This is a genomic window from Pseudomonas sp. CC11G (genome assembly GCF_056174845.1).
The window spans coordinates 1-111,941 of sequence record NZ_JBWBZC010000016.1 but is presented as its reverse complement, the minus strand read 5'-3'; the positions used below and the strand labels follow the sequence as shown (position 1 = coordinate 111,941).

The 111,941-nt window shown below is 60.2% G+C and carries 101 protein-coding genes, 4 tRNA genes and 9 pseudogenes (1 of these 114 running past the window's edge); 57 read left to right on the top strand and 57 right to left on the bottom strand.

Annotated elements, in window-relative coordinates; translation table 11 throughout:
* Positions 1-663, top strand: partial view of a DMT family transporter gene (locus AC0V2S_RS18685; RefSeq protein WP_475511038.1) — the 3' portion only. 180 nt of this gene lie to the left of the window's left edge; only the last 663 of its 843 coding nucleotides appear in the window; its start codon lies off the left edge, out of view; its stop codon occupies positions 661-663.
* On the opposite strand, the gene AC0V2S_RS18680 is transcribed toward AC0V2S_RS18685, so the two are convergent.
* The 5 genes from AC0V2S_RS18680 to AC0V2S_RS18660 all read right to left on the bottom strand — a co-directional run bounded on the left by AC0V2S_RS18680 (position 660) and on the right by AC0V2S_RS18660 (position 6,977).
* Complete coding sequence (locus AC0V2S_RS18680) at positions 660-1,415, bottom strand: SDR family NAD(P)-dependent oxidoreductase (RefSeq protein ID WP_475511033.1); 756 nt, start codon at positions 1,413-1,415, stop codon at positions 660-662. The genes AC0V2S_RS18685 and AC0V2S_RS18680 overlap by 4 nt on opposite strands.
* A 102-nt stretch (positions 1,416-1,517) precedes the next feature.
* On the bottom strand, positions 1,518-2,570 hold the full coding sequence (locus AC0V2S_RS18675; RefSeq protein ID WP_475511032.1) for a phosphotransferase family protein: 1,053 nt from the start codon (positions 2,568-2,570) through the stop codon (positions 1,518-1,520).
* Positions 2,567-3,862: an acyl-CoA dehydrogenase family protein gene (locus tag AC0V2S_RS18670; protein ID WP_475511031.1), complete on the bottom strand. Its 1,296-nt coding sequence runs from the start codon at positions 3,860-3,862 to the stop codon at positions 2,567-2,569. The genes AC0V2S_RS18675 and AC0V2S_RS18670 overlap by 4 nt, the downstream gene beginning before the upstream one ends.
* A 23-nt stretch (positions 3,863-3,885) precedes the next feature.
* On the bottom strand, positions 3,886-4,623 hold the full coding sequence (locus tag AC0V2S_RS18665) for an SDR family NAD(P)-dependent oxidoreductase (RefSeq protein WP_475511030.1): 738 nt from the start codon (positions 4,621-4,623) through the stop codon (positions 3,886-3,888).
* 122 nt (positions 4,624-4,745) lie between these two features.
* On the bottom strand, positions 4,746-6,977 hold the full coding sequence (locus tag AC0V2S_RS18660; RefSeq protein WP_475511029.1) for a CoA transferase: 2,232 nt from the start codon (positions 6,975-6,977) through the stop codon (positions 4,746-4,748).
* Positions 6,978-7,169: 192 nt separating this feature from the next.
* Here AC0V2S_RS18660 and AC0V2S_RS18655 point away from each other — a divergent pair, with 192 nt between their 5' ends.
* A complete protein-coding gene (locus tag AC0V2S_RS18655; protein WP_475511028.1) occupies positions 7,170-7,577 on the top strand; it encodes a VOC family protein in 408 nt (135 codons plus the stop codon).
* Here AC0V2S_RS18655 and AC0V2S_RS18650 read toward each other — a convergent pair.
* Genes AC0V2S_RS18650 through AC0V2S_RS18640 form a run of 3 tightly spaced genes read right to left on the bottom strand, consistent with a single transcriptional unit; the run spans position 7,574 to position 10,356 of the window.
* Complete coding sequence (locus AC0V2S_RS18650; RefSeq protein ID WP_475511027.1) at positions 7,574-8,353, bottom strand: SDR family oxidoreductase; 780 nt, start codon at positions 8,351-8,353, stop codon at positions 7,574-7,576. The two genes, AC0V2S_RS18655 and AC0V2S_RS18650, sit on opposite strands and share 4 nt — an antisense overlap.
* A 14-nt stretch (positions 8,354-8,367) precedes the next feature.
* Positions 8,368-9,399, bottom strand: coding sequence for an aromatic ring-hydroxylating oxygenase subunit alpha (locus AC0V2S_RS18645; RefSeq protein WP_475511026.1), 1,032 nt, complete (start codon positions 9,397-9,399; stop codon positions 8,368-8,370).
* Between the two features lie 15 nt (positions 9,400-9,414).
* Positions 9,415-10,356, bottom strand: coding sequence for a Rieske 2Fe-2S domain-containing protein (locus tag AC0V2S_RS18640; protein ID WP_475511025.1), 942 nt, complete (start codon positions 10,354-10,356; stop codon positions 9,415-9,417).
* Positions 10,357-10,534: 178 nt separating this feature from the next.
* On the opposite strand from AC0V2S_RS18640, the gene AC0V2S_RS18635 reads away from it, so the two are divergent.
* Genes AC0V2S_RS18635 through AC0V2S_RS18625 form a run of 3 tightly spaced genes read left to right on the top strand, consistent with a single transcriptional unit; the run spans position 10,535 to position 13,611 of the window.
* Positions 10,535-11,005 (top strand): MarR family winged helix-turn-helix transcriptional regulator, encoded by a 471-nt coding sequence (locus AC0V2S_RS18635; protein ID WP_475511024.1) that lies wholly within the window; start codon positions 10,535-10,537, stop codon positions 11,003-11,005.
* Positions 10,998-12,149: an HlyD family secretion protein gene (locus tag AC0V2S_RS18630; protein ID WP_475511023.1), complete on the top strand. Its 1,152-nt coding sequence runs from the start codon at positions 10,998-11,000 to the stop codon at positions 12,147-12,149. The genes AC0V2S_RS18635 and AC0V2S_RS18630 overlap by 8 nt, the downstream gene beginning before the upstream one ends.
* A complete protein-coding gene (locus AC0V2S_RS18625) occupies positions 12,142-13,611 on the top strand; it encodes a DHA2 family efflux MFS transporter permease subunit (RefSeq protein WP_475511022.1) in 1,470 nt (489 codons plus the stop codon). Before AC0V2S_RS18630 ends, AC0V2S_RS18625 begins: the two co-directional genes overlap by 8 nt.
* Before the next feature lie 99 nt (positions 13,612-13,710).
* Here the strand turns inward: AC0V2S_RS18625 and AC0V2S_RS18620 are convergent, their stop codons facing one another.
* The gene (locus tag AC0V2S_RS18620) at positions 13,711-13,980 is read right to left on the bottom strand and encodes a hypothetical protein (protein WP_475511021.1); all 270 of its coding nucleotides are present in this window, start codon (positions 13,978-13,980) and stop codon (positions 13,711-13,713) included.
* A gap of 257 nt (positions 13,981-14,237) precedes the next feature.
* Between AC0V2S_RS18620 and AC0V2S_RS18615 the strand changes: the two genes are divergently transcribed.
* The 5 genes from AC0V2S_RS18615 to AC0V2S_RS18595 all read left to right on the top strand — a co-directional run bounded on the left by AC0V2S_RS18615 (position 14,238) and on the right by AC0V2S_RS18595 (position 19,421).
* Entirely contained in the window at positions 14,238-14,876 is a 639-nt protein-coding gene (locus AC0V2S_RS18615) for an AAA family ATPase (RefSeq protein WP_475511020.1), read from the top strand.
* Positions 14,877-15,558: 682 nt separating this feature from the next.
* Positions 15,559-15,792 (top strand): hypothetical protein, encoded by a 234-nt coding sequence (locus AC0V2S_RS18610; protein WP_475511019.1) that lies wholly within the window; start codon positions 15,559-15,561, stop codon positions 15,790-15,792.
* Positions 15,793-16,273: 481 nt separating this feature from the next.
* Positions 16,274-17,053 carry a hypothetical protein gene (locus tag AC0V2S_RS18605; RefSeq protein WP_475511018.1) on the top strand — a complete coding sequence of 260 codons (780 nt, stop codon included), beginning with the start codon at positions 16,274-16,276 and terminating at the stop codon, positions 17,051-17,053.
* A gap of 1,034 nt (positions 17,054-18,087) precedes the next feature.
* Positions 18,088-19,083, top strand: a complete 996-nt coding sequence (locus AC0V2S_RS18600) for an integrase domain-containing protein (RefSeq protein WP_475511017.1) — start codon at positions 18,088-18,090, stop codon at positions 19,081-19,083.
* Complete coding sequence (locus AC0V2S_RS18595; protein ID WP_475511016.1) at positions 19,080-19,421, top strand: hypothetical protein; 342 nt, start codon at positions 19,080-19,082, stop codon at positions 19,419-19,421. The genes AC0V2S_RS18600 and AC0V2S_RS18595 overlap by 4 nt, the downstream gene beginning before the upstream one ends.
* Positions 19,422-20,647: 1,226 nt before the next feature.
* Here the strand turns inward: AC0V2S_RS18595 and AC0V2S_RS18590 are convergent.
* Positions 20,648-21,088 (bottom strand): hypothetical protein, encoded by a 441-nt coding sequence (locus AC0V2S_RS18590; RefSeq protein ID WP_475511015.1) that lies wholly within the window; start codon positions 21,086-21,088, stop codon positions 20,648-20,650.
* Positions 21,089-21,453: 365 nt separating this feature from the next.
* Here AC0V2S_RS18590 and AC0V2S_RS18585 point away from each other — a divergent pair, with 365 nt between their 5' ends.
* Positions 21,454-21,822: a hypothetical protein gene (locus AC0V2S_RS18585; RefSeq protein WP_475511014.1), complete on the top strand. Its 369-nt coding sequence runs from the start codon at positions 21,454-21,456 to the stop codon at positions 21,820-21,822.
* A 387-nt stretch (positions 21,823-22,209) separates the two neighbouring features.
* Here the strand turns inward: AC0V2S_RS18585 and AC0V2S_RS18580 are convergent, their stop codons facing one another.
* Both AC0V2S_RS18580 and AC0V2S_RS18575 read right to left on the bottom strand, forming a co-directional pair.
* Positions 22,210-22,476: a hypothetical protein gene (locus tag AC0V2S_RS18580; RefSeq protein WP_475511013.1), complete on the bottom strand. Its 267-nt coding sequence runs from the start codon at positions 22,474-22,476 to the stop codon at positions 22,210-22,212.
* Between the two features lie 96 nt (positions 22,477-22,572).
* Complete coding sequence (locus AC0V2S_RS18575) at positions 22,573-22,863, bottom strand: hypothetical protein (RefSeq protein ID WP_475511012.1); 291 nt, start codon at positions 22,861-22,863, stop codon at positions 22,573-22,575.
* A gap of 505 nt (positions 22,864-23,368) precedes the next feature.
* Between AC0V2S_RS18575 and AC0V2S_RS18570 the strand changes: the two genes are divergently transcribed.
* Positions 23,369-23,650 carry a pyocin activator PrtN family protein gene (locus AC0V2S_RS18570; protein WP_475511011.1) on the top strand — a complete coding sequence of 94 codons (282 nt, stop codon included), beginning with the start codon at positions 23,369-23,371 and terminating at the stop codon, positions 23,648-23,650.
* Here the strand turns inward: AC0V2S_RS18570 and AC0V2S_RS18565 are convergent.
* Positions 23,633-24,760 carry a site-specific integrase gene (locus tag AC0V2S_RS18565; protein WP_475511010.1) on the bottom strand — a complete coding sequence of 376 codons (1,128 nt, stop codon included), beginning with the start codon at positions 24,758-24,760 and terminating at the stop codon, positions 23,633-23,635. The genes AC0V2S_RS18570 and AC0V2S_RS18565 overlap by 18 nt on opposite strands.
* 101 nt (positions 24,761-24,861) lie before the next feature.
* Between AC0V2S_RS18565 and dusA the strand changes: the two genes are divergently transcribed.
* The gene (gene dusA / locus AC0V2S_RS18560) at positions 24,862-25,875 is read left to right on the top strand and encodes a tRNA dihydrouridine(20/20a) synthase DusA (RefSeq protein ID WP_475511009.1); all 1,014 of its coding nucleotides are present in this window, start codon (positions 24,862-24,864) and stop codon (positions 25,873-25,875) included.
* Between the two features lie 50 nt (positions 25,876-25,925).
* Here dusA and AC0V2S_RS18555 read toward each other — a convergent pair whose 3' ends face one another.
* Positions 25,926-26,948: a zinc-dependent alcohol dehydrogenase family protein gene (locus tag AC0V2S_RS18555; protein WP_475511008.1), complete on the bottom strand. Its 1,023-nt coding sequence runs from the start codon at positions 26,946-26,948 to the stop codon at positions 25,926-25,928.
* Between the two features lie 186 nt (positions 26,949-27,134).
* Here AC0V2S_RS18555 and AC0V2S_RS18550 point away from each other — a divergent pair, with 186 nt between their 5' ends.
* From AC0V2S_RS18550 to tal, 5 genes and pseudogenes are all read left to right on the top strand, one after another.
* Positions 27,135-28,058, top strand: a complete 924-nt coding sequence (locus AC0V2S_RS18550) for a LysR family transcriptional regulator (protein WP_271197382.1) — start codon at positions 27,135-27,137, stop codon at positions 28,056-28,058.
* 279 nt (positions 28,059-28,337) lie between these two features.
* Positions 28,338-29,585 (top strand): multidrug efflux RND transporter periplasmic adaptor subunit MexE, encoded by a 1,248-nt coding sequence (mexE, locus tag AC0V2S_RS18545; protein ID WP_475511007.1) that lies wholly within the window; start codon positions 28,338-28,340, stop codon positions 29,583-29,585.
* 27 nt (positions 29,586-29,612) lie between these two features.
* Positions 29,613-32,792 carry an efflux RND transporter permease subunit gene (locus AC0V2S_RS18540; RefSeq protein ID WP_475511006.1) on the top strand — a complete coding sequence of 1,060 codons (3,180 nt, stop codon included), beginning with the start codon at positions 29,613-29,615 and terminating at the stop codon, positions 32,790-32,792.
* Complete coding sequence (locus AC0V2S_RS18535; RefSeq protein ID WP_475511005.1) at positions 32,789-34,201, top strand: efflux transporter outer membrane subunit; 1,413 nt, start codon at positions 32,789-32,791, stop codon at positions 34,199-34,201. The genes AC0V2S_RS18540 and AC0V2S_RS18535 overlap by 4 nt, the downstream gene beginning before the upstream one ends.
* Before the next feature lie 204 nt (positions 34,202-34,405).
* Positions 34,406-35,331: pseudogene (tal, locus tag AC0V2S_RS18530) on the top strand (transaldolase).
* A gap of 69 nt (positions 35,332-35,400) precedes the next feature.
* On the opposite strand, the gene rssC reads toward tal, so the two are convergent.
* Positions 35,401-35,883 carry an anti-sigma factor antagonist RssC gene (gene rssC, locus AC0V2S_RS18525; RefSeq protein ID WP_271197387.1) on the bottom strand — a complete coding sequence of 161 codons (483 nt, stop codon included), beginning with the start codon at positions 35,881-35,883 and terminating at the stop codon, positions 35,401-35,403.
* Positions 35,884-35,926: 43 nt separating this feature from the next.
* A complete protein-coding gene (gene rssB, locus AC0V2S_RS18520; RefSeq protein ID WP_475511004.1) occupies positions 35,927-37,111 on the bottom strand; it encodes a two-component system response regulator RssB in 1,185 nt (394 codons plus the stop codon).
* A gap of 217 nt (positions 37,112-37,328) precedes the next feature.
* Between rssB and AC0V2S_RS18515 the strand changes: the two genes are divergently transcribed.
* The gene (locus AC0V2S_RS18515) at positions 37,329-37,628 is read left to right on the top strand and encodes a PilZ domain-containing protein (protein ID WP_108094466.1); all 300 of its coding nucleotides are present in this window, start codon (positions 37,329-37,331) and stop codon (positions 37,626-37,628) included.
* 151 nt (positions 37,629-37,779) lie between these two features.
* Here the strand turns inward: AC0V2S_RS18515 and AC0V2S_RS18510 are convergent, their stop codons facing one another.
* On the bottom strand, positions 37,780-38,481 hold the full coding sequence (locus tag AC0V2S_RS18510) for an MlaA family lipoprotein (protein WP_475511003.1): 702 nt from the start codon (positions 38,479-38,481) through the stop codon (positions 37,780-37,782).
* Between the two features lie 218 nt (positions 38,482-38,699).
* On the opposite strand from AC0V2S_RS18510, the gene AC0V2S_RS18505 reads away from it, so the two are divergent.
* Positions 38,700-39,437: an HAD family phosphatase gene (locus AC0V2S_RS18505; protein ID WP_475511002.1), complete on the top strand. Its 738-nt coding sequence runs from the start codon at positions 38,700-38,702 to the stop codon at positions 39,435-39,437.
* A 130-nt stretch (positions 39,438-39,567) separates the two neighbouring features.
* Entirely contained in the window at positions 39,568-39,831 is a 264-nt protein-coding gene (locus AC0V2S_RS18500; RefSeq protein WP_475511001.1) for a DUF4404 family protein, read from the top strand.
* Positions 39,832-39,901: 70 nt separating this feature from the next.
* Here the strand turns inward: AC0V2S_RS18500 and queF are convergent, their stop codons facing one another.
* The 5 genes from queF to AC0V2S_RS18475 form a co-directional block, all read right to left on the bottom strand.
* Positions 39,902-40,732 carry an NADPH-dependent 7-cyano-7-deazaguanine reductase QueF gene (gene queF / locus AC0V2S_RS18495; protein ID WP_475511000.1) on the bottom strand — a complete coding sequence of 277 codons (831 nt, stop codon included), beginning with the start codon at positions 40,730-40,732 and terminating at the stop codon, positions 39,902-39,904.
* A 71-nt stretch (positions 40,733-40,803) separates the two neighbouring features.
* On the bottom strand, positions 40,804-41,583 hold the full coding sequence (locus AC0V2S_RS18490; RefSeq protein ID WP_475511037.1) for an ABC transporter permease: 780 nt from the start codon (positions 41,581-41,583) through the stop codon (positions 40,804-40,806).
* Between the two features lie 11 nt (positions 41,584-41,594).
* On the bottom strand, positions 41,595-42,527 hold the full coding sequence (locus AC0V2S_RS18485; protein ID WP_475510999.1) for an ATP-binding cassette domain-containing protein: 933 nt from the start codon (positions 42,525-42,527) through the stop codon (positions 41,595-41,597).
* A gap of 123 nt (positions 42,528-42,650) precedes the next feature.
* A complete protein-coding gene (locus AC0V2S_RS18480) occupies positions 42,651-43,271 on the bottom strand; it encodes a glutathione S-transferase family protein (RefSeq protein WP_475510998.1) in 621 nt (206 codons plus the stop codon).
* A gap of 116 nt (positions 43,272-43,387) precedes the next feature.
* On the bottom strand, positions 43,388-44,044 hold the full coding sequence (locus AC0V2S_RS18475) for a transglutaminase-like domain-containing protein (RefSeq protein ID WP_475510997.1): 657 nt from the start codon (positions 44,042-44,044) through the stop codon (positions 43,388-43,390).
* Positions 44,045-44,203: 159 nt separating this feature from the next.
* Between AC0V2S_RS18475 and AC0V2S_RS18470 the strand changes: the two genes are divergently transcribed.
* Together AC0V2S_RS18470 and AC0V2S_RS18465 are read left to right on the top strand one after the other, a co-directional pair.
* Positions 44,204-46,651 carry an acyl-CoA dehydrogenase gene (locus AC0V2S_RS18470; RefSeq protein ID WP_475510996.1) on the top strand — a complete coding sequence of 816 codons (2,448 nt, stop codon included), beginning with the start codon at positions 44,204-44,206 and terminating at the stop codon, positions 46,649-46,651.
* 73 nt (positions 46,652-46,724) lie between these two features.
* Complete coding sequence (locus tag AC0V2S_RS18465) at positions 46,725-47,135, top strand: PA2817 family protein (protein WP_475510995.1); 411 nt, start codon at positions 46,725-46,727, stop codon at positions 47,133-47,135.
* Positions 47,136-47,260: 125 nt separating this feature from the next.
* Here the strand turns inward: AC0V2S_RS18465 and AC0V2S_RS18460 are convergent.
* From AC0V2S_RS18460 to AC0V2S_RS18445, 4 genes are all read right to left on the bottom strand, one after another.
* Positions 47,261-47,336: transfer RNA gene (locus AC0V2S_RS18460), tRNA-Gly, on the bottom strand.
* 19 nt (positions 47,337-47,355) lie between these two features.
* Positions 47,356-47,431: transfer RNA gene (locus AC0V2S_RS18455), tRNA-Glu, on the bottom strand.
* Between the two features lie 46 nt (positions 47,432-47,477).
* A tRNA-Gly gene (locus AC0V2S_RS18450) sits at positions 47,478-47,553 on the bottom strand.
* A 39-nt stretch (positions 47,554-47,592) separates the two neighbouring features.
* Positions 47,593-47,668 (bottom strand) — tRNA-Glu (locus AC0V2S_RS18445).
* Between the two features lie 223 nt (positions 47,669-47,891).
* Here AC0V2S_RS18445 and AC0V2S_RS18440 point away from each other — a divergent pair.
* Positions 47,892-48,647: pseudogene (locus AC0V2S_RS18440) on the top strand (hypothetical protein); the annotation flags it as partial.
* Between the two features lie 161 nt (positions 48,648-48,808).
* On the opposite strand, the gene AC0V2S_RS18435 reads toward AC0V2S_RS18440, so the two are convergent.
* The gene (locus tag AC0V2S_RS18435; RefSeq protein ID WP_475510994.1) at positions 48,809-49,291 is read right to left on the bottom strand and encodes a GAF domain-containing protein; all 483 of its coding nucleotides are present in this window, start codon (positions 49,289-49,291) and stop codon (positions 48,809-48,811) included.
* Entirely contained in the window at positions 49,288-50,178 is an 891-nt protein-coding gene (locus tag AC0V2S_RS18430; protein ID WP_475510993.1) for an ATP-binding protein, read from the bottom strand. Before AC0V2S_RS18430 ends, AC0V2S_RS18435 begins: the two co-directional genes overlap by 4 nt.
* Positions 50,179-50,283: 105 nt before the next feature.
* On the opposite strand from AC0V2S_RS18430, the gene AC0V2S_RS18425 reads away from it, so the two are divergent.
* A complete protein-coding gene (locus AC0V2S_RS18425) occupies positions 50,284-52,608 on the top strand; it encodes a hybrid sensor histidine kinase/response regulator (RefSeq protein ID WP_475510992.1) in 2,325 nt (774 codons plus the stop codon).
* Here AC0V2S_RS18425 and AC0V2S_RS18420 read toward each other — a convergent pair.
* From AC0V2S_RS18420 to AC0V2S_RS18410, 3 genes are all read right to left on the bottom strand, one after another.
* Positions 52,592-53,083 (bottom strand): MarR family winged helix-turn-helix transcriptional regulator, encoded by a 492-nt coding sequence (locus AC0V2S_RS18420; protein ID WP_475510991.1) that lies wholly within the window; start codon positions 53,081-53,083, stop codon positions 52,592-52,594. The two genes, AC0V2S_RS18425 and AC0V2S_RS18420, sit on opposite strands and share 17 nt — an antisense overlap.
* Positions 53,084-53,094: 11 nt before the next feature.
* Positions 53,095-53,580: a glutathione peroxidase gene (locus tag AC0V2S_RS18415; RefSeq protein WP_475510990.1), complete on the bottom strand. Its 486-nt coding sequence runs from the start codon at positions 53,578-53,580 to the stop codon at positions 53,095-53,097.
* A gap of 65 nt (positions 53,581-53,645) precedes the next feature.
* On the bottom strand, positions 53,646-54,857 hold the full coding sequence (locus AC0V2S_RS18410; RefSeq protein ID WP_475510989.1) for a YbfB/YjiJ family MFS transporter: 1,212 nt from the start codon (positions 54,855-54,857) through the stop codon (positions 53,646-53,648).
* A gap of 140 nt (positions 54,858-54,997) precedes the next feature.
* Between AC0V2S_RS18410 and AC0V2S_RS18405 the strand changes: the two genes are divergently transcribed.
* The gene (locus tag AC0V2S_RS18405) at positions 54,998-55,582 is read left to right on the top strand and encodes a TetR/AcrR family transcriptional regulator (protein WP_475510988.1); all 585 of its coding nucleotides are present in this window, start codon (positions 54,998-55,000) and stop codon (positions 55,580-55,582) included.
* A 17-nt stretch (positions 55,583-55,599) separates the two neighbouring features.
* Here the strand turns inward: AC0V2S_RS18405 and AC0V2S_RS18400 are convergent, their stop codons facing one another.
* A complete protein-coding gene (locus tag AC0V2S_RS18400) occupies positions 55,600-55,857 on the bottom strand; it encodes a transmembrane sensor/regulator PpyR (protein ID WP_475510987.1) in 258 nt (85 codons plus the stop codon).
* Positions 55,858-56,084: 227 nt separating this feature from the next.
* Here AC0V2S_RS18400 and AC0V2S_RS18395 point away from each other — a divergent pair, with 227 nt between their 5' ends.
* A complete protein-coding gene (locus AC0V2S_RS18395) occupies positions 56,085-56,831 on the top strand; it encodes a substrate-binding periplasmic protein (protein WP_475510986.1) in 747 nt (248 codons plus the stop codon).
* A gap of 10 nt (positions 56,832-56,841) precedes the next feature.
* Here AC0V2S_RS18395 and AC0V2S_RS18390 read toward each other — a convergent pair whose 3' ends face one another.
* Positions 56,842-58,053, bottom strand: a complete 1,212-nt coding sequence (locus tag AC0V2S_RS18390) for a PilT/PilU family type 4a pilus ATPase (RefSeq protein ID WP_475510985.1) — start codon at positions 58,051-58,053, stop codon at positions 56,842-56,844.
* A gap of 285 nt (positions 58,054-58,338) precedes the next feature.
* Between AC0V2S_RS18390 and AC0V2S_RS18385 the strand changes: the two genes are divergently transcribed.
* Complete coding sequence (locus AC0V2S_RS18385; protein ID WP_475510984.1) at positions 58,339-58,746, top strand: hypothetical protein; 408 nt, start codon at positions 58,339-58,341, stop codon at positions 58,744-58,746.
* Between the two features lie 52 nt (positions 58,747-58,798).
* Positions 58,799-59,077, top strand: a complete 279-nt coding sequence (locus AC0V2S_RS18380; RefSeq protein ID WP_475510983.1) for a peptidylprolyl isomerase — start codon at positions 58,799-58,801, stop codon at positions 59,075-59,077.
* Between the two features lie 85 nt (positions 59,078-59,162).
* Here the strand turns inward: AC0V2S_RS18380 and AC0V2S_RS18375 are convergent.
* Positions 59,163-60,388 (bottom strand): annotated as a pseudogene (locus AC0V2S_RS18375) (acyl-CoA dehydrogenase).
* 160 nt (positions 60,389-60,548) lie between these two features.
* Between AC0V2S_RS18375 and AC0V2S_RS18370 the strand changes: the two are divergent.
* The 10 genes and pseudogenes from AC0V2S_RS18370 (at position 60,549) to AC0V2S_RS18325 (ending at position 70,558) form a co-directional block, all read left to right on the top strand.
* Complete coding sequence (locus AC0V2S_RS18370; protein WP_271197012.1) at positions 60,549-61,457, top strand: LysR family transcriptional regulator; 909 nt, start codon at positions 60,549-60,551, stop codon at positions 61,455-61,457.
* Between the two features lie 73 nt (positions 61,458-61,530).
* Positions 61,531-61,935: an MbcA/ParS/Xre antitoxin family protein gene (locus tag AC0V2S_RS18365; protein ID WP_475510982.1), complete on the top strand. Its 405-nt coding sequence runs from the start codon at positions 61,531-61,533 to the stop codon at positions 61,933-61,935.
* Positions 61,919-62,612, top strand: a pseudogene (locus AC0V2S_RS18360) (RES family NAD+ phosphorylase). Before AC0V2S_RS18365 ends, AC0V2S_RS18360 begins: the two are co-directional and overlap by 17 nt.
* Positions 62,613-62,634: 22 nt before the next feature.
* Positions 62,635-63,285 (top strand): DUF502 domain-containing protein, encoded by a 651-nt coding sequence (locus tag AC0V2S_RS18355; protein WP_475510981.1) that lies wholly within the window; start codon positions 62,635-62,637, stop codon positions 63,283-63,285.
* 91 nt (positions 63,286-63,376) lie between these two features.
* The gene (locus AC0V2S_RS18350) at positions 63,377-63,751 is read left to right on the top strand and encodes a MerR family transcriptional regulator (protein ID WP_475510980.1); all 375 of its coding nucleotides are present in this window, start codon (positions 63,377-63,379) and stop codon (positions 63,749-63,751) included.
* A 48-nt stretch (positions 63,752-63,799) separates the two neighbouring features.
* Complete coding sequence (locus AC0V2S_RS18345) at positions 63,800-64,963, top strand: isovaleryl-CoA dehydrogenase (protein WP_475510979.1); 1,164 nt, start codon at positions 63,800-63,802, stop codon at positions 64,961-64,963.
* A gap of 126 nt (positions 64,964-65,089) precedes the next feature.
* Positions 65,090-66,697 carry a carboxyl transferase domain-containing protein gene (locus AC0V2S_RS18340; RefSeq protein ID WP_475510978.1) on the top strand — a complete coding sequence of 536 codons (1,608 nt, stop codon included), beginning with the start codon at positions 65,090-65,092 and terminating at the stop codon, positions 66,695-66,697.
* 119 nt (positions 66,698-66,816) lie between these two features.
* On the top strand, positions 66,817-67,617 hold the full coding sequence (locus tag AC0V2S_RS18335) for a gamma-carboxygeranoyl-CoA hydratase (RefSeq protein ID WP_475510977.1): 801 nt from the start codon (positions 66,817-66,819) through the stop codon (positions 67,615-67,617).
* Entirely contained in the window at positions 67,614-69,548 is a 1,935-nt protein-coding gene (locus tag AC0V2S_RS18330) for an acetyl/propionyl/methylcrotonyl-CoA carboxylase subunit alpha (protein WP_475510976.1), read from the top strand. Before AC0V2S_RS18335 ends, AC0V2S_RS18330 begins: the two co-directional genes overlap by 4 nt.
* Positions 69,549-69,655: 107 nt before the next feature.
* Positions 69,656-70,558, top strand: a complete 903-nt coding sequence (locus AC0V2S_RS18325; RefSeq protein WP_475510975.1) for a hydroxymethylglutaryl-CoA lyase — start codon at positions 69,656-69,658, stop codon at positions 70,556-70,558.
* Between the two features lie 116 nt (positions 70,559-70,674).
* Here AC0V2S_RS18325 and sixA read toward each other — a convergent pair whose 3' ends face one another.
* The 3 genes from sixA to AC0V2S_RS18310 are packed head-to-tail and all read right to left on the bottom strand — an operon-like array spanning position 70,675 to position 72,534.
* Complete coding sequence (gene sixA, locus AC0V2S_RS18320) at positions 70,675-71,133, bottom strand: phosphohistidine phosphatase SixA (RefSeq protein WP_475510974.1); 459 nt, start codon at positions 71,131-71,133, stop codon at positions 70,675-70,677.
* Positions 71,133-71,483: a DUF4389 domain-containing protein gene (locus tag AC0V2S_RS18315; protein ID WP_475510973.1), complete on the bottom strand. Its 351-nt coding sequence runs from the start codon at positions 71,481-71,483 to the stop codon at positions 71,133-71,135. The genes sixA and AC0V2S_RS18315 overlap by 1 nt, the downstream gene beginning before the upstream one ends.
* Before the next feature lie 28 nt (positions 71,484-71,511).
* A complete protein-coding gene (locus AC0V2S_RS18310; protein WP_475510972.1) occupies positions 71,512-72,534 on the bottom strand; it encodes an NAD(P)H-dependent glycerol-3-phosphate dehydrogenase in 1,023 nt (340 codons plus the stop codon).
* Positions 72,535-72,767: 233 nt separating this feature from the next.
* Here AC0V2S_RS18310 and AC0V2S_RS18305 point away from each other — a divergent pair.
* The 3 genes and pseudogenes from AC0V2S_RS18305 (at position 72,768) to fabB (ending at position 76,751) form a co-directional block, all read left to right on the top strand.
* A pseudogene (locus AC0V2S_RS18305) lies at positions 72,768-74,696 on the top strand (ATP-binding protein).
* A 307-nt stretch (positions 74,697-75,003) separates the two neighbouring features.
* Positions 75,004-75,519, top strand: a complete 516-nt coding sequence (gene fabA / locus AC0V2S_RS18300) for a 3-hydroxyacyl-[acyl-carrier-protein] dehydratase FabA (RefSeq protein WP_108098153.1) — start codon at positions 75,004-75,006, stop codon at positions 75,517-75,519.
* 11 nt (positions 75,520-75,530) lie between these two features.
* Entirely contained in the window at positions 75,531-76,751 is a 1,221-nt protein-coding gene (fabB, locus tag AC0V2S_RS18295; RefSeq protein WP_475510971.1) for a beta-ketoacyl-ACP synthase I, read from the top strand.
* A gap of 150 nt (positions 76,752-76,901) precedes the next feature.
* Here the strand turns inward: fabB and rluB are convergent.
* Both rluB and AC0V2S_RS18285 read right to left on the bottom strand, forming a co-directional pair.
* Positions 76,902-78,234 (bottom strand): annotated as a pseudogene (gene rluB, locus AC0V2S_RS18290) (23S rRNA pseudouridine(2605) synthase RluB).
* Between the two features lie 235 nt (positions 78,235-78,469).
* Positions 78,470-79,017 (bottom strand): annotated as a pseudogene (locus AC0V2S_RS18285) (nitroreductase family protein).
* A gap of 160 nt (positions 79,018-79,177) precedes the next feature.
* Between AC0V2S_RS18285 and AC0V2S_RS18280 the strand changes: the two are divergent.
* Entirely contained in the window at positions 79,178-80,632 is a 1,455-nt protein-coding gene (locus AC0V2S_RS18280) for a TrkH family potassium uptake protein (protein WP_475510970.1), read from the top strand.
* A gap of 101 nt (positions 80,633-80,733) precedes the next feature.
* Here AC0V2S_RS18280 and AC0V2S_RS18275 read toward each other — a convergent pair whose 3' ends face one another.
* On the bottom strand, positions 80,734-81,735 hold the full coding sequence (locus AC0V2S_RS18275) for an AraC family transcriptional regulator (protein WP_475510969.1): 1,002 nt from the start codon (positions 81,733-81,735) through the stop codon (positions 80,734-80,736).
* 157 nt (positions 81,736-81,892) lie between these two features.
* On the opposite strand from AC0V2S_RS18275, the gene AC0V2S_RS18270 reads away from it, so the two are divergent.
* From AC0V2S_RS18270 to AC0V2S_RS18260, 3 genes are all read left to right on the top strand, one after another.
* A complete protein-coding gene (locus AC0V2S_RS18270) occupies positions 81,893-82,210 on the top strand; it encodes an Mpo1-like protein (RefSeq protein WP_475510968.1) in 318 nt (105 codons plus the stop codon).
* Between the two features lie 57 nt (positions 82,211-82,267).
* Positions 82,268-82,852 carry an HD domain-containing protein gene (locus AC0V2S_RS18265; RefSeq protein ID WP_475510967.1) on the top strand — a complete coding sequence of 195 codons (585 nt, stop codon included), beginning with the start codon at positions 82,268-82,270 and terminating at the stop codon, positions 82,850-82,852.
* A gap of 181 nt (positions 82,853-83,033) precedes the next feature.
* A complete protein-coding gene (locus AC0V2S_RS18260) occupies positions 83,034-84,422 on the top strand; it encodes an adenylate/guanylate cyclase domain-containing protein (RefSeq protein WP_475510966.1) in 1,389 nt (462 codons plus the stop codon).
* A 135-nt stretch (positions 84,423-84,557) separates the two neighbouring features.
* On the opposite strand, the gene AC0V2S_RS18255 is transcribed toward AC0V2S_RS18260, so the two are convergent.
* Entirely contained in the window at positions 84,558-85,583 is a 1,026-nt protein-coding gene (locus AC0V2S_RS18255) for a glycosyltransferase family 4 protein (RefSeq protein ID WP_475510965.1), read from the bottom strand.
* Between the two features lie 77 nt (positions 85,584-85,660).
* Positions 85,661-86,467 (bottom strand): annotated as a pseudogene (locus AC0V2S_RS18250) (UDP-2,3-diacylglucosamine diphosphatase); the annotation flags it as partial.
* Between the two features lie 139 nt (positions 86,468-86,606).
* Here AC0V2S_RS18250 and AC0V2S_RS18245 point away from each other — a divergent pair.
* The 4 genes from AC0V2S_RS18245 to AC0V2S_RS18230 all read left to right on the top strand — a co-directional run bounded on the left by AC0V2S_RS18245 (position 86,607) and on the right by AC0V2S_RS18230 (position 89,373).
* Positions 86,607-87,356, top strand: a complete 750-nt coding sequence (locus tag AC0V2S_RS18245) for a helix-turn-helix transcriptional regulator (RefSeq protein WP_475510964.1) — start codon at positions 86,607-86,609, stop codon at positions 87,354-87,356.
* An 89-nt stretch (positions 87,357-87,445) separates the two neighbouring features.
* Positions 87,446-87,781 carry a tRNA-binding protein gene (locus AC0V2S_RS18240; RefSeq protein ID WP_475510963.1) on the top strand — a complete coding sequence of 112 codons (336 nt, stop codon included), beginning with the start codon at positions 87,446-87,448 and terminating at the stop codon, positions 87,779-87,781.
* A 78-nt stretch (positions 87,782-87,859) separates the two neighbouring features.
* Positions 87,860-88,753 (top strand): DMT family transporter, encoded by an 894-nt coding sequence (locus tag AC0V2S_RS18235; RefSeq protein ID WP_475510962.1) that lies wholly within the window; start codon positions 87,860-87,862, stop codon positions 88,751-88,753.
* 125 nt (positions 88,754-88,878) lie between these two features.
* Complete coding sequence (locus tag AC0V2S_RS18230) at positions 88,879-89,373, top strand: hypothetical protein (RefSeq protein ID WP_475510961.1); 495 nt, start codon at positions 88,879-88,881, stop codon at positions 89,371-89,373.
* Here the strand turns inward: AC0V2S_RS18230 and AC0V2S_RS18225 are convergent, their stop codons facing one another.
* The 6 genes from AC0V2S_RS18225 to AC0V2S_RS18200 all read right to left on the bottom strand — a co-directional run bounded on the left by AC0V2S_RS18225 (position 89,374) and on the right by AC0V2S_RS18200 (position 94,109).
* Positions 89,374-89,670 carry an Rdx family protein gene (locus AC0V2S_RS18225; protein ID WP_475510960.1) on the bottom strand — a complete coding sequence of 99 codons (297 nt, stop codon included), beginning with the start codon at positions 89,668-89,670 and terminating at the stop codon, positions 89,374-89,376.
* 145 nt (positions 89,671-89,815) lie between these two features.
* On the bottom strand, positions 89,816-91,411 hold the full coding sequence (locus AC0V2S_RS18220) for a FimV/HubP family polar landmark protein (RefSeq protein ID WP_475510959.1): 1,596 nt from the start codon (positions 91,409-91,411) through the stop codon (positions 89,816-89,818).
* Positions 91,330-91,941, bottom strand: a complete 612-nt coding sequence (locus AC0V2S_RS18215; RefSeq protein ID WP_475510958.1) for a type IV pilus assembly protein FimV — start codon at positions 91,939-91,941, stop codon at positions 91,330-91,332. Before AC0V2S_RS18215 ends, AC0V2S_RS18220 begins: the two co-directional genes overlap by 82 nt.
* A gap of 333 nt (positions 91,942-92,274) precedes the next feature.
* Entirely contained in the window at positions 92,275-92,712 is a 438-nt protein-coding gene (gene slyA, locus AC0V2S_RS18210) for a transcriptional regulator SlyA (protein WP_475510957.1), read from the bottom strand.
* A 117-nt stretch (positions 92,713-92,829) separates the two neighbouring features.
* Positions 92,830-93,840 carry a DUF2804 domain-containing protein gene (locus AC0V2S_RS18205; protein WP_475510956.1) on the bottom strand — a complete coding sequence of 337 codons (1,011 nt, stop codon included), beginning with the start codon at positions 93,838-93,840 and terminating at the stop codon, positions 92,830-92,832.
* A gap of 140 nt (positions 93,841-93,980) precedes the next feature.
* Complete coding sequence (locus tag AC0V2S_RS18200; protein WP_271196971.1) at positions 93,981-94,109, bottom strand: PA1414 family protein; 129 nt, start codon at positions 94,107-94,109, stop codon at positions 93,981-93,983.
* 348 nt (positions 94,110-94,457) lie between these two features.
* Between AC0V2S_RS18200 and AC0V2S_RS18195 the strand changes: the two genes are divergently transcribed.
* Complete coding sequence (locus AC0V2S_RS18195; RefSeq protein ID WP_475510955.1) at positions 94,458-95,561, top strand: DNA alkylation repair protein; 1,104 nt, start codon at positions 94,458-94,460, stop codon at positions 95,559-95,561.
* A gap of 35 nt (positions 95,562-95,596) precedes the next feature.
* Here AC0V2S_RS18195 and AC0V2S_RS18190 read toward each other — a convergent pair whose 3' ends face one another.
* The 8 genes from AC0V2S_RS18190 to aceK form a co-directional block, all read right to left on the bottom strand.
* Positions 95,597-96,586, bottom strand: a complete 990-nt coding sequence (locus tag AC0V2S_RS18190) for a 5-oxoprolinase subunit C family protein (protein WP_475510954.1) — start codon at positions 96,584-96,586, stop codon at positions 95,597-95,599.
* Positions 96,583-97,287 (bottom strand): 5-oxoprolinase subunit PxpB, encoded by a 705-nt coding sequence (pxpB, locus tag AC0V2S_RS18185; RefSeq protein WP_475510953.1) that lies wholly within the window; start codon positions 97,285-97,287, stop codon positions 96,583-96,585. The genes AC0V2S_RS18190 and pxpB overlap by 4 nt, the downstream gene beginning before the upstream one ends.
* Positions 97,284-98,036, bottom strand: a complete 753-nt coding sequence (locus AC0V2S_RS18180; RefSeq protein WP_475510952.1) for a 5-oxoprolinase subunit PxpA — start codon at positions 98,034-98,036, stop codon at positions 97,284-97,286. Before AC0V2S_RS18180 ends, pxpB begins: the two co-directional genes overlap by 4 nt.
* Positions 98,033-98,899: an urea carboxylase-associated family protein gene (locus AC0V2S_RS18175; protein WP_475510951.1), complete on the bottom strand. Its 867-nt coding sequence runs from the start codon at positions 98,897-98,899 to the stop codon at positions 98,033-98,035. Before AC0V2S_RS18175 ends, AC0V2S_RS18180 begins: the two co-directional genes overlap by 4 nt.
* A gap of 207 nt (positions 98,900-99,106) precedes the next feature.
* A complete protein-coding gene (locus AC0V2S_RS18170) occupies positions 99,107-100,219 on the bottom strand; it encodes an extracellular solute-binding protein (protein WP_475510950.1) in 1,113 nt (370 codons plus the stop codon).
* Positions 100,191-101,240, bottom strand: a complete 1,050-nt coding sequence (locus tag AC0V2S_RS18165; RefSeq protein ID WP_475510949.1) for a histone deacetylase family protein — start codon at positions 101,238-101,240, stop codon at positions 100,191-100,193. The genes AC0V2S_RS18170 and AC0V2S_RS18165 overlap by 29 nt, the downstream gene beginning before the upstream one ends.
* A gap of 181 nt (positions 101,241-101,421) precedes the next feature.
* Positions 101,422-102,429: an AraC family transcriptional regulator gene (locus AC0V2S_RS18160; RefSeq protein ID WP_475510948.1), complete on the bottom strand. Its 1,008-nt coding sequence runs from the start codon at positions 102,427-102,429 to the stop codon at positions 101,422-101,424.
* Positions 102,430-102,435: 6 nt separating this feature from the next.
* Positions 102,436-104,157 (bottom strand): bifunctional isocitrate dehydrogenase kinase/phosphatase, encoded by a 1,722-nt coding sequence (aceK, locus tag AC0V2S_RS18155; RefSeq protein WP_475510947.1) that lies wholly within the window; start codon positions 104,155-104,157, stop codon positions 102,436-102,438.
* Positions 104,158-104,333: 176 nt separating this feature from the next.
* On the opposite strand from aceK, the gene AC0V2S_RS18150 reads away from it, so the two are divergent.
* The 3 genes from AC0V2S_RS18150 to AC0V2S_RS18140 all read left to right on the top strand — a co-directional run bounded on the left by AC0V2S_RS18150 (position 104,334) and on the right by AC0V2S_RS18140 (position 108,484).
* Complete coding sequence (locus AC0V2S_RS18150; RefSeq protein WP_475510946.1) at positions 104,334-104,885, top strand: RNA polymerase sigma factor; 552 nt, start codon at positions 104,334-104,336, stop codon at positions 104,883-104,885.
* Complete coding sequence (locus AC0V2S_RS18145) at positions 104,882-105,841, top strand: FecR family protein (RefSeq protein ID WP_475510945.1); 960 nt, start codon at positions 104,882-104,884, stop codon at positions 105,839-105,841. Before AC0V2S_RS18150 ends, AC0V2S_RS18145 begins: the two co-directional genes overlap by 4 nt.
* 114 nt (positions 105,842-105,955) lie before the next feature.
* Entirely contained in the window at positions 105,956-108,484 is a 2,529-nt protein-coding gene (locus AC0V2S_RS18140) for a TonB-dependent receptor (RefSeq protein WP_475510944.1), read from the top strand.
* Here the strand turns inward: AC0V2S_RS18140 and AC0V2S_RS18135 are convergent.
* Positions 108,481-109,407, bottom strand: a complete 927-nt coding sequence (locus AC0V2S_RS18135; protein ID WP_475510943.1) for a LysR family transcriptional regulator — start codon at positions 109,405-109,407, stop codon at positions 108,481-108,483. The genes AC0V2S_RS18140 and AC0V2S_RS18135 overlap by 4 nt on opposite strands.
* A 105-nt stretch (positions 109,408-109,512) precedes the next feature.
* Between AC0V2S_RS18135 and AC0V2S_RS18130 the strand changes: the two genes are divergently transcribed.
* The 3 genes and pseudogenes from AC0V2S_RS18130 to AC0V2S_RS18120 form a co-directional block, all read left to right on the top strand.
* Positions 109,513-110,076: an amidohydrolase family protein gene (locus tag AC0V2S_RS18130; RefSeq protein WP_475510942.1), complete on the top strand. Its 564-nt coding sequence runs from the start codon at positions 109,513-109,515 to the stop codon at positions 110,074-110,076.
* A gap of 101 nt (positions 110,077-110,177) precedes the next feature.
* Positions 110,178-111,005: an amidohydrolase family protein gene (locus tag AC0V2S_RS18125; protein ID WP_475510941.1), complete on the top strand. Its 828-nt coding sequence runs from the start codon at positions 110,178-110,180 to the stop codon at positions 111,003-111,005.
* Between the two features lie 471 nt (positions 111,006-111,476).
* Positions 111,477-111,941, top strand: a pseudogene (locus tag AC0V2S_RS18120) (TorF family putative porin); the annotation flags it as partial.

Sequence of the window (111,941 nt, the reverse complement as noted above, 5' to 3'; positions counted from 1 at the left end):
CCCATGGCCGGCAACCTGGCCTCGGCGGCGGCGTTGTTTGTGTACGCCGCCGCCTTCTCCTACGCCTACCTGCACCTGGATGCCGGCGCGGGGGCGTTGCTGCTGTTTGGCGCAGTGCAGATCAGCATGTTGGTGGTGGGGTTTGCTCGTGGTGAGCGGGCCAACCTAAAACAGGGCATTGGCTTTGTGCTGGCGTTGGCCGGGGTGATTGCCTTGATGCTGCCGGGCGCCAGCGCTCCGCCGTTGGTAGGCGGTGGCTTGATGCTGCTGGCCGGGGTGGCCTGGGGCGCGTATTCGTTGTTGGGGCGCGGGGTGAAGGATCCGCTGGCGGCGAGTGCTGGCAACTTTCTGCGGGCGATACCCTTTGCCATCCTGCTGACCCTGGTGTTTATCCAGCGCCTGAGTTGGGATACCTCGGGGTTGATCTACGCCCTGCTGTCCGGCGCGCTGACTTCGGGTGTGGGTTATTTCATCTGGTACAGCGCGTTGCCGGGGCTCAGCGCCCTCCAGGCCGCGTCGGTGCAACTGAGCGTGCCCATTCTCGCGTCGTTGGTGGGCGCCATGCTGCTCGGCGAAACCATCACGCTGCGTCTGGTCATTGCCTCAGTGGCAGTGCTGGGCGGTATCGCGCTGGTATTGCGCGCAACTCGCCGACGCGCCTAGCTCAACATCAGCATGCCGCCGTCGACCATCAGGGTTTGCCCGGTGACAAACCGCGAGCCCTCGCCCGCCAGAAACACCAATACCGGCGCCAGGTCGCGCGCCGGTTCGCCCAAGCGGCCACCAATCGGTACCTGCCCGGCCATATAGGCGTCGTGCTGCTGCAACTGCTCGGCACTCATGCTGGCGCGGGTGGCGTCGTACATCGGCGTCCACATGGCGGGCGCAATGGCGTTTACGGTAATGCCCAGCGGCCCCCATTCGCGCGCCACGGTGCGTGTCCAGGCTAGCACCGCGCCTTTGCTGGCGGCGTAGTGGGCTTTGCCGGGCTGGCCCATCACGCCGGCCGCCGAGGCGAAGTTGATGATGCGCCCGCCGTGGTCCTTGAACCGTTCATAGGCAGCGCGGTTGGTGAGGAAGGTGCCGCGCGTATTCACGGCAAATACCTTTTCCCATTCATCCAGGGTGATGGCGTCGGCGGTTGCGTTGGGCGCGATGGCGGCGGCGTGCACCAGCACATCCAGGCCGTTGAGTTGTTCGCAGGCAAAGGCGAAGGCGGCGGTAACCGACTCGCTGTCCGAGATATCGCAGACCCGCGATCGGGCCCAGCCGCCGTTGTTGTTTTCAATGGAGGCGGAGTCGCCCACGTCCAGGCTAACCACGTGGGCGCCCTCCTCGACGAACGCGTTGACCACCGCCGCGCCGATACCCCGCGCGCCGCCGGTGACGATGATGCGTTTACCTGCCAGTTGCATGGTGTATGTCCTCTGACGTTGATTTCCGTAGGAGCCAGCTTGCTGGCGAAGCTCTTCGATGGCGCGCAAACGCTGAAAGCGCTTTCGCCAGCAAGCTGGCTCCTACGAGGGGTGGTGGATTCGGTTAAGTGCCGTGGCGAACAGGCGCGCGGCCGAAGCGTGGTGTTTTTCGCCGGTGGCCATGGGCGCCTTGCCTGCGCAGGCGCGGGCGTAGCTGACTTCGAGAAAGATGCCGAGCTTGAAGCCAGCCAACACCAGGTACCAGGTGAAGTCCGCCAGCGAACGCGAGCTGCCGGCGCGGTAATGGGCGACCAGTTCGTCGCTGCTGCAGAAGCCATCCCAGGGATGAACTTCAATGGTGCCCGCGCCAAACCCATCGGCGTCGGGCCAGGTGACTACCAGCCAGGCCAGGTCCAACAGCGGGTCGCCAATCGTGGCCAGCTCCCAATCGACCACCGCCGCCAGCTCTGCGCTGTCGGGACGGAACATCACGTTGGAGAGGTGGAAGTCGCCATGGGCAATGCCGGGCTGGAATTGCTGCGGGCAGTTGCCATTTAGCCACTCGGCCAAGCGTGCTAGCCCTGAAAGGCCATCGGCGCCCGGCCAGTCGGGGTAATCCTTGACGCTATCCAGATGCTGCAGCCAGCGCGTTACCTGCCGTTGATGAAACCCTTCGGGGCGGCCAAAGTCGGCCAGACCCACGGCCTGGTAATCGATTTCCCCCAAGTGCAGTAACGCATCGACCATGGCCAGGCCCATACGCCGGCGCAACGCTGGCTGCTGGCTATGGGGTGCAGGCAAACCGTGCGCGGAGTTGGGGTTAAAGCCTTGCACCGGTTCCATCAGGTAGAAGATGGCACCCAGCACGCTCGGGTCTTCACAGGCCGCGATCAATGTCGCATGCGGCACCGCCGAACTGGCCAGGGCCTTGAGCAAGCGCGCTTCACGGGCGATGGTTTTGCCGCCGACTTCGCTCAGCGCTTTGGAAGGCCGACGCAGCACAAATTCACGCGCACCACGGCGAAAGCGCAACAAAAGATTCTGCGTGCCCCCGGTCAGGCGTACCGGCGAATCAATGGGGCCGCTCTCCAGCCCCTGCCCGTCCATCCAGACGGCCAGGCGTTGCAGGTCGACCAACTCCTGCCAGTCGCTCATGCGTCCTGCTCGCCGAGGCTGGCCAACGCATCGGCGTATTTTTCCCGGGCGCGCGCCGCTGCAGTCGGGCGGTGATAATCGGGAAACAGATCTTCACAGGGCTCGTAGTCCCGCAGCAGCTGTTTGGCGACGGTGACCTTGTGCACCTCGGTCGGTCCATCGGCCAGGCCCATTTGGTAAGCGCGGACGATATAGCCGGTAAACGGCATTTCTTCCGACACCCCCAACGAGCCATGGACATGCAGCGCCCGCGCGGCGATGTCGTGCAGCACGGTGGGCATCGCCGCTTTTACCGCGGCGATATCTTTGCGCACCCGTTTGTAGTCTTGGTACTGGTCGATGCGCCAGGCCGTGCGCATCACCAGCAAACGGAACTGTTCGAGTTGAATCCAGGAGTCGGCGATCTTCTCCTGCACCATCTGTTTATCGGCCAAACGGCTGCCCTGGGTGCTACGCGACAACGCCCTTTCGCACAGGGCATCCAGCGCTTTTTGCGCCTGGCCAATCACGCGCATGGCGTGGTGCACACGGCCGCCGCCGAGGCGTACCTGGGCGACCACAAAGGCCTGACCGGGCTCGCCCAACATATCGCTGGCCGGCACACGCACCCGGTCGAAGGACAGATACGCATGGGTGGCCGCCGGGTCATCGGCGATGCCGACGTTGCGGATAATGCTCACCCCGGGCGTGTCGGCCGCGACGATAAACATCGACATGCCGGTGTGGGCCGACACGCTCTTGTCGGTCACGGCCATCACGATATAGAACGCGGCGTAACGGGCATTGGAAGCGAACCATTTTTCGCCGCTGATCACCCAGTCATCACCATCACGCACCGCCTCGGTGGTGAACACCGCCGGATCAGCGCCGCCTTGGGGCTCGGTCATGGCAAAGCAGGACACGATGTCGCCGTCGAGCAGCGGTTGCAGGTAGCGCTGCTTCTGCTGCGGTGTGCCGTAGTGAGCGAGGATTTCGCTGTTGCCTGAGTCCGGTGCCTGGCAACCGAACACGATGGGGCCGAACAGCGAGCGGCCGAGAATTTCATTAATCAGCGCCAGGCGCACCTGGCCATAGCCGGCGCCGCCCAGTTCCGGGCCGAGGTGGCAGGCCCACAATTTTCGCGCCTTGACCTGCGCTTGCAGCGGTTTGACCAACTGGCGGAACAGCGGGTCGTGAATATTCCAAGGGCTGCCCAGTACATGGTCCAGCGGCTCGACTTCTTCGCGCACGAACTGGTCGATCCAGTCCAGCTCCAGCTGAAATTCGGGGTCGGTCTGAAAATCCCAGGCCATGGTACGTCTCCGAGCAAAAGGGCTTAGGCCAGCAGCATGCCGCCGTCGACCAACAGGGTTTGGCCGAGCACGTAGCTGGCCAGGGGCGAGGCGAGAAACAGGGCGACATTGGCCATGTCTTGCGGGGTGCCGAGGCGCCCCTGCGGAATGCCGCGCAAGGCGCCTCCCAGGCGTTTCGGGTTGCTGGTGGTCACGCGCGTGAGCTTGGTTTCCACCAGGCCAGGGGCGATGCCGTTTACCCGAATACCATCGCGCGCCCAGGCTTCGGCCAAGGTGCGCGTCAGGCCAAAGGCGCCGGTTTTCGAGGCGTTGTAAGCCGGGTTGCCACGGGTGGAATGAAAGGCGGCGGCCGAGCTGACGGTGATCATCGAGCCCTGCGCCTCCTTTAACTGCGGGTAAAACTTCTGCGCGCAGACCATCAGGCTGGTGAGGTTTATATCCAGCACCCGTTTGAAGCCTTCGGTGAGGAATTCCTGGCGGTCGTAGAGCACGGTGCCCTGGGCTTGTACCAGTACATCCAGGCGGGAAAACGGGATGGCGGCGGCTTCGATCAACGCGGCATCCGCGACGTCGACCTGGGCGTAGTGCAGGCCTTCCAGGTTGGAGTCTGGCGAGTCGGCATAGGCCTGCGCGTTGGCGCGGGTGCCCCACACATACACCTCGGCACCGCGCTGCCGGAAGCTTTGGGCAATGCCATTGCCGATGCCGCTGGAGCCGCCGACGACCAGCACGGTTTTGCCGCTGAAATCCAATTCGTTCATGGGTACTCCGTTGGGTTTTTGCGGGTGGGCCATGCCCTCGCGCTTTTGATCTCGTAGGGTGTGCTCCGCGCACCAAGCGATTTCAGGGGAGATCGCAATGGTGCGCGGAGCACACCCTACGGTTACAGCGTTAGCAGCCCGGCTGCGGCCAAGCGTTCCAATTCATCACCAGCAAAACCCAGCCCTTCCAACACCTGCCGGGTGTGTTGGCCCAGGGCCGGTGGCGGACGTTGCAGGCTTAGCGGTAAATCACCGAAATCCCAGAACGCGCCGATCTGTTGCAGGTCGCCGTAAACGGCGTGGGGATAGCGGGTGTGCAGGCCGGCAGCGGCGTGTTCGGGGCTGTCGAGAAAGGCGTCGAGCTGGGCTTCCAACACCGCTTCGGCAGGCACCTTGGCGTCGGCCAGGCGCTCCAGCGCAGTGATTTGGGTAAGGCCCGCGAAGTAGTCGGCAGGATGTTCACCAGCGACTGAATGGAATCGTTCGACCTCATCGGGTAACAAGGCCGCCACCGCAATCCAGGCATCCCGGCAGGCGTACAAACGGTGGCTATCGCTAAGACCCGTCTGCTCGCCATCCATATGCGCAATGGCACTGACGCTGCCATCCGCGCGGCCGACCGCTTCGCTCATGGTCAGCAGGGTGGCGCCGAGTAACGACGAGTTGACCATCTGCCCGGCACCGCTGCGGTTGCGCTGGTACAGGCCGAGCAACAACGCATACACCGACGACAACCCGGCAAAAAAATCACCCACGCCAAAGCGCAGCCACATGGGTGGTTGCCCGGCGCCGCCCTGCTCCACTTCCCAGCCGCACGAGGCTTGCATCAGTTGGTCGAACCCCGGCCAATCGGCACGCGGGCCGCTGGGGCCATAGGCGCTGACATGGCAGTAGAGCAGCTGCGGATTCAGGGCCTTGAGACTGTCGTAATCGACCTTGAGTTTGCGCGCCGCCGGCAGGCGCATATTGTGGTGCACCACATCCGCCCAGCGCGCCAGTGCTTGCACGGCGGCCTCGGTTTGGCTGTCACCCAGTTGCAGCGCCACGCCAAGTTTGCCGCGTTGGGTGCCGCTGAAAATTCGTTCGAGGCGGCGCATGGCATCACCTTTCGGGGCCTCGACTTTGATCACCTCGGCACCCAGGTCTGCCAACAGCAAACAAGCAAAGGGGCCGGCGAGATAGGCGCCCAGGTCGAGCACCTTAAGGCCGTGCAGCGGCGGCAATGAACCGGCAACAACTGCAGCAGCTGGTGTTTTCGGCAAGGCGTTCAGTAGCTGCCGATTGCCCTCCCCGGCAACCGGCGCACTGCCGCCGACCTGCGCTGGCGGCTGTACTTGCCAGGCTGGACCCGGCTGCAAGGTTTTACCCAGCTCGGCATCGTCCACTTCAACCACGTAGCCGTTAAGCCGTGCTTGCTCGTCGAAGTAGATCTGGCCAAACGGCGCGGCGATCTGCGCGGCCACGTCGTGCTGCCAGAAGTGCTCGACCCAGTCTTGCGCCGGCCGCGTGGCGATCACCGCCTTGTTGGCGCCGAAGTTGGGCGCCACGTGGCTCGGCGGCCATAGCGCATTCAGACGCGCCACCTCGGCTTCACCCAGTTGAACGAATGCCTCGGCCATCCACGGCGCTTTGTCCGGCGAGTAATGCACGTGCAGCCAACGGCCATCGGCGCATTGGTGCAGAGGAATGGGGATGTGTTTATCCAGGCCCTTGGCGAAAGTTGGCGTCGGGGTTTGCGCGCGGTTCCAGTGCATGGTCATGGGCACCAGCGCGGCTTGGGCCAGGCTGGTATGGGCGATGCCGCCACGGCCGTCACGGTCGCGGGCGATCAACCGCGCCATCACGCCGACCACACAAAGCCAGCAGGCCAGCCAGTTGGCGAATGGCATGCGCACAAATACCGGGCCCTCGCGGTGGCCGGGCTGCTCGTCGAGTAAACCTAAGCGAGCGAGGATCAGGGTTTCCCGTGGCAGCGCATTGGCCAGCACGTGGCGTTGCGGCCAACCACTGATGGCGGAGATAACCAGGTTGGGGAACGCTTCGCTGAGCTGCGCATCTTGCAGCCCGTGGGCGGCGGCGACTTGCGGGGTGAAGTCGTGGAGCAACACATCGGCGCTGGGCAGTAGAAGCTGCAACTGCTGGCGGTCGCCTGGGTTGTGCAGGTCAAGGGTAACGCTGCGCTTACCGCGATTGAGCGTGGCAAACAGCGCCGCGTTTAGCCGGGCCGGATTGCCGGGCGGCTCAACCATCACCACCTCGGCGCCGGCTTCACACAATTGCAGGCCGGCGGCAGAGCCAGCGATACCGGAACACAGGCTGATAACGCGAATACCGTGGAGGATGGCTTGGCTCATACAGCACCTTTTGGTGTCTTGTTTTGCTCATAGCGCCCTGCGGCAAAAGCTGCAGCACGATCCCATGGCTGCACTCTACTGCGCCGCACAATAATTCCATATTTAGATTAGGATTCCGAATATAGAACCATAAGTCACAATATGCACACTTACCTATACTTTGTTCCACTTACTGGAAAACGGGCATTGCCGATGATTACGCGTATGGACCACTTCACCATCGTCAGCGACGATCTGGAGGCCACCCGACAGTTCTATGTCGGGGTGCTTGGTCTTGCCGAAGGGCCGCGACCGCCCTTCCCGGTGCCGGGGTTCTGGCTGTACGCGGGAGAGCGGCCGGTGCTGCATGTGGTGGGCGTGACGAAGATGCCGGAACCGCGCCGTGGCGTGCTCGACCATATGGCGTTTCGTGCCGAAGGGTTGGAGCGCACATGGCTAACGCTGGAAGGCCACGGCATAGGGTTTTCCGTAGTCCGTGCACCGGGAGCCGAACGAACCTGGCAGCTGTTTATGCAAGACCCCAACGGGGTGGAAGTGGAGCTGGATTTCGACGCCGCTGAATTGCCACCTGCCGACTGGAAAACGCGCCTCGGCCGCTAGAGCAGCCCGGCATAACTGCCGCCATCCACCTGCAGGTTTTGCCCGGTGATATAGCCCGCCTGCGCCGAGCACAAGAAGGCGCAGGCGGCGGCAAATTCTTCGGGTTGGCCAAAGCGCCGCGCCGGTATGGGCTTGAGCATTTCCAGCCGCGCCTGCTCCAGGGTGAGCGTGCGTTGCTTGGCGACCTGCTCGGTCATATAGCGCAGGCGATCGGTCTCGATACGCTCGGGCAGCAGGTTATTGAGGGTGACATTGTCGCGCGCCACCTCGGTGGCCAACGCCTTGCTAAATGCCGTAAGCCCGGCCCGCGCGGCGGTGGAAAGGCCCATGGGTAAACGCGGCGATTTGACCATCGCCGAAGTGATGTTGACGATGCGCCCGAAGCGCCGCTCGCGCATACCACCGACCACCGCCTGAATCAGCAAAATGGCCGACAGCATATTGGCCTCCAGCGCGGCCAACCACGCCGCATGGTCCCAGTCTTCCAGTCGCCCCGGTTCCGGGCCGCCGTTGTTGGTGATCAGGATGTCCACCACCGGGCAGGCAGCCAATAACGTCGCGCGCCCGGCCTCAGTGGAGAGGTCGGCGACTACGGTGCGCGGCAGATAACCACTGACCTGCAAGACCTCCTGCGCCGCCAGGGCCAACGTGGCCGGGTCGCGGCCATTGATCACCACTTCGCAGCCTTCCTCGGCCAACGCCACGGCACACGCTTTGCCCAACCCTCGGGACGAAGCGCAGACCACGGCGGTACGTCCTCTGATACCCAGATCCATTGCGGCGCTCCTGGTTAGTCGTGCATGCCCAATAGGCCGGAGATATCCCGCCCGGGCTCGGCATCGCTGCCATAGGCGAACTGCCCGGTGGCCTGGCGCTCGGCCAGTTGCTCCATCTGATAGCGGTAGCGGGTGCCGGGTTTGTCGAAGCGCGAGTGCATATCCAGACGCTCGTCGGCCTCGAAATAGCGCTGGTTTTGCGGGCGCACCACGGAGTTGTCTTGCGGCTGAATGATGTAGTTGATGCGCGGCATCACATAGCGAAACGGCGCCGGCGCGGCAGTCGTATTGAAGGTGACGTCGCAGCGGGAACGGTGCTTGCCCACCGGCAGAAACGGTTGCAGGTTCGGTACGTCATAGCCGGGGCGAAAGCGCGGGTAGGAGATGCACACGTTGCTGCGCAAATGGATATGCAGCACGGCGCGAAAATCCTGGTACTTGGCGCGCACACCGCCGACCCAACGCATGATCGGCGCGACGGATTTCTGCGCCACGGTGCGGGTACGGGTGACGGTTTCCGAGGTCCACTCCACTTCCACCACATCTGACTCGGAAATGCCGTCGCCGATGGTATTGGCATGGAGAAAGTCGGCGTGGGTCAGGTCGATCAGGTTCTCCACCGACAGCGCTGAGGTCGCATCAAAGCGCACGGTGCGCTGGGTGTAGCCGGGGATATTGCCGTCTTCGGGCAGGAACGGAATATGCGGCAGCAGCAAAGGGTCGGCGGCATCCGGGTTGCCGTACCAGGCCCAGATATAACCGTAGCGTTCCACCACCGGATAGAAGCCGCTGCCGCCAGTAAATTCGCTGAGGTTCAGCGCTTCACCTTTGCTGCGCTGTGGGTGAAATTCGGCAGCAATCGGCAGGCCGTTTTCGCGCCACAGGTAATAGGGTTGGGCGTGGATGATGCGGCGGATAGGCCGTGCGCTCAGGTCGCGGCTATGGGAGACCGGAAACCAGGTATCGCGCAGATCGTAGTTGATCGGTGTCCAGTCGCCGCGCAGTTTGCGCGCGGGTGTTTCATTTGAGATTGGAACGGGATGCATGGCAGTTCTCCTGGCTCAGACCACCGCGCTCACGGGGATCAAACGGGGCTGGCGGGCAGCCTGCAAATCGCGCGATGGGGCTTCCAGCAAAGCCGCCACGGCCGCGCCATCGATCAGACTGTTAACGGTAAAGGGCGCCTTGTGCCGCACCCGTGCTGTACGCCAGCGCAACGGCGCTTTGGCAGGCACCTCGGCATGCACATAGCCGCGCCAGCACAGGCTGGTAGTGCCGCGGCGATTGGCGCCGGAGGCGATGGCCAGGCTGATCAGCGGCGTTTCATCTTCGCTCAGCAGGTCGACGCGGATACTGCCGCCCTGCACCGGCACGGCGGTGCGCACGATCAGCGGGTAATCGACGACAAAATTGGACGGCAGTATCTGCGTGCTCCATACCGCGCCGCGCTCCAGCACCAGGCGGCCGTTTTCGTTGCGCGCATCGCCGAGGAAGAAATCGGTCATGCGCACATGGGCGAAATTCAGCAGGCATTCGGGGCCATCGAGCATCGCGGCCAGGTACTGCTCGTGGCTCATATTGACGATGGTTGAACCGGTGAACTGCTGGCCGGCAGGGCGGTAATCGTCGGTGGGCAAATCGATATCCGGTACGCCCTCGCCCAACCACACATGCACGAAGCCATTGCCCTCGCTAACCGGAAAGGCGCGCGCGGCATAGCGTGGAGGTACCGGTTCGTTGGCGCGCAGATTGGGAATTTGTGTGCAACGCCCGCTGGCGCCATCGAAGGTCCAGCCGTGGTAACCGCATTGGAGGCCGGAGGCCACTACCCGGCCCAGCGCCAACGGCACCCGGCGGTGCGGGCAGCGGTCTTCCAAGGCGAAAGCCTGGCCCTCGGCGTTGCGGAACAGCACCAATTCCTCACCGGCGAACGCCACGGCCAACGGCGTTTTGTCGTTCACAGCCTCGGTGAGCGCCATGGCCCACCAGCCAGGAGTCGTCATCAGGTTTTGCCTCGTTATTGTTATGTAGGGCATCAAGGTAGGGGTTAACGGTAGCGCCGCGAGGCGGATGCAGCAACCACAAATAAACACTTTTCTATTATCTGTATAAATTAAATTGCACAAAGCCGCTTAGCCTAAATATCATAAGCATGCTCATGGACTTCCCAGGTATGCCCAAATGCCCCGATCAACCCTTGGTTTTGTGCTGCACGACGTGGCGCGCCTGATGCGCAAACGCTTCGAACAACGCGCCCGCGCCGCCGGCCTGACCCGCTCGCAATGGCAGGTGCTGGCCAAGCTGTCGATGCATGAAGGCATTCATCAGAAAGGCTTGGCCGACCTGCTGGAGATCGAGTCGATCACCTTGGTGCGCCTGCTGGACAAGATGCAGGAGCGCGGCCTGATCGAGCGCCGCAGCCACGCCACCGACCGCCGTTTGTCTTTGCTTTACCTCACCCCCGGTGCCCATCCCCTGCTGGAATTTATGCGCACCATCGGCGAACAGACCCGCCTGGAAACCATGACCGACTTCACTGCCCAGGAGCACGACCACTTGCTGCACTACCTCGAACGTATGCGTACCCACTTGCTCACCGCCTGCGCCCAGCCGGTTGGCGATGCCCTCGAATGCGAGGTGAAACATGGCTGAGCCCGTGATGGAACGCCCGACCGTGCAGGCAGACGTAAAGCCCGTGCAAGGCATCGCGCCGGAAGCAGTGCCGCCGGACGACGAGCCGGTTCCCGCTCGCTCGCGCACCCGCATGGGTTTGTTCGTGCTGGCGCCGTTGGCCGTCGCCGCCTTTGCCGCCTGGTATGTGCTGGGCGGCAGCGTGGTCAGCACCGACAACGCCTATATACAAGCCGAGCGCGTGGGCGTGACCACCGATGTCGCTGGCATCGTGGCCGCCATCGAAGTGACCGATAACCAGGTGGTGCATCAAGGCCAGGTGCTGTTCCGGCTTAAAGCCGAGCCCTTCGAAATCGCCCTGGCCAGCGCCAACGCGCACCTGGACAGCGCGCGCAACCAAATCATGTTTCTCAAGGCCAGCTATAACCAGTCGCTGGCCGAAATCGCCCAGGCCGAAGCGAAGTTGCCGTACTACCAAACCAACTTTCAGCGCCTGGAAAAGCTGGTGAGCGTTAACGCGGTGTCCAAAACCAACTTCGACGACGCCCATCAAGACCTGGACAACACCCGGCAAAAAGTCGCCGTCGCCAAGGCGCAGGCAGCCGCGGCATTGGCCCAGCTTGGCGGAAAGCTGGACAGGCCGGTGGAGCAACACCCGTCCTACTTGCAAGCACGGGCAGCGGTGAACGAAGCCGAACGTAACCTACGCAACTCGGTGGTAGTGGCGCCCTTCGACGGCGTGGTGACCAATGTGGATTCGCTGCAAGTGGGCGCGTACCTGCAACCGCCGCAGTCGGCCTTTAGCCTGGTATCCAGCGACCGCTTATGGGTGGCGGCATCGCCGAAAGAAACGGAGCTGACCCACGCCCAGGCCGGCCAGAGCGTCACGATTGCAGTGGACACCTACCCCGGCGTCACCTGGCACGGCACGGTAGAAAGCATTAGCCCGGCCTCCAGCGCGAGCTTCTCGCTGCTGCCGGCGCAAAACACCACGGGCAACTGGGTAAAGGTGGTGCAGCGCATTCCGGTGCGCATCCGCATCGATGACAGCGCCGGCAAGCCGCCCTTGCGCCACGGCATGAGCGCGGTGGTAGACATCGACACCGGCGCCGCGCGCGGCCTGCCGAAACCACTGGCCAGCCTGTTCGCCAGCCACCATGAGTGAAGTGCTCGGGCCACTGCCGCCCTCCCCGCTGCGGGTCATCATTACCCTGTGCGTGGTGCTGGCGGTGGTGATGCAGGCCCTCGACACGACCATCGCCAACGTGGCGCTGCCGTATATGCAAGGCAGCGTGTCGGCCAGTGCCGACCAGATCAACTGGGTGCTGACCAGCTATATCGTCGCCACGGCGGTGATGACCCCGCCGTCGGCCTTTCTGGCCCAGCGCTTTGGGCGCAAGCGGGTGCTGCTGTGGTCGATCTTCGGTTTCGTGCTGACGTCGGTGCTGTGCGGGATCGCCCAATCGCTGGAAGAGATCATTCTGTTCCGCCTGCTCCAGGGCCTGGCGGGCGCCGCGTTGGTGCCGTTGTCGCAAGGCATTTTGCTGGACATCTACCCGCAGAAAGACCGTGGCTCGGCCGTGGCGTTGTTCGGCGTATCGGTGATGGTCGGCCCGGTACTGGGCCCGATGCTCGGCGGCTGGCTGACGGAAAACCTCAGCTGGCGCTGGGTGTTCTTTATTAATCTGCCCATCGGCCTGCTGGCCTTTATCGGCATGACTCGTTTTATTCGCGAAACCCCGCCGGACCGCCCTGCGCGCCTGGACTGGTTAGGCTTTGGTTCGCTGAGCGTGGCGATCATGTCGATTCAGCTGTTTCTCGACCGCGGCGAGCAACTGGGCTGGTTTGACTCCGGGGAGATCATCATCGAAGCGCTGGTCGCCGCCGTGGCCACCTACATCTTTATCGTGCACACCCTCACCCACGACAAACCCTTTATCAGCCTCAAACTGTTCAAAGACCGTAACTACTCGGTGGCAGTGGTGTTCATCTTTATCATCGGCATCACCTACCTGGCCTCGCTGGCGCTGATGACGCCCTACCTGCAAACCCTGATGGGTTACCCGGTATTAACGGCTGGCCTGGTGATGGGGCCACGGGGGCTGGGCACGATGATGACCATGTTTATGGCCGGCAGACTGATGGGCAAGGTGGATATACGCCTGATCCTGTTCACCGGGCTGGTGATGTCCGCCTGGTCAATGTACATGATGACCGGCTGGACCCCGGCGGTGTCCATCGACACCATCATCTGGGTCGGCTTTATCCAGGGCGCGAGCCTGGGGTTTCTATTCGTACCGCTGACCACCATCGCCTTCGCCACCCTGCCGCCGCAACTACGCGGCCAGGCCACCGGGCTATACAACCTGTCGCGCAACGTGGGGTCGAGTGTCGGGATCTCCATCGTCACCGTGCTGCTGGCGCAGAACACGCAGATCAACCATGCGGAGATTGGCGCGTATGTCACGCCGTTCAATCGGCTGTTCGAGCAGTGGCCGGTGAGCAGCTACCTCAACCCCCTGACCGCCAGCGGCCGCGCGGCGCTGGATGGGATGATTACGGTGCAAGCCAGTTGGGTGGCGTATCTGGATGACTTCAAATTGCTGATGCTGCTGTCGATTGGGTGATGCCGTTGTTGTTGATATTCCGGAAACCAGCGCCGCTAGAAAACATTACCTCCTAAGGCCGCGCTGACCGAGTGCTACGCAGCGCTCAACCTGCGACGGTTATGAAATCTGCTCCACATCCAAGAGGGTCCACACTACGAGCCCTTGCCGTTTGATTTCTTTTTCAGCCTCAAGCTTCGCGATATCCACGCTAATGGATCGGGATCTGAATTCGAACTTGAAGGTCGAGCCACCGTCAGCTTTTCGAACGCTGTAGGTGACCAAGGTGTGAGGGAAAATCCGTTTCTCTCTCTTTATCTCTTCCTTGGCAGCTTTATCGTCTAACTCCAACCCTAGAGCTTGACGCATTTCGTTTTCAGTCAAATGCATGTGTAGCGATACTCCAAACCTTCCTGGCGGCTCATCAGCCACGTTCGATTCAATACTGGACCATGCCTGCTTAAGGTCACAAGCGAGAGTCACCAGATCTTTGCTTCACCCTCATCAGAAGAGCACCTCCAGTCGGCATGCCAGTGTCGCTAATCCTGGGCGATGGCATCAGGGATTACAGACAGTTGCATTTCCAAGACTCATGACACGCTGTGATTTCACAACTCGCAAATCACATGTCATAGGTACGAAATAAGATGATCCTTGTTGTCGGTAGCAATAAAGGTGGCTCCGGAAAAACGACCCTGGCCACCAATCTCGCCGTAGCGTTCTCGCAACGACTCAAAAAAGTCTGTTTGGTAGACGCTGATCCCCAAGGGTCCGCCATGTACTGGAGCGGCGTACGCGAGAGAACTGCGGCATCGCCAATCGGCACAATGATGCGGCGTGGAAACCTCATAGACCCCTTGAGAGTTCTAGACCAGCAGCATCAGATGGTGATCGTCGATGTACCAGGTCGAAACAGCCAGGAGTTACTCAGCGCGGCGACAGTGGCGGACGTCCTCATCGCACCCCACGTCTGCAGTCAGTTGGATCTGGAGACGCTTCAAGAACTGGAGGATCAGGTTCGCCACGTGCGCCAGTCCAATCCGCGACTGCGTGTACTGATTTACCAAGCGTTAGCCACTACCAACCCCGCAATCCGTCGTCGGGAGCGGGATGACTTTCGAAACTACGTCGGGGAGTTTGAAGCCCTCGAACTCGCGAGCTCCATCGGCTATCAACGTCTCGTGTATCGCGACTGCATCTCTGCTGGTACCGGAGTTGTAGAAACGGCAAATGCTCATGCTGCCGATGAGATCACTCACTTGCTGGACGAGGTGCTGCTTGGTTAATCCGCCCCGCAAGCCCCCTACTGCAGCGGGCGATTTGACCTCAACTACTCGATCACTTGCTGATAGAACCTATAAAGGCGCACAAGGCCCGGAAGAGTCGTGTATGCGCCCTATCACTATCAACTTGCCCACATGGATGATCTATCAGTTAGAAGAAACCGCCTTGCAAAACAAACGGAGAAAAGGTGCCGATAAATCTGTTAGCGCGCTGGTCCGGCTAGCACTAATCGAATCGGGCGTACTGGGTGGAAATGTTAAGCGGGATGCATGACCTCACAGATCACAGATCACAGATCACAGATCACAGATCATATTTTTGGAGCCGGGAGCCCAGTGTCCGCAATGCGTTCTAGATCGAAAACTAAAATAAAGGAAGTGCTGGCCTACTTGGTGGGATTCACCGTGGTAGCAATACCCGCCACCCTACTCTTACTCAGTTCCGGATCTCAGGTGGCTGATTGGAAGTTGACGGCTTTAGTAATCGCCGAGTTCATTAGCGGAGAAGCATTCCGATCGGGATATCTCCTCCGTCAAAAAACGCTCAATCAAGGTGCTTGTCTTAGCAGAAAGAACCGTAACTGCAACTAATTTCTGTGGAAAGTCAGACATTGATTTCCGCACTTTATTTAAAGCCGCTGCTGCTTACGTTCTGGAAACCAGCAGCCAATAACTTGGAGCCGCAATGAAAAAGTTAGACTCGCTGCGATTATCAGCTGATGAAGAGGCTTTCTTAGACGCATGGACCATTGTGTATATAGAAGCCAAAATAGAACAGACTCTGGGGCTAGCGCTTTCTCATTTCTTACGTGCGCCGGGCAAATACCTTCTGCATGCCTGGTTGAGCGCGCCATCCAAAGTAGAGCCGTGTCGTCAGTCTCTCCTTAAGAAGTCTGCCGCAAAACAGACCATCCACTGAGGAAGCACACCCCTACGGACGGATAGTAAACATATTAGAAATCCCGGGTTGCATATGTACGAGTTCATGATCACCTGAAGCCTCCTCTACGATGGAAGCTCACTATGAACACTAATATCTTAGACATACTAAGCCATGAATTTTGGAAACGGTTTTATCGCAGCGGAGCGTTCGTTATCACTGCAACAATCATACTTACGCTACGAATTGCAAGTATCGACCCTACCTCCCGACCAGAACACATACTGGAGTTCGCGTTCTGGCGAGTCTTTTTTTTACTGATTTTCCACTCAGCCCCTTTCTGCTGGGCCTCTTATCTTTACCGCGGCTACCAGCTAAAAAACATACCTATTCCACTCCACGAGACGCTAAGACTACTTCGAATGCCGATCGCTGCCTGGTTGGCAGGGTGCCTCCTAATCTCGTTTTTCCTCTGGCCGCACTTAACGATGTAACTGCATCGCCAGTGTTGATACCCCAAATGAAAACCACTCTATATCCGGGTAAGGATCATTACGTGCGCACGATCATATTGCTCTTCATCACTTCGCTAACCGCCGGATGCGGTCTTCTCCCCAGGACCGGCACTCCATCAGAGGCACTTCAAGTTGCCGACGCGATGGGCGTTCCCGCTAACGATGTGCCGAAGTCCACGTACGCCCAAATTACCGCGCGCCGCGGAGCTACCTCTACGGGTAAGAATCTGGACAACACCGTATCGGGCGCTGCACATCTGATTGGCTCTGGAGACCCTACGATGCTTCTCTTGAGTGGACTGACGCCTCGCAGTATCTCTGCAAACATCCAAATCGTTGCCTGGGTTCCTGAAGAGGTAGCCTCAAGTCCACAACAGGCAGTCGATATCAGCAAGAAGTCATATCTCGAGGCGAGCGCGAGCGCTCATGCCAAAACAGAGGAAGATCGACAAAAAATGCTCGGGTACAACGTGCGTTACGTCTTGGGTCAGCCCTATGGCGAAGGTGGCCCGGTCCACGCCTATGCACAACTTGCAGACCTGATCGCGGACCACTCGCCAACGCTGTCCACCCCGCCATCGTTCATACGCTCGCCGAACAGAGTCTACGGACCGATCTTCATCGGTGCTTGGGGAGGCCACGCCAAGGCTGAGGACGTTCAAACGACTCTAAGGATGTCTTCGCTACTGCCGCCTTGGTTCTACATCTATAGCCCCGGCCTAACAGGCGTCGCTCCACCATCCATCATGAACCAGGGCAGGCAACTGCTTTTTGTAGAGCCATGACCACTGAAATGCTAGACGGCTGGCCGTCGGGCTATACGCAAGGCGTTTACAAACCAGCCAAGGTGCATAAAAGGTGAACTTAAGTTCACTCGTCGCCCACAGACCCCGCACATAAGAGCAGGATTAGTGTGAAAAAGGTGCACTTAAGTGCACCTTTTTTAACTGTAGAGCTAAATTACTCCAGCGCCTTTACTTGCCAAGTGCACAAAAGTTCACCTTTCGCACACCGAGCGTTCGCTCTTTTTCCATGCAGTACCCTCCCAACTAATCCCCCCGAGCCACTTTGCCTATACCTGTATAAGCAGCACTTTTACCGTTAGCGCACTACTGGCTGAGACAGAGACGGGTTGGTAGAAACTAGGAGGTGCGCCAGCTACAGCGTGACTACTGGTGACAAAGTTGCTGACAAACACAAAATATTTCTTGAAGAACGTATTGCAAACTCTCGGCAAATCCACGAAAGTTTGCTCACCGACGCAATCCAATGCTGGATTGCGTGCTGTACAGCTGGTTACCAGCACTTCTCAATCTGCCTAGGTCACTCCTTTGCAGAGATGGCTCCCAAAAGGAGTCCGTCCTTCCTCGAAACCCTGGCAACGCTCAGAAACCTCAATATGCGATGCGGCGCCTCCCCGGCCCGAACATCGACGCCAATCCCCATCATCGCAACACTCTCATCCGCCCTATTCGGGCCTCTGTGTGAAAAGCAGACATGGCTGACAGCCGATGGAACGAGATCTAAAAATGCAATGCGGTGGTGTCAGCCACCAGCCAAATGCCGCCGTCCGTATCGGACCCAAGGGCCATGCCTTGCAAAATCTTCATGTGATCTTTTAAAGCGTCCATGCGAGCTTTTGAAGCTTCCATCGTTTTCTTGAAGCAGTCCTATGCAGGGTCTTCCTGTTAACACTAACCGTGTCTTGGCGGAATTGACTGCGACCGGAAACAAAGTAACTACCACAGAGAGGCGGTGGCCTAGACCAGCGCGAAGAGAGGTGTCGTCCGGATTTTTAACTTTATGGGAGAGCGCTTACATGGCGCGTTGTAGAAAGCGGTACGGCAAGCAGAACTCGAAAAATATGGGATGGGGGCGCAGCGCAAAACATGCTGCCAAACATGCGCTGACTTGTCACTTCGGCGGAGGTAAATTCGGAACCGTTGCAGCCCATAGCCAGCGTTTCAATCTCTCCTGCGACTGGATGAAAGCGAAGTTGGGCATAACAGATCTACGCAAGGTTACGAAGGAGAACGTGATCAGTTATGCGATGTACCTCAAAGCATTGGTGCTTGGTGGGCGTATCACCGTTGCTACTGCGACAAATCGAATTTCATCGTGCAACGTGGTATTTAAATTACTGCGGGCCGATACCAAACTTCATATTGACAAGATTGGGGAATTGCTTGGACTAAAACGGTGCTATATCCGACAGTCAGCACCGGATGGCATGCAGTTGTCCGATGTTGAGCATCTCCAGCAGCAGCTTGTCGGAACGAGATTAGAACGAGTTGCGGCCGTAGTCGGCCTAGCAAGTGCATGCGGTATGCGACTTCGAGAATGTATTCTTGCAGATCTGCCGCGTTTACAGCGCGAGGCGAGGAAAATAGGAAAGATCAATATCCAGGAGGGAACTAAAGGAGGCCGTAGAGGCGCGCATGCCCAACGCTGGATTACAGCAACGGACCAAGTCAAAGAAGCCATCGAATACGCGATAGAGATTTCTCCAAGGAGCAGCAGAAACCTTCTTGCCTCGGACGAAGAATACAAAAACTTCCTGAGGGGCCCAATCCAGAAGGCTCGAAGAAAGTTTCTCGGCAAAACCATTAAAGGCTTTCATGAGTTGAGAGCAGCCTATGCATGTCGTCGCTATGAACAACTTACCGGCTATCCTGCCCCCGTTTTATTGAAGCGGAAATTTTTTACGGACGAAGAAAAAACTGCAGATCAAAATGCACGAAAAATTATCAGTCAGGAGCTCGGCCACAACCGAATCGAAATCACAAACTCATATTTGGGCAGCAATACAAAATGAAAGTTTCGATGAAAGATTTTTTGGATGGAGTCCTAAATGGCGCTCCCGAAACCTATGAGCGGGATTTAGCTCAAGCCAAAAAAATGCTGGATGTAATCCGTGTCCGCTGGGGTGCCGACCACCCTAATCAATGGAAGCATAAATATTTACGCTGGTTCCTGGATGTTTACCAAAAATCAGACAAACCAGAAACACGATACAGATATTGGCTTACCGCAAAAAAAATCATGAAACGCTTAGGTAAAGAAGAGGACTGGATTCCACGCTTGAAAGGTTCTTGGACTGAACCACATCGCAAAAGTAGCCTGGCCAGCCACACGACCAAACAGTCTAAGTAGAAAAGCTTTTCGCCTTCCAAACCCCTCAGTGGCTTAAAGCAAAATAAAGCCGGCCAAGAACCGGAATTTATTTGGCTCTTAAACTTCCGCCGTGTACCTAAAAAACTTGCATTTCCCGAATTCGGTTGAGACTGGATTTCGACACTTCAGTAGCGTTCACGAATTAAGCGCGCGCGCTGTCCAAAACTGCTTCGTAGGGAAAATAATCGATATGCCCTTAACATCGTTGTTTGTCATTGCCGGGATCGGTCTGATCGGCCTCAAACAATGGCTCAAACAGAAAGAAAGGGACCATAAGCATCGAGCCTGGTTAAGGCTTCCAACCTTCGCTAGGTACGACGGCTGGGCCAAGACTCAGCAGAATCGCAATGGCGTTCATTGCTACCACTGTGGCTCACGCAGCATCCGTCAATTCGGCCTTGAGTATCGCAACGACCAGCGCCGTATTCATGCTTGCAACCACTGCAATGTCCAGCTTTACCGCACGATCCGCTAGCGCAGCAACATTCATTTACGGGGGATAAAAGGTAGTTCTGGGGATTCACAACCGATCGCGCTCCGTCGAAGCGAAGCTACTTATAGAGATCGAACCGAGTGGAAAAGACACTTTCGAGCATGTCCATACTCAATAATTCTACGTCCTGAAGCGCGTAGAGGAAGCGAGAACAATCAAGACTTGGATAAGAGCCGCGCGCCCTGCGAGAAGGGATATTTGGGCCACGGATGCACCGTTCGCGACCGATCGATGGCAGCCTAGGCACTCAAAACAGTCGAAAGACAGGTTCTTATGTTCCGGCGCTTCCATGAACTCAGTTGTTTTTAGTCCGGACAGCGCACTCCTTAAGCTCAGATACACTAGAACGGACAGCTTCCCTATTGTTCGCTGGGTTAGCGACGATTGATTTAGGGAGACATCTTGCGGAAAAGATGCATTTTCGGCCTCGCATCAGAGCGAGGGCAGTCCTGGGAAAGTCACTTTCCGGGTTTGATGTAGGGCTGAAAAGGTACTTCTCGGCATGCCTGACACCAGAACCTCGGCAGCGCGCCTTTCTGGCCTCCCCTTTTCGCTGTCAACCTACGACAGGCTCATCGCTCACAACCATGCACAGCGGACGCTGTACCTTTGGGCATCCCTAAGTCTAACGCGCACGCCTCATGCCACTCCTTCGAATATTCAAGCAAAAAAAGCCCGGGAATTCCCGGGCTCTATGTTTATCTTCAACGCCTCATTGGATGACCTCAGACAGCGCTTTCTTGAGTGCAATCAACCTGGCCAATCGAATGCGTACGCCAATGACTACGGCCTCGTGGCTGGCCAACACATCCTTCAGCTCACCTTCCAAGCCATAAAACAGGTGGTTCGACTTGAGCGTAATAGCCGAAACTTGAACTGGCCGCTCTCCCCATGAGTGGATACGAATCCAAACCACCGCAGGGGTGCGTTTTTCTGCAAAAACAAGCCGGTGGGTAACCCGAAGCTGCTTAGCCACACGCTCTTCAAGAAAGCGCTCGTTGAGTGCTTCAACCTCTTTCTTGACACCTTGGATTTGCATTTCAACCTGGGGCATGAGATCGGCCGCGTTAGCAGAAAATGTTTTCTGGTCACCTGCGAACCGACCACTGAACCAAGCGACAATTTTAGCGATACAGGTAAGAGTTTCTTTCACGTGCTATTCCCTTCTTAATCATGTTGTTAGAGGCTGATGAACTGAGGCCTCGAACAACATGATGAAGACGGGAATTGAGCCTGAGCTGCCAATCTGTACCCTTTTAGGGTGCAGACCGAACGTACAGCCGCAGCGGGGCTCGTTCGAACTCCTGCGACTTGAGAAATCACGCTCGTCGAACCTCCCTACCCTTGGCGCGCGGGGGAAATCGGAGCTCCTAACGCACACTTGGTTGAACGCTAGCTACGGCGCGCCGACTTTTTGCGTAGCCAGACCCATAGAAGGGACCGAATAGGCCGCTCTTCCCGCTTTCACTCGGACAGACTTTTCTTCGGGCAGATCCAGCCCGCTACTAGGAAGTCAACATGAGTGTAACTAGCGTTTTCGGCAAATTGATGATGTTGCTCGCAGCCATGATCATGTCTCGCTTGCAACAGGGCGACAGCTACTGGCTGTCTGTGGAGTATCACCAGGCCTCCGAAGAGTGGGATGAGGGCATCGAATGGTTCCATCTTTCCCAGGACGACGACGGTGAGGTGGTCACTGTGACCGAACCTAACGACATCGTCATGCAACACTCCCTCGAAGACGTGGGGACCTTTATGACAGATCACGAAAAATCGGTCTTTCAAGAGTTCGAACCACAGCTCGCTGCGCTTCGGCAGTTGCTGAAAGCAGAGGCACAGTTCGTCAAATTCGCGGAAGACATTGTGCAGAAGGCTAAGCTGCACTAGTTGAAACGAACAAAAAGCCCGGCGCACCCGTGTGTTGCCGGGCTTTTTTGTTGCTACGCCAACGTCGCGGCGAACATCCAGCAGCGGCCCTCGGCAAGTCGTTGCTACATACACCTTCTGACCGAGGTCGTGGATCGCAGATCAGCAGACGGCGCATGATGGAGCCAAGACGCTTTCCAAGCGTTACTAGAGCGGAATACCAACTTTCAAAGGCATCACGTATCAATTTCGGCTGAGCCTAAAGCTACCGCTTGCCCCCGCTGGGCGTACAGCCAGGGAATATTACTAGCGCATTGTACTGAGGCGAAAAGGATGTTTCCCGCTCCAATACTTCAAAAGCGAAAAGCTGCTTCCCGGCGCTAACAAACAACGGAAAGGAACTTTTCGTCACGCTTTTACCTTCTCACTCCAAGCCTCACAAGCCTCTAGATGGCTGATGAACGCATCGCGCAGCGAGATTTCCTCGGGTTGATACAGATAGCACCGCAGCGCCGTTTGCATGCGGAGAAGATGCTCGCGCTGCCTCGAATCAACGAACAACAGGTCCATCGGCGTCAACCAAAGGTGTTTGCGCCGCGCGCGGCTTGGCTCATCTACATAACGATTGAGCAACGACATCACTCGTACTGTTACATCAGGGGCTAATAGATCCATTGCTTTAGACTCATGTCAAAACACGCCTTTCCCGCGCCGGCCCACGTCAAATCATGCGCTAGAAAGGAGTCAGGTTCAGCCGCCGGGGACTGAGCGTCAGATACGGGGAACGACGGTAAGGTGGTTTCCCATAATTGCCAGCGCGCGGGCATCGTCACGTGCCCACTTTTCTTGAATGCGCTTGGCCGCTTCGGCCTGTTTAGGGAGCAGAGGAAGGTAATCATCGCTTCCAAAAACTGGTGCAGTCTCAGCGGAAACACCGGGATCGATGCCTCCAATGTGTTCCAGCGGATCGGCAAGGAACACTGATAGCGACACGTGGATCAAGCCAGAACATCTTCCTTCAAAGAAAATCTCCGCCCAGCTATCCAGTTGATCCGCGGGCATGCAGACAGCACCTAAAAAATCTGACATTTGGAATACCTCTAAGGAAGTGAACACTTCTCCAAGGTATCCCTGTCGCCAAAAGTGCAACCCCGTCGCCGCAGACCGTCATTTTCAAGGGAAAGTAACTTCGCTCGACGTTGGCCCTTTCTTGAATAACGCTTCACAAAGAACCTTCACTCTTATTTCCGCACCATTCGGTCTCGTTGTTTTCGTCAATTCGGCTAGCCCTACCCTGATTTGGGTACAGATAGGGCATTCCCCAAGAAAAACTCCCGTCACGATGTACCTACAAGACATCACTGCACGAAGAGACATTCATGGGCGGAAAATGGGAACTCCCGACATTCAAGGTTACGGGCAGCGCGATTCGAAAAACCGGCCACGGCTCAGTTGGGCAGGGCGCGCCGGCAGCCAAAACACGAGGGAATGAGGGCTTCGAGTTAAATCAATCCAAAACTACTGTCAGCTCAGTTGGCGCGCGGAAAAAATCAGAGGGGGCCCTGTGATGAACACTGCATTTCTGCTGATGGCCCAATACAACGGTCAGGCAATCATCCCGCTAGAACGCGTGTGCTCTGATTTTTTCAGTCACCTAACACCTGAGAAACTGAAGATGAAAGTTGCAGCTGGCGACATTGATCTCGTCTTGGTACCCATCGAGAAAAGCCAGAAAGCGGCGCGCGGGGTCCATCTCAATGATCTTGCCGCCTACCTGGACGCTCAGCATCAAAAAGCACGAGCTGAGCACGACAAGCTTATGGGTCGAGGATCAGGTCGATCGCGCTGATCTCTTCTGGGCCTCAATCACGGGGCCTTTAACAATCCGCTCCAACCACCGCCAATCCTTATATGGGTCCCCGCTACCTCTCAAGTGGGTGTAGCGCCGTAAAGAATTCCAATCTCTGTGGCCGGAGACCGAAGCAACTTTCGGGATATCCCAGCCCATCTCGAAAAGCCTGCTCACTCCATCATGGCGCAGGTCATGGAAGTGAAGATCTTCTATCTCCAGGAAGAGGCATGCCCTGGTGAAGGACGCTGAAATTGAACGAGCGTTGTAGGGAAAAACAAACTCGGAAACCCGAGGCATTGATTTCAATATGGCCCAAGCTTCATCTGGTACGTAGCACCAAACATCATTTCCGTATTTTTGCCCCGGGTTCTTCATGTCCGTGATGAGAACCAGCTGTTTAGCTTCGTCCATGGCGTCCCAGCGTATACGGGTGATTTCTTCCTGACGCCGAGTGGAGAAAAGGGCAAAGCCTACGGCGCGCACCATATCAATCTCTTGGCGCCGTCGATCTCGCATTGCGCAGTAGTACTCGAGCACCTTGTCCAGCTCATCATGTGACGGCCTGCGGTTGCGTTCCTTGCTGCTGGTCACCGCCCCCATATTTCGTAGCACACGACGCGCGTCAGACATGGCCATGGGATCAATGTCGTACCCCCAAGCGGGCCTTGCTACCGAAAGCACAGCACCCAGGTGCGCCAAATCGTTCCCGACGGTTTGAGCCTGGATTCCGTCCTTTTCCATACGGTGCATGGCGTACTCGACAAGGATCTGACTGGTGATGTCTTTGTCTTCAACTTTCCCCAACCAGGTTTCACCTATCGCCTTCAGCGTGGCTCGCTTGGTTTTGCCTAGCGGTCGAAGTTTTTCGTACTCCTCCAAGTACAGTTCGATCATCTCCTTAACCGACACGCCGCGCCGATTTGCCTTCTCGATAGCACCCGGCGCGGCAAGTTCCGACTCGCGCTTTTTGATCCAGGCCTGCGCGGTCGCCTTGCGGTCGAAGGTTTGGCTTTCCTGATAAACTGTCGCGCCCTTTTGAGTGATACGGATTTGCGCGGTGTATGCCGCAGATCCGTCCCTGCGCTTGCGAGTGGTAATTGTGCCCATGGATTTTGCTACACGGCTGTTTTTGGTTGCTACATTGTAGCAACCCTTAAGCGAAAATAAGCTAAAACCGTGGTAAACCGTAGTAAACGAGAGCCCAACAGATGTCAGCGAAAACCCCGGAAAACCTAGCTTCCAGCAGCAAAGCCGTAGTTAGGAGGTTTTCTGTTGCACCCATGATGGATTGGACCGACCACCACTGCCGCTACTTCCTGCGCCTACTCTCCAAAAACGCCCTGCTCTACACAGAAATGGTCACCACCGGCGCGCTGCTGCGTGGCGACAACCCGCAGCGTTTCCTCCAGCACGACGTGGCCGAATACCCGTTGGCGTTGCAGTTGGGTGGCAGCGTGCCGGCCGAGTTGGCGGCGTGCGCGCGTATGGCGCAGGAGGCGGGTTATCAGGAGGTGAATCTGAATGTGGGCTGCCCCAGTGACCGGGTGCAGAACAATATGATCGGCGCTTGCCTGATGGGCCATCCGGCCTTGGTGGCCGATTGCGTGAAGGCGATGCGTGACGCGGTGTCGATTCCGGTGACGGTAAAACACCGCATTGGGATTGATGGCCGCGACAGTTATGCAGAGCTGGTGGATTTTGTTGGCCAGGTGAAAGAAGCCGGTTGCCGCAGTTTTACCGTGCATGCGCGCATTGCGATTCTGGCGGGGCTATCGCCGAAAGAAAACCGTGAGATTCCTCCGCTGCGTTATGACGTAGCCGCGCAGTTGAAGGCGGACTTTCCTGAGCTGGAGATTGTGCTGAACGGCGGCATCAAGACGCTGGAAGAATGCGAAGCGCACTTGCAGACGTTTGATGGCGTGATGCTGGGCCGCGAGGCGTACCACAATCCGTATCTGCTCGCGCAGGTGGATCAGCAGTTGTTTGGCAGCGAGGCGCCGGTGATCAGCCGTCTTGAGGCGTTGCAGGCCTTGCGTCCTTATATCGCCAAGCACGTGGCCAGCGGCGGCGTGATGCACCACGTTACGCGCCATGTGCTGGGGTTGGGGACCGGGTTTTCGGGGGCGCGGAAGTTTCGGCAGATGTTGTCGGTGGACATTCACAAAGCGCCGGACCCGCTGGCGTTGCTCGACCAGGCAGGTGAGTTGTTGCGGGGGAAATAACGCAAACGGCGGATACCTTCCGATATCCGCCGTATGTTTTTGACGCGCTGTTACTCGTTTACTTCGATCACCACACGCCCCTGTTTCGGGCATTTTTCCATATAGCGGTGGGCTTCCACGAAGTCGTTAAAGGCGAACACCTTTTCCACTCGCGGTTGCAGCACACGGTCGCGGGCCAGTTGGTTGATCGCGGCCAGTGCGTTGGCCACGGCTTCCTGGTCTGGCGGAATGTCCAGCTCGGGCTTGCCGGTAAAGTTACCGATGCAGTGCACGAAGAACTGAATATTCTTCTGGAACGCGGCGCAGGCCGGGAATGGGGTCTGGTTGCCGCCTTGCAGGCCGTACAACACCAGGCGACCACGCGGGGCAATCACATCGCCCAGCAAGCACATCTGCGGACCACCCAGGCCATCGAGCACCACATCTACACCACGGTTGTCGGTGTATTTGTTGATGGCGGCGACCAGGTCCTGCTCTTCGGTGACGATGATCTTGTCGGCACCCAGGGCAAGCAACGACTCGCGGTCTTCCGGGTCTTTGGTGGCTGCGATTACGCGCAGGCCCAGGGCTTTACCCAGTTGCACGAACGCCGGACCCGAACAATGGGAGGCGTCGGTGATCAGCACGGTTTGCCCGGCCTTGGCTTTGGCCAATTCCACATAAGCAAAGTAGGCGATCAGCAGCGGGGTGTAGAAGCCGCTGGCTTCGACCGGGCTGAGCACGTCGTCGGGGTAACGGGTCAACGAGGCGCGTGGCAGCACCAGTTCGTCGCCGTAACCGGGATATTGGTTGGCGCTGTGGCCGGGAAAGCTGGCGACTTTATCGCCGACTTTCAAATCGTCTACGCCAGCGCCGACGGCAGTCACCACGCCGGCCACTTCCTGGCCGATACCGGCAGGCAAGCGGGCTGGGCTCGGGGCCAGGTTCTGGCGCCAGAGTACGTCGTGCCAGCTGACGCTGATGGCTTCAACCCGCAGCAATACCTCTCCAGCCGCCGGTTGTGCGGTGGGTTGTTCTTCCAGCTTAAGAACCTCAGCTGGGCCGAACTGATGGAATCGGATTACACGGGACATCGCTCACCTCGCATGTGGACTCCCAATGGCCACGGACTTTATCGGGGCTTTGCCAGCAAAACCACCCGCGTCTATCAATAGTCGACATAAATGCCAATGATGGCGCCGCTTGACGCCAGCCTCGCCGCCCGTCAGCCTCTGGCTCCAGAAACCGCACTAGAGCACTCAGGTACAGGGTAGCGCTGAATGAATCGTAACGACCTCCGCCGCGTTGATCTCAACTTGCTGATCGTGTTCGAAACACTGATGCACGAGCGCAGCGTGACGCGTGCGGCGGAAAAACTGTTTCTCGGTCAGCCAGCAATCAGTGCGGCGCTGTCGCGGCTGCGCAGTCTATTCGACGACCCGCTGTTTGTGCGAACCGGTCGTAGCATGGAGCCTACGGCGCGGGCTTCGGAAATCTTTGGTTTGCTGTCGCCAGCGCTGGATTCGATCTCCACCGCGGTCAGCCGCGCTTCGGAATTCGACCCGGCCACCAGCACGGCCGTCTTTCGTATAGGCCTCTCGGACGACGTTGAGTTCGGACTTCTTCCTGCCCTGCTCCGCCGCGTGCGTGCCGAAGCGCCGGGCGTAGTGATCGTGGTGCGGCGCGCTAACTATCTATTGATGCCCAACTTATTGGCCTCCGGCGAGATTTCGGTCGGCGTGAGTTACACCGACGAATTGCCGGCCAACGCCAAGCGCAAGACCCTGCGCAAGAGCAAGCCGCAGCTGCTGCGCGCCGATTCGGCGCCGGGCAAATTGACCCTGGATGAATACTGCGCACGGCCGCACGCGCTGGTTTCCTTTGCCGGCGACCTCAATGGTTTTATCGATGAGGAGCTGGAAAAGGTCGGGCGTAAACGCAAGGTGGTGCTGGCAGTGCCGCAGTTCAATGGGCTGGGCACGTTGTTGTCGGGCACTGACTTGGTGACTATCGTGCCGGATTATACCGCTGCGGCGCTGACCGCTACCGGCGGTGTGCGGGCTGAGGATGTGCCGGAAGGCATACCGGCGCGCTCGTTTGAGCTCTCGATGGCTTGGCGCGGTGCGCAGGATAATGACCCGGCTGAGCGGTGGTTGCGGTCGCGGATTACGATGTTCGTGTCGGATCCGGATAGTTTGGGCTAACCCCCGAACTTGTGCCTGGCTTGCGATTCTGGGTCCCCGCCTGCGCGGGGACGACGGTGATATAACTTCTAACCTCCGTCATTCCGGCGCAGGCCGGAATCCAAGATCGCACAGGAAACACCCATCTCCGCCTCAACGCCCCCTCCCCGTACTATTACCGTCAGATGAACCAAACATCATTAATATTGATATCCAAGTTCGGCTTGTTCGATTCGTCTGACGTCTCATTGCGCCATCACACTCCGCCCATCCTAAGAAACCTATGGCGGAGTCCTACCCATGCAACAGTCCCTATCAGCCTTGCGTTACCCACTGGCCGCCCTCGCCCTGGTCATTATCAGTGCGTGTGGCAAAGCGCCCGAAGCCACCGCGCAGCTGCCGGTCGCCAAGGTCAGCGTTGCCGAGGTGTTGCAACAACCCATCAATGAGTGGGACGAGTTCACCGGTCGCCTCGAAGCGCCGGAAGCCGTCGATATCCGCCCCCGCGTTTCCGGTTACATCGACAAAGTCGTCTTCACCGAAGGTTCGCTGGTGAAGAAAGGCGATCTGCTGTTCCAGATCGATCCGCGCCCGTTTGAAGCCGAAGTGCGCAGCCTGGAAGCCCAGCTGCAGCAAGTTCGCGCCAACCTCAGCCGTACCGAAAACGAAGCCCAGCGTGGCGAGCGTCTGCGTGCCAGCAACGCCATCTCTGCCGAGTTGGCCGATGCCCGTACCAGCGCCGCACAAGAAGCCCGTGCCGGTGTGGCGAATATCCAGGCGCAACTGGAAAACGCACGCCTCAACCTGAGCTTTACCCGCATCACCGCGCCGATTGACGGCCGCGTCAGCCGTGCCGAAATCACCGCCGGCAACCTGGTAAACGCCGGGCAAACCCTGCTGACCAGCGTGGTCTCCACTGACCGCGTGTACGCCTACTTCGACGTCGATGAGCGCGTGTTCCTCAAATACAACGAGCTCGCCCGCCAGGGCCAGCGCGGCCAGAACAGCCCGGTGTACCTGGGCCTGACCGGCGAAGACGGTCACCCGCACCTGGGTCAGATGAACTTCGTTGATAACCAGGTCAACCCGAAGACCGGCACCATCCGTGGCCGCGCGGTATTCGATAACACGGACGGGCGCTACACCCCGGGCCTGTATGCCCGCCTGAAACTGGTTGGCAGCGCCACTTACAACGCCACCCTGATCAACGACGAAGCCGTCGGCACCGATCTGGGCAAGAAGTTTGTACTGGTAGTCGACGCGGAACACAAAGCGGCGTACCGCGCCGTAGAGCTGGGGCCGAAGCTGGAAGGCTTGCGCATTGTGCGCAGCGGCCTGGCCAAAGGTGACCAGATTGTCGTGAAAGGTCTGCAACGCACTCGCCCAGGTTCGCCGGTTGAACCTCAGGTTGTGCCAATGGCCAGCGACGCCACCATCGCCGCCCTGGCAGAGCAACGCCAGGCGCTGGACATCAACAACGCGGCGCAAGCCAAAGCCGACAAGATCGTGCAGCAGAAGCTCGCCAGCGCTTCTCCGGTACGCGGCTAAGGCCTCAGGCTCACAGGACTCATAGCGATGAATTTTTCCCAGTTCTTCATTCAACGGCCGATCTTCGCCGCAGTGCTATCACTGCTGATTTTGATCGCCGGCGCCATCTCGCTGTTCCAGTTGCCGATCAGCGAATACCCAGAAGTGGTCCCGCCGACTGTCGTGGTCCGGGCCAACTTCCCCGGCGCCAACCCAAAAGTGATCGGTGAAACCGTAGCCGCACCGCTGGAACAGGCGATTACCGGCGTCGAGAACATGCTGTACATGAGCTCGCAGTCGACCGCCGACGGCAAAATCACCCTGACCATCACCTTCGCCCTGGGCACCGACCTGGACAACGCGCAGGTGCAGGTGCAGAACCGGGTGACCCGTACCCAGCCCAAGCTGCCGGAAGAAGTGACGCGCATTGGTATCACGGTCGACAAGGCATCGCCGGACCTGACCATGGTGGTGCACTTGACCTCGCCGGATAAGCGCTACGACATGCTCTACCTGTCCAACTACGCCTTGCTCAATATCAAAGACGAGTTGGCCCGCCTTGGCGGTGTGGGTGATGTGCAGCTGTTCGGCATGGGCGACTACTCCCTGCGTGTCTGGCTGGACCCAAACAAAACCGCTTCGCGCAACCTGACCGCTACCGATGTGGTTAACGCCATTCGCGAGCAGAACCGTCAGGTAGCGGCCGGCCAACTGGGCGCCCCGCCCTCGCCTAGCTCTACCAGTTTCCAGCTCTCGGTTAACACCCAGGGCCGTCTGGTGAGCGAAGAAGAGTTCGAGAACATCATTATTCGCGCTGGCGAAAACGGTGAAATCACTCGCCTGAAAGACATCGCCCGCGTCGAGCTGGGTTCCAGCCAGTACGCCCTGCGTTCCTTGCTGAATAACGACCCGGCGGTAGCCATCCCGATCTTCCAGCGCCCTGGCTCCAACGCCATCGAAATCTCGAACGAAGTGCGTTCGAAGATGGAAGAGCTGAAGAAAGGCTTCCCGGAAGGCATGGACTACAGCATCGTTTATGACCCGACGATTTTCGTGCGCGGCTCCATCGAGGCGGTAGTACATACCCTGTTCGAAGCCCTGATTCTGGTGGTGCTGGTTGTAATTCTGTTCCTGCAAACCTGGCGCGCCTCGATCATTCCGTTGGTGGCGGTGCCGGTCTCGCTGATCGGTACGTTTGCCGTGATGCACCTGTTTGGCTTCTCGCTTAATGCGCTGTCGCTGTTCGGCTTGGTACTGGCCATCGGTATCGTGGTGGACGACGCCATCGTGGTGGTGGAGAACGTGGAACGGAACATCGGCCTGGGTCTGACCCCGGTTGAGGCCACCAAGCGCGCCATGCGTGAAGTGACCGGCCCGATCATCGCCACGGCGTTGGTGCTCTGTGCAGTGTTTATTCCGGCGGCCTTTATCTCCGGCCTTACCGGGCAGTTCTACAAACAGTTCGCCCTGACCATCGCCATTTCCACCGTGATTTCGGCCTTTAACTCGCTGACCTTGTCGCCGGCCTTGGCCGCGGTGTTGCTGCGCGATCACAACGCACCGAAAGACCGCTTCACCAAAGTGCTGGATAAGCTGTTGGGCGGCTGGTTGTTCCGTCCCTTCAACCGGTTCTTCGAAAAGGCCAGCGGTGGCTATGTCGGCACCGTGGCACGGGTAATCCGTAGCAGCGGTATCGCGTTGGTGGTGTACGGCGGCCTGATGGCGTTGACCTACGCGGGTTTTGCCTCCACGCCCACCGGTTTCGTACCGGCGCAGGACAAGCAGTACCTGGTGGCCTTCGCGCAATTGCCAGACGCCGCGAGCCTGGACCGCACTGAAGCGGTGATCAAACAGATGTCGGAAATGGCCATGAAACAGCCTGGCGTCGCCAACGCGATTGCCTTCCCCGGCCTGTCGATCAACGGTTTCACTAACAGCCCGAACAGCGGCATCGTGTTCGTCGCACTGAAGGACTTTGATGAGCGCAAAGACCCAAGCCAGTCGGCCGGAGCCATTGCCGGCGCCTTGAACGCCCAGTACGCAGGGATTCAGGAAGCCTATATGGCGATCTTCCCGCCACCTCCGGTACAGGGTCTGGGCACCATCGGCGGTTTCCGCCTGCAGATCGAAGACCGCGGCAACCTCGGTTACGAAGAGCTGTACAACGAAACCATGAACATCATCGCCAAGAGCCAGAACGTGCCGGAACTGGCTGGGTTGTTTACCAGCTACCAGGTGAACGTGCCTCAGGTGGACGCGGCGATTGATCGGGAAAAAGCCAAAACCCACGGCGTGGCCATCAGCGACATCTTCGATACCCTGCAGGTGTACCTGGGTTCGCTGTATGCCAACGACTTCAACCGTTTTGGCCGGACCTATCAGGTGAACGTGCAGGCTGAGCAGCAGTTCCGTCTGGAAGCCGAGCAGATCGGCCAGCTGAAAGTGCGCAACAACCTGGGCGAGATGATTCCGCTGGCGACTTTCCTGAAGGTGAGCGACACCTCCGGCCCGGACCGCGTGATGCACTACAACGGTTTTATCACCGCAGAAATCAACGGTGGCGCCGCGCCGGGCTACAGCTCGGGGCAAGCCGAAAAAGCCATCGAGAAACTGCTGAAAGACGAACTGCCTAACGGCATGACCTACGAGTGGACCGACCTGACCTATCAGCAAATCCTCTCCGGTAATACCGCGCTGTTCGTGTTCCCGCTCTGCGTACTGCTGGCCTTCCTGGTATTGGCCGCTCAGTACGAAAGCTGGAGCCTGCCGCTGGCGGTGATCCTGATCGTACCGATGACCCTGCTGTCGGCCATTACCGGGGTGATTGTGTCCGGTGGCGACAACAACATCTTTACCCAGATCGGCTTGATCGTACTGGTGGGCTTGGCCTGTAAGAACGCGATTCTGATCGTCGAGTTTGCCAAGGATAAACAGCTGGAAGGCATGACCCCGCTGGCGGCGGTATTGGAAGCGTGCCGTCTGCGTCTGCGGCCGATTCTGATGACCTCGTTCGCCTTCGTGATGGGTGTTGTGCCCCTGGTGTTCTCCAGCGGTGCCGGTGCGGAAATGCGTCATGCCATGGGTGTGGCGGTGTTCTCCGGCATGCTCGGGGTGACCTTCTTCGGCCTGCTGTTGACCCCGGTGTTCTATGTGTTGATCCGCAACTTCGTGGAACGCCGCGAAGCGCGCAAAGCACCTAAAGCGCCTGCATTGGAGGCACACGTATGAATTTGAAAGCAGCCTTCGCTCCTACCCTCCTCGCACTGGCGCTTAGCGCCTGTGCTGTAGGCCCGGACTATAAAGCGCCGGAAACCGAGCCGGCCAAAGTGGCTGCTGCCGCCCAAGGTAACTACGACCGTAGCAAGTTCGAAGTGACCTGGTGGCAGCAGTTGGATGACCCCACCCTGAACCAACTGGTGAGCCAGTCGTTGCAGGAAAACCGCCAACTGCGCGTGGCCTTCGCCCGCCTGAAAGCGGCCCGCGCCATTCGCGATGACGTAGCCAATGACCGCTTCCCGGTGGTCACCAGCCGCGCCAGCAGCGAAAACGGCAAGGCTCAGCAACCGGGCATTACCGAAAACCGCGTGCGCAATGAACGCTATGACCTCGGCCTGGATATGGCCTGGGAAATCGACTTGTTCGGCCGCATTCAGCGGCAATTGGAAGCCAGCGACGCCGAGCAGGATGTAGCCGAAGCTGAGCTGTATCAGCTGCAAGTCAGCCTGATTGCCGAGCTGGTGGATGCCTACGGCGAACTACGCGGCGCGCAATTGCGCGAGAACATTGCCCGCAGCAACCTGAAAAACCAGCAGGAGTCCCGCGACCTTACCGACACCATGCGTGAAGCCGGTGTTGGCAGCGAGCTGGACGTACTGCGTGCCGATGCGCGCCTGGCGGCTACCGAAGCCACCCTGCCGCAGCTGCAAGCGCAGGAGGTGCGGTCGCGTAACCGCATCGCCACCCTGCTCGGCCAGCGCCCGGAGCAACTGACCGTAGATTTGAGCCCACGGGCAATTCCGGCGATTGCCAAGGCGTTGCCGATTGGTGATCCGGCGGAGTTGCTGCGTCGTCGGCCGGACATTCGTGTTGCCGAGCGGCAACTGGCGGCGGCTACGGCCAATGTTGGTGTGGCCACGGCGGATCTGTTCCCTCGCGTGAACGTTGCCGGCTTCCTAGGCTTTACGTCGGCACGCGGCTCGCAGCTGGGTTCCTCGGCGGCGCGCGCTTGGGGTGTGGCACCGACCATCAGTTGGGCGGCGTTTGACCTGGGCAGCGTGAGAGCGCGAATTCGAAGCGCCGATGCCGATTCCGAAGGCGCCTTGGCCAACTATGAACAGCAAGTGCTGGTAGCCCTGGAAGAGTCGGAAAACGCGTTTAGCGATTACGGCAAACGGCAGGAACGTCTGGTTTCGTTACTGCGTCAGAGCGAAGCCAGTCGTGCAGCGGCGGATCAGGCGTCCATTCGTTACCGTGAGGGCACGTCGGACTTCCTGGTGTTGCTGGATGCTGAGCGTGAGCGTTTGGCTGCTGAGGATGCCCAGGCACAGGCTGAGGTCGATGTGTATCACGGCATCGTCTCTATCTATAAGGCCCTGGGTGGCGGTTGGCAGGCGCCGGCGACGGTCGCTACACGCTAACTACCGTCTCACCCCGCAGCCCCGTCATGGTCGTCTGGTTCGCCAGGCGTCTGTGCCGGGGCTGTTTGCTTTTGTCGGGAAAATGGCGCGCGGCGCCGATAACGTCAAAAACACCGCTGAATGTCACGTTCCAGCCGTTGAGCGGGGCTGGCGGCTCGGGTAAGGTCTAGGCACTCGTTGCATTCGTTACTACAAGGCCGTGCCATGACCTCCAAGCTTGAACAACTTAGCCAGTTCACCACCGTGGTTGCCGACACGGGCGATATCGATGCCATTGCCCGCCTCAAACCTGTCGACGCCACTACCAACCCTTCCCTGCTTCTGAAAGCCGCCGCCATGCCGGGCTATGCCGACCTGCTCAATCAGGCCGTGGCCGACTGCAATGGCGACCTGGGCCTGGCCAGCGACCGCTTTGGCGTGGGCGTGGGCCAAGGCATTCTCAAGGTAATTCCGGGGCGTATTTCCACTGAAGTGGATGCACGCCTGTCGTTCGATACCGAGGCCACCCTGGCGCGCGCTTACCGCCTGGTAGAGCTGTACGAAAAGCCGGTGTCGGCCGCGAGCGCATCCTGATCAAAATCGCCTCCACCTGGGAAGGTATTCGCGCTGCCGAACAACTGGAGCGCGCCGGTATCCAGACCAACCTGACCCTGCTGTTCTCCTTCGCCCAGGCCGCCGCCTGCGCCGATGCCGGCATCTTTCTGATCTCGCCGTTCGTAGGCCGTATCTATGACTGGTTCAAGAAGGCTGAAGGCCGTGATTTTGTGGGCGCTGAAGACCCGGGCGTGAAGTCGGTGACGCGCATCTACAACTACTACAAGGCCAACGGCTACGACACTGTGGTGATGGGTGCAAGCTTCCGCAATATCGGCCAGATCGAGCAGCTGGCCGGCTGCGATCGCCTGACCATCAGCCCGGAACTGCTGCAGCAGCTGTCGGACGACAACGGCTCGCTGGAGCGCGTATTGCGCGAAGGCAATGCGGGTGAGCCGAAGGAGGTGCCGACTGAAAGCAGCTTCCGCTGGGCGATGAACGAAGAAGCCATGTCGACCGAGAAACTGGCCGAAGGTATTCGCCAGTTCGCGCGCGATCAGGAAAAACTGGAAGCGTTGCTCGCGGCCAAACGCTAAAACGCGACCACAAAAAAACGCGCGAGGACTTGAGCCATCGCGCGTTTTTATTGGGGTATTGCCGAGGTTTTAGCCGCGCTCTAGCGCGTTTACCAAGTCGTGGAATTCTTCACGATTCGACTCGTTCAGGCCCATCAGAATGCGGTGCGCTTCGAGCACCTTGGCCTTCACCACTTCTTCGGACTGATCTTGCGACGGCAGATCGGCCATCGTCGGCGGGCAAGCGACCGGCTGATCAACGATATTGAACACCTGATCAAAACCCATGGATTGCAGCAAACGGGTGATGTCGGCGTGGGTGGTGACGACAGTGGGCAGCAGCCCGACTTTCTGCCGCGACAGAATCGACAGCTTGGCCAGCAGGCCCAAGGTGGTGCTGTCGATGCTGCGGGTTTCGGTGAGGTCGATGACGATGGCCGAGAAGTTCAGGGCGGTGAAGATCTTTTCGATCGTGGCATCCAACGCAGAACAAAGCGTCAGGCGCACTTCACCCACAAACTTGAGAACGAATGTTCCGTTCTGCTCGGCAAACTGAATTCTACCGGTACTCATGCAACAGTGCCCTTCCGGCTCATACGGCGCGCGGTCATACAGATCATGCAAGGTTCCTGCTTAACACCAGCAAGGCGATATCATCTGGCATCTCGGCGAGATTGGCCAGCCCAAGCACCTGGCGCAGGCCATCCAGGCTGCCACCCGCCGTGCACACCAACTGTGGTAGCAACGCTTCCTTTTCTTTGAGTGTGTCGCTCGGCAAAAGGTCCAGAATGCCGTCAGAAAGCAGCGTGAGGCTGAACGAGGCAGGCAAGTCGATCACGTGATCGCTATACGTTGCCTCATCGAACAAGCCCACTGGCAGGCCACGGCCTTCCAGGTAATGCGCTTCGCCTTCGCTGTACATAATCGGCAGCGGCAAGTGGCCGCCGATGCTGTACGTGAGCTTGCCACTCTGCTCGTCAATTACGCCGCCCAACATGGTGACGTGCTTGCCGAGCTTGCAATTGATCAAGCCGCGGTTGATGTGGCCAAGCACATCAGACGGTTTGAATTCGGGGAGCAGACCGCCACGGCGCGACTCGTACAGCAGCCGGGTGGTCATGAATTTCAGCAGAACCGTGATAAACGCCGAGGATGCGCCGTGGCCGGAAACGTCGGCCAGGTAGAAGGCGATACGGTGGTCATCCAGGCGGAAGTAATCAACGAAGTCGCCCGACAGGTACAGCGACGGGATGATCTGGTGGGCAAACTCCAGACTATCTACCGACCACGGCGTTACCGGCAACATGTTCATCTGCACCTGGCGACCGGCGTTCTGGTCTTCCTGCAGCAGATTGAGGCTGGCCTGGAGTTCGCGGTTGGCGATTTCCAGTTTCTCGCGGTAGCGCTGGTTTTCCATGCGCAGATTGGCGCGATCGAGCGCGCGGCGCACCGAATGCTCCAGCACGGCGAGGTCTTCGAGGGGTTTGATCAGGTAGTCGGCAGCGCCCAGGCGCAAGGCCTCGACCGCATCGCTCATCACGCCCGCGCCGGACACGACGATTACCGGCGTTTCCACTTCGAGTGCGTTGATTCGGCGAATCAGTTCTAAGCCGTCGACTTGCGGCATACGCAGGTCGCAGATCACCAAGTCAGGTTTTTCCTGCTCGAATATCTGCAGACCCTGCAAGCCGTTGCTAGCTTGCAGAACGCTGAAGCCACTGTCTTCCAAGTAGGCAGCCAAGCTGGCGCGCACTACTTCGTCGTCATCAATAATCAGCAGCGAGGCACTGGAATTGTGCATGGGGTACCAGGCAAACGGCGCCAGGGATGGTTGGCGTGTACGTCAGGCCGATCAGCCGGGACGCGTGTACTAGGGAGATCATGTCAAGGCGCAGACGGTACTCCCATCCGTGCGGCGATTCAAGCTTACGCCGATCATCGTCTGATGCCTTTACAGCCGAAAGAGGCCAAGGTTATAAGGGCCATCGGAGAGTCCATAAAACCAGAGGAGCGGGTCAATGAGCCAAAGTGATCATGCCTACACCGAAAAACGCGACTACATCCGTATGCGCCTGGAAGCACCCGTTACCTTGAAACACGCCGGCCGCGACATTCCGGCCCTCTGCCTTGATCTGTCCAGCACCGGTATGCAGTTGGAAGCCGAAAGCGACGCCAAGGTGGGCGATAAGGTTCGCGTCCATATTGCATCCGAACACAACGAACTACGCGGCCTCGACGCCGAAGCCGAAGTCATCCGCGCCAGCGCGCTGGATGGCGGCAGACAATCCTTGGGATTGGCAATTCTGTCGATGAAGTGATTCCCGCGACAAATAAAAAGGCGACCTCAAGGTCGCCTTTTTTATTGTTCAAAACGTAGATCGTAGGATGGGTAGAACGCAGTGAAACCCATCAGTACGCGAATCGATGGGTTTCGCCTAAGGCTCGCCTGGGCGGCCCCACCCATCGTACTTAGAAGTCGTCTTCGACTTGGCCATCTTTAACTTTGAATTCGCGCATCTGCAGGTAAGCGTTTCGAATAAATGAATACTTGTCGCCGCTAATAAACTTCTCCGCCGACAACAAGCTCGCACGGGTATCAACCACATCCACCCCACGAGCGATGTTCCGCGCTGGCACATCGTCAATGTACGGATAGGGTTCCAGGAAGCTGTCCGGAATCTTGCCGGAGGCATCTCGCACGGTGCTTGGGCCGAGCAATGGCAGCACCAGGTATGGCCCGCTATTCAAGCCCCAGGCGCCGAGCGTTTGGCCGAAGTCTTCGTCGTTGCGCTGCAGGCCCATCTTGGTGCCCACATCGAAGAAGCCCAGCAGGCCGAAGGTGGTGTTGAACAGCACACGGCTAGTGTCGACGCCAGCGGCTTCAACCTTGCCTTGCAGCAGGTCGTTGGCCAGGTTGCCGACGTCACCCACGTTATTGAAGACGTTGTGGATGCCGTCTTCGAGGAACTGCGGCGTCACCTTTTGGTAGCCCTGAGCCAACGGCTTCAGCGCGTAGGTGTCAATGGTGTCGTTGAAGGTGAAGATCGGGCGGTTGAAGCCTTCCCACGGGTCGCTCTCCGCCGCCAGGGTCGCTTGCGAGAGCAGCGCCAAGCCGGCGCACAGGCAGAGTTGGCCAAAACGCGTGGCCCAATTGCTGGCAAACACTTCCATTGCAAAGCTCCAGATACAGAAAGAGGAATCGCTAGCCAGCATAGGTGCTGGCGCAAAAGGCGCACAGTATAAGGGCTGATGTAGACGATGGGCAGCTAACGAAACGCAGAAAACCGGCGCTGGCGCGAGGCTTTCTCGGCAATTGTCACAAAGTGTTCATCCACACGTCATCGTTGCTCATTAGTTTGGCTATACCCCCTCTCGCTCGGATGCGTGCCATGCCTGCTCTCGCCTCATCGTCTGCCGACTTCACCGCTGTGCTCTTCGGTCTTTCCGGTTGTCTGGTGGACTTTGGCGCGCGCACCCTGCCCGTCACGCTGCAACGCCTCTACCCCGAGGCAGCCAACCAGCCCTGCGCGCAGCTGTCGCCGCATGCTGCACTGAGCGCTGCCCTTGGCCGTGAACCCCACAGCACTGACCTCAGCGCCCTGCAACAGGCCCTGCAGGAGTGCGCCAACGAACATGCCCACGCCACACCGGGCGCCTTGCATGTGCTGGAAACCTTGCAACAACAAGGCGTGCCCTGCGCCTGGATGGACGAACTGCCGGCCAATGCCAGCACCCAACTTGCCAGCGCCCTGCCCGGCTGGCTGACCGGCACCGACACCAGCGCCGGCCGCCCGTGGCCGGCGCCCGATGCTTGCTGGCAATCGCTGTCGGCCTTGAAGGTGAACAACCTCGAGGGCTGCGTGCTGATCAGCGGCGAACCGCGCTTGTTACAGGCCGGTTTGAACGCGGGCCTGTGGACCGTCGGCCTCGCCGCCTGCGGCCCGCTGTGTGGCCAGGCGCCGGCCGATTGGCAGGCCCTGCCGGCACCGGAGCGCGACCACCTGCGCGCCCAGGCCACCTTGAGCCTGTACCGCCTTGGCGTGCATTCGGTCATTGACCAACTGGCCGACCTCGGCCCTAGCCTCGCGGACCTGGTGCAACGCCGGCAGAAGGGAGAAAAGCCCTAAGCGTTACATCTTGCCGTGCGCTGAATCAGGCAAAACGGCAGGCCATGGATTACCCTCAGCTAACCGGCACTCGAACCTTTGGCGCTCGTCCAGGGTCAATGCTGTTGCCTATCACAGAGGGAGAAACACCATGCCTGCCCGCGAATTGCAGCACCAACTGGACTTACTGCGCGAGCAACTGGAAAGCCAGCCGCCGGTTTCCGCCGAGCAACGCGAAGAACTCGCCGCCCTGGCGCAACAGATCGAACTGCAACTGCAGCGCGAAGCCAGCGCCCCGGATACCAATCTGGTGGATGGCGTAAACCTCGCCGTCGAGCGTTTTGAAGTGGAACACCCGACCATTGCCGGCACCCTGCGCAATATTGTGCAAAGCCTGGTGAGTATGGGGATCTAGCCTCCCCGCCCATAAAAAAGCCCCGCATCTGCGGGGCTTTTTGTTTAAGTCAAAAGAATCGAGGCTAACGTTACTGGCGAACCAACCGGCGATTGTCCGGCTTGATCGGCGCCAAACTGCGGTACGGGTTGATATCCAACCCACCGCGACGCACATAGCGCGCATACACCGTCAAACTTTCCGGGTTCAGCAGCCGCTGCAGGTCGAGGAAGATGCGCTCCACACACTGCTCGTGAAAATCCGCGTGCTGGCGAAAGCTCACCAGATACGCCAACAGGCTCGCGGCATCCAGTGCCGGTCCTTTATACGTCACCACCACCGTGCCCCAATCCGGTTGGCCGGTCACCGGGCAGTTGGATTTCAGCAGATGGCTGTGCAGGCTCTCTTCCACCACGCGGCTCTGGTCGCAACGCAGCAATTCCGGCTGCGGCCGCTCGTAATTGCTGATGGCCACGTCCAGCTCATCAATGCACCGCCCCGGCAACGCGCTGACGCCCTCGGCTTCCACGTCCGCCAGACTGCGAACGCGCACGCCAACTGCTTTGCCAGCCGCCGCGCTGAGGTCTTTCTCCAGCACCGCCTGCAACTCGCTAGCCGTGGCGAACACGCTCTGGTTCAGCGAGTTGAGGTACAGCTTGAACGACTTGGATTCGATGATATTCGGCGAGTCGGCGGGAATGGCGAATTCACCAATGGCCACCACCGGTTTGCCGGAGGGCAGCAGCCAGGAGAGCTCGAAGCAGTTCCAGAAGTCCACGCCCTGGTAGGGCAAAGTGTCTGCCGTCAGCCCCAGTTCGGCCCATTTCGGCGCGCGGGGAATCGGGTACAGCAACGATGGCGTGTAGGTCGCGATGTACTCGCTGGCCTTGCCCAGGGGGGAATGTTCGACGGCGGAATGCATGGCGGCGACCTGAATGAAAAAACGCGGCAAGTGTATACAACTTGCCGCGTTTTTTTAACCGACGGTACGTCTTACTGACGCATGCCGCGACCGCTGACCAGCAAGCGCACGCAAGCGATATACAGCACCGTCGTGGCGCCAAGCATAAAGGCGATGGCAACGCTGATGCGGATATCCGACACGCCCAGAATGCCGTAGCGGAAGGCGTTGACCATATGCAGCACCGGGTTGGCCAGCGACACGGTCTGCCAGAACGGCGGCAACAGGTTGATCGAGTAGAACACCCCGCCCAGGTAGGTCAGCGGCGTCAGCACGAAAGTTGGGATGATGGAGATGTCATCGAAATTGCGCGCGTACACGGCGTTGATAAAGCCGCACAGCGAGAAAATCGTCGCCGTCAGCAATACCACCAGCACGGTGATGCCCAGGTGGTGCACCTGCAATTTGGTGAAGAACAGCGAGAGCAAGGTGACGATAAAACCCACCGCCAGCCCGCGCAGCACGCCGCCCACCACATAGCCGATCAGAATGGTGTGCGGCGAGACCGGCGCCACCATCAGCTCTTCCACCGACCGTTGAAACTTGCTGCCGAAGAAGCTCGACACCACGTTGCCGTAGGCGTTGGTGATCACCGACATCATGATCAGACCGGGCACGATGTACTGCATATAGGTGAAACCACCCATATCACCGATCTGCCGGCCGATCAGATTGCCGAAAATCACAAAGTACAAAACCATGGTGATCGCTGGCGGCAGCAGGGTTTGCGGCCAAATCCGCATAAAGCGGCGCACTTCGCGGTAGACGATGGTGTTCAGCGCAACCCAGTTGGCTTGCAGCTCAGTGTTCAGGTACTCGGGCTTCATATCGCCACCTTCGCCAGGTTTTTCTCCACCAAGGACACGAACAGCTCCTCCAGGCGATTGGTTTTATTGCGCATGCTCAGCACCTGAATGTTCTGCTCGGCCAACTGGCGGAACAGCTCGCTGATACCCAGGCTTTTTTCCACCTGCACCGACAGCGTGTGGTCGTCCACCAGCTGCGCCGGGTAGCCCGGCAGGTTTGGCAGCACGGTGAGGGAGTCTTTCAGATCGAGCAGGAAGGTTTCGACATGCAGCTTTTTCAGCAGCTTGCGCATGCTGGTGTTCTCGACGATTCGCCCGTGGTCGATGATGCCGATGTTGCGGCACAACTGCTCGGCCTCTTCCAGGTAGTGGGTGGTCAGGATGATGCTGATGCCTTGCTGGTTGAGCTCGGTCAGGAACGTCCACATCGAGCGGCGCAGCTCGATATCCACGCCGGCCGTGGGCTCGTCGAGAATCAGCAGGCGCGGCTGGTGAATCAGCGCGCGGGCGATCATCAACCGGCGCTTCATGCCGCCGGAGAGTTCGCGCGAGGCCGAGTTGCGTTTATCCCACAGGCCCAGCTGCGTCAGGTACTGCTCGGCGCGTTCTTTGGCGATGCGCGGCGGGATTCCGTAGTAACCAGCTTGGGTCACGACGATGTCGAACACCTTTTCAAACTGGTTGAAGTTGAACTCCTGCGGCACCACACCCAGGCAACGCTTGAGCTGCGACGGCTCGCGGTCCAGGTCATGGCCAAACACATTCACGGTGCCGCTGGATTTGGTCACCAGGGTGGACAGAATGCCGATGGTGGTCGATTTTCCGGCGCCGTTGGGGCCGAGCAAGGCGAAGAAATCGCCCTCGGCTACATCCAGATCAATGCCGTGCAGTGCTTGGAAGCCGTTGCCGTACGTCTTGGTCAGGCCACGGATAGACAGGGCAGAACTCATAGGAAATACACACTTGTATTAAGTAGAAGTGGAGCGGAAATGGCGCAGCTGCTCACGTGAAGCCGCGCAGTTTAGCGCCAGAACGGTAGGCAGCTAAACAGTTTCCCGGGTGGTTTTTTATTCTCAGGTCAACGCCGTCATCACCGCTGTCTGAAATGCCGGGCGCTGCTTAAGCCGCTCGTACCAAGCCTCCAGATTAGGCTGTGAGGGGCGTTCGATCGGCATTTCGAACCAGGCATAGATAAAGCAGCCTAGTGGAATATCGCCCATGCCGAAGCTGGCGCCGGAGAGATAGGGCTGTGTGGCAAGCGCCGTATCGGGCATGGCCAGTAGCTCGCTACAGCGTTTGATCCCGGCGGCAATTACCTCGTGGTTACGCTGCTCGGGCGGCGTGCGCAGGGTGCCCCAGAACACATCCTTGAACGGTGCCGCCAGGTTAGAGGTGGTCCAATCCATCCATTTGTCTGCCTGGGCCCGTTCGCCTGGGTCTTGGGCATACAGCACGCCATCGGCGTATTTGGCCGCCAGGTAACGCACAATGGCGTTGGACTCCCAGAGCACCAGCCCGTCGTCTTCGATTACCGGTACCAAGCCATTGGGGTTCATCGCGCGGTAGTGGGGGTCGTTAACCACCCCGAATGCACCGCCGGCATCATGTCGGGTGTACGGCACGCCGGCTTCTTCTGCCGCCCACAATGCCTTGCGCACGTTGCTGGAATTCTTGCGACCCCAAATCGTCAGCATCCGGTTGTTTCCTTCTATGTCTGAAATTTCCGCCCAGGCATCCTACCTGCCTGAGCCAAAGAAAACAGACGTGGAAATTGATGTTGGCTATCGAGGCGCTTCATGGTTTGCGCGTTTCAGCCGGCGACTTCCTTGTGCATGTCGCCCATCACCAGCGGCGCGTCGTCGGTGAACAAATGGGGATAGCACTGCTGCAAATGACCGAAAAACAGTTCCTCCGGCAGGTCGGCGAATTGGCCGTGGTCCACCAGGTATTCCATATGCCGTTGGCCAGCTTCGTTGTAGGGCTGGAAAACGCTGTCAGTGAGGCCGTCGAACTCCAGCGGCGCGACCTTGAAGAGTTGACAGAGCGTGAGATTGAACGCCGGCGTGGCCTTTACCCAATGCCCTTCCAGGTACAACTCGGTGTAGCCGTGCATAGCAAACACTTCACTGCGCAGTGCTTCGAGCAGGCGCGGCGTAGACAGGTGATTGCGCACATCCGCCAGACCAATTCGCGCAGGAATGCCGCAGTGCCGGGCGCACGCGGCGAGCAAGGTGGCCTTGGGCACACAGTAACTTTCCCCGGCTGCTAGGGCGGCGCTGCCTTTTAAGGTGTCGGGGTCGCGGCTGAAGCTGTAGGGGTTGTAGCGAATATCGTCGCGCACCGCGTAGTAAAGACTGACTGCCTGGTCACGCAGCACGGCGCTTTGGCCGCGATTATGTTCTGCGAACTCAACTACGAGGGGGTGGTCACTATCAATGAAGCGGCCGGGGGCAAGGTACTCGCGCATGGGGCTCTCCTGAGGGCTACCGGGTGGTGCCAGGCTCAGTCTAACGACCCCCAATCGACCGCGCTCACGACGATCAGGCCAAGCTCGGCGCTCTTCTCGCCAGCCCTACTACGCTTAGCGCAGTTGGCTTCCGGCCTGCCGTCTCATGGAGGATTTTGCATGCTCGCTGTCTGGTTACTGGTTTTAGTTGTGGGTGTGGCGGTACTCGCCCACCGCCGCGTCTCTCCCCTGCCCGCCCTCGGAATTACTGCCGTTTTCCTGGTGGTGATGGGCATCTATAGCCACGCACCCACCTGGCTCATGGCCATTCTCTGGCTGCTGGTGATCGCCATCACCGTGCCGCTGGTGTTGCCAGACCTGCGCCGCAAGCTCTTCACCGCGCCGCTGTTCGCCTGGTTTCAGAAAGTGCTGCCGCCGATGTCGGAAACCGAAAAAGACGCCATCGAAGCCGGTACCGTCTGGTGGGACGGCCATCTATTCAGCGGGCGCCCCGACTGGGACACCCTGCTCGCCTACCCCAAGGCGCAGCTCACCGAAGAAGAACAGGCCTTTATTGACGGCCCGACCGAAGAACTCTGCGCGATGGTCACCGATTGGGACATCGGCCAGCAGATGGACTTGCCGGAAAGCGCCTGGCAGCACATCAAAGAACACGGCTTTTTTGCCTTGATCATTCCCAAGGAATACGGCGGCAAAGGCTTCTCGGCTTACGCCCACTCGCAAGTTGCGATGAAGCTCGCCACCCGCAGCGGCGACCTGGCCTCGACCGTAATGGTGCCCAACTCCCTCGGCCCGGCCGAACTGCTTCTGCATTACGGCACCGACGAGCAGCGCCAACACTACCTGCCGCGTCTGGCCCGTGGAGACGATATCCCGTGCTTCGCCCTCACAGGTCCCCTGGCAGGCTCCGACGCCGGCGCCATGCCCGATGTAGGCATCATCTGCAAAGGTGAGTGGGAAGGAAAAGAAGTGCTGGGTCTGCGCCTGACTTGGGAAAAGCGCTATATCACCCTCGGCCCTGTCGCCACCCTGCTCGGCCTGGCATTTAAAGCCTACGACCCGGATCACCTGCTGGGCGATGAAGAAGACTTGGGCATCAGCCTGGCGTTGATTCCGACCGACACCCCCGGGGTTGAAATCGGCCGTCGCCATCTGCCACTTGGCGCCGCCTTTATGAACGGCCCGAACTCCGGCAAGGACGTTTTCGTGCCGCTGGACTTCCTGATTGGCGGCCAACCCATGCTCGGCAAGGGTTGGATGATGCTAATGAACTGCCTGTCGGTCGGCCGCTCCATCTCGCTGCCCGCCGTGGGCACCGGCGCTGCCAAATACACCAGCCTGGTGACCGGCCAGTACAGCCAGGTGCGCGAGCAATTCAATGTGCCGCTTTCCGCTTTTGAAGGCATTCAGGAAGCACTGGCCCGCATCGGCGGTAACGCCTGGATGATGGACGCCGCGCGCATTCTGACGGCCAACGCCGTCGACCTTGGCGAAAAACCCTCGGTGCTTTCGGCGATTCTCAAGTACCACCTCACCGAGCGTGGCCGTGAGTGCATTAGCCACGCCATGGATGTGCATGGCGGCAAGGGCATCATCATGGGCCCGAACAACTACCTTGGCCGTTCGTGGCAAGGCGCGCCGATCTTTATCACGGTGGAAGGCGCGAACATTTTGTCGCGCAACCTGATGATCTTTGGTCAGGGCGCCATTCGTTGCCACCCGTATGTATTGAAGGAGATGGCCCTGGCCGGCCGCGAAGACCGCGACCGCGCCTTGGTGGAGTTCGATGAATTGCTGATGCAGCACATTGGTTTCGCTATCAGCAACGCCGCCAGCAGTCTGGTTCTGAGCCTTACTCTCGGCAAAATCGGCAGCGTGCCGGGTGACAATTTCAGCCAGCCTTATTTCCGCGCGCTGAATCGCCTGGCCGCAGCGTTCGCCATGCTGGCGGACTTCAGCATGATGCTGCTGGGTGGCGAACTGAAACGCCGTGAACGCCTGTCGGCACGCTTGGGCGATGTGCTCAGCAACCTGTATCTGGCTTCGGCGGCGCTCAAGCGTTATCACGACCTGGACTACCCGGAGCATCTGCGTCCGTCGGTAAGCTGGGCCCTGGAAGAAAGTTTGGGCAAAGCTGAAGACGCGCTGGCTGCTCTGCTGGAAAACTTCCCGAACCGCTTCTTCGGCTGCGTATTGAGCCTGCTGGTGTTCCCGTTTGGCCGCCGCCACAAGGGCCCATCGGATGCACTGGATGCAGAAATCGCCGGCATTATCGGTCGCCCGGCCGGCGATCCGGCACTAGAAGCGGTGCTCGCTGGCTGCTACCGCCCGCAAGACCCAACCGATGCCGTCGGCGCGCTGCAACATGCGGTGAATCTGCTGGGCGCGAGCCACGGGCTGTCGAAAAAGCTGCATGTGGCGGTGAAGGAAGGTCGACTGACGCCAAAACCAGGGGAAACCCTGATCGACGCGGCCGTCGCTGCGGGCGTGCTGCAAGCCGAGGAAGCGCAGAACCTGCGCGATGCCGAAGCTGCGCGACGCCGGGTGATTGATGTCGACGATTTCGCCAAGGAAGAGCTGGTACTGGCTTCCGGTCAAATCCGCTAGTTCAGGTGTGAGACGACAGCGGGCGCGGAGGCATTTATACTTCGCGCCCGTTTTTGTTCCTGAGGAACCGCCCATGTCCAGCCCCTACCTCGATCACCATCTGGCCCTGCTGGCGCACCTGCGCAGCATTCTGGTCGCACTGGGCGAAGCCGAGCAGGTGCCGGAAGAAAGCCATGTGCTGTTTCTCGAGCGCTTCGACGAACTGCTTACCTTGCTGCCGCAAGAGCCTGAGCAAAGCCTGTACCTGGGTCAGGACCTGATGTGCCAAGTGATCCACCGCTACCCGCAAATCGCCCACCTGGTACCACGCGACTTGTTGTGGTTCTTCGGCGGCGACTGCCTGCACTTTATGCCGGACGAGGAAATCACCTTGTTCCAGGCCCTGGACGAGCGCCGCTTTGAGGCCGAACAGAACGACGAACCATTCGACTGGGAGCGCGAGAAGCAATTCCTGGCCATCCCGCAGGAAAGCGCCAAGCACTAAATCACTCGTGCACAAATAAGCCCGCTCGGCATTCAGGCCAAGCGGGCTTTTTTATGGGCGGTGTTGCGACCCTTTTTTCCGCGCAAACAAAAACGCCGCTCAATTGAGCGGCGTTTTTGTTTATTTGGAGCGGGAAACGAGACTCGAACTCGCGACCCCGACCTTGGCAAGGTCGTGCTCTACCAACTGAGCTATTCCCGCAATACATCTACAACTTGAATGGCGTCCCCTAGGGGACTCGAACCCCTGTTACCGCCGTGAAAGGGCGGTGTCCTAGGCCACTAGACGAAGGGGACATCAACCTTTTTACCAGCAACGCTTTACAGCACTGCCTTTCAAATTTGGAGCGGGAAACGAGACTCGAACTCGCGACCCCGACCTTGGCAAGGTCGTGCTCTACCAACTGAGCTATTCCCGCATCTACAACCTACATCTATACCGCGTACTGCTTGGAAAATGGCGTCCCCTAGGGGACTCGAACCCCTGTTACCGCCGTGAAAGGGCGGTGTCCTAGGCCACTAGACGAAGGGGACACAGGTTGTGCGTGACGCACATTTTCCATTCTCCTCAGCGCTTGGTTGGTGCCTTACGCTGCGAAGTGGCGCGAATTCTAGGGAGCCTTTTGAATGTCGTCAACACTTCAGTGAAAATTATTTTAAATCAATGACTTCTGCTTAGATCGTAGGGGATGTCTATCCGCGATAGCACATAGGCACTACACTCGGGCAAAACCCAGTAGTCGAGAGGTTGTATAAGGTGTCCCCACTCGTAATCACTCTACTGATAGTAGCCGGCATCGTGGTGCTGTTTCTGATCGGCTACATCAACCATATGGTAGAGAATAATAAACTGGAGAAGGCTCGCCAGAAGGCCGACCTCGCCGATCGCCTGCGTCGCTGTGCGGACGTGTCGGACTCGCTCCCCGGCCAGTTTATGACCCCTGCTCTCAAACTCCTCCTTACCCGCTTTATGCTGCACTTCGCCGAGCGTCTGTTAGCCGTCGACAAGAACCAGCCCAAGGTCAAAGACCGCGTCGAGGAATTGCGCGGCCTGGTTGCCCAGGGCGACGCCATTCCCGTGCGCAATCAGCCGCAGCTGATCCACAACGAGGTGAAAGCCAAAGAAGTCCGCGTGGTGCTGGAAATTCTCCACGGGCAAATCACTCGCGCCGCCCAGGACAACCTGCTGCCTTCCGGCGAAGCCAAGCAATGGCTGGAAGAGGTTCGGCATATTCTGGTGCAGCTGCATATCGAGCTATTTACCAATGCCGGCCAGAACGCCATGCAGCAGGGCCAACCGGGCCATGCACGCCTGGCCTTTGAGCGCGGCGTGCAGTACATCCGCAAGCAGCCCGATGCCAAACGCTACGTCACACCGCTTAGCCTGCTGGAAAAGCAGCTGGCGCGCGCCAACTCCATGGTGCTGGAAAACAACAAGCCGGTCGTGGACGAAGCCAACGAGCTTACCGACGGGATGAAGTCCTTGGATGGCGACGACGATTGGAAGAAAAGAACATGTATGACTGAGGCCATTCCAGCGCCCATAAAAAAGCCCGGTTCGATGCCGGGCTTTTTTGTGGGCGCTGGAATGTTGGGCTTCGTCTTCGGCTCAACCCAACCTACGCGCTCCCTGAACCGTAGGTTGGGGTGAGTGCAACGAAGCCCAACTCGATCTCAACACTCAGTCAACCGCAGAAAAATCGCCGCCAGGTTTTCAATCCCGCGCTGGTCAACCTCGCTAAAGCGAGAAAGCTTCGGACTGTCCAGGTCCAGCACCCCAATCAACCGCCCTTCTTTCACCAACGGCACCACCAACTCGCTGTTGGACGCGCTGTCGCAGGCGATATGACCGGGGAACGCATGCACGTCTTCCACCCGTTGCGTTTGCAACGTGCTGGCCGCCGCGCCGCAGACGCCTTTGCCAAACGGAATACGCACGCAGGCCACCTGGCCCTGAAACGGACCCAATACCAGCTGCTCCTGCTTGTTCAGGTAGAAACCGGCCCAGTTCAGGTCGTCCAGCTGCGTATACAGAAATGCCGAGAACTGCGCCGCGTTGGCGACAAAATCGCGCTCATCGGCCAATAGCGCCTCAAGCTGCGCGGCCAGCAGGCCATACCCTTCCAGCCCGGTGCCGGTTTGCTGCAGATCGATCACGACTGTTTCTCCAGTAATTGCAGGCCCACCCAATTGCGGGCGAACTGATAGGCGCATCGGCCGTTACGGTTGCCACGGCTAGTGGCATAGCGTGCGGCGAGCACGCCCAATTCTTCAGTCCATTCCCAGTCCAGGTTGGACTGTTTGGCCAGCACGCCAATCCAGTGGCGCACCACGTCGTGGAAGTGTTCCTGGGTAAACGGATAGAACGACAGCCACAGGCCAAAGCGGTCCGACAGGGCAATCTTGTCTTCCACCGCTTCGCTGGGGTGCAGCTCGCCGTTGACCATCTTGCTGTCGAGGTTATCGCTCTCCTTTTCCGGCACCAGGTGACGGCGGTTAGAGGTGGCGTACAGCAGCACGTTTTCCGGCGCGCGCTCCAGCGAGCCGTCGAGCACGCTCTTGAGCACGCGGTAGTCGCCCTCGCCCGCCTCAAACGACAGATCGTCGCAGAACAGCACAAAGCGCTGCGGCAGCTTGGCTATCAATTCGACGATACGCGGCAAGTCGGCCAGGTAATCACGCTCGATCTCGATCAACCGCAAGCCCGAACCGGCCAGCTCAGCCAGCAGCGCGCGCACCAGCGACGATTTGCCGGTACCCCGCGCGCCCCACAGCAGCGCGTGGTTGGCCGGCAAGCCAGCGACGAATTGACGAGTGTTGCGCGCCAGGTGATCGCGCTGGGTGTCAACGCCGATCAAGTCGGTCAGGCGCATGTCCAGGCTCACCTGCAGCGGTTGCAGGTAGCCGCCACGGCCCTCGCGGTGCCAACGGGCGGCGACGGTGTCGTTCCAGTCCAGCTCAACACGCAGAGTCGGCAGCAAGGGATCAAGGCGCGCCAATACCGAATCGGCACGCTCCAGAAAGGCATTCAAACGGGAGTCCACGACTTACTCCTTTACGGGGGAAAAACTCGATGCAGCCAGGGCAAGCAGCAAATCTATTCAGCTATGCTTGCCATGTGCTCAGAGACGAGGCCGGCTCACTACCCTATGGATATAACGTTCACCCATCGCCTGTCGTTCAAACAGGCCAGTCTGACGGTTCTCGTGGCGTTGATCCTCGGCACCTTGCTCAGCCTGCTGCAGGTGAGCAGCGATTATGCCAGCGAAGACGCCTCGATCAACCGCGAGATACGTGCATTGCTGGAGATCAGCCATAACCCGGCGACCCGCATTGCCTACAACATCGACACCGAGCTGGCCCAGGAACTGGTCGCCGGCCTGTTGCGCTCGCCCGCGGTAATCAGCGCGCAAATCGTCGACGATACCGGCACGAGCCTGGCCAGCGCCAAACGCCCGCGTATCAACAGCCCCTACCGCTGGTTCAGCGACCGCCTGTTTGGCCAGAGCCGGCAGTTCGAAGACCCACTGTTTGTGAGCCATTCGCCGCAGGAAACCATCGGCCTGCTGCGCCTGGAGGTCGACACCTTTGCCTTCGGCGATAATTTCCTGCGCCGCTCCCTGGTCACCCTGCTCAGCGGTTTCGCCTACAGCCTGCTGCTGTCGCTGATTTTGCTGGTGGTGTTTTATTTCATGCTGACCAAGCCGCTCACCGACGTGATTCAGGCCATCAGCGCCCGCGACCTGCGCCGCCCCACCCGGCAAAAGCTGCCCTGCCCGGCCGGCCATGAGAACGACGAAATCGGCATTCTGGTGGACGTTACCAACCAGCAGCTCTCCAGCCTCTCGGAAGAAGTCGAACACCGGCGCAAAGCCGAAGACCAACTCACCCAATACCTGGGCGAACTGGAAAACATCATCTCGGCGCGCACCAATGAACTGAAGGCCAGCAACACCCGGCTAACCCTCTCCAACCAGGAACTGGAAACCGCCCGCGCCCAGGCCAACCAAATGGCCATGGCCCGCGCCACCTTCCTGGCCAATATGAGCCACGAGATCCGCACCCCGCTCAACGGCCTGCTGGGCATGCTCGGCCTCACTCTGGACAGCAACCTGAGCGCCGAGCAACGCCAGCAACTGAGCATTGCCCACAACTCCGGCAAGGTGCTGGTGGAGCTGCTCAACGATATTCTCGACCTGTCCAAGTTCGAGGCCGGCCAGCTTGAGCTGGAGTCGATTCCGTTCGATTTCGCCTCACTGGTGGAAGACACCGCCAACCTGCTGTCGCAGAACGCCGCCGGCAATGTCGAGCTCACCTGTCTGATCGACAACCGCCTGCCGGCCCTGCTACTCGGCGATCCCACGCGCGTGCGCCAGGTAGTCAGCAACCTGCTGTCCAACGCCCTGAAGTTCACCCACAGCGGCCGCGTGGACATTCGTATCGCCTACACCGAGCCGGGTGTACGCATCACCGTCGCCGACAGCGGCATCGGTATCGCCGAAGATGCCCAGGCGCGGATTTTCCAGCCGTTTGCCCAGGCCGGCTCCACCATTACCCGCCAATACGGCGGCACCGGCCTCGGCCTGGCGCTCACCCGGCAACTGTGCGAAGCCATGCACGGCACGCTTACGCTGAAATCCAAGCTGGGTGATGGCAGCGAATTCTGCGTCGAGCTGCCGCTGCCCAGCGCCGCACCACCTGCGCTGCTGCCGGCGTTGCAAGGTCGCGTAGTGGCCATCTGCAGCGGGCAAAGCGGCCTCGCCGACTTGCTGCAAAATCTGCTGCCCAGTTGGGGCCTGAGCTACCAGCGCCTCGACGGGTGCGCCACGCAACCACTGCTGACCGCCGACCTGGTGATTACAGACCGCGCCGACGAACTGCCGCGCCTGCGCGAACTTTTCAAACACACCATTCTGTTTGTCAGCGCTTACGGCAGCTTTCTGCCGAGCGACCAGGCCAGCAACCTGGCGCCCATCCTGCAACTGCCGCGCCCCTTGGCCCGCGCCGCGCTGCATAAGGCGTTGCAGCGGTCGCTGGAACCCGGCGGCGAGCCCATGACGGCACCAATACCGCAAGGCGTGCCGACGGCGCTGGACCAAAAACGCGTGCTGCTGGTGGAAGACAACCCGGTGAACCAGTTGGTGGCCAAGGGCATGTTGAGCAAGGCCGGCTGCGAGGTACTGCTGGCTATCAATGGTGTAGAGGCGCTGGAAGTGCTCGATCGTGAACAGATCGATCTGGTGCTGATGGACTGCAATATGCCGGTGATGGATGGCTACGAAGCCACCCGCCGTATCCGCCAACAAGAACGCTGGGCCGGCCTGCCGATCATTGCTCTGACCGCCAACGCCCTGCCGGATGAACGTGACCGCTGCACCGCAGCGGGCATGAACGACTACCTGGCCAAGCCCTTCCGCCGCGACGAATTGCTGTCGCTGCTTAACCAGTGGTTGCCGGCTACGGCGCTGTTATAAAGCGGTCCAACAGGCCACCGAGCTGCTCGCGCAACCCGTCGAGTTCGTCCAGATTAAAGCCGCTTTCGCACAGCAACTGCTGCTTGAGCGGCAACACCTGCGCCTTTAACGCCAGCCCACCCTCAGTCAACGCCAGATGCACTTCGCGTTCATCACGCGAGCTGCGCTGGCGCGCCACCAGGCCCAGTTGTTCAAGGCGTTTGAGCAACGGGGTCAAAGTGCCGGAGTCGAGCAACAGCCGCTCACCCAGCGCTTTGACCGTCGGTTGCTCGGGCGGCACCTGCTGCCACTCCCACAACACCAGCATCGCCAGGTATTGCGGGTAGGTCAGGCCGAGTTGATCGAGCATCGGCTTATAGCCACGAATCACCGCACGCGACGCGGCATACAGCTTGAAACACAGCTGCTGGTCGAGTTGCAGGGCGGTGGCGGCGTCCAACTGCGGGGCCGCTGGCGGGGCTTCATGTTGAGTCATTTACACAAGGCTCACTTGAGCAGCGCTTCGATCTCGCTGGTCAGTTCTTCAGGTTTGGTCAGAGGGGCAAAACGTTTGACCACTTTACCGTCGGCACCGATCAGGAACTTGGTGAAGTTCCATTTCACGCCTTTGCTACCCAGCAGGCCTGGGGCGCGCTTTTTCAGCTGGACGAACAGCGGGTGGGCGTCGGCGCCGTTCACGTCGATCTTCTTGAACAGCGGAAAGCTCACGCCGTAGTTCAGTTCGCAGAACTCGGAAATCGCGCCTTCGTTGCCCGGCTCTTGCTTGCCAAATTGGTTGCACGGGAAACCGAGAATCACCAACCCCTGGTCTTTATAGGTCTGCCACAGCTCTTCCAGGCCTTTGTACTGCGGGGTGAAGCCGCATTTGCTGGCCGTGTTGACCACCAGAACGGCTTTGCCGCCGAAATCGGCCAGGGTTTTTTGCTCACCTTTGATGGTGGTGGCGGGAATGCTGAACAGGGTGTCGCTCATGGGGCAGGCTCCGAGAAATAGGAAAGGACCGCAACAAGATAGCTAACGATTCAATTGTGTGCAATTTACTTGTTAGTCATCTTCTTGGCCGGGCGGACAAAATCCAGCAGTAACGCCAACAGCACCGCGCCCCCACCGATCGCAAACAGCAGCGTGTAATTGCCGCCGCTGGCCGCATATAGATAGGAATACGCGTAACCAGCCAACGCCTGAAACAACGCAAAGGCTGTGGTCGCGCGGCTCCAGGCATGATTTTGCGCACTCAAGTCGCCGGGTAGCAGGTGCTGAATACGCCCCAGATTGACCGGCACGATGCCCGGCGGAAACGAACCAATCACCAACACCGCAACGACCAGCGCCGGCGCGCTATGGTTCAACGCCAACAAGGCAATGGCCAAGGCCTGCACGCCCAACACCACGCGGCTGGTAGTACCAAAGCCGATACGGTCGGCCAGTGCGCCGTAAACCATCGGGCCCAGAATCGCGCCAATGCCGTACACCACCCACACCATCGCCCCCCAGTGCGCGCCCCATTGCAGACCACGGGCAACGTAGTCCACCAGGAACACCATCATCGGCACCAGGGCCACGGCCATCAGCGCGTATTGGGCATAGAGCAGCTTCATCGCCGCTGGCGTTTTACCGGCTGCGCCCTGCACTACCACCGGTTTCGTTTCCGGCAGCAGCGGCCAGCCGGCCCAGCTCACAGCGGTCAACAGCGCAGACAGCACGCCCAAGCCAATCCAGGTTTGCTTTAAGCCAAGATTGAGCAACAACGGCACCAAGGTGCCGGAAGCGGCGATTCCCAACCCCAGCCCCAGGAAAATCGCGCCACTGGCCAAGCCTTTACGCTCGCCAGGAATAAAGGGCAGCACGCTGGTAGCCGCCAGCACCATGATCGCCCCGCCCGCCAGGCCGGACACAAACCGCCAGGCGAAGAACCACAACACCGATACCGGAAACGCACACGCCAGAAATGCCAGCGACGCCAGCGCCATCATCAAGCGCAGCGTCCATGGCCCACTCAAGCGCCGCGCCAGCGGCCGGCCACTCAACGCGCCAGCCAGGTAACCCACCAGATTGGCGGCGCCGAGGTACATCACGTCGTTAGCGGAAAACCACTGCGCTTCGATCAACGACGGAATCAAGGGCGTGTAGGCAAAGCGCGCCAGGCCGATGCCCACCAGGCTTGCACACAGGCCGGCGAGGATCGCGTGCATCACGCTGGGTTGGCGGAAACTGGCGATTGCGGGGGTCACACTGGTTTGACTGGACATACAGGGCTCACTCGAAAAAGGCTGATTGGCTGTCCGCGCCATCTTTGACATACCTGTCATGGTTGCTAGTGTTGGTATCAATCCAATGCCCTGTCAAGGCATTATTGACAGCACTGACAAACAAGAGTGGAATCAGCCCCATGGCCGGAATACGTCAATTCAACGAAGAACAAGCCCTGGAGCGCGCGCTGGAAGTTTTCTGGCGCAACGGCTACGGCGCGACCTCTATGCCCGAACTTGCAGAGGCCACCGGGGTGCAACGCGGCTCGCTGTACAACGCCTACGGCGATAAACAGGGCCTGTTTCTGGCGGTGTTCGCCCGCTACCAGCAAGGCTTTCTCGCGGCGGCCTGCGAAACGCTTAAACCGGCTGACACCCGCGCTGCGCTTAAAGCCTTTTTCACCTTTGCTATCGCCTCGATGAAATCCGGCGAGGCGGCGCGCGGCTGCCTGTCGACGAAAACCGCGGTCGACGAAAACGCCACTGCCGAGCCGATTCGCGAGGTTTTGCGGGGGATGATTGATGGGTTGGAATCGTTGTTGGCCGACCGCTTGAGTCAAGCGGCTGAGCCCCTGGCACTGGCGATACCAGAGGCCGCCCGGCTGCTAGTCACGCTAACCCGCGGCATTGTGGTGATCGAGCGGTTGTACCCGGAGAGTGAACGCCTGCAGACCACCGCCGATGCGCTGGTGGACCTGATTGTACCGGCGCCCTTGCCGCGCTGATCGGGCGCTGCACGTCATCACGCGTTGGCGCAGGCCACAAGCGCTTGAAGTTTTTTGAGGTTGTAGTGGGCAATCAACCGCATCACATAACCGATTTTCAGCGCAGTTGGGCCGAGAATCACCCCGGCGTGGGCAGCAACCAAAGTTGGCAGGCTCAGGCGGCCTTCGTAGCCGTACGCAACAAACACGCCCACCACCAGCAGCACCAGGCCGCCGAGCAACAGTTGGTTGGAAATATGCAGCACGTTTTTAGGGCAGCTGAGATAGGTAAACATGGTCGATTCTCCGATTGAGTGAGGAGGCTTCTGCCTTGCACACCTTGGAGATATCAGAATCTGTGCCAAGTTTTATATCGTTAAACATCAATGCTTTAGAAAATACAAAGTCAAAAGGACTCACACCTAAAAAACGTCACAATGACTACAACGAGTCATAAAGACATCAAGCGCAACGCTGCCCGGCAACGCCTATACTGCTCACACTGCCCACAACGGATTCCACCATGCGGTTTAACCGTGTCTGCCTGCTGCTTGGGCTATTTGCCACCGGCGCCTTTGCCGAGCAGCCCACCGTCGAGATCTTTATTCCGGACGCCATGCCCTTGGTTGCCAGCCACGACCCCATGGGCCATGGCTTGATGGGTGACGTTGCCCTGGAAGCGCTCAAGCGCGCCGGCTACCGCGTCACGATAAAAACCGAGCCCTGGCTGCGCGCCCAAAAGCGCGTACGCGAAGGCCACAACCTGATGCTGGTACCGCTTTCACGCACACCAGAACGGGAGGACAAATACACCTGGGTCGCTTCCGTACTGCCCCTGGCCCGCGCGTTTTTCACCTTTGATGCACCGGTGCAAACGTTCGAACAGGCACGCACTCGCTACCAACGTATCGGCGTGAGTATCGGCACCGCCCAAGAGGAAATTCTTCGCGCCAATGGCTTTCAGAGCGAGCAGATCTACTCGTTGCAACTAGGCGATCATCCTCTGAAATTGCTAGAACTGAACCGCATCGACGCCTGGTTCACCACCGTGCCGGAAGGCGAATACCACTGGGCGCGCAGCAGTAGCCGCCCGCTAGTGAAGAGCCCGGAAATGGCAACTACCGACCTATATGTTGCCTGTTCTAAAAGCTGTGACGCCGACCTGGTAAAGGCGGTGCGCACGTCCGCCGAGAAGATGCGCGCCGATGGCAGCATGGCGCGCATCATTGACCGCTATCTAAAGCCCACACCCCCGCCCAATAACCAGTAAAAGCCGGCGATCAGATGCCGTGGCGACCAGGGTCTTCTGGCGGTGGTGGCGTGTCATCTTCGATATCTTCCAGCGTCAGCTCCATACCCCAATCGCCGGCATCGGCCAACTTGGCCACTGGCGCAGCCGGAGCGGCCACTGGCGCGGCGGCGGCCGCAGGCGTTTCGCGATACAGCTTGAGCTTGAGGCGCACGTTGTTGGCCGAGTCGGCGTTTTTGACCGCTTCCTCTTCATCGATAGCACCTTCGTTCACCAGCTCGATCAATGCCTGATCGAAGGTCTGCATGCCAAGGTTGCGCGACTTCTCCATGATTTCCTTGATCTCGCTAAGCTCACTGCGCTTGATCAGATCCCGCACGGTCGGGGTACCCAACAACACTTCCACGGCGGCGCGGCGCTTGCCATCGGTGGTTTTCACCAATCGCTGGGAAACAAAAGCCTTGAGGTTGTTACCCAGGTCATTGAGCAACTGCGGGCGGCGCTCTTCCGGGAAGAAGTTGATGATGCGGTCCAGCGCCTGGTTGGCGTTGTTGGCATGCAAGGTGGAAATGGCCAGGTGACCGGTATCGGCAAAGGCCAGGGCGTGTTCCATGGTTTCGCGGTCGCGAATTTCGCCGATCAGAATCACATCCGGGGCCTGGCGCAGGGTGTTTTTCAGCGCCGCGTGGAAGCTGCGGGTGTCTACGCCCACTTCGCGCTGGTTAATGATCGACTTCTTGTGCCGGTGCACATACTCCACCGGGTCTTCGATAGTGATGATATGGCCGCCGCTATTGCGGTTGCGGTAGTCGATCAGCGCGGCCAGCGAGGTGGATTTACCCGAGCCAGTGCCACCGACAAACAACACCAGACCGCGTTTTTCCATCACGGTTTTCAGCAGAATTTCCGGCAGTTTGAGGTCTTCAAACTTGGGAATTTCCATCTTGATATTGCGCGCCACAATCGACACTTCGTTGCGCTGCTTAAAGATGTTGATACGGAAACGGCCGATGCCAGCCAGGGAAATGGCCAGGTTCATCTCCAACTCACGCTCAAACTCTACCTTTTGTGCAGAGTCCATGATCGCGTCGGCCACCGCCGCAATTTCACCCGACTTCAACGGCTCGGCACTCAGCGGCTTGAGCACGCCATTGAACTTGGCACAGGGCGGCGCGCCCGTGGACAGGTAGAGATCTGAACCATCCTGGGTCGCCAGAATTTTCAGCATCGGGTTCAAGTCCATGGGAAACATCTCCTTGGGTCGGTGGAGTTAATACGGTAGGCCAAAGTGAGCGAAATACTCAGCAGGTATTTGGCGTCATTTTTGCGACGCCGCAGATATTGGCATACTCCAGCGCCCAAGCGTTTAGCTCGCGCCTTGCAACTGCGACGAAGGCTGCAAAAAAGTTAACGCAACGGACACACACCTAGTCCGCACCCCACTCCGTTAACGGGCGCCGTGAAGTGTTCAGCTGCAGGTTTTGCGAGGACGATAGGCCAACTGCTTATTTAAGGAAGTAATTGGCAGATGACCTATATGAAGCGAGCTCATTGCCCGATGCGTGAAACGCAAATCCCTATCCCCTGGCGTGACAATTCAGTACGCCGTGGCAATATTGGTCGTACTACACCGCCCGGAGCAAACGCCATGGAAATTCGGTTGGCAAAGCTTGAAGAAGCCATTCCTGAGATACGGCAGAGTTTGGCGCGGATCGAAACCACGCTCATTTCTTTCGATAAACACGTGTTCCCGCACCTCGCAACCAAAGCCGACCTCAGCAACGAAGTTGCGGCTACCGGCCTGGCCGTAGCCAACTTCCGCACCGAAATCACTCGGCTCGAAGGCTCGATGATCAAATGGTTTATCGGCACCACGATGCTGCTGGTTGGCGGGTTCGGCGCCATTGCATTTGGCCTTGCCCGTGTACTCAAGTAACGCCTGCCGTTAAAGTTTCGCCTTACCCGTCTTACCCAACACAGGAACCCCCATGTCAAAAGCAATGGCCCGCCACATTCTGGTGAAAACCGAGGCCGAAGCCGCCGCACTGAAAAAACGTATCGCCGCTGGCGAGGCGTTTGATGTGCTGGCTAAAAAACACTCCACCTGCCCGTCCGGCAAAAAAGGTGGCGACCTGGGTGAGGTGCGGCCGGGGCAGATGGTGAAATCCATCGATTCGGTGATTTTCAAGAAGGAACTGCGCACAGTGCACGGCCCGGTAAAAAGCCAGTTCGGCTATCACCTGGTGCAGGTGTTCTACCGGGATTAAGCACCGCGATTAAACACTTCGATTTCCAAACATAAAAAAGCCCGCCGCGGTTAACCCGGGCGGGCTTTTTAGTTAGCGCTAAGCCTTAGTGGCTTTTCACCAGGTCTTTCGGCATGTGTTTGCCGATTTCAAACTTGCCGATCGCTGCGCGGTGCACTTCGTCCGGGCCGTCGGCCAGGCGCAGGGTACGTTGCATGGCGTACATGTAGGCCAGCGGGGTGTCGTTGGAAACACCGGCGCCACCGTGCATTTGAATGGCACGGTCGATCACGCGCAGGGCCACGTTCGGCGCCACAACCTTGATCTGAGCGATTTCGCTCTTGGCCACTTTGTTGCCCACGGTGTCCATCATATAAGCCGCTTTCAGGGTCAACAGGCGAGCCATGTCGATCTCCATCCGCGAGTCGGCAATGATGTCGATGTTGCCGCCCAGGCGAGCCAGTGGCTTACCGAAGGCAGTACGGCTGACGGCACGTTGGCACATCAATTCCAGGGCGCGTTCGGCCATGCCGATGGAGCGCATGCAGTGGTGAATACGGCCTGGGCCAAGGCGACCCTGAGCGATTTCGAAACCACGGCCCTCACCCAGCAGCACGTGATCGTAAGGAACGCGGACGTTTTCAAAGAGAACTTCGGCGTGACCGTGCGGCGCGTCGTCGTAACCGAACACCGGCAATGGACGCAGAATTTTTACCCCGGGGGTGTCGGTCGGTACCAGGATCATCGAGTGCTGCTGGTGACGCGGACCATCCGGATCGCTCAGGCCCATGAACACCATGATTTTGCAGCGCGGGTCGCAAGCACCCGAAGTCCACCATTTGCGGCCATTGATGACCCACTCGTCACCCACGCGCTCGGCACGGGCTTCCATGTTGGTGGCATCGGAGGATGCAACCCCCGGCTCGGTCATGGCGAAGGCGGAGCGGATTTCGCCAGCCAGCAGCGGCTCAAGCCAGCGCTTCTTTTGTTCTTCGTTGGCGTAACGCACCAACACTTCCATGTTGCCGGTATCCGGGGCCGAGCAGTTGAACGGCTCGGAGCCCAGCAGCGAGCGACCCATGATTTCGGCCAGCGGCGCGTATTCCATGTTGGTCAGGCCGGCACCCAGTTTCGATTCCGGCAGAAACAGGTTCCACAGGCCCGCGGTTTTGGCCTTGGCTTTCAGCTCTTCCATGATCGCGGTGGGCTGCCAGCGATCACCTTCGTTCACTTGAGCTTCGAACACCGCTTCGGCGGGATAGACATATTCGTCCATGAATGCGGTAACGCGTTCGCGCAGTTCTTGAACCTTGGGGAGTAAGCGAAATCCATCGGAGACACCTTCTGACGGGCTGTTGGTGAGGTTGGAAAAGATCCTAGATCAGCGATGAAGATTTATCTAACCTATTCTCGGCGTGTATAAACATTCATCACCGATATATGATTGGCTGATACTGAGCACAATCCCAATAAGATCAGGAGCGCGTTGGCAATGAATTTGAGCAAGGTCGATCTCAACCTTTTTATCGTCTTCGACGCCATCTATACCGAAGCCAACCTGACCCGTGCGGGGCAGATTGTCGGCATCACCCAACCTGCCGTTTCCAACGCCCTGGCGCGCCTTCGCGAAACCTTCAACGACCCACTCTTTGTACGTACGGCGCAAGGCATGGTGCCTACGCCCATGGCGCAGAACATCATCGGCCCGGTCCGCAATGCCCTGTCGCTGTTGCGTGTATCGGTGCAGGAAAGCCGCACGTTTAACCCGCTGCAGGCGAACAAGACCTACCGCATCAGCATGACCGACCTCACGGAAGAGATCATTCTGCCGCCGCTGTTCCAGCGCCTGCGTCGCCAGGCGCCGTCGGTGCAGATCGAGAGCTTTCTGTCCAAGCGTCGCGAAACCACGAAAGAGCTGGCAGCTGGCCGCCTGGACTTCGCCGTCGACGCGCCGCTGAACACCGACCCGCAGGTGCGCCACGTCAAGCTGCTGTCTGACCGTTATGTCTGCGCCATCCGCAAAGGTCACCCGCTCGCCAAGGAAAAACTGACCCTGGATGAGTATATGTCGCTCACCCACATTCACATTTCCAGCCGCCGCAGCGGCTTGGGCTATGTCGACCTGACCCTTGGCAAAATGGGCATTCAGCGCAAAATCGCCCTGCGCTCGCAGCACTACCTCATGGCCTCGATGGTGATGCTGAAAACCGACATGGCCATGACCGTGCCGGAGCGCTTCGCCCGTAGCCATGACCTGCATTACGTAGGCGTACCGGTAGAAGTGCCGGCCGTGGAAACCCACCTGTACTGGCATGAAAGCACCGACCAGGACCCGGCCAACCGCTGGATGCGTGAACAGATGATCGAATTGGCGCAGCAAGTGAGTGCACAGGAAGCCTGATATAAGAATGACGGTTGCGAGCGCTCCACAAACGGACTAAAGTCTTTATTAAGTCCACTTGTGGAGAGTCATCATGTCACTCGCCAGCCCTTCAAACAGCGCCGCCCTGGATCTCGATTCGGCACATGCCGGCCACGTGGCGCTGAAGTTCTTCTTCAATCTGATGGAAAAATGGAACTGCTCGGTGGAAGAACAGACCGTGCTGCTTGGCTCCATCGGCCGCAGCACGCTGTACAAATACCGCCAGTTGCCGGAAATCCGTCTGCCGCGTGACACCCTTGAACGTGTGTCGTACCTGATGGGCATTCACAAGTCCCTGCACATTTTGTTTGGCGACAAACCGTCGACCTACGAATGGATTCGCAAGGCAAACAGCGAAGCGCCTTTCAACGGCCTCAGCGCCTTACAGTTAATGCTGGCCGGCGGCGTGATGGATATTGCCGTGGTTCGTCGTTACCTGGATGGAGTACGTGGTTGAAACAACCCACTCAAATTCTGCCCCATGGATGAGGGCCTATCGCATCGTTTCCAGCGCCTTCCCGCCGATTTCGGTGTTTGAAGATGTGCTGGACCCGGCCGATCTGGAAACAGCCTTTCTCATTGAAAGCCTAACCAACGACCGGCTGCGCGAAGAGGCTGGCTTGCTCAACCATGTCGCCCCGAAGACGTGTGTGCGGGCCGGGCGCCTCACCGCTGATGGCGGCCTTTACCCATGTGGGCGCCAAAAGCCGCTTCACCGACGGTCAATACGGCGTGTACTACTGCGGCAACAGCCTGCAGACCGCCATCGCCGAAACCCGCTACCACCGCGAACGCTTTATGCGCGCCACCCAGGAGCCGAGCATGGAGCTGACCTTGCGCACTTACGTGTGCAAAGTCGTTCAGCCGCTAGACGATATCCGCCAGGGTTTCGACGAACTCTACGACCCCGATCCCGACGCCTACGCCCTGCCCCAGCGCTTTGCCGCCGACCGCCGCAAGCAGCGCTCGTGGGGTTTGCTGTACCGCAGCGTGCGGCATGCCGAGGGCGAATGCGCCGCGCTGTTCCGCCCGCCGGCGGCCAGTTTGCCGGTGCAGGGCGAGCACCTGCGTTATGTGTGGGATGGTCAGTTGCAACAAATCACCCAGGTTTTCACTCTCAAGGCAATCGCTTGATTGCCTACCCTCGGACGTATCGATGCTGAAGAAGAGCTTTAACTCCCTGCTGACCACTTGGTTGGCGGGGCTGATCGTATTGCTGCCGCTTACATTGACCCTCGTGCTACTCACCTGGGTCGCCAGCCTCCTAAACCGCATCATCGGGCCGTCCACTTACATCGGCGGCGTATTCGCGGCCATGGGGCAACCTTTTGCCACCAATACCTACCTGGCGTACGGCCTGGGCACTGTGTTGCTGGTGGTCGCCATTTATGTGCTGGGCCTTGGTGTTCAGCTGGGCTTGCGCAAGCCGCTGGCTTGGCTGACCGACATGACCCTGCGGCGCATCCCACTCTTCGGCAAGCTATACAACCTCGCCGACCGCTTCGTGGCACTGCTGGATAAAAAAGAAGGCGCCGATATCAATGCCATGAGCCCGGTGTGGTGCTTTTTTGGCGGCGACGGTGTGGCCGTTCTGGCGCTGATGCCCAACCCCGAACCCATCGATATCGACGGCCGTCATTACTACGCCGTCCTGGTGCCTACCGCCCCTATCCCCATTGGCGGCGGCCTGCTTTACGTGCCGGTGGAATGGGTGAAACCGGCCAATATCGGCGTCGATGCCTTCACCAGCATCTACGTATCCATGGGCATCAACCCGCCTCCGCAAAGCCCACTCAAAACCGAATAGTCGACGCTCTAGCATAAAAAACCGTCTTGACGCTGTAGGGAAAGGTGCTTTACGTTAACGTAAAGGTAAACACCCCCTAGAGCGTTTTCCTATGTCGACGTACAGCATTTCCGATCTGGCCCGCGAGCTGGATATCACCACCCGCGCCATTCGCTTCTATGAAGAGCAAGGCATGCTCAACCCCGAGCGCCGTGGCCAGGAACGGGTTTATTCGGCGCGCGACAAGGTGTCGTTGAAGCTGATTCTGCGCGGCAAACGCATCGGCTTTTCCCTGGCCGAATGCCGCGAGCTGATCGAGCTCTACGACCCCAGCGGCAACCACAAACAACTCGAAACCTTTATGCGCAAGATCGCCGAGCGCCGCGAACAGCTGCGCCAGCAATTGCTCGATATCGAACAGATGCAACTGGAGCTGGATACCGCCGAAGAGCGCTGCCTGGCCGCCATGGCGCAAATTCCCGCCTAACAATCGTTCCCGGCGCAAGCCCAACAAAAATAATCAGCAGGTGCCCCAATGAGCTATCCCTCCCTGAACTTCGCCCTCGGCGAAACCATCGACATGTTGCGCGACCAGGTGCAAGCCTTCGTCGCCGCTGAACTGGCGCCCCGCGCCGCCGCCATCGACAGCGACAACCTGTTCCCCGCCGACATGTGGCGCAAGTTTGGCGACATGGGCCTGCTCGGCGTCACCGTCAGCGAGGAGTACGGCGGCGCTGGCCTGGGCTACCTGGCCCACGTGGTGGCCATTGAAGAAATCAGCCGCGGCTCGGCGTCGGTCGGCCTCTCCTACGGCGCGCACTCCAACCTGTGCGTCAACCAGATCAACCGCAACGGCACCGCTGCGCAAAAAGCCAAGTACCTGCCCAAGCTGATCAGCGGCGAGCACGTTGGCGCGCTGGCCATGAGCGAGCCCAACGCCGGCTCCGACGTGGTGTCGATGAAGCTGCGCGCCGACAAGCGTGGCGACCACTACGTGCTCAACGGCAGCAAAACCTGGATCACCAACGGCCCGGACGCCAGCACCTACGTCATCTACGCCAAAACCGATCTGGAAAAAGGCGCCCACGGCATCACCGCCTTTATCGTCGAGCGCGATTGGAAAGGTTTCTCGCGCAGCAACAAATTCGACAAGCTCGGCATGCGCGGTTCCAACACCTGCGAGCTGTTTTTCGACGACGTTGAAGTGCCGGAAGAAAACATCCTCGGCGTGCTCAATGGCGGTGTGAAAGTGCTGATGAGCGGCCTGGATTATGAGCGCGTCGTTCTGTCCGGCGGCCCGATTGGCATCATGCAGGCCTGCATGGACGTGGTAGTGCCTTATATCCACGACCGTAAACAGTTCGGCCAGTCCATCGGTGAATTCCAGCTGATTCAAGGCAAAGTCGCCGACATGTACACCCAACTCAACGCCAGCCGCGCCTATCTGTATGCCGTGGCCAACGCCTGCGATCGCGGCGAAACCACCCGTAAAGACGCCGCCGGGGTGATTCTCTACAGCGCCGAGCGCGCCACGCAGATGGCCCTGGATGCGATCCAGATTCTCGGCGGCAACGGCTATATCAACGAATTCCCCACCGGCCGCCTGCTGCGCGACGCCAAGCTCTACGAGATCGGCGCCGGCACCAGCGAAATCCGCCGCATGTTGATTGGCCGCGAGTTGTTTAACGAAACCCGTTAAATGAACCGCCACCCGTAGGAGCGAGCTTGCTCGCGAAGCTGTTGATCTACCAAAGAGCTTCGCGAGCAAGCTCGCTCCTACACCAACAGTGCTGCCCCCAAAGATTCGCTTTTCCAGGAGCGCCCCATGGCCATCCTTACCACCCAGATCAACACCCGCAGCCCCGAGTTCGCGACCAACACCGGCGCCATGCTCGAGCAGGTCAACCACCTGCGCACCCTGCTCGCCCAGGTGCAACAAGGCGGCGGCGCCAAGGCGCAGGAACGCCATACCTCGCGCGGTAAATTGCTGCCCCGCGAACGTATCAACCGCTTGCTCGACCCAGGCTCGGCCTTTCTCGAAATCGGCCAGCTCGCCGCACATGAGGTGTACGGCGAAGACGTCCCGGCCGCCGGCGTCATTGCCGGTATCGGCCGCGTCGAGGGCGTGGAGTGCATGATTCTGGCCAACGACGCCACAGTAAAAGGCGGCAGCTATTACCCGCTGACGGTGAAAAAACACCTGCGCGCGCAAACCATCGCCAAGGAAAACCGCCTGCCGTGCATCTACCTGGTGGACTCCGGCGGCGCCAACCTGCCGCGTCAGGATGAGGTGTTCCCCGACCGCGAACACTTCGGCCGCATCTTCTTCAACCAGGCCAATATGAGTGCCCAGGGCATTGCGCAAATCGCTGTGGTGATGGGTTCGTGCACTGCCGGCGGCGCCTACGTGCCGGCCATGTCGGACGAAACCATCATGGTCCGCAACCAGGCCACCATCTTCCTTGCAGGGCCACCGCTGGTGCGTGCCGCGACCGGTGAAGTGGTCAGCGCCGAAGACCTCGGTGGCGCGGATGTGCACTGCAAAACCTCCGGCGTGGCCGACCACTATGCCGAAGACGACGAACACGCCCTGGCCCTCGCCCGCCGCTGCATCAGCAACCTCAACTGGCGCAAGCAAGGCCAATTGAACAGCCGCCCGGCGCAACTCCCGCTGTACGCCAGTGATGAGTTGTACGGCGTGATTCCCGCTGACGCCAAACAGCCCTTCGATGTGCGCGAAGTGATTGCGCGTCTGGTCGACGGCTCGGTGTTCGACGAATTCAAAGCCCTGTTCGGCAGCACGTTGGTGTGCGGCTTCGCCCACCTGAATGGCTACCCGCTAGCGATCATTGCCAACAACGGCATTCTGTTCGCCGAGTCGGCGCAAAAAGGCGCGCACTTTATCGAGCTGGCCTGCCAGCGCGGCATTCCGCTGCTGTTTCTGCAGAACATCACCGGCTTTATGGTCGGTCAGAAATACGAAGCCGGCGGCATCGCCAAGCACGGCGCCAAGCTGGTGACCGCCGTGGCGTGCGCCAAGGTGCCGAAATTTACCGTGATCATCGGCGGCAGCTTTGGTGCCGGTAACTACGGCATGTGCGGCCGCGCCTACGACCCGCGCTTTCTATGGATGTGGCCCAACGCGCGCATCGGCGTAATGGGCGGCGAGCAGGCTGCCGGCGTTTTGGCCCAGGTGAAGCGTGAGCAAGCCGAGCGCAGCGGTCAGCAGTTGAGCGCCGAGGAAGAAGCGGCCATCAAACAGCCGATCCTCGCCCAGTACGAGCAGCAGGGGCACCCCTACTACTCCAGCGCCCGCCTCTGGGATGACGGCGTGATCGACCCGGCGCAAACCCGCGACGTGCTCGCCCTGGCCCTGTCCGCCAGCCTGAATGCGCCCATCGAGCCGACCCAATTTGGTGTATTCCGGATGTAGCGTTGAGCGCTTTTTATGGTGGGAGAGGCTTAAGCCTCGATAGATCTCAAACCAATCAAAAGCATCGAGGCTGAAGCCTCTCCCACAGGGAGCAGCGCAGCCCTTTAGAGAATGTGGCAATGACTGAATTCACTACTATCGAACTCGATATCTCCAGCAACGGCATCGCCACCTTGTGGCTCAACCGCCCGGAGAAAAACAACGCCTTCAACGCCGAGATGATCCGCGAGTTGATCCTCGCCCTGGACACCATCAAGGCCGACCGCAGCCTGCGTTTTGTGCTGCTACGCGGCCGTGGCAAGCACTTCTGCGCCGGCGCCGACCTGGCCTGGATGCAGCAATCCGCCGCGCTGGACTACAACGCCAACCTCAACGACGCCCGCGAACTGGCCGAGCTGATGCACAGCCTGTATCACCTCAAGCTGCCGACGCTCGCCGTGGTGCAAGGCGCGGCATACGGCGGCGCGCTGGGGCTTATCAGCTGCTGCGACATGGCCATCGGCGCCCGCGATGCGCAGTTCAGCCTGTCGGAAGTGCGCATCGGCCTGGCGCCGGCGGTGATCAGTCCGTTCGTGGTGCAAGCCATTGGCGAACGCGCCGCCCGCCGTTACGCGCTGACCGCCGAACGCTTCGACGGCGAACGCGCGCAACAGTTGGGTCTTTTGGCCGAGTGTTATGCGCCGGAGCAGTTGGAAACCGAAGTCGGCAACTGGACCGCCAACCTCCTGCTCAACAGCCCGCAAGCCATGCAGGCGAGCAAACAGCTGATGCAGGAAGTGGGCAGCGGCGTGCTGACCCCGGCCCTGCGCCGCTACACCGAAAACGCCATCGCCCGTATCCGCGTCAGTGCCGAAGGACAGGAAGGGTTGAACGCCTTCCTCAGTAAGCGCAAACCCGCCTGGCAGGAGCCTCAGTCATGATCAACCGTCTCTTAGTCGCCAACCGTGGCGAAATTGCCTGCCGCGTCATGCGCACCGCCAAGGCTTTGGGCATTAGCACCGTGGCCGTGCACAGCGCCATCGACCGCAACGCCCGCCATGTGCGCGAGGCCGACCTGGCCGTTGACCTGGGCGGCGCCAAGCCGGCCGAGAGTTACCTGCTGGTGGACAAACTGATTGCCGCGGCCAAAGCCAGCGGCGCTCAGGCGATTCACCCCGGCTACGGCTTTCTCTCGGAAAACGCCGGCTTTGCCCGCGCCATTGAAGCCGCCGGGCTGCTCTTTCTCGGCCCGCCCGCCTCGGCCATCGACGCCATGGGCAGCAAGTCCGCCGCCAAGGCGCTGATGGAAAAAGCCGGCGTGCCGCTGGTACCCGGCTATCACGGCGACGCGCAGGACATCGCCACTTTCCGCGACGCCGTCGAACGCATCGGTTACCCGGTGCTGCTGAAGGCCACCGCCGGTGGCGGCGGTAAAGGCATGAAGGTGGTGGAGCAGGAAAGCGAACTGGCCGAAGCCCTGGCATCGGCCCAGCGTGAGGCACTGTCTTCGTTCGGCAATAGCCAGATGCTGGTGGAAAAATACGTGCTCAAACCCCGGCACGTGGAGATTCAGGTGTTTGCCGATCAGCACGGCAACTGCCTGTACCTCAACGAGCGCGACTGCTCGATTCAGCGCCGCCACCAGAAAGTGGTCGAAGAAGCCCCCGCCCCCGGCCTGAGCCCCGAACTGCGCAAGGCCATGGGCGAGGCGGCGGTAAAAGCGGCGCAAGCCATCGGTTATGTCGGCGCTGGCACCGTGGAATTCTTGCTGGATGCGCGCGGCGACTTCTTCTTTATGGAGATGAATACCCGCCTGCAGGTCGAGCACCCGGTTACCGAAGCCATCACCGGCCTCGACCTGGTGGCCTGGCAAATCCGCGTGGCCCGTGGCGAAGCGCTGCCGCTCACCCAGGACCAGGTGCCGCTGATTGGCCATGCCATTGAAGTGCGCCTGTATGCCGAAGACCCGCAAAACGACTTTCTGCCGGCCACCGGCACGTTGCAGCTGTACCGCGAATCTGCGCCTGGCGAAGGCCGGCGGGTGGACAGCGGCGTGGCCGAAGGCGATCAGGTATCGCCGTTCTACGACCCTATGCTGGGCAAGCTGATTGCCTGGGGCGCCAACCGCGAAGAAGCGCGCCTGCGTTTGCTGGCCATGCTCGACGAGTTTGCCGTGGGCGGGGTGAAAACTAACCTGGCCTTCTTGCAACGCATCCTCGCCCACCCGGCGTTTGCGGCGGCGGAACTGGATACCGGATTTATTCCGCGTTACCAGGAACAGCTTCTGCCGGCGCCGAGCGAACTGCCACAGGCGTTCTGGCAACTCGCCGCACGCGCCTGGCAACTCACACAAACACCCCGCCAGCGTAGCGATGATCCCCATGCATCCTGGGCTACCGGCACTGGCTGGCGTGCCGGTTTGCCGAGCGAAACCGATCTGCACCTGACCTGTGGCGGCGAACAACAGGTGGTGCGCCTGCGCGGCGAAGATGCCAGCGTGCAGCGCCGTGGTGACCACGTGCAGGTAGAACTCGACGGCCTGCGCCGCCAACACCTGGCCATCCGTCAGGGCGCCACACTGTTTCTGCAGTGGCACAACGAACTGCACGCCGTGCAACTTTTCGACCCGATTGCGGCTGCGCAAGCCAGCCATCAGCAACACGGCGGGCTGACGGCGCCCATGAACGGCAGTATCGTGCGCGTTCTGGTCGAACCCGGCCAAACCGTACAAGCCGGCACAGCGCTGGTGGTGCTGGAAGCGATGAAGATGGAACACAGCATCCGCGCGCCGCAGGACGGTATCGTTAAAGCGCTGTATTGCGCGGAAGGCGAGATGGTGCCTGAGGGTGCGGTGTTGGTAGAGCTGGAATAGACGTAAAGCTATCGAGGCTGAAGCCTCTCCCACATTGGATTTGCGGACCTTGTGGGAGAGGCTTCAGCCTCGATGCTCTTGTACTCGATAGATTTTTGGAGATTGCTATGTCCTTGCCCTCCCACGTCCGCCTGGTCGAAGTTGGCCCGCGTGATGGTTTGCAGAATGAAAAACAGGCCATCAGCGTCGAGGCCAAAGTGCGCCTGGTGGACCAGTTGTCCGCTGCCGGCCTGGGCTATATCGAGGTGGGTAGCTTTGTTTCGCCCAAGTGGGTGCCGCAGATGGCCGGCTCGGCCGAGGTGTTTGCGCAGATCCAGCGCAAGCCCGGCGTTGTCTATGGCGCACTCACGCCGAACCTCAAAGGCCTGGAAGCGGCTATCGAGGCCGGCGTGACCGAAGTGGCGGTGTTTGCCGCCGCCTCTGAAGCCTTCTCGCAAAAGAACATCAACTGCTCCATCGCCGACAGCCTGGCGCGGTTTCAGCCGGTGATGGAGCTTGCCAAACAGCACCAGATTACCGTGCGCGGCTATGTGTCCTGCGTGCTGGGCTGCCCGTATGAAGGCGACGTGGCGCCGGAGCAAGTGGCCATGGTTTCGCGCGAGCTGTTTGCCATGGGCTGCTACGAAGTGAGTTTGGGCGACACCATCGGCACCGGCACGCCAAGCAGCACCCGCAAGATGTTCGAGGTGGTAGGCCGCGATATTCCGCGCGCCAAACTCGCGGGGCATTTCCATGACACCTATGGTCAGGGGCTGGTGAATATCTATGCCAGCTTGCAGGAAGGGATCGCGGTGTTTGACAGCTCGGTGGCTGGTTTAGGCGGTTGCCCGTATGCCAAAGGCGCTACCGGCAATATCGCGACGGAAGATGTGCTGTACATGCTTAACGGGATGGGCATTGAGACCGGCATCGACATGGCCCAGCTGATTGCTGCCGGCCAGGGGATTTGTGAGGTGCTGGGCAAGGCTAATGGGTCGCGGGCGGCGAGAGCGGTTTTGGCGAAGCAGTAGAGGTTTTTCTCATCCGAGATTCTGGATCCCGGCCTGCGCAGGGATGACGGTAGTTTTGAAAAGAACGCCGTCGTCCCGGCGCAGGCCGGGACCCAGAATCGCGAAGAGCACGACAACTACTGCGGATGCACCAACGCCAACAACTGCATCAACCCCGCCGCCGCAAAATCCCCCTCCAACTCTGCCAGGCTAGCCGTGCGCATCGGCAACGGCTGCTGGCGATGGCCGTGAATCAGCAGCCCGCCCAACTCACCCAGAAACGGGTTATGGCTGACCAGCAGAATCTCGGCATCGTCGCGCTCATCCAGATAGCTCAACGCTTCACGCACATCGCTATCGGGTGTGGCCCACGGCGCCGTACCCACGGCACCACGAAAACCGATGGCCTGGCGCACCAGTTCAGCGGTTTGCTGCGCGCGCAGATAAGGACTGGCGAGAATGGCCGACAACGGCCGCCCTTCCAGCTGCACCGCGCTGTGCAGGACCTCTTCACGGCCACGGGGCGTCAGCGGTCGCTCGGCATCGCTGGGGGCTTGGGGAAAGGCTTCGCCGTGGCGCAGTAGCCACAGGCGCATCAGAGCTTGGGCTCTTCGTCGCGCACCGGGTGCGGCGCTGGCGGAATGCTATGGGCGACTTCGCCATCCGGGGCACGGGCGGTCGGCCAGTCGGCAAACGGCCAGGGCTTTTCTTCGGTATTGAAGGTGCCGAAGCGGCCGATCTGCGCCAGGTATTGGCTCACGCTGTCGCCAAAGGCCAGAAAGCTGGCATTCGGCGCGCCGTAGAACAGGCGGTACACCAACTGGATCAGCACCGCGAACCCCAACAACGTCGCCGCAATCTGCCAGCACAGGGTGAACACCAGCATCCAGACGATGCGCAGACCAATGGACTCGCGCTCCAGGCTCTTGTCGAGGTTGTCGCTCATGGCACTCTCCCTATCACTCAGTAACGATTCAAAAGCCGGTAGTGGAAATAAAGTCGACGTCGGTTTTCGGCTCGGCCAGCATCAGCCGCTCGATTACCTGGGCCAGCGTGCGGCCTTCGAACAGAATGGCATGCAGGCCCATAACCAGCGGCATATAGGTTTGCAGCTGCTCGGACTTCACCTTGAGCACTTTGAGCGTGTTCACGCCCTCCGCCACTTCGCCCAGACGGGTGACGGCTTCTTCAAGGCTCAAGCCTTCGCCCAAGGCGTAGCCCACCTGGAAGTTGCGGCTTTTCGGCGAGGAGCAGGTGACGATCAAGTCGCCGACGCCGGCCAGGCCGAGAAAGGTCATGGGGTTGGCGCCCAGCTTCACTGCAAAACGGGTCATTTCCGCCAGGGCACGGGTGATCAGCATGCTCTTGGTGTTCTCGCCCATTTCCAGCGCAGCGGCCATGCCGGCAATGATGGCGTAGACGTTTTTCAGCGCCCCACCCAGCTCGACGCCAAAACGGTCGCCACTGGCATACACGCGGAAGGTGCGGCCGTGCAACGCGGCTTGCACACGCTGGCAGAGTTCGTCGTCTTCGCTGGCGACTACCGTGGCGGTCAGCTCATGGGCAGCGATTTCCTTGGCCAGGTTCGGCCCGGAGAGCACGCCGATACGCGCCTCGGGGGCGATTTCTTCGATGATCTGGCTCATCAGCTTGAAGGTTTGCGCTTCGATGCCCTTGGTCAGGCTGACCAGCAGTTTGCCGGCCAGCACGTCGGCGAACGGCTGCAGCACGCTGCGCAAGGCGCTGGAAGGCAAGGCGACGAACACCAGCTCGCAGGCATCCAGGGTGGCGGCCAGGTCGGTAACGGCATCGACGTTCGGGTGAATTTTCACTCCTTTAAGGTAGCGCGGGTTTTCCCGATTGGTGCGGATGGCTTCGGCCTGCTCGGGGTCGCGCATCCATTGGCGCACCGGGTTGCCGTTCTCGGCCAGAAGGTTGGCAATGGCGGTGCCGAAGCTGCCGCCGCCAAGAACTGCAATGGGTTGCTGAACTGTCATAACCAATCCGTAGTGGGCCATTGTGCATGGCGGGCTGCGGGCATTATTACGGAGCAACTGCGCTGCGACCAGTGTTGCGCGCTACCCTTTGCGGGGGCTCACGCAAAAACGACAGGAGCGCCGCGCCGACAGCCGCGTGAACGGGTAGACTTGCCCGCTTTAAATAACATCCCGCAGCGCCAGACGTGGACATGGTTGTTCATGTGATGGGAGCGAAGGAGAGTACGTATCCCATGAACCTTCGCCGAGGTTGGGACATCCACACCCGCACACAGCTGATCAGCGTAGGCCCCGCCCTGCTGCTGACGTTGTTGCTCACCGGTTTTTTCACCTTCGTGCGCCTGCAGGACCTGCGCCAAGAGCTGAACCATACCGGCCAACTGATCGCCAACCAGCTCGCTCCGGCCACTGAATACGGAGTGATCGCCGGCAATATCCAGGTGCTCAATACCCTGCTCAAAGCCACGCTCGATACGCCCCACGTGCGGTTTATCGAAGTGCGCGACCGGCAGGACAATATCCTCGCCTACGAAGAACAAGCCGCGCCGCAAGATAAAACCACCACCCAGGTGGAGATCTTCCACGCGCCCATTCACCTGCAACGCCTGGCCCTGAGCAAAGACCTGCCCTACTCCGCCGGCAGCGGCGCACGCACCTGGATAACGACTACCTCGGCCGCGTGGTGTGGGCATGTCCAACGATGCCTTCAACAGCCAGCAGCAGGAGATATTGCTTAAAGCCACGGTGTTGGCGTTGTTCGCGCTGCTACTGACTTTTTTGGTGGCGCGGCGCCTGGCCCGGCGTCTGTCGCAACCGATCAGCACCATGGCCGAGGCGGTAAAAGCCATTCAAGCCGGCAACTACCGCACCGCATTGCCGGAGGTAGACGACAACGAACTGGGCGGTCTGGCGCGGCACATCAATAACCTCGCCAGCGCGCTGGACAGGCCAGTCTGGAGCAGCAGCAAAGCATCGCCCAACTGGTAAAAGCCCGGGAAGAATCGGAGCAGGCTAACCGCGCCAAATCCGACTTCCTGGCGATGATGAGCCACGAACTGCGCACGCCCATGAACGGCGTACTGGGCATGTTGCAGCTGCTGGAAACCACCGAAATGACCGATGAACAGGCCGAGTACTCGGCGCTGGCCACCGAGTCGACCGAGCACTTGCTCAAGGTGATCAACGACATCCTCGACTTCTCCCGTATCGAGCGCGGTGCGCTGGAACTGGAGCGCATCACCTTTAACCTGCTGGAACTGATTCAAAGCTCGGCGCAGGTATTCCAGCACAGTGCTAGTCAGCGCGGCCTGGCGTTGCAGCTGGATACCCAGCCGGGGCTCGAGCAGTTAGTGGTCAAAGGCGACCCCACGCGCATTCGCCAGATTCTGGTGAACCTGCTGGGCAATGCGCTGAAGTTCACCGAAGAAGGCAATATCCGCATCGAAACCCGCTGGCAGGCACTGGACAACGAAGTGCTGTGGTTCAGCTGCGCGGTGCACGACAGCGGCATCGGCATTTCGCCGGAGCGCCTGGAACATATGTTCGATGCCTTCCAGCAGGCCGATAACTCCATCTCCCGCCGCTACGGCGGCACCGGCCTGGGACTGCCGATTGCGCGCACTCTGGCCGAGCGCATGGGCGGCACGTTGAATGCCGAAAGCCAGGAAGGCCGCGGCTCGATCTTTACCCTGGAAATTCCGCTGCCATTTGCCCGCCAGAGCGACCAACCGGCCGAACGCAGCGTGGCTGACGCCAGCTCCGGGCAAGGCCATAAAGTGCTGCTGGTGGAAGACAACCCAGTTAACCAGACGGTTATCGAAGCCATGCTGCGTAGCCTGGGTTATCACGTCAGCCTGGTGGGCGACGGCGCCCAGGCGCTGAGCAGCGTGGAGCGCCATGAGTACGCAGCGGTGCTGATGGACTGCCGGTTGCCGGTGATGGATGGCTACGAAGCCACCCGGCAGATTCGCCGCCTGCCCGACCGCGCCAAATTGCCGATCATTGCCCTGACCGCCAACGCCTTGCAGGGCGACCGTGAAGCCTGTCTGCAGGCGGGTATGAACGATTACCTGGCCAAGCCCTTTAAACGCGCCGACCTGCAACGCATCCTGCAGGCCTGGGTGGCACCCCGACCTTTGGCGAGTAGCCAGAGCACGAGTTGAAAAGGGAACATGTCTAGCTGTCACAAAGTCGTAATAGCGTTACAACATGAGCGCGTCAGGGTGAGACCCAGCCAGCGCCGACAGTGGTAGAGTGCGTCGGGCACGGGTGTGGCGCATGGCCCAGCGAGGCAAATGGAACATTGGGTGTACAACTGTGCTCAGAGTCTGTGACTTTCACTTCAACGCAACAGTCTATGACTACGCTGGTAGCTACGAGGCCCTACATACAACGGGGCATCATTCCAATATCGCACCAGCCTAGATGATTCGCTTAGCCCTGCCGCACGGGGATTATTGAGGAGCTCGCATGTCCAAACAGAACGCTTACACTCGGGAAGATCTGCTGCGCTGCAGTCGTGGCGAGCTATTCGGCCCAGGTAATGCGCAACTGCCCGCCCCCAACATGCTGATGGTCGATCGCATCACGCATATCAGCGACACCGGCGGTAAATACGGCAAAGGCGAGTTGGTCGCCGAACTCGATATCAACCCGGATCTGTGGTTTTTCGCCTGCCACTTCGAAGGCGACCCGGTGATGCCAGGCTGCCTGGGTCTGGATGCCATGTGGCAGCTGGTGGGTTTCTACCTCGGCTGGCAAGGCAATCCCGGCCGCGGCCGCGCCCTGGGTTCGGGCGAAGTGAAATTCTTCGGTCAGGTTCTGCCGACCGCCAAGAAAATCACCTACAACATTCAGATCAAACGCACCATCAACCGCTCCCTGGTGCTGGCCATTGCCGATGGCACCGTGAGTGTCGATGGCCGCGAGATCTACAGCGCCGAAGGTTTGCGTGTCGGCCTGTTCACTTCCACTGACAATTTTTAAGGGTTATCCGCATGCGTCGCGTCGTGATCACCGGTCTGGGTATCGTCTCCTGCCTGGGCAATGATAAAGACACCGTCTCCGCCAACCTGCGTGCTGGCCGTGCCGGTATCCGCCACAACCCGTCCTACGCCGAAATGGGGCTGCGCAGCCACGTTTCGGGCTCCGTTGACCTCAACCTCGAAGAGCTGATCGATCGCAAGACGTTCCGCTTCATGGGTGATGCTGCGGCCTACGCCTACCTGTCGATGGAACAGGCGATCAAGGATTCGGGCCTGACCCCGGAACAGATCAGCAACCCGCGTACTGGCCTGATCGCCGGTTCCGGTGGCGCCTCCACCATCAACCAGATGGAAGCCATCGACACCCTGCGCGAAAAAGGCGTGAAGCGTATCGGCCCGTACCGCGTAACCCGCACCATGGGCAGCACCGTTTCGGCTTGTCTGGCCACACCGTTCCAGATCAAGGGCGTGAACTTCTCGATCTCCTCCGCTTGCGCCACCAGTGCACACTGCATCGGTCAGGCAATGGAGCAGATCCAGTTAGGCAAACAGGACGTGGTCTTCGCCGGTGGCGGTGAAGAAGAACACTGGAGCCAAAGCTGCCTGTTCGACGCCATGGGCGCCCTCTCCACCCAGTACAACGACACCCCGGAAAAAGCCTCCCGTGCTTACGATGCCAAGCGTGACGGCTTCGTGATCGCCGGTGGTGGCGGCATGGTGGTGGTCGAGGAGCTGGAGCACGCTCTGGCTCGCGGCGCGAAAATCTACGCCGAAATCGTCGGCTACGGCGCGACCTCCGACGGCTACGATATGGTCGCCCCAAGCGGCGAAGGCGCTATCCGCTGCATGCAGCTGGCGCTGTCCACCGTCGACGGCCCGATTGATTACCTGAACACCCACGGCACCTCGACTCCGGTCGGCGACGTGGCGGAAATCAAGGGTGTGCGCGCGGTATTCGGCGACAAGGCTCCGCCGATCAGCTCCACTAAAAGCCTGTCTGGTCACTCCCTGGGCGCCGCCGGCGTACACGAAGCGATCTACTGCATGCTGATGATGGAAGGCAACTTCATTGCCGGCTCGGCCAACATCGACGAACTGGACCCGGAAGTGGCTGATCTGCCGATCGCCACCAAGACCCAGGAAAACGTCACTCTCACTCACGTGATGAGCAACAGCTTCGGTTTCGGTGGCACTAACGCCACCCTGGTTCTGAAGCGTTGGGCTGGCAAGTGATCTGATTTGGCGACATAAAAAAACGGGGCTCATTTAGCCCCGTTTTTTTATGCCTGAACCTGAAGATCAAAAGCTCGAGGCTGAAGCCTCTCCTACAGGAGATCGCGGTCCCTTGTAGGAGAGGCTTCAGCCTCGATTGGTCCTAACGGTTTACTTCGGCTTACGCCCAAACCCCGGACGCTGACCAGCACCACCCGAAGGGCCACCGCGCTTGGGCGCCGGTTTACGCGCCGGCGATCAGCCAACTCGATACCCACACGCACCGGCTTGGCCGGACGTTTCTTGTTGGTATCGCTCGGGCGCTCAGCAACCGGCGTGCCACGACCACGCGGAGCGGAATCCGGACGCGGACCGCTACGCTGCGGACGCTCACCGTTTTCCGGACGCGGCGTACGCGCTGGACGGTCAGCGCCTTCACCACGCGGAGTACGCACAGGGCGATCAGCACCGTCGCCACGTGGCGTACGTACCGGACGCTCAGCACCCTCACCACGTGGAGCGCGCACCGGACGATCTGCACCGTCACCACGTGGAGCACGAGCTGGACGCTCAGCACCCTCACCACGCGGTGCACGGGCCGGTCGCTCCGGGCCGCCATCCAATGCCGGACGCAAGGTACGCTCCGGGCGTGTGCCACGGCCAACCGGCTTGGCCGACTTGCGCTGCAAGCGGTCGAGTTTTCCTTGGTCTTTTGCTTCATGCCCTCTTGCTGCACCGACGTCAGGCCGACTTCGGCAGCGAGAATGTCCACTTCACGTTGGCTCATTTCGCGCCAGCGGCCCATGGTCAAGTCGGACGTCAGAAACACCGGACCAAAACGCACGCGCTTCAGACGGCTGACCACCAGACCCTGCGATTCCCACAGGCGACGTACTTCGCGGTTACGGCCTTCCATCACCACGCAGTGGTACCAATGGTTGAAACCTTCGCCACCCGGGGCAACCTGCACGTCGGTGAACTTCGCCGGGCCGTCTTCAAGCATCACGCCGGCTTTAAGACGTTCGATCATTTCCTCATCGACTTCACCGCGTACGCGCACGGCGTATTCGCGGTCCATCTGATACGAGGGGTGCATCAAGCGGTTGGCCAGCTCACCGTCGGTGGTGAACATCAGCAAACCGGTGGTGTTGATGTCGAGGCGACCGATATTGATCCAGCGGCCATCTTTCGGGCGCGGCAATCGGTCGAAAACGGTGGGACGCCCTTCCGGGTCGTCGCGGGTGCAGATCTCGCCGTCCGGCTTGTTGTAGATCAGCACGCGGCGGGTTTCTTCGCTGGCTTCTTCGCGTTTGAGCAATCGCCCATCGACGGCGATGGCGTCATGCAGGTCAACGCGTTGACCCAAGGCGGCTACGTTGCCATTGACCTTGACGCGGCCTTCGGCAATCCAGGCTTCAACGTCGCGACGTGAACCCATGCCAATACGGGCCAGGACTTTCTGCAGTTTTTCCCCTGCTGGGCTGTATTCTTCCGACTCACTCATTCTGGGCACCTCCCGGTGTAGTAACGATTCGCCGCCAGCGAGGACTCGCCAGCGGGCGCGCATCATACGCTGCGCCGCCTTGCAAGCCTAGCGCAGGATGGCCTTTGCGTAAGGCGATTCGTCAAATGTTCCCCTTCAAAACCGTCTTTTGCAGGGATCGAAGCTGAACTCTCCCCCACAAGGTATTGCAGTCAGTGTGGGAGAGGCTTCAGCCTGGATGCTTTTCGACCGGTAATTACGGCCACGCCTGCACAAACTCTTCAATCGGCAGATCCTGCGGCGTACGCAATTCCCGCTCCGGCTTGCCGAGATAGAGAAAGGCAATGATCTGTTCGTTGCTCGCCAACCCCAGGCCTTTGGCCACACGCGCGTTGTACGACAGCTCGCCGGTGCGCCACACCGCACCAATGCCTTGCGCATGGGCAGCCAGCAAAATTCCGTGGGCGGCGCAGCCAGCCGCTAACACTTGCTCCTGGGCCGGCACCTTTGGGTGCTCCTGCACGCGAGCAATCACCACCACCAGCAGCGGCGCACGCAACGGCATGGCCAGGGCCTTGGCCAACGCCTCGGCGTGGCATCGGCACCGAGGGCCGAGGCGAACAGCTCGCCGAGCTGATCACGGTCGCTGCCTTCGATGGTCAGAAACCGCCACGGGCGCAATTGCCCGTGGTCTGGAGCGCGCAACGCGGCGCGAAACAGCACCTGGCGTTGCAGTTGATCGGGGGCGGGTTCGGTCAAACGGGGCGCGGAAACACGGTTGAGCAAAGCATCAAGCGCATCCATGGGGGGCCATCTCCTGAATAGGTACAGCGGGCATTCTAGTGGGTGAAACGGAAAATAGCCGGGCCGATTTAGCTGCAAACCCGTAGATGCAAGAAACCACGCGCGTTGCCGCACGGGTTATCGCTAGAATGCGTGACTGTCCTTTCCAGAGCCTCTCTGCATGGTCTCACCGACGCTGCGCACCATTGGTTTTATCATCGGCATCTTCCTGATCACCCTGGCCATCAGCATGGTGGTACCAGTGGCGACCCTGCTGATTTTCAACCGCGCTGCAGAGATCAACACCTTCCTCTGGTCCAGCCTGATCACCTTTCTCGCAGGCTTAGCGCTGGTGTTGCCGGGCAAGCCTGAGCATGTGCACCTGCGCCCGCGGGACATGTACATGCTCACGGTCAGCAGCTGGATTGCCGTGTGCATTTTTGCCGCGCTGCCGTTTCTGCTGACCCAGCACATCAGCTACACCGACTCCTTTTTTGAAAGCATGTCCGGCATTACCGCCACCGGCTCTACGGTGTTGAGCGGGTTGGACCACATGTCTCCCGGCATTCTGATCTGGCGCTCCTTGCTGCACTGGCTCGGCGGTATCGGTTTTATCGGGATGGCGGTAGCGATTCTGCCGCTGCTGCGCATCGGTGGCATGCGCCTGTTCCAGACCGAGTCATCCGACCGCTCAGAAAAAGTAATGCCGCGTTCCCACATGGTGGCCAAGTACATCGCCCTGGCGTACACCGGCATCACCCTGCTCGGCACCGTGGCGTTGTGGCTGGCGGGCATGAGCTGGTTCGATGCGATAAACCATGCGATGTCGGCGATTTCCACTGGCGGGTTTTCCACCTCGGACCAATCCCTGGCGCACTGGCCGCAGCCGGCCGTGCACTGGGTGGCGGTGGTGCTGATGATTCTCGGCAGCCTGCCGTTTGCCCTGTACGTCGCCACATTACGAGGCAATCGCAAGGCGCTGTTTCGCGATGAACAAGTGCGCGGTTTTATCGGCCTTCTGCTTGCCACTTGGCTGGTGATGACGCTCTGGTACTGGGCGACCACCGATCTGCCTTGGTACGACGCTTTGCGCCATGTGGCCGTGAACGTCACCTCGGTCGTCACCACCACCGGCTTTGCCCTCGGCGACTACAGCCTGTGGGGCAATTTCTCGTTGATGATCTTTTTCTACCTGGGCTTTATCGGCGGCTGCTCGGGTTCGACGGCGGGCGGGATCAAGATCTTCCGGTTTCAGGTGGCCTACATCCTGCTACGCGCCAACCTGCATCAACTGATTCACCCGCGCGCGGTGATCAAACAGAACTACAACGGCCACCGCCTCGACGAAGACGTGGTGCGCTCGATTCTGACCTTCTCGTTCTTTTTCGCCATCACCATCAGCGGCATGGCCTTGGGCTTGTCGCTAATGGGGCTGGACTGGATAACCGCGCTCACCGGCGCGGCCAGCACGGTGTCGGGCGTGGGGCCGGGTTTGGGTGAAGTGATTGGCCCGGCCGGCAACTTCGCCAGCCTGCCGGATGGCGCCAAGTGGCTGCTGTCGTTTGGCATGCTGCTGGGGCGGCTGGAAATCATCACCGTGCTGGTGTTGTTTGTGCCGGCGTTCTGGCGGCATTAAGCAATCGGCTGGTCTCGCGTAGGTTGGGTTGAGCCAAAGGCGAAGCCCAACGATCACTATGTTGGGCTTCGCTGTGCTCAACCCAACCTACGTCACACAACCTACATCTGCGCGCGGTACTCGCCCGGCGTGCTGTCGAACCAACGGCGGAACGCGCGAAAGAAGTTGCTCGGGTCGGCGAAGCCCAGCAGGTAGGCAATCTCCAATAACGTCAGGTCGGGCTGGGCCAGGTATTGCACCGCCAGCTCGCGCCGCGTGTCATCCAGCAATTGCTGAAAGCTCGTGCCTTCTTCCTGCAGACGCCGCTGCAAGGTGCGCTGCGACAGGTGCAGCGCCTGGGCCACAGTGTCGCGCTTGGGTTCGCCTTGCGGCAGCAAGCGGCACAACAACTGGCGGGCCTGATGGGTCATGCGGCTTTCGGAAAAACGCGCCAGGTACTCGCCGGCAAAACGGTCATGCAATTGCGCCAATGCCAGGTTGGCACTGGGAATCGGCGCATCCAGATCGGCCCGTTCGAACACCAGCGCATAGTGCTCGGCATTGAATTGCAAGGGCGCCTGGAACACCTGCTGATACGGCGCCAGATCGGCCGGCGGTTCGCCCTGAAAACACACCTTCAGCGGGCGCAGTTCCTTGCCGGTTATCCAGCGGCAGAATGCCAAGGTATAGGCCAGCGAAGCCTCGGCGCTTTGCCGCGCGGGAATCAGACGGTCGCCGTGAATGGCCAGCGTTAGCGCATAGCCATCAGGCTGCGGGCGGAAATTGAGGTCGGCCCCTTCGGCAATAATTCGCTGAAAGCGCACCAGACGGGTGAAGGCTTCCTTCAACGTGCGGCTGGACATGCACGCATAGCCCACCACATGAAACGACGCCGGGCGCACCACCTTGGCCAGGTTCAGGCCGATGGCCGGGTTGCCCGACACCTGCACGGCGCGGCCCCACACGCGGGTCATGCCGTCCTGGGAGAAGCGCGCATCGGGGTCGGACAGCGCCTCGTAATCCAGGCCCAGCTCGCCGAAGAGCTGGCGGCAATCGACGCCACCCATCTCCAGGCCATTGACGATGGCCAGTACCCAACTCGAAGAGGTCGTACGTTCGCTCATGCAAGAGTTCTTGTTCTGGTGTGCTTGGGGGAACCGCGTAAACGCGCAACGTGCGCAAAGATAACAAAGTGGCGCTGATTGTCACTGGCCCACGAAGACACTCGGCCTACACTTTATTGCACCGTGCCCTACATACGACAACAACAGGAGGTGTGCCATGAGCACGCAAGCCGCCGAACGTTTCACCAGCTTTGCGCAGTTCTACCCCTACTACCTGCAAGAGCACAGCAACCCCGTATGCCGCCGCCTGCATTACGTGGGTAGCCTGCTGGTGCTGAGCATTCTCGGCTACGCCCTGTTCACCCAACACTGGCTGTGGCTGCTGGCCATGCCGCTGGCCGGCTATGGCTTTGCCTGGGTGGGGCATTTTATTTTCGAGAAGAATCGCCCAGCGACTTTCGACTATCCCCTGTACAGCCTCGCCGGTGATTGGGTCATGTTGAAAGATGCCTTTACCGGCCGCATCAAGTTCTGAAACGCCTCAACGCCTAACAACAAAAAGCCGCCAATGAGTGGCCAGCGGAGAACCCTGATGAACGCTCACGCCCGTTTTACCCATATGAAAGATGGCACCGCTGAAGACTGGGCAATCATCGCCCAAGACTTTATGGCCTTCGCCAAACAGCTCCCCGACCGGGTGATGACCCACCTCAAACTGCTCGACGGCGACTTTGGGGGTTTTCCGGTAGACCGCCTCACTCACTCCCTGCAAACCGCCACCCGCGCCCACCGCGACGGCCGTGACGAGGAATATGTGGTGTGCGCGCTGCTACACGACATCGGCGACACCCTGGCCACTTTCAACCACCCGGATATTGCCGCGGCAATGCTCAAGCCGTTCGTTAGCGAGGAAAATCACTGGATGGTGGAAAAACACGGCATCTTCCAGGGCTACTACTTCTTCCATCACCTGGGCATGGACCGGTTGCTGCGCGAGCAATTCAAAGACCACCCCCAATACCTGCCGACCATCGAGTTCTGCGCCAAATACGATGCCGCCGCCTTCGACCCGGAATACGAGCACCTGCCGCTGGAGTTTTTCGAACCCATGTTGCGCCGCGTGTTTGCCCAACCGAAAAACTCGGTTTACAAGGCTGCTACTGAACACGCCGAGTAATGGCATAAAGCCAGCCGAAAACCGCTGGAGCCCTTGGTTCCGGCCTTTCAGCGGGCGCTATTGGCGCTGAAACTTTTGCTGGTTATGATCCCCCACCAATCAAAAGCATGGCCTCTGTTTTGCAGAGAGCGAAGGCGTCCTACAGAGACGCCAGAAAACCAGCAGGGATCGTGTCAACGCTATGAAGTCAGCCAGTATCGAGCGCCCGATTGACTTACCGTCTTTGCCCCTTCGTGAGTACTACTCGCGGGTATTGGCCTATATCGCCATGGCGGCCAGCATCGCGGCCGGCAGCTTTATTCAGTATTTCGGCTACAGCATCCTGTGGATGGTGCCCTACGCCCTGCTCTACCCCCATCTCGCTCACCACCTGAGCCAACGCTTCAAACGCGACCATCCGCAACAGACCAATCTGGTTCTTTTGTTTATCGACGCGCTGCATAGCGGTGCGGCCATCGCTTTGCTGGGCTTCTCCGTCGTGCCCAGCCTGATGATTGTGCTGACCCTGGTGTTCAGCGCGCTGATCATCGGCGGTCTGCGTTACCTGGGCCTGGCACTATTGATTACCGTCGCCGCCATGGTGTTGTCCGGGGTTGTCGTTCAGCCAGAACTCAAATCCACAACGCCGACCCTGGTATCGTTTGTCAGCGTGCTCTTCAGCACCTTGTATATCTGCATCACCGCCTACTTTGTGCACCAACAAAGCCTGCGCCTGGATATCGCCCGCGGCGAAATCAAGCGCGAGCAGGAAAAGGCCGCACGCCTGGCGCGCAACCTGGCCAAGTACTTGTCGCCGCAGGTGTGGGAATCGATCTTCAGCGGCAAAAAAGCCGTGCGCCTGGAAACCCAGCGCAAAAAGCTGACCGTGTTCTTCTCCGATATCAAAGGCTTTACCGAGCTTTCCGAAGAGTTGGAAGCCGAAGCCCTCACCGACCTGCTCAACACCTACCTCAATGAAATGTCAAAGATCACCCTCAAGTACGGTGGCACCATCGACAAGTTCATTGGTGATTGCGTGATGGTGTTCTTCGGCGACCCGGCCAGCCAAGGCGCCAAGAAAGACGCGGTAAATGCGGTGTCCATGGCCATCGCCATGCGCAAACATATGAAAGTGCTGCGCCAACAGTGGCGCGCCCAGGGCATTACCAAACCGCTGGAAATTCGCATGGGGCTGAACACCGGCTACTGCACCGTGGGCAACTTCGGCGCCGATACGCGCATGGACTACACCATCATCGGCCGCGACGTGAACCTCGCCAGCCGCCTGGAAAGCGCGGCCGAGTCGGGCGAAATTCTGATTTCCCACGAAACCTATTCGTTGATCAAAGACGTGATCATGTGCCGCGACAAAGGCCAGATCACCGTCAAAGGCTTTACCCGGCCGGTGCAGATTTATCAGGTGGTGGATTTTCGCCGTGACCTGGGCGCTGCCTCCAGCTATGTCGAGCATGAGTTACCCGGCTTCTCCATGTACCTGGATACCAACGGCATTCAGAACTACGACAAGGAGCGGGTGATTCAGGCGCTGAGCCTGGCGGCGGAGAAGTTGCGGGATAAGGTGATTGTGTAGGTTGGGTTGAGCAACGCGAAGCCCAACGTTGCGCGAGCTGTCCAGGCAACTGGAGACTTTCGACGGTCCTGTTTGACAACTGTGTTGTGGCGAACTTCTTTGTATCGTTGGGCTTCGCCGGAGGCTCAACCCAACCTACGCCACCACCTCAACCCCCACCTCAACCAACTCCCCATCCAACAACGGCTGCTGCGCCAGAAACTCCAACGCCGACGCGCGCCACGATAGTTTCTGCGCCGTCAATGCACACCGCTGCCGATCCAGGCTCAACGCCGCCAGGCAAGCACTGCGCAAATTCTCGTCCATCACCCCGCTAATGCCCTGCTCCAACACATCCAGCGGCCCCGGCACCGGGAAAGCTGCCACCGGCGTGCCACAGGCCAGTGCTTCGAGCATCACCAGCCCATAGGTGTCAGTGCGCGAGGGAAACACCAGCACACTGGCAGCGCTGTAAGCGTGCGCCAACGCCTGCCCATGCTGATACCCCAGAAAACGCACGTGCGGATAACGGGCTTCGAGTTCGGCGCGTTGCGGGCCATCACCGATCACCTGCTTTTCACCGGGCAGATCCAGGGTCAGAAACGCCTCTAGATTTTTCTCCGGCGCCACCCGACCGACATACAGAAATACCAGACGCTTCGGCACCTCCACCGCCGCCTGAAAGCGCGCCAGATCCACGCCCTTACGCCACAACTGCAGGCGCTGCAGCCCCCAGCCATGAAACTCCGCGCGCAACCGTTCGGTGGTCACCAATACCGCCTGACTCGGCCGGTGAAAGCGGCGTAAATACGCGTAGCCCCAGGCCAACGGAATACGCGGCCAGCGGGTATGCACGTACTCGGGGAAACGGGTGTGAATGGCGCTGGAAAACGCCAGGCCGCGCTTCTTCAGCCAACGGCGCGCGGTCCAGCCCAATGGACCTTCGGTGGCCAGGTGCACACAGTCGGGGCGAAAGTCGCGAATCGCCGCGCCGACGTTCCAGACATCCCACGCCAAGGGAATTTCCGGGTAAGTCGGACACGGCACATGGCGAAAGTCTGCCGGCGACAGCAGCTTCACCAAGTGCCCCAAACCACGCAGCTCGGCAATCAGGGCCTGCAAGCTGGTGACCACGCCGCTGACCTGCGGCGACCAGGCGTCGCTGACGATCAAAATCCTCATACGACGGTTTCGCGCGCGGTTACGCTGGCAGCCTCGCTCGCCATGGCCACGCCAACTGCCGCACCTGCCACGGCAGCGGCCGCTCGTTCCTGTTCAGCGATCTGCGCCTGGCGCGCCTGATCATCGGCCAGGCGATACAGCTCGATGCTGCCGTCCAGGTGTTCGATCAAAGCCGTGCAGCTTTCCACCCAGTCGCCGCAGTTCATGTATTCCACGTCGCCCATCTGGCGAATTTCGGCGTGGTGGATATGGCCGCAGATCACGCCATTGAAGCCGCGCTTGGTGCACTCGTGGGCAATGGCTTCTTCAAAGTCGCTGATGAAATTCACCGCAGTTTTGACCTTGTGCTTGAGGTACGCCGACAGCGACCAGTAGCCGTAGCCATACTTGCGCCGCCAGTGGTTGAGCCAGCGGTTGAGGGTCAGCGTGAATTCGTAGGCCGAGTCGCCGAGAAAGGCCAGCCAGCGGTGGTAGCGGGTGATCACATCGAACTGGTCGCCGTGCACCACCAGCAGACGGCGGCCGTCGGCGGTGATGTGTTCGGCCTCATCCACCAGTTGGATATTGCCGAGAATCAGCTTGGAGTAGCGACGCAGAAACTCGTCGTGGTTTCCGGTGACATACACCACCTCGGTGCCGCGCTTGCTCATGGTGAGCAAACGACGAATCACATTGGTGTGGGCCTGGGGCCAGAAAATACCGCTGCGCAGGCGCCAGCCGTCAATGATGTCGCCCACCAGGTACACCTTGTCGGCCTGGTAGCGCTTGAGGAACTGCGACAGGTGTTCAGCCTGGCAATCCTTGGTGCCCAAGTGCACATCCGAAATCCACAGGGTACGTACACGTTGTTTACGGCTAGGTTTTGCGAGCTGAGCGCTGCTCATGGGGCGGCCTCCGGCAGGGTTTAGCCGAGGTTGAGGCCTGGCGGTGACCTGGGTATTACAAGCACAAGGCAAACTGATGACAGTGCTTTCCTACGCCGTTACCAGAGGTAAACTGCGCTTCTCTGCCGAGGAACCTGCCATGCACTCGATTCTGTCCCTGCGTCATTACAGCGATGAGCTGATTGCCCATAGCCACGAGCATGCGCAAATCGTCTTCGGCTTGAGCGGTCGCCTGGAATTTGAAGTAGAAGGCCACGGTAGCCTGTTGCGCGGCCAGCAATTACTGGTGATTCCCAGCGGTTCGCACCACGCCTGTGAAAGCCGTGAAGGCAGCGATTGCATGGTGTTCGATGTGCCCGACAGCGCCTGGCTGCACAGCCGCCTCGGCAGCCACGCCGAGAACGGCCAACGCCTGCTCGACAGCCCGCAAACGCTCACCCTCGGCAGCTCCCAGCAGCAGTTGCTGAGCTGGCTGGTCAACAGCCCGATTCACGACCCCGTCATCGCCCAGCAAGGTGCCGCGCTGCTGTTGGCCAGCCTGGCCAGCGCCCCGGCGACGCACGCCGAGCGCAATGAACTGCCGCTGGCCAGCCTGAACACGTACATCGATCGGCATGCCGCCCACCCCTTGCAGGTGGCCGATCTGGCGCGCCTGAGCGGGCTGTCGGCAGCGCGTTTTCATGCCCGTTTTCTGCAGCAAACCGGGCAAACGCCGATGGACTACGTGCGCCACCGTCGCCTGCAACAGGGCATGCAATTGCTGCGCGATACGCAACTGGCTGTGGGCGAAATTGCCCAGCGCGTCGGCTACACCTCGCAAAGCGCCTTTACCGCCGCCCTCGCCCGCCACACCGGCACCACGCCGCGGCAACTGCGCCGCGACCAATAGCCTGACGACAATCGCCGCGAGTCTGGCGACAGACACGGCGCGCGGCGCTCCCTACACTGCGGCGATCGATCAGCATTGGGGAACGGGCGATGGACACCATCGAGTGGCAAGACTTCGAGCGCGTGGAGCTGCGCGTGGGCACGGTGCTCAAAGCCGAGCCCAACGTCAAAGCGCGCAAGCCTGCGTATGTGCTGCAACTCGACCTCGGCCCGCTCGGCCTGAAAACCTCCAGCGCGCAGATTACCGACCACTACAGCGTAGAGAGCCTGATCGGCAAACAGGTGCTGTGCGTGTGCAATTTCGCGCCCAAATCCATTGCCGGCGTGCGCTCCGAGGTGCTGGTGACCGGCGCGTACGACGCGGAAAATCGGGTAGTCTTGGCCAGCTTCGAGCATCCGTTGCCTAACGGCACTCGCCTGGCCTGAACGTTTTCCTGGCTTTTTGTGGAGGAGGCTGAAGCCTCTCCACAAGGACCTCTATCAATCGATTGACCGAGTTCCCACATGAACCACCGCTCCGCCCTCACCGCCCTGCACTGCGGCGCCCTGATGTTCGGCTTTACCGGCGTGCTGGGCAAGCTCGCCACCACCACCCCGAGCATGATCGTATTCGGCCGCGCGCTGTTTGCCGTGCTGGCGCTGGCGGTGTTTGCCGGGCTGATCGCGCGTATTCCCTGGCAGCGTCTGCGGGCCAATGACTGGGGCCGTCTGGCACTGGGTGGCGTGCTGTTGGCGGGGCACTGGGTGAGCTTTTTTATCTCGGTGAAAGTCGCTGGCGTGGCCATCGCCACCCTGGGTTTCACCAGCTTTCCGGCGCTGACGGTCATTCTCGAAGGGCTGATTTTCCGCGAGCGCATTCGCCGCAATGAAATCGTGCTGGTGTGCCTGGTCAGCATCGGCCTGGTGTTGGTAACGCCGGACTTCAATCTGGCCAGCGGCGCCACCACCGGGCTGCTCTGGGGCGTGCTCTCGGGCTTGCTGTTTGCGCTGCTGTCACTGGTTAACCGGGCCGGCTCTGGCAAGGTCGGGCCGGTGCAATCGGCGCTGTGTCAGAACCTGGTGGTTGCGCTGTGCTTACTGCCGTTTGCCGCGCCGGAGCTTGCCAGTGTGTCGGCGATGAACTGGCTGTGGATTGCCCTGCTCGGCGTGTTCTGCACCGGCGTCGCCCATAGCCTCTTCGTGGCCAGCCTGGACGTGCTCAAGGCGCGCACCGCGGCCGTGGTGTTTGCCTTGGAGCCGGTGTACGGCATTACCTTCGCCTGGCTGATTTTCTCGGAAACGCCGACGGTGCGGATGATGGCCGGCGGCGCGTTGATCATTTTCGCGATCTTCCTGTCGGCGCGCATGGGCGATGGCAAGGCCGTGGAACCGGTCGACGCTCAAGCCGCGAGACCCTAACGGCAAGCAATGTAGCAACGGGTTTACACAGGCTTTACCCAGGCCTGACACCCAGTTAACGGCGGCACTTCGATAATGGCCATGGGTGGCGAAATCACGCCCCCTCGCCTTTCTGGAGTACCACCATGACCGCTTCACTGCCGCGCTTTGGCGTCGCCCTTCTCCTGGCCCTGATTACCTTGCCGACACTGGCTGGCCCTGGCGGCGGCGGACCTGGTGGTCCCGGCGGCCCGGGGCCAGGCTGGGGCGGCCCAGGACCTGGCCACGGCCATGGCTTGCCGGATGCTTCGCGGGAATTGTGGATTGGCAGCGCGCTGTATTTTCTGGCCGCCGGTACCTACTACATGTGGAATGCCGACCGCAGGCAATACGTGGTGGTCGAAGCGCCGCAAACCGTGGCCAGCGTACCGCCCACCACATACGACGTGATCGCCTACCCGGCTCGCGGCCAGACCGCCGACCAGCAGGCCCGCGATCGCTACGAATGCCATAGCTGGGCGGTCAGCCAGAGCGGCTTCGACCCCGCCAGCGCCACCAGCGCCCCGCCGCCAAACGCCGCCGACTACTACCGCCGTGCCCTGGGCGCCTGCCTGAACGGGCGCGGCTACAGCATCAACTGATCACTCCGACGCAGGCGTGGCCCGGTCGTTATGGCCGAGGTCGCGCTCGGGGTCGATCACATCGCGTACGCGCTGCTTCAATACCTTGGCCTCCGGGAAACCACCGTCGGCCTTGCGCTCCCAGATCTGCACGTCGTTGCAGGTAATCACAAAGACCCCACCGGTGCCGGGTTGCAGGCTGACCTTGCCCAGGTCATCGCCGAACGTGGACAACAACTCCTGCGCCAGCCAGGCAGCGCGTAATAGCCACTGGCATTGGGTGCAGTAGGTGATGGTGATTTCGGGTTTGAGGGTCATAACGCGCCTTGGGCAATGGAGTCCGACGCCACATTCTGGATTCCCGCCTGGGGGGGAATGACGAAGCTGTAATCAGTGTCTCCGTCCCCCCCGCGCAGGCGGGGGTCCAGAATGCTGCGGCGAACGCAGTTGGAAAACGTAAGGCTTAAGCAATCTTGGCCAGGAGCTTGGAGGCCTCACGCTTCTGCTCCTCATCACCCTCATTGATTAATTCATTAAGGATGTCGCAGGCACTTTCCAGGTGGCCCTGTTCGATATAGGCCAAGGCCTGATTGAACTTGGCCAGGTTGTCGCGCCGCGCTTCGAGGTGATCAAGGTCGCCCAACGAGGCGCTCTCTTCCACCACCGGTTGGTTCAGGTAGGCGTCGTCGTCCAGGCCTTCGCCAAACCAGCCTTCGTCGTGGGTTTCTTCTACCACCATGGCGGCGCCGGGGAGCGCGCTGCCCAGATCGGCGCCCAAGTCGGCAACCGGTGCGCTGTCATTGCTGGCTTTCTGCGCCGCTTCGGCCTTGTTGCGGGCGTTGGCGGAGAACGGGCTGATCAGGTCCCAGTCGGGGTCCAGGGAGAAGTCGTCGAGGTTGAACTGATCCTCTTCGGCCGACGCCGGGCTGGCCAGGGGTTGCGCCTCGTCCAGCTCCAACACTGCGTCGTCGAGCACATCGAACTGCGCCGCCGTCGTTTGCGTGCCGTCGAACAGACCTGGGTGACGGGCCTTGAGCTGGGCAATCGGCGCGTCGGCATAGCCGGCATCAAGCAGCAGCTCTTCTTCTTGTTGGAAGCCGCGGGCATCGCCCACTTGCGCCAGCACTTCCAGCAAGCGGAAGCGGATATCGGTGCGCTGCGGCTCCGCATCCAGAGCACGGCGAAGGCTGCTGGCCGCCTCACTGAAACGTCCGTAGGCGATGTAGATATTGGCGCCTTCCAGGGTATCGGTCGGGCTGGAGGGGCGCACTTCGGAGGGCGCAACGATCACGCGTGGCGCGGCGGCCACAGGAGCGACTGCGGCGGCCGGGGTCACCATATCGTCGAGTTCGAACTCATCGTCGTCTTCAACCACGGCGGCGGGCGTAACCACCACGACCGGGGACGGCTCCGGTTCCTCGCGCTTGCGGCGCCAGAACAACAGACCGAGCAGACCCAGCAGCAACAGGCCGGCGAGGCCCCAGGCAGCGTTGAACCAGGAGTTGCTTTGCGCTGGCGCAGGTGCGGGAGCGGCCACCGCAGCCGACGTAGCGGGCTGACTGGAAGCGTCGGCGGCGGGTGCTGGCGCTTGCTGGCGGCTGAGTTGAGCTTTGAGCTCGGCCAACTGCTGGTCTTTGGCGGCGGACTGCTCCATCAGCAGTTGCACTTGCACCGTCAGGTCGGCCAGGGACTGTTGCAGTTTGGTGTTTTCGTCGGCGCTCTGGGCCAGTTGGTTGTCCAGACGCTTTTGCATCTGCACGATCATCTCGGCTTGCGGGTCGAGCGGCGTGCTCGGCACTGGTGCGGGCAGCTCGTCATCGCCGACCACGCTCAACGTTGGCGGCGCCTCTGGGGCATCGGCCGGCGCAGCGGCGGCCACTGGCGCGCCGTCGGGCAGAAGCAGATTGGCGCCTACTTGCAGGCGGCTCATATCGCTGCCGCCAAACGACTGGGGATTGAGGGCGTGGATATCGGCCATCAGTTGTTGCTGGGATTCTTTGCTGCCTTGAGCGCGCAGGCGCGAAGCGATGGTCCACAGGCTGTCGCCATTGGCGACCACATAACGTTTGCCGAGCTTGGACGGCGGCGCCTGATGAGGTTTGGCCGGGGCAGCGGCTGCAGTAGTACGGGACTGGGTCGAAGCGCCGGCGTTGGCTGCCGACGGGTGGCCGCCACGCTGTTGTAAGCCGATGCATTGGGCGGATCGAGCAGTACGGTGTATTCGCGGTACAGCTGGCCATTGGGCCGCGCCAGCTCGACGATGAAGTTCAGGTACGGCTCACGGACCGGCTTGCTGGACACCACGCGAATCACGCTTTTGCCACCGCGCAATATCGGGGTAAAGCGCAAGTCGTTGAGGAAATAGATACGTTCGACGCCGGAGCGCGCATACACGGCGTCGGGGGCGATACGCACGTGCATGTCGCTGGCGTCGAGGTCGCCAACCTCCAGCAACTCGATATCAGCCTCCAGCGGCTGATTGAGGGCCGAGTGCAGGGTGACGTCGCCCAAGCCCAACGCGGACACCAACCCCGAATACAAAGCCGAGCCAGATGCCAAGCCAAGTAATAAATGTCGAACCTGCACCATCGACGCCTCCCGGTAATTACCGCTCCATGTTCACACCACTGCGTAAGTATTCACGCACTTCCAGTTTAGTGGTGCTAACAAAAGGTTTAGCAAAAGTCTGAATGGGGGAGAAACATCCGTGTAGGCCCCAGCCTAAGAGTATGGTCACGTTTCGCAATTTGTGACGTAGTTAACCCGGCATATGGCCATGATACGCAAAAGACGGGAAAAACAGTCAAATAAATGGCAAAGAAAAGATGCACTTAGGCGACTTGAGACGAAGGTGTCAAAAAGCTTACAAAGCGCGATGGCGGGTGGGGCATCCATAAGGTTTGCCCCACTACTTGCGGGGAGTTAGCGCTTTTCCAGATTACTCAGAATGCGCGCATGAACTAACTGGCACTGGCGTATTTCGTCTTCATCGATACCGTCGAACAACTCCAGACGCAGTTGGCTGGATATCGCTTCAATCTGCTCAATCAATGGTCGCGCTGAATCATTCAGGCAGATTTTCTTGGCCCGGCGATCTTCGGCGACCGCTTGACGGCTGACCAGGCCTTGGCTCTCCAGGCTGTCCAACAGCCGCGCCAAGGTGGGCCCTTCTACACCGACGCTTTGCGCCAGCTCACGCTGGGTGGGGAGTTCATCGCGAAAGCGCGCCAGGTGCAGCAGCACCAACCAGCGCGCCTGCGACAGGCCAAGGCCGGCGAGACGGCGGTCCAGCTCGGCACGCCAGGAGCGCGACAGCTGGGCCAATTGCATACCAAAACGGTGTTGATCGGTGTGGGGCATAAAAGGCTCGTGATCACAGCTAAAACTAATAATTAGCCAGCTAACCATAACCTTGAGCAAAGTGGAAGACGTCGACCTGTAAGACTTAGTACGTTTATCCCAGAGAAATCATCCCAATTACCACTTTACGTATTGGTCTTCGACAAACCCCCACAAGCCCTCAATTGCAATGGTTGGGCGACCATGCGGGCGCAATTCACCTCGGAATTGTCCGAATATCTGCTTGAAGTTACTGGCGATAAATCCGAGATTCAGCCGCTCTTTATGCAGGCCGCGTGCTTCGAAGTGCAGGTCGACCTGCCCGTCGAATGACTGAATGCGCCACGGCGACATTTCGTTATCGCGGTCGTAGGTGAAACGCACCGTGTCCACCTTGATCAACTCGCCGTCGAGCCAGAAGCAGTTCTCGGTAAAGCTGGTTTCATTCACCCCGCACGACAGATTCAACCCTACCCGCTGCTCGCCGGCCTGCCCCGACAGGCACGCCCAGTTCCAGAAAGTTTCCGGGCGCATATAGCCGGCCGACCAGTCGTGGTGCGCAAAGGCATCGATGCTGGCCAGATCGAACGTGCCCAAAGCACTCTGCACACTCCCCTCGCAACGCACCCCGGCCACCTTTTGCGCATACACCCAGCCATTGGTGGCCGTCGGCGTATTCAGGCACATCGGCTGGAACGCCGGCGCTTGCTCATTGAATTGCGCGCTGATGCGGGTGCCGTCATCCAGTTCCACCAACAGGCGTTTTTCGCTGCCGTGGTTTTCCAGACGCAGCAGATTCTTGCCGCTGCGCAGTTCGCAGATGCCGTTGTTGGGGTGTTGGGAGAACTGGCTACCGATGCCCAGCGGCAACTTGAATTGGCGCTCGATCATCCGGCCGCTGGCGGGGTGAAACAGATACACGAAGCCGATGCCGGCCAGGCTCAGGTTGGCCAGGGCACAGCCGCCAATCAACTGGTCGCTGATCAGGCCGAAGTATTGGAATTGGTGGAAGCGTCGCCATTTGGCCAACGCGCCGAGTGGACGGCCCATGGGCGAGCGGAAGTCGAAATCGCGGTAGTTAACCTCACCAACCGCCTGGGGAAAGATGCCGAAGTGCGGTTGGCCATTGGCTTGAATCAGACGTTCCATCGCGTGCAGTGCTCCCCGGAGATATCCGAGGATGCTAGCACTGGGTAAGTCCTTCAGCAGTCACGATCAGCGCCAGCACAGGCGACAAAATCGGCCAGCCCAGACGGTGAAGGCTGGGCTGCTGACGGCGGCGTTGGCGCTTAGCGTCTGCGCCGTTGCGCGGCCATACGGCGTTGCTGTTCTTCGGTAGGGATTGGAATCGGTTGCAGACGGGTAGTGCCCAACAGAACGGACAGTTTCCAGGCCAAAGTACGTAGCCACATTTTCATCGTTTGTTCCTCTCTAAACAGCGAGTGGGCGGTCACTTGTTATATGCGGCCGTCATCCTCGGAACTCAAGCCCAAATACCACTAAGGTCACGCTCTTTTCAGATTTAGCAGACCTTAAAGTCAGCTTAGTCCTATTGAAAGCAGTTCCGCTTTGATCTGTGGCAACCTCAGGTAACGCCTCTACGGCCCGCGCAATAACGCTAGCCGCACCCTGAGAGTGGCACCAACCCCAGCGCCGCGCCACTTTCGCCTGCAGCTTACTGAGAGAAAAATGAGTGTTGGCCGATGTACGGTATGTCCTACACACTCCATAGACCCAACTTACAGCCTTTCACCGCCAGGACGCCCATGAGCTCAACCGACAGCAGCGCCCCGGCGCTCAAGGAAATCTTCAACCGCGAACGCCTGCGGCATATCGCCGAACAGACCCAGGCGGTGTACCCGGCCTTTCCCGGCAAACGCTTTCTGACCCTGGCCAGCGCCGGGCTCGACGAGCTGTCGATCATGCAGCGCCTGACGCGGGTCAGCGAAAGCCTGCACGCCACGTTGCCGGCCGACTTCAACAGTGCCCTGGCCATCCTTCAAGACCTGGCGCCGCGCCTGAACAGCGGTTTTGTCACCATGAGCCTGGGGCATTACGTGGCCAGTTACGGGCGCGACGATATCGAGCTGTCGTTGCTGGCCCTGAAATACTTCACGACGTTCGGCTCCTCCGAATTCGCCATCCGCCACTTTCTGCTGCTGGACCAGGACCGCACCCTGGCGCAGATGCGCGAGTGGGCTACCGACGACAACGAGCATGTGCGCCGCCTGGCCAGCGAAGGCAGCCGGCCGCGCCTGCCGTGGTCCTTTCGTTTGGCGCGTCTGCAGGCTGAGCCGGAGCTGGCCTGGCCGATCCTTGAAGCGCTGAATGACGACCCCAGCCCGTACGTGCGCAAGTCGGTGGCCAATCACCTGAACGACATCAGCAAAGACCATCCCGAATGGCTGCTGACGCGTCTGGAAAACTGGCCGGCGCACCAGCCGCGCACTGCCTGGATCATCCGCCACGCCCTGCGCACCCTGATCAAACAAGGCCACCGCCGCGCCCTCGCCTTGCTGGGCGCGGGTGAGCCGGCGCAAGTGGAATTGACGGCGCTGGAGGTCACGCCGAAAAAGGTGCACCTGGGCCAGAGCATGACCCTGTCGTTCACCCTTAAATCCACCAGCGATACGCCGCAACGGCTGGTGGTGGATTACGCCATCGACTACGTGAAGGCGTCGGGCAAGACAGCCAGCAAGGTGTTCAAACTGAAAACCCTGGACCTGGCGCCAGGGGCGATGGTGGTGCTGTCGCGCAGTCAGCAGATTCGCGAGCTGACCACGCGCAAGCATTACTACGGGCACCATGCGGTTCATGTGTGGGTGAATGGTGAGCGGTTGGGGACGGCGGGGTTTGATTTGGTGCCGTGACACAAAATGGGGTTTTCAGGCCCAGCCAATCGAGGCTAAAGCCTCTCCCACAGGACCGCATATTTCCTGTGGGAGAGGCCGGTCCGGCGCTCCGGTTGGCCTCGATGCGTTTCAAACTGCGCCAATAATCTTGAGTGCGAAGCCTCAGCACTCGCCTGCACCACCGGCCTGAACCGCAAACCCTCTCCCGGCTGCGCCTGCGCCAACCGCGCCAACGCTTCCGGCGTCAGTGCCCCTACCCGGGGATAGCCGCCAATTGTTTGCCGATCATTGAGCAGCACAATCGGCTGGCCGTCCGGTGGCACCTGAATCGCGCCAAGTGGAATGCCTTCGGAAATCAGAGCCGCGCCCTGATAGTCGAGCACCGGCCCCAACAGCCGAATCCCCATTCGGTCGGCCCGACTGTCGAGCTGCCACGGCCGGTTGAAGAAATCAAACAACGCCTGCCCGCTGAAGTCGCCGATTTGCGCACCCAGCACGAGGTCCAGCGGCTGCTTCAGACTCAGGTCCGGAATCCGCTCAATCGGCAATTGCCGTGGCTGGCCACCCAAGCCCGACCATGCCAACACATCGCCAACGGCCAGCCCCTGACCATCGCCCTGCAACCCGCCCAAACCTTCACGGCTCACCGTGCTGCAACTGCCTAACGTTGGCGTACAGGTAAACCCACCCGGCGCTGCCAGGTAGGCCCGCATGCCCTGCTGCGGATGGCTAAAGCGCAGGCGTTGGCCCGCTCGCACCGCAACGCTCTGCCACGGTTGCAACGCCTCGCCGTCCAGGGTGGCCGCCAGATCACCACCGGCCAGTGCCAGGCAACCGTCCTGCTGAATCAGCACGCTAAAGCCACCCAGGGTGATCTCGATAACCGCGGCGTCCAGCGCATTCCCCAGCAGCCAATTGGCCCACGACATCGAGAGCCAATCCGCCGCCCCGCCCTGAGTCACGCCTAGGTGCCGCACGCCAAACCGACCTCCGTCCTGCAGCTGAATCAACGCCGTGCTGTGTTCCACCAAAAGCCCGCTCATACCAGCGCCTCCAGCGGCGTGTCGTCGCCGCCCAGGCGGACGAACTCAGCGTGTTCAACCGGCGTAAACCGCACGCGGTCGCCGGGTTGCAGCAGGCTGTAGCCATCGAGTGCGCGATCAAAAAGCGGAGTGGGCGTGCGCCCCAGTACGTTCCAGCCACCGGGCGAGGTTTGCGGGTAGGTGGCGGTCTGCCGCTCGGCCAGGGCCACGCTGCCCTGGGTAACGCGCTTGCGGGGGGTGGCCAGACGGGGCGCCGCCAATTGCGGAACGACCAGGCCCATATAGGCAAACCCCGGCGCAAAGCCGAGGGCGAATACCTGGTATTCGTGGTTGCTGTGCAGTTCGATTACCTGGCTGATCGACAACCCCGTGCGCTGGGCCAACAACGCCAACTCCGGCCCTACCTGCGGGTCGTACCACACCGGAATCTGATGAGAGCGCCCGCCGCCCTCGCCCGCCGGCTGCAGATTGTCCAGCGCGATAGCGATCAGTTCCCGAGCCTGAACCGAGCTGATGCGCCGCATATCGTAGTGCAGCATCAGCGTAGTGTAAGACGGCACCAAGTCGATCAGCCCCTCGGCAAATACCGCGCGCAATCGCTGGGCGGCGGCGATCAGCCAGGGCATATGGGCTTCATCGATAGCGTCGAACAGGCGCAGCATCAGGCAGTCGATGGCGACCACCTCCACCCGCACTTTCATGCCGATTGCAGCCCATCAAGCGCTTCCCGAATACGCCGCACCGCCGCCACCGATGCGGCGTTGTCGCCGTGTACGCACAAGGTGTCGACGTGCAGCTGCAACGCGCTGCCATCGCTGGCAATCAGTGGCTTGCCCTGCGCGAGGTCGAGCGCCTGGGCGACGATACGTTCCGGGTCGTGATGCACCGCGCCGGGCAGGCTGCGCGACACCAGGTTACCGGCGCCGTCGTAGGCGCGGTCGCTAAAGGCTTCGAACCACAGCGGCACGCCAAACTCGTCGCTCAAGCTTTGCGCCAGGCTGTTGTCGGCGCGCGCCATCAGCATCAGGCGCAGGCCATCGCCATAACCGGCCACGGCCTGAAACACGGCACGCAGCAGCGTGGCGTCGCTCATCATGTCGTTGTACAGCGCGCCATGGGGTTTGACGTATTCCACCCGGCCACCCTGGGCGCGGCAGATGCCGGCCAGTGCACCCACCTGGTAATGCACCAGATCGATCACTTCCTGGGTTGAGCAGGCCATGGAGCGGCGGCCAAAACCGACCAGGTCCGGATAAGCCGGATGGGCGCCGATGCGCACCTGGTTTTCCAGCGCCAGGGCCACGGTTTTGCGCATGGTGCCGGGGTCACCGGCGTGAAAGCCGCAGGCGATATTCGCGCAGTCGATAGAGGCCATCACCTCGGCGTCCAGGCCCATGGTCCAGGCACCAAAACTTTCCCCGATATCGCAATTCAACAGCACGCTGTTCACTCCTTCTGCTCCCAGGCTGGCGCCACTATCTGCAATCCATGCTGGCCGTTATAGGCGGCGCGTTCGGGCTGTTTCCAGCCGGCCAGCAAGGCGGCGTCGAGTGTATAGATTTCAACGCCCAGCGGGCGGCACACGCTCAACGGATCTTGCGCCTCGGGGCCCCACATCGGCAGCGACAGGTCGCCCCCCGTGCACGTCGACAAGGCGCAGAGCAGATCGATTTCAGCGAAGAATTCCAGGTAGTCGCCCTGCTTGGCCGGGCAGGCTTTCATGAAATACAGGTCGTCGTCGTTGAGGCCCGTGCACTGGAAGACATTGAGCACATCGTGCACGTCGAACTCAGTGAGGCCGTGGGGCAGCACCGCGCGGGTCAGGTTGGAATGGCAGTGATGGTGGAAGTCTTCGCCGGTGAGCATCTTGTTGACGTAGGGGTCGCAGCGGGTGCCGAGCAGGTCGTGCACGCGGCCGCCATGTTCGTCGATGCCGTAGTCGGCCAGGGTGTCGTCGGTGATTGTCACCAGTGGGCGCAGAAACGGCAGGTTCGACCACAGGCGGTCGTAGGTGCTCACGTGGGCGCCTTGCAACTGCCGGGTACGGGCGGCCCACAGACGTTCACGCGGGTCGTGGGCGTTCCAGATATTCAGGTCGCCGACCTGCGGGCCGACCGGGGTGGTGATGCGAAACACATGCCCGGCCGGCACCTTCCAGGCGCGGCCGGTGCGGATGGGTATCTGGAATTGTTCGATAAGCGTGCGCGCGTTTTGCTGGTCGCGAATGCGCTGGTAGAAGGCCTCGTCCACCTGCAAGGCGGAGCCTTTACTGACCTGGTAGGCGGCTGGGTAGTCTTGGTAGGCCTTGGGCATGATCGGGATCCTTGCGTAGGAGGAAGATCAACAGCATCGAGGCTGAAGCCTCTCCTACACGAACCACGCAATCAAGTCCCCTCTCCCACTTGTGGGAGAGGGTTAGGGTGAGGGAGCTGTATTGAGCCGGGCGTAGATTTGCGTAAACCTTGCCCTCACCCCCAGCCCCTCTCCCGCACGCGGGAGAGGGGTGCAGAGCCGTTGAATTTATTTCCCGGTCTTAACCTTAGTCCACGTCCGCGTCCGAATCCGCTCCAACGCCGGCGGCAACATCTCCACGCTGTACAACTTGGCCTGCACCTCGGCCGGTGGATACACGTTGGGGTTGTTGCGCAGCTCCGGGCTGATCAAGCCGTCCGCCGCCTGGTTGGGGTTAGCGTAGGAGACGTAATCGGAGATCGGCGCCACCACTTCCGGGCGCAGCAGGTAGTTGATAAACGCATGGGCCTGCTCGATGTTCTGCGCGTCGCGGGGAATGGCCAACACGTCAAACCAGGCCGCCGTGCCTTCCTTGGGAATGCGGTATTCGATCTTGATGCCGTTGTTCGCCTCTTTGGCCCGCGCCGCTGCCTGCATGGCGCCGCCGGACCAGGCCAGGGCCACGCAGATATCGCCATTGGCGAGGTCGGTCACAAACTTCGAGGAGCTGAAGTAGGTGATCGAGGGGCGTAGTTTGTTCAGGTGCGCTTCGGCCTTTTTGTAGTCTTCAGGGTTATGGCTGTTAGGCGACAGGCCGAGGTATTGCAGCACCTCGGGAATCACCTCGGTGGGCGCATCCAGATAGGCCACGCCGCACTGTTTCAGCTTGGCGAGAATTTCCGGATTGAACAGCAGGTCCCAGGAATCCAGCGGCGCGTCGTCGCCAAGAATGGCTTTGACCTTGTCGACGTTATAGGCAATGCCATTGGTGCCCCACATATACGGCACCACGTATTCGTTGCCGGGGTCTTTGGCAGCCAACACTTTGAGCAGTTCGGGGTTGAGGTTTTTCCAGTTGGGCAGCTTGCTCTTGTCGAGCTTCTGGAACACTTCGGCCTTCATGTAGTTGGGCAGAAAGCTGTCGCTGGGCACCACCAGGTCGTAGCCGGAATGGCCGGAGAGCAGCTTGGCTTCGAGCACTTCGTTGCTGTCGTACACGTCGTACTTGGGCTCGATGCCGGTTTCGGCTTTGAAGCCTTTCAGGGTGTCCGGGCCGATGTAGTCGAACCAGTTGTAGATGCGTACCACCGGGTCGGCGGCCATCACGGTAGAGCTGGCCAACAGCGTGGCAGCGAACGCCAGGCCGACGAATTTAGGCGTGGTCATGGGTAGCGCCCTCATAGCCTTGCAAGACGTTGACGGCATTCACGCCGATGGCGTCCACCGCATACCCGCCTTCCATCACGAACAGGGTCGGCACGCCCAGCGCGGCGATGCGGGCGCCCATGGCCAAGTAGTCCGGCGAGTCGAGTTTGAATTCGGAAATCGGGTCTTCCTTGTAGGTATCCACGCCGAGCGATATCACCAGCACATCCGGGGCGTAGGCGGCGATTTTCTGGCAGGCGTCTTCCAGTGCAGCACTCCATTCGGGCCAGCCGCTGCCCAGGGCCAATGGGTAGTTGTGGTTGCAGCCTGCGCCCGCGCCTTCGCCGGTTTCATCGGCATTGCCGAGGAAGTACGGGTACTCGTCCAGCGGGTCGCCGTGGATGGAGGCGAACAGCACATCGCCGCGTTGGTAGAAGATTTCCTGAGTGCCGTTGCCGTGGTGGTAGTCGACGTCGAGGATCGCCACGCGCTTGGCGCCCTGGTCGATAAACGCCTGGCTGACGATGGCCGCGTTATTGAGGAAGCAATAGCCGCCCATAAAGTCGCTGCCGGCGTGATGGCCTGGCGGGCGGCACAGGGCGAATGCCGTGCGCGCGCCCTGGCGCATATGGTCCTGAGCGGTGAGCGCCACTTGCGCGGAGCTGTAGATGGCTTGCCAGGTGCCGGCGGTGATCGGCGCTTCGGTGTCGAAGCAGTAGTGGCCCAGTTCGCCGATCAACGCGCGGGGAATCGGCCCGTCGCGGCGCAGGCGGCGGCCGGGAAAGCACGAGGGCAACAAATCGCAGCTATGGCCTTCGGCAGCCCAACGCGCCCAGGCGTTTTGCAAAAAGGTGAGGTAGGCGCCGTCGTGTACACGGGCAATGGGGGCCAGGCCGAAATCCTTAGGCTCGATGACCTCGCCGAGATTCTGCTGCTTGACCCGCGCCAGCACCGTGTCCGCACGGCTGGGCATTTCGAAACAGGGCTGCAACTGGCCATCGACCAATTCGGCCTGGCCATGGTGCAAACGGTGGTCGTCGCTATAGACGGTCAACATAGGGCGCTCCTCATCAGTGTTCTTGTGGGGGCATTGTGGGCATAGGCCCGGAGGAAGGAGAACGCTGGGGCAGGCCAAAAGGGGATTGAAATGGCCAAATTCGATGGCCATCGTTACGCGGATCGATGGGTTTCGCCTAGGGCTCACCTAGGCGGCCCCACTCATCCCAGGTCCGAAGTTCCTAAACCCGGAAATAGCTCGGCGGCTGGCCGCTCCAGCGCTGGAACGCGTGGCGCAAGCCGGCGGTTTCGCTGAAGCCGAGCAATTCGGCGATGCGGTAGATGGGCAGTTCACCTTGCTGCAGCAATTCCTTGGCGCGGGTAAAGCGCAGCTCATCGAGCAACTGCTGGTAGCTGGTGTGTTGTTGCTGCAGGTAGCGACGCAAACTGCGCGCCGAGCAGTTCATTTGCCGGGCCAGTTCGTCCAGCCCCGGGGGGCTTTGCAGGCGTTCGGCGAGCAATGCGCGCACCCGCTCGAGCCACGCGCGGTTGGCCGCCAGCTCGGCGTTTTGCCGGCGGCATTGATCGAGCATTTCCTGGTGGGTAATGGGATCGGCCAGCGGCAGTGGCTGCTCCAGCCATTCAGCGGCAAAACCGATGGCGTTGCGCGGCTGGTTGAAGTGCAGCGTGCATTCAAAACCTTCGGCATAGCCTGGGGTTTCGCCGTAGTCGAATTGCGCCGCCAGCAGCGGCAACGGCTGGCCCAGCAAGTCGCCACACACCACTTTCAACGAGGCCAGGCACAGTTCGACGTTGAATGGCCGCAGCGCTTCGTCCTCGCCGTAACCGGTCGCCACCAACCAGGCGGTCGGCCCTTCCACATGCAGGCTGAGGTTGAAGTAGGTGCCGAGCAGCACCGGATAACTCAGGCCAATGCGCAGCGCCTCACCGAAGGTCGGCGCCGACAGCAGCGCATAACCGAGCAACCCATAGGCGGAAATGCGCGTGCGCAGCCCCATGTGCAGGCCCAACGCCGGTTGCGCGCTCAGGCGCAGGGCGTTGGCAAATACCTGCTGTTCCTGGCCGGGACCGATCAGGCGTTTCATCCCGCGCAAATCGTCGGTGGAAATCCCGCTGCCTTCCAGCACCGCTTCCGGCGAATGCCCCTGAGCCTGGAGCAGCGCCACGGTCAGCGTGGACATATGCAGCGAGTTAAGCCACGAAGAGCGCGAGAAAATCGGCTCAGCCATATGCCGTTAGTTCAGCTGCTCTTTGCGCCGGTACGGGAACACGTCGATCACCTTGCCGGCGCGAATCGCGTCTTGCAGGCTTTTCCAATAGTCGGCCTGGTACAGGTCGCCGTGCAGCTCGCTGAAGAGTTTGCGCTGGCCCATATCGGCAAACAGGAACGGCGGGAATTCCTCGGGAAATACATCCAGCGGGCCAATCGAATACCACGGTTCGGACGACATTTCGTCTTCCTCATAACGCGCCGGCGGAATCACCCGGAAGTTGGCTTCGGTAAGCGCGCAAATCTCGTCGTAGTCGTAGAACACCACACGGCCGTGACGGGTCACGCCGAAGTTTTTCAGCAACATGTCACCGGGGAAAATATTCGCCGCGGCCAGTTGTTTGATGGCCAGGCCGTAGTCTTCCAGCGCTTCGAGCACCTGGGCGTCGTTGGCGTGTTCGAGGTAGATGTTCAGCGGCGTCATGCGCCGTTCGGTCCAGCAGTGGCGCACCAGCACGGTGTCGCCTTCAAGCTCGACGGTGGACGGCGCTACCAGCAGCAGTTCGGCCAGGCACTCGGGGTCGAACTTGGCTTTGGGGAAACGGAAGTCGGCGAATTCCTGGGTATCGGCCATGCGCCCTACCCGGTCGACGCTTTTCACCATGCGGTATTTCTCGATCACCGTGGCGCGGTCAACGTTTTTCGACGGCGAGAATTTGTCTTTGATGATTTTGAATACGGTGTTGAAGCCCGGCAGGGTAAACACGCTCATCACCATGCCGCGCACGCCGGGGGCCATGATAAAGCGGTCGTCGGTGTTGGCCAGGTGGTTGATCAGCGAGCGATAAAACTCGGATTTGCCGTGCTTGTAGAAGCCGATCGAGGTGTACAGCTCGGCAATATGTTTGCCCGGCAGAATGCGTTTGAGAAAGCCGACAAACTCGGCCGGAATCGCCACGTCCACCATGAAATACGAGCGGGTGAAGGAGAAGATGATCGACACTTCAGCTTCATCGGTAATCAGCGCATCCACCTGAATGCCGCGCTCTTCGCGGTGCAGCAATGGAATCACCAGCGGCCATTGTTCATCGCGGGTGTAGATGCGGCCGACCAGGTAGGCGCCCTTGTTGCGGTACAGCACCGAGGAAAACAACTCGATGCACAGCTCCGGGTCTTTGCACACCCAATCCGGCAGGTTGGCGCGCAGTTGGCCTTCCAGGCGCGCCAGGTCGCGGTTGAGGTTTTCGTACGGCACGCTGAATTTGTAGTCGGTGAAGATCTGCTCGAGCATGCCGGTCAGGTTCACTTGCGGCATGTAGGTGCGGGTTTGCGCGCCGCGCTCGTGGCTGCGCAATGACGGGCGCGTGGTGTGGATGAACATGCAGCCGTCGCTGATCAGGTCGTGGCTGAACAGGCCGCAGAAAATCGAGTTGAACCAGGTTTCCGCTAGTTCGTCGTCGAAGCGGCTGTCGATCAGGTTGATGTAGGCGCTTTTCACCAGCGGCCAGAGGTGCACATCCAGCAGCACTTCGTCTTTGAGTTTCTCGTGCAGGCGCTCGCCTACCTCGCTGACTTTCTCTTCATACAAATTGATGCGCGCGGCGGAGGCCTGCTGGGTTTCCTGCCATTGCGCCTGCTCGAAGCGGGCACGGGCGCCATCGGTGATCTGTTTGAAATGCTCGCGATAGTCGTCGAAGCCGTCGAGGATCAACCGGGCGATATCGGCGGCGGGCCATTGCTGGGGCATAGGAAACTCTCGGCAGGTGGAAGTGTGCGGCGCAGAACGCCGAGCTTAGCCAGATGAGGCGACAAGAGAAAGCGGTGCAGAGAATTTCCGGCAAATGCATTTCATAGGCGACAAATGCTAACCATTCTCGATAAGATCGCCGCCGCCCTGCTCTGCCGTTCGTGAAAAGGATTCCGATGTCCCGCCCCAAACCCGATCCCACTGAAGCGCAAACCTATCGCGGCTTCTATGCGGACATCCTGCATTACCTGCGCAAACGCACAGATAACGCCAGCGATGCAGCGGACATGACCCAGGACGTATTCACCCAATGGCTGGGTTACCGCGACCAGGCCAGCGTGGAGCAACCACGGGCGTTTCTGTTCCAGATGGCGAAAAACCTGCTGCGCGACCATTGGCGGCGGCAGAAGGTGCGCCAAGGCGTTTTTGCCGAGCAGTTGAGCGAACCGGGCGACATCGAGGCGCATGTGACCACCACTCAGACCAACGAGCCGCTGGCCCGGGCGCAGCAGCAACAACACCTGGAACGTTTGAGCGATGTGCTCGCCGAACTCTCGCCGCGGCGCCGCGAAGCCCTTATGCTGCACCGCTTTGATGGCCTGAGTCAGGCACAGATCGCCGACCGCATGGGAATTTCCGTGAGCATGGTGGAAAAACACATCGCCTTCGCCCTGCTGCACTGCAAGCGCCGGCTGGAGCAAGACCACGGCAAGGAGCCGTCGCAATGAACGCCCCCGTTGAAATTCCGCAGGCCGACGACAACAGCGTCGACGCCCAGGCCGCCGCGTGGTTCAGCCGCAACCGTGGCGCCAATACCGACCCGCAGGCCTTCGCCCAGTGGCTGGCAACCCCTGAACACGCTCAGGCGTATGCCGAATTTGAAGCCCTGTGGGGCGAGCTGGGTGCACTGCAACCGGCGCGGCAGCCGGCTAACGTGGTGCAGCTGCGCCAACGCCGTGGTTGGCGGCCGGCCTTGGCCGTGGCCGCTGCGGTGGTCTGCGCCTTGCTGGCGATGAATCTCGGCGCGCCGCAGAACCTCTACAAACATCAGGTGGCGGCCAAAGCTCAGGGCACGCGCGAGCTGCATTTGCCCGATGGCAGTACGCTTTTTGTGAACGCCAACACCCGCCTGAACATCGACTTCACCGCCCACCGTCGCGATATCCACTTGCTGCAAGGCCAGTTATATATCGAAGTGGCGGCCGATAAAGAGCGGCCGCTGTGGGTGCATTCCGGTGATGCGCAGGTGCGTGTCGTCGGCACCGGGTTTGATGTGCGCCGCGGCCAACGTCAGTTGGTGGTGACGGTCGCCCATGGCCAGGTGGCTCTGATTCCCACGCCGGGCAGCGAGCCGACGCTGCTCACCGCCCAGCAGCGCGCCAGTTACGACTACCGCAGCGGCCAGGTTGAGCAAACCGTGCTGGATGCAACACAGGTGGCCGATTGGCGTAGCGGGCATCTGTCGTTCCGCAACCGCGACCTGGCGAGCCTGGTGGATGAATTGGCGTTGTACCGCAACCAACCGGTGCAACTCAGCGACCCGGCCCTGGCCAGTTACAAGGTGTCCGGCAGTCTGGACGTCAACGACCCGGACGCTCTGCTGCGTGCCCTGCCGGCCTTGCTGCCGGTGAAAACCGTGATTTTGGGCGATGGACGCGCCCGGATTCTGCCGCGCAAAAAATAGATGCGAATATTTGTTATTCGTATATGAGGGTTTTTCTAGGTGCCGCGTCTTCCTCCTGTCTGCTTCGTCCGTGCAGACCTTTTTATGGCCGTTTTGGCCACATTGGGGGAATAGATGTTTCGCGTGCACCACTACCTGCAAAGCCGTTACGCCCGCCCTTCGCTGGCCGCCCTGTGCGTCGCCTTCAGCCTGCAAGCCCAGGCGCAGAGCTTTGGTCTTAACCTGCCCGCCCAGCCACTGGCCACCTCGCTGAGCCAAGTGGCGCAGCAAACCCAGGTGCAGCTGCTGTTCGATGAAACCCTGTTGCGTAACGTGCAGGCGCCAGCACTGAACGGCCAGTTCGAGCCGGAAGACGCCATTCGCCAATTGCTGCGCGGCAGCGCTTTTACCCTGGTAAAGGTCGACAACACCTTCGTGGTGCGCGCCAGCGAAGTGCCAGCCAACGAAGAAGGCATGCGCCTCGGCGCCCTGAGTATTGTCGGCGACGGCGCGCAGGTGGACTCCAACACCGTCGGCCGCTCCACCCTGAGCCAGGTCGACATCGACCGCCGCCAACCGAACAATATCGGCAGCCTGCTCAACACCCTGCCCGGCGTCACCTCCGGCGGCTCGCCCAAGCCAGGCGGCCAGACCATCAATATCTGGGGTATGGGCGATGCCGAAGACGTGCCATTGACTCTCAACGGCGCGCCCAAATCCGGCTTCGAGCGCTATCAGCAAGGCACCATTTTTATCGAGCCCGAGCTGATCAAAAGCATCGAAGTGGAAAAGGGGCCGCACTCGCCCTTCACCGGTAACGGCGGCTTCGGCGGTACCGTAAACATGACCACCAAAGACGCCCCCGACCTGCTCGACCAAGGCCGCGACACCGGCGCCATGCTCAAGTACGGCTACAGCAGCAACGACCATCAGCAGATCTACACCGGCGCCACCTATGGCCGTACCGACAACGGCATGGCCGACGCCCTGGTGTATTACACCAAACGCGACGGCGGCGACCTGAAGCTGGCCGACCAGCGCCCGGACCCGGACAACCGCTACCCCATCAACCCCAAGCGTTTGCCCAACACCGCGCAAGACCTGGACGCCGAGCTGTTCAAGCTCAACCTGCATCCCACCGACGAACACAGCCTGGGGCTGTCGTACACCCGCTCCAACAGCGAGCGTATGACGCCGTTTTCGTCCAATAGCTACCCGACGCCGCCGACCGCCAGCAGCATCAAGCAATACGGTTATGAAGGCGCCCTGCGCCGCCTGCTGGCCGACCGCACCACAGTCGACACCACCTGGTCGGCCAAGTACGAATACCAGCCACTGGATAACCCGCTGGTGGATATGTCGCTGAGCTACTCGCACTCCAAAACCGACCAGACCGATGAGCGTGACGATGATGCCTTCTACCAACCCGCCACCGGCGGCAAGAAGATGGACACCTCCTACCGCGACGATGTAGTCGAATTGCGCAACACCAGCCTGTTCGACACCGGCCCGTTTGCCCACGCGCTCACCGTTGGCAGCCAGCTGCGCAAACACAAGCGCGACACCCTGATGTATATGCCCGGCACCACCTACAACAAACCGCAGTACAACTACGGCCACTACCAACCCGGCTTTATGCCGCGCGGCAAAGTCGATAGCCAGGGCTACTACATCAAGGATGCGATGACCATTGGCGACGTAACGATCACCCCCTCGCTGCGCTTCGACGAAGTACGCAACGACGGCAAAAAGAATATGGCACCGCTGTACAACACGCCCGGCGTGCACGACTACAGCAGCCAGACCTACAGCGGCTGGTCGCCGCGTCTGTCGTTGTACTGGGCGCCGCTGCAACAGCTGGCCTTCTTCGCCGACTACAGCAAAACCTGGCGCGCGCCGGTGATTGACGAGCAATACGAAGTGCAAAGCGCCACCAGCACCCGCAACCGCACCAGCCGCGATCTGGACCCTGAGCGCATCACCGCACTGCGTGCCGGCAGCGTAGTCACCCTGGACAAGCTGATCGTCGACAGCGACAACCTGCAAATCCGCACCACGCTGTTCCGCAACGAAATCAAAGACGAAATCTTCAAAAACCTCGGCGTCGACTGCGAGAACCAATCCAATACCGGCGGCACCATCAGCAACAGCTGCCCGGCCGGCAACCGCCCGCTTTACCGCAATATCAACGGCTCGGTCATCAAGGGGTTTGAAGTGGAAAGCTTCTATGACTCCAAGTGGGTGTTCGGCTCGCTGTCCTATTCGTGGATGACCGGCAAACACGACGGCGCGTACCTCAACCCGTGGGGCCCGGACGTATGGGCACGTGATATCCCGTCGCCAAAATGGGAAGGCACCTTGGGCGCCAAGGTCATACCTCTGGACATGCAGGTGGGCCTGCAAGCCGAGTACGTGCGCAAAACCGACCGCGTGCCGGGCGACGATTGGGCTAGCGACTACCCGTACAACGAAGCGGAAAACGACAGCTACGCCGTGTTCGGTGTATTCGCCAGCTGGAAACCGCTGCAGCGCGGGTTGAAAGGCACCGAAGTGAACCTGACGGTCGATAACCTCTTCAACAAGGACTACATCCCGCAACTCAGCGGCGACAGCGTGCGCAGCCAAGGCCGCAACGCCAAAGTCAGCATCACCCGCTTCTTCTAAAGCGCCCCATCCAGCCCGCGCTGGGCAAGGAATGCAGCCAGAAAATCAATAAAGGCTTGCACCTTGCCAGTGGCGCGGCGATGGCTCGGATACACCGCCAGAATGTGCGGGCCAAAGGCATCCGGGTCGATCTCGTAGTCGCACATCACCCGCACCAGCCGGCCATCGGCCAGGTACGGGCCCACGCTCCATTCCGGCGTATGCAACAGCCCGGTTCCTGCCAATGCCCCCGCCAACAACAGGTCGTAGTTATCGCTGCGCAGCCGTGCGAGCAGCGGGTGCGCCAGGGTCAACCGCTGGCCGTCACGCTCCATGTACCAGAGAAATTTATCCAGCGCCGAATGCTGATACACCAGCCATTGGTGGGCGTTGACGTTAAAGGGCGTCAGCAGCTCAGGATTGCGCTCCAGGTACGCCGGGCTGGCACAAATAAAGATGCGGTTGCGCCCAACTCGCCGGGCAATCAGCCCCGGCAAGTCGCTCGGGCCTTCGCGCAGGGCCAGGTCGTAACCGCTTTCCACCAGGTCGACAAACGCGTCGCTCAAGTCGATGTGCACCGTCAGCTGCGGGTATTCCACCAGAAACCCCGCGCACACCTCATCGAGAAAGGCTCGGCCGAAGGCCAGCGGCGCGGTGATGCGCAGGTTGCCGTGCAGGCCGTGCTGCAACTGGCCGATCTCTTCGCCCACTTCATGCAGGCGCTGCAACACCTGGCGCGCCGTCTCCAGATAGAGCCGGCCGGCTTCGGTAAGCACCGTGCGCCGGGTGCTGCGCTCGAACAGGCGGCTGCCCAGTTCGGCTTCCAGGTGGCTGACCGCCTTGGTCAGCGCTGAGGGGGTCTTGCCCAGTTGCTCGGCGGCACGGCTGAAACTGCCGTGTTCGGCGGTGGCTACAAACATGCCAAGGGCGCTGAGCTTATCCATGGGTTTTTCCAATCAGGCAAAAGAGTTTTGCGAAGCCTGGGCGTTCTGCCCGCACTTGCTTGCCGCTAGTCTCGCCACCAGACCAATAAATACAAGGGGTTTTCCATGAAAAGGTTCATTCCGAACCTGTTGGCAGTGGCGGTGGCTTTTTCCTCGATGGAATCGATGGCCGCAGCAGATCTGGTGTTATTCAACGGCAAAGTGTTTACCGCAGAAAGCAGTCAACCCAAGGCCCAGGCCCTGGCCGTGGAAAACGGCAAAGTGCTGCAAGTGGGTAGCGACGCCGAAATCAAAGCCCTGGCAGACGCCAACACCCAAGTGATCGACCTGGGCGGCAAGGCGTTGATGCCCGGCATGATCGACGCCCACTCCCACGCCATCTTCGGCGGCCTGGAAATGGCCTCGGCAAATATGGCCGATGAAGAGGTGCCCCTGGCTGAACTGGAAAAACGCCTGCAAGGCTGGCGTGCCGATGGCACCGCCGGGCATGGCGAGGTGCTTATGGTCGGCGGGATGAACTCGGCCTATTGGGCCCAAGCCGAAGACATGGGCAAACGCTTTAACCAAGGTGAATGGGCCAACACGCCCATCGCTTTTATCGGCAGCGACCACCACACCGGCTGGATCAACGCCGCGATGCTCAGCGCACCGGCATCGACGCCAAGCTGATCAAGAACCTGCCGGCCGCCGAAGCCGACACCATCGGCAATTGAAAAAACGGTGAGCCCAATGGCTTTCTGGTAGACGCCGGCTGGGACCGCGCCGCCAAGGTGCTGCCGCCACCCAGCGATGCCGTGTTGTTGAAGGCCGGTGAAGCCGCCGTGAAGTACAACAACAGCCTGGGCATCACCGCCTGGATGGACCCCGCCGCCAACGCCGCACCGGGTGAAGCGGTATTCGCCATGCACCCACGGAGAAATCCGTCGGCATTATTCCGGTGTACAAAGCACTCTCGGAAAAAGGCGAACTCACCGCCCACGTCGCCGCGCTGCTGGTGGCCAACGGCAAAGCCGGCCGAGCGATCTGGATGTACTGGCCAAGGTGCGCGATCAGTTCCAGGGCATCCCCAACCTGACCTTGCCGGGCATCAAGATTTTCGCGACGGCGTGATCGAATACCCGGCACAAAGCGCTGCCCTGATCGACCCGTACAACAACTCGAACAAGCGCGGCGAGCTGCTGATTGACCCGAAACACTTCGGCGAACTGGTCAGCGCCATCGACGCCCGAGGCTGGCTGGTGCATATCCACGCCATCGGCGACCGCGCGGTGCGTGAGTCGCTCAACGGCATCGAGCAGGCGCGCAAAGACCGCAACAGCGGCATCACCCACTCCATCACGCACTTGCAGCTGGTTAACCCGAAAGAGTTCGCCCGCTTCAAATCGCTCAACGTGATTGCCGCCATGCAAATGCTGTGGGCCGCCGGTGATGAATACACCGTCGATATGGTCAAGCCCTACGTCAGCGCCTTCCGCTTCCGCTACCAATACCCGGCGCATTCGTTGCTCAAACAGGGCGCGACCATGCCGGTGCCAGCGACTGGCCGGTGTCCAGCCCAGCCCGTGGTTGGCGATTGCCCAGGCCATCAGCAGCCGTGAAGGCGTGAAAGGTGTGCTCAACGCGCGGACGAGCGTATCGACCCGCGACACAACATGTTCTACGCCTACACCATCAACGCCGCGCGAACCTTGGCCTGGAAAAAAAGATCGGCTCGTTGAAAGCCGGCAAGGCCGCCGACTCGTGGATTCTGAGACCGCGATGTGTTCACCGTCGATGCCAAGAGCCTGGGGGAAACCCAGGTGCTGAACACCTACTTTGCGGGTAAGCAGGTTTACGCGCCGACCCCGTTGTAATTTCGCTCGACTCACGATTCTGGATCCCCGCCTACGCGGGATGACGGTGGACTTCTTCAACCACCGTCGCCCCCCGCGCAGGCGGGGGCCCAGGTGCGGTACTACTCAGCATAAAAAAGCGTCACCCCTGCTTCGCCAACGGCCTGTTGCATCAGGCCTGCGGCGAAGCCTTTCTCTCGCACTGCCCTATAAAAAACACAACATTGGGATAACACCATGAAGCACTCCACCCGCGTTTTGCTCGCAGCCCCCGCCCTGTTTCCGCTCGCCGGCCACGCCGCCATTCCGCTGAATGACGACTTCGCCGTAGAAGTCGCCTGACCCTGGCCAGTGACTACCGCACCCGTGGCATTTCGCAAACCCAGAACGACCCCCCCGCCGCCCAGGCGGCGCCACCTTGCTGCACAGCAGCGGCCTGTACGCCGGCATGTGGACGTCCAACGTACTTCGGCTTTGGCCTCAAAACCCGTCAGGAGTGGACTACTACGCCGCTGGTTCTGGCAGGCCAACGACGACATCAGCCTGGATCTGGGCTACCTAAGTACGCCTACCCCAAAGAGGGCCAGTTCAACCAGAGCGAGGCTACGGCATCCTCAGCGCCTACGGTTTCAAAGCCGCAGCCTACTACTCCAACGATGCGCCCAACTACATCGGCAAAGACCAGGACACTCTCTACACCTA

Excerpts from the sequence above, each read along its gene's own strand:
- AC0V2S_RS18680 (WP_475511033.1), bottom strand. The coding sequence starts at position 1,415 with ATGCAACTGGCAGGTAAACGCATCATCGTCACCGGCGGCGCGCGGGGT.
- AC0V2S_RS18675 (WP_475511032.1), bottom strand. The coding sequence starts at position 2,570 with ATGAGCGACTGGCAGGAGTTGGTCGACCTGCAACGCCTGGCCGTCTGG.
- AC0V2S_RS18670 (WP_475511031.1), bottom strand. The coding sequence starts at position 3,862 with ATGGCCTGGGATTTTCAGACCGACCCCGAATTTCAGCTGGAGCTGGAC.
- AC0V2S_RS18665 (WP_475511030.1), bottom strand. The coding sequence starts at position 4,623 with ATGAACGAATTGGATTTCAGCGGCAAAACCGTGCTGGTCGTCGGCGGC.
- AC0V2S_RS18660 (WP_475511029.1), bottom strand. The coding sequence starts at position 6,977 with ATGAGCCAAGCCATCCTCCACGGTATTCGCGTTATCAGCCTGTGTTCC.
- AC0V2S_RS18655 (WP_475511028.1), top strand. The coding sequence starts at position 7,170 with ATGATTACGCGTATGGACCACTTCACCATCGTCAGCGACGATCTGGAG.
- AC0V2S_RS18650 (WP_475511027.1), bottom strand. The coding sequence starts at position 8,353 with ATGGATCTGGGTATCAGAGGACGTACCGCCGTGGTCTGCGCTTCGTCC.
- AC0V2S_RS18645 (WP_475511026.1), bottom strand. The coding sequence starts at position 9,399 with ATGCATCCCGTTCCAATCTCAAATGAAACACCCGCGCGCAAACTGCGC.
- AC0V2S_RS18640 (WP_475511025.1), bottom strand. The coding sequence starts at position 10,356 with ATGACGACTCCTGGCTGGTGGGCCATGGCGCTCACCGAGGCTGTGAAC.
- AC0V2S_RS18635 (WP_475511024.1), top strand. The coding sequence starts at position 10,535 with ATGCCCCGATCAACCCTTGGTTTTGTGCTGCACGACGTGGCGCGCCTG.
- AC0V2S_RS18630 (WP_475511023.1), top strand. The coding sequence starts at position 10,998 with ATGGCTGAGCCCGTGATGGAACGCCCGACCGTGCAGGCAGACGTAAAG.
- AC0V2S_RS18625 (WP_475511022.1), top strand. The coding sequence starts at position 12,142 with ATGAGTGAAGTGCTCGGGCCACTGCCGCCCTCCCCGCTGCGGGTCATC.
- AC0V2S_RS18620 (WP_475511021.1), bottom strand. The coding sequence starts at position 13,980 with ATGCATTTGACTGAAAACGAAATGCGTCAAGCTCTAGGGTTGGAGTTA.
- AC0V2S_RS18615 (WP_475511020.1), top strand. The coding sequence starts at position 14,238 with ATGATCCTTGTTGTCGGTAGCAATAAAGGTGGCTCCGGAAAAACGACC.
- AC0V2S_RS18610 (WP_475511019.1), top strand. The coding sequence starts at position 15,559 with ATGAAAAAGTTAGACTCGCTGCGATTATCAGCTGATGAAGAGGCTTTC.
- AC0V2S_RS18605 (WP_475511018.1), top strand. The coding sequence starts at position 16,274 with ATGAAAACCACTCTATATCCGGGTAAGGATCATTACGTGCGCACGATC.
- AC0V2S_RS18600 (WP_475511017.1), top strand. The coding sequence starts at position 18,088 with ATGGCGCGTTGTAGAAAGCGGTACGGCAAGCAGAACTCGAAAAATATG.
- AC0V2S_RS18595 (WP_475511016.1), top strand. The coding sequence starts at position 19,080 with ATGAAAGTTTCGATGAAAGATTTTTTGGATGGAGTCCTAAATGGCGCT.
- AC0V2S_RS18585 (WP_475511014.1), top strand. The coding sequence starts at position 21,454 with ATGAGTGTAACTAGCGTTTTCGGCAAATTGATGATGTTGCTCGCAGCC.
- AC0V2S_RS18580 (WP_475511013.1), bottom strand. The coding sequence starts at position 22,476 with ATGGATCTATTAGCCCCTGATGTAACAGTACGAGTGATGTCGTTGCTC.
- AC0V2S_RS18575 (WP_475511012.1), bottom strand. The coding sequence starts at position 22,863 with ATGCCCGCGGATCAACTGGATAGCTGGGCGGAGATTTTCTTTGAAGGA.
- AC0V2S_RS18570 (WP_475511011.1), top strand. The coding sequence starts at position 23,369 with ATGAACACTGCATTTCTGCTGATGGCCCAATACAACGGTCAGGCAATC.
- AC0V2S_RS18565 (WP_475511010.1), bottom strand. The coding sequence starts at position 24,760 with ATGGGCACAATTACCACTCGCAAGCGCAGGGACGGATCTGCGGCATAC.
- dusA (WP_475511009.1), top strand. The coding sequence starts at position 24,862 with ATGTCAGCGAAAACCCCGGAAAACCTAGCTTCCAGCAGCAAAGCCGTA.
- AC0V2S_RS18555 (WP_475511008.1), bottom strand. The coding sequence starts at position 26,948 with ATGTCCCGTGTAATCCGATTCCATCAGTTCGGCCCAGCTGAGGTTCTT.
- AC0V2S_RS18550 (WP_271197382.1), top strand. The coding sequence starts at position 27,135 with ATGAATCGTAACGACCTCCGCCGCGTTGATCTCAACTTGCTGATCGTG.
- mexE (WP_475511007.1), top strand. The coding sequence starts at position 28,338 with ATGCAACAGTCCCTATCAGCCTTGCGTTACCCACTGGCCGCCCTCGCC.
- AC0V2S_RS18540 (WP_475511006.1), top strand. The coding sequence starts at position 29,613 with ATGAATTTTTCCCAGTTCTTCATTCAACGGCCGATCTTCGCCGCAGTG.
- AC0V2S_RS18535 (WP_475511005.1), top strand. The coding sequence starts at position 32,789 with ATGAATTTGAAAGCAGCCTTCGCTCCTACCCTCCTCGCACTGGCGCTT.
- rssC (WP_271197387.1), bottom strand. The coding sequence starts at position 35,883 with ATGAGTACCGGTAGAATTCAGTTTGCCGAGCAGAACGGAACATTCGTT.
- rssB (WP_475511004.1), bottom strand. The coding sequence starts at position 37,111 with ATGCACAATTCCAGTGCCTCGCTGCTGATTATTGATGACGACGAAGTA.
- AC0V2S_RS18515 (WP_108094466.1), top strand. The coding sequence starts at position 37,329 with ATGAGCCAAAGTGATCATGCCTACACCGAAAAACGCGACTACATCCGT.
- AC0V2S_RS18510 (WP_475511003.1), bottom strand. The coding sequence starts at position 38,481 with ATGGAAGTGTTTGCCAGCAATTGGGCCACGCGTTTTGGCCAACTCTGC.
- AC0V2S_RS18505 (WP_475511002.1), top strand. The coding sequence starts at position 38,700 with ATGCCTGCTCTCGCCTCATCGTCTGCCGACTTCACCGCTGTGCTCTTC.
- AC0V2S_RS18500 (WP_475511001.1), top strand. The coding sequence starts at position 39,568 with ATGCCTGCCCGCGAATTGCAGCACCAACTGGACTTACTGCGCGAGCAA.
- queF (WP_475511000.1), bottom strand. The coding sequence starts at position 40,732 with ATGCATTCCGCCGTCGAACATTCCCCCCTGGGCAAGGCCAGCGAGTAC.
- AC0V2S_RS18485 (WP_475510999.1), bottom strand. The coding sequence starts at position 42,527 with ATGAGTTCTGCCCTGTCTATCCGTGGCCTGACCAAGACGTACGGCAAC.
- AC0V2S_RS18480 (WP_475510998.1), bottom strand. The coding sequence starts at position 43,271 with ATGCTGACGATTTGGGGTCGCAAGAATTCCAGCAACGTGCGCAAGGCA.
- AC0V2S_RS18475 (WP_475510997.1), bottom strand. The coding sequence starts at position 44,044 with ATGCGCGAGTACCTTGCCCCCGGCCGCTTCATTGATAGTGACCACCCC.
- AC0V2S_RS18470 (WP_475510996.1), top strand. The coding sequence starts at position 44,204 with ATGCTCGCTGTCTGGTTACTGGTTTTAGTTGTGGGTGTGGCGGTACTC.
- AC0V2S_RS18465 (WP_475510995.1), top strand. The coding sequence starts at position 46,725 with ATGTCCAGCCCCTACCTCGATCACCATCTGGCCCTGCTGGCGCACCTG.
- AC0V2S_RS18425 (WP_475510992.1), top strand. The coding sequence starts at position 50,284 with ATGGATATAACGTTCACCCATCGCCTGTCGTTCAAACAGGCCAGTCTG.
- AC0V2S_RS18420 (WP_475510991.1), bottom strand. The coding sequence starts at position 53,083 with ATGACTCAACATGAAGCCCCGCCAGCGGCCCCGCAGTTGGACGCCGCC.
- AC0V2S_RS18415 (WP_475510990.1), bottom strand. The coding sequence starts at position 53,580 with ATGAGCGACACCCTGTTCAGCATTCCCGCCACCACCATCAAAGGTGAG.
- AC0V2S_RS18410 (WP_475510989.1), bottom strand. The coding sequence starts at position 54,857 with ATGTCCAGTCAAACCAGTGTGACCCCCGCAATCGCCAGTTTCCGCCAA.
- AC0V2S_RS18405 (WP_475510988.1), top strand. The coding sequence starts at position 54,998 with ATGGCCGGAATACGTCAATTCAACGAAGAACAAGCCCTGGAGCGCGCG.
- AC0V2S_RS18400 (WP_475510987.1), bottom strand. The coding sequence starts at position 55,857 with ATGTTTACCTATCTCAGCTGCCCTAAAAACGTGCTGCATATTTCCAAC.
- AC0V2S_RS18395 (WP_475510986.1), top strand. The coding sequence starts at position 56,085 with ATGCGGTTTAACCGTGTCTGCCTGCTGCTTGGGCTATTTGCCACCGGC.
- AC0V2S_RS18390 (WP_475510985.1), bottom strand. The coding sequence starts at position 58,053 with ATGGACTTGAACCCGATGCTGAAAATTCTGGCGACCCAGGATGGTTCA.
- AC0V2S_RS18385 (WP_475510984.1), top strand. The coding sequence starts at position 58,339 with ATGACCTATATGAAGCGAGCTCATTGCCCGATGCGTGAAACGCAAATC.
- AC0V2S_RS18380 (WP_475510983.1), top strand. The coding sequence starts at position 58,799 with ATGTCAAAAGCAATGGCCCGCCACATTCTGGTGAAAACCGAGGCCGAA.
- AC0V2S_RS18370 (WP_271197012.1), top strand. The coding sequence starts at position 60,549 with ATGAATTTGAGCAAGGTCGATCTCAACCTTTTTATCGTCTTCGACGCC.
- AC0V2S_RS18365 (WP_475510982.1), top strand. The coding sequence starts at position 61,531 with ATGTCACTCGCCAGCCCTTCAAACAGCGCCGCCCTGGATCTCGATTCG.
- AC0V2S_RS18355 (WP_475510981.1), top strand. The coding sequence starts at position 62,635 with ATGCTGAAGAAGAGCTTTAACTCCCTGCTGACCACTTGGTTGGCGGGG.
- AC0V2S_RS18350 (WP_475510980.1), top strand. The coding sequence starts at position 63,377 with ATGTCGACGTACAGCATTTCCGATCTGGCCCGCGAGCTGGATATCACC.
- AC0V2S_RS18345 (WP_475510979.1), top strand. The coding sequence starts at position 63,800 with ATGAGCTATCCCTCCCTGAACTTCGCCCTCGGCGAAACCATCGACATG.
- AC0V2S_RS18340 (WP_475510978.1), top strand. The coding sequence starts at position 65,090 with ATGGCCATCCTTACCACCCAGATCAACACCCGCAGCCCCGAGTTCGCG.
- AC0V2S_RS18335 (WP_475510977.1), top strand. The coding sequence starts at position 66,817 with ATGACTGAATTCACTACTATCGAACTCGATATCTCCAGCAACGGCATC.
- AC0V2S_RS18330 (WP_475510976.1), top strand. The coding sequence starts at position 67,614 with ATGATCAACCGTCTCTTAGTCGCCAACCGTGGCGAAATTGCCTGCCGC.
- AC0V2S_RS18325 (WP_475510975.1), top strand. The coding sequence starts at position 69,656 with ATGTCCTTGCCCTCCCACGTCCGCCTGGTCGAAGTTGGCCCGCGTGAT.
- sixA (WP_475510974.1), bottom strand. The coding sequence starts at position 71,133 with ATGCGCCTGTGGCTACTGCGCCACGGCGAAGCCTTTCCCCAAGCCCCC.
- AC0V2S_RS18315 (WP_475510973.1), bottom strand. The coding sequence starts at position 71,483 with ATGAGCGACAACCTCGACAAGAGCCTGGAGCGCGAGTCCATTGGTCTG.
- AC0V2S_RS18310 (WP_475510972.1), bottom strand. The coding sequence starts at position 72,534 with ATGACAGTTCAGCAACCCATTGCAGTTCTTGGCGGCGGCAGCTTCGGC.
- fabA (WP_108098153.1), top strand. The coding sequence starts at position 75,004 with ATGTCCAAACAGAACGCTTACACTCGGGAAGATCTGCTGCGCTGCAGT.
- fabB (WP_475510971.1), top strand. The coding sequence starts at position 75,531 with ATGCGTCGCGTCGTGATCACCGGTCTGGGTATCGTCTCCTGCCTGGGC.
- AC0V2S_RS18280 (WP_475510970.1), top strand. The coding sequence starts at position 79,178 with ATGGTCTCACCGACGCTGCGCACCATTGGTTTTATCATCGGCATCTTC.
- AC0V2S_RS18275 (WP_475510969.1), bottom strand. The coding sequence starts at position 81,735 with ATGAGCGAACGTACGACCTCTTCGAGTTGGGTACTGGCCATCGTCAAT.
- AC0V2S_RS18270 (WP_475510968.1), top strand. The coding sequence starts at position 81,893 with ATGAGCACGCAAGCCGCCGAACGTTTCACCAGCTTTGCGCAGTTCTAC.
- AC0V2S_RS18265 (WP_475510967.1), top strand. The coding sequence starts at position 82,268 with ATGAACGCTCACGCCCGTTTTACCCATATGAAAGATGGCACCGCTGAA.
- AC0V2S_RS18260 (WP_475510966.1), top strand. The coding sequence starts at position 83,034 with ATGAAGTCAGCCAGTATCGAGCGCCCGATTGACTTACCGTCTTTGCCC.
- AC0V2S_RS18255 (WP_475510965.1), bottom strand. The coding sequence starts at position 85,583 with ATGAGGATTTTGATCGTCAGCGACGCCTGGTCGCCGCAGGTCAGCGGC.
- AC0V2S_RS18245 (WP_475510964.1), top strand. The coding sequence starts at position 86,607 with ATGCACTCGATTCTGTCCCTGCGTCATTACAGCGATGAGCTGATTGCC.
- AC0V2S_RS18240 (WP_475510963.1), top strand. The coding sequence starts at position 87,446 with ATGGACACCATCGAGTGGCAAGACTTCGAGCGCGTGGAGCTGCGCGTG.
- AC0V2S_RS18235 (WP_475510962.1), top strand. The coding sequence starts at position 87,860 with ATGAACCACCGCTCCGCCCTCACCGCCCTGCACTGCGGCGCCCTGATG.
- AC0V2S_RS18230 (WP_475510961.1), top strand. The coding sequence starts at position 88,879 with ATGACCGCTTCACTGCCGCGCTTTGGCGTCGCCCTTCTCCTGGCCCTG.
- AC0V2S_RS18225 (WP_475510960.1), bottom strand. The coding sequence starts at position 89,670 with ATGACCCTCAAACCCGAAATCACCATCACCTACTGCACCCAATGCCAG.
- AC0V2S_RS18215 (WP_475510958.1), bottom strand. The coding sequence starts at position 91,941 with ATGGTGCAGGTTCGACATTTATTACTTGGCTTGGCATCTGGCTCGGCT.
- slyA (WP_475510957.1), bottom strand. The coding sequence starts at position 92,712 with ATGCCCCACACCGATCAACACCGTTTTGGTATGCAATTGGCCCAGCTG.
- AC0V2S_RS18205 (WP_475510956.1), bottom strand. The coding sequence starts at position 93,840 with ATGGAACGTCTGATTCAAGCCAATGGCCAACCGCACTTCGGCATCTTT.
- AC0V2S_RS18200 (WP_271196971.1), bottom strand. The coding sequence starts at position 94,109 with ATGAAAATGTGGCTACGTACTTTGGCCTGGAAACTGTCCGTTCTGTTG.
- AC0V2S_RS18195 (WP_475510955.1), top strand. The coding sequence starts at position 94,458 with ATGAGCTCAACCGACAGCAGCGCCCCGGCGCTCAAGGAAATCTTCAAC.
- AC0V2S_RS18190 (WP_475510954.1), bottom strand. The coding sequence starts at position 96,586 with ATGAGCGGGCTTTTGGTGGAACACAGCACGGCGTTGATTCAGCTGCAG.
- pxpB (WP_475510953.1), bottom strand. The coding sequence starts at position 97,287 with ATGAAAGTGCGGGTGGAGGTGGTCGCCATCGACTGCCTGATGCTGCGC.
- AC0V2S_RS18175 (WP_475510951.1), bottom strand. The coding sequence starts at position 98,899 with ATGCCCAAGGCCTACCAAGACTACCCAGCCGCCTACCAGGTCAGTAAA.
- AC0V2S_RS18170 (WP_475510950.1), bottom strand. The coding sequence starts at position 100,219 with ATGAGGGCGCTACCCATGACCACGCCTAAATTCGTCGGCCTGGCGTTC.
- AC0V2S_RS18165 (WP_475510949.1), bottom strand. The coding sequence starts at position 101,240 with ATGTTGACCGTCTATAGCGACGACCACCGTTTGCACCATGGCCAGGCC.
- AC0V2S_RS18160 (WP_475510948.1), bottom strand. The coding sequence starts at position 102,429 with ATGGCTGAGCCGATTTTCTCGCGCTCTTCGTGGCTTAACTCGCTGCAT.
- aceK (WP_475510947.1), bottom strand. The coding sequence starts at position 104,157 with ATGCCCCAGCAATGGCCCGCCGCCGATATCGCCCGGTTGATCCTCGAC.
- AC0V2S_RS18150 (WP_475510946.1), top strand. The coding sequence starts at position 104,334 with ATGTCCCGCCCCAAACCCGATCCCACTGAAGCGCAAACCTATCGCGGC.
- AC0V2S_RS18145 (WP_475510945.1), top strand. The coding sequence starts at position 104,882 with ATGAACGCCCCCGTTGAAATTCCGCAGGCCGACGACAACAGCGTCGAC.
- AC0V2S_RS18140 (WP_475510944.1), top strand. The coding sequence starts at position 105,956 with ATGTTTCGCGTGCACCACTACCTGCAAAGCCGTTACGCCCGCCCTTCG.
- AC0V2S_RS18135 (WP_475510943.1), bottom strand. The coding sequence starts at position 109,407 with ATGGATAAGCTCAGCGCCCTTGGCATGTTTGTAGCCACCGCCGAACAC.
- AC0V2S_RS18130 (WP_475510942.1), top strand. The coding sequence starts at position 109,513 with ATGAAAAGGTTCATTCCGAACCTGTTGGCAGTGGCGGTGGCTTTTTCC.